Annotated in this window: 115 protein-coding genes, 1 other RNA gene, 4 pseudogenes and 2 riboswitches (1 of these 122 running past the window's edge); of the genes and pseudogenes, 101 read left to right on the forward strand and 19 right to left on the reverse strand. The window is 33.8% G+C overall.

The annotated features are described in order from the left end of the window. The first annotated feature begins 66 nt into the window (after window positions 1–66). From I4N53_RS04945 to I4N53_RS04995, 12 genes are all read left to right on the forward strand, one after another. Window positions 67–462, forward strand: coding sequence for a nucleotidyltransferase substrate binding protein (locus I4N53_RS04945; RefSeq protein ID WP_013150616.1), 396 nt, complete (start codon window positions 67–69; stop codon window positions 460–462). A 2-nt stretch (window positions 463–464) separates the two neighbouring features. Beyond that, window positions 465–767, forward strand: coding sequence for a nucleotidyltransferase family protein (locus tag I4N53_RS04950; protein WP_214495740.1), 303 nt, complete (start codon window positions 465–467; stop codon window positions 765–767). A 131-nt stretch (window positions 768–898) separates the two neighbouring features. Beyond that, a riboswitch (Fluoride riboswitch) is annotated at window positions 899–958 on the forward strand. 53 nt (window positions 959–1,011) lie between these two features. Then, window positions 1,012–1,530, forward strand: a complete 519-nt coding sequence (locus tag I4N53_RS12335; protein ID WP_255549713.1) for a DUF6062 family protein — start codon at window positions 1,012–1,014, stop codon at window positions 1,528–1,530. A gap of 50 nt (window positions 1,531–1,580) precedes the next feature. Beyond that, on the forward strand, window positions 1,581–2,906 hold the full coding sequence (locus tag I4N53_RS04960) for an ABC transporter substrate-binding protein (RefSeq protein ID WP_214495741.1): 1,326 nt from the start codon (window positions 1,581–1,583) through the stop codon (window positions 2,904–2,906). A gap of 80 nt (window positions 2,907–2,986) precedes the next feature. Beyond that, complete coding sequence (locus I4N53_RS04965) at window positions 2,987–3,871, forward strand: carbohydrate ABC transporter permease (RefSeq protein WP_029688262.1); 885 nt, start codon at window positions 2,987–2,989, stop codon at window positions 3,869–3,871. Beyond that, on the forward strand, window positions 3,871–4,698 hold the full coding sequence (locus tag I4N53_RS04970; protein ID WP_012269102.1) for a carbohydrate ABC transporter permease: 828 nt from the start codon (window positions 3,871–3,873) through the stop codon (window positions 4,696–4,698). The genes I4N53_RS04965 and I4N53_RS04970 overlap by 1 nt, the downstream gene beginning before the upstream one ends. 19 nt (window positions 4,699–4,717) lie before the next feature. Then, on the forward strand, window positions 4,718–6,193 hold the full coding sequence (locus tag I4N53_RS04975) for a glycoside hydrolase family 32 protein (RefSeq protein WP_214495742.1): 1,476 nt from the start codon (window positions 4,718–4,720) through the stop codon (window positions 6,191–6,193). Between the two features lie 66 nt (window positions 6,194–6,259). Further along, window positions 6,260–7,228, forward strand: a complete 969-nt coding sequence (locus tag I4N53_RS04980; protein WP_214495743.1) for a carbohydrate kinase — start codon at window positions 6,260–6,262, stop codon at window positions 7,226–7,228. A 156-nt stretch (window positions 7,229–7,384) separates the two neighbouring features. Next, the gene (locus tag I4N53_RS04985; RefSeq protein WP_003868037.1) at window positions 7,385–8,359 is read left to right on the forward strand and encodes a LacI family DNA-binding transcriptional regulator; all 975 of its coding nucleotides are present in this window, start codon (window positions 7,385–7,387) and stop codon (window positions 8,357–8,359) included. Window positions 8,360–8,502: 143 nt separating this feature from the next. Beyond that, window positions 8,503–9,579 (forward strand): bis-aminopropyl spermidine synthase family protein, encoded by a 1,077-nt coding sequence (locus tag I4N53_RS04990; protein WP_214495744.1) that lies wholly within the window; start codon window positions 8,503–8,505, stop codon window positions 9,577–9,579. A 94-nt stretch (window positions 9,580–9,673) separates the two neighbouring features. Then, window positions 9,674–9,796, forward strand: a complete 123-nt coding sequence (locus I4N53_RS12340) for a hypothetical protein (RefSeq protein ID WP_255549714.1) — start codon at window positions 9,674–9,676, stop codon at window positions 9,794–9,796. Between the two features lie 53 nt (window positions 9,797–9,849). Further along, window positions 9,850–10,275, forward strand: coding sequence for a hypothetical protein (locus I4N53_RS04995; protein WP_009052722.1), 426 nt, complete (start codon window positions 9,850–9,852; stop codon window positions 10,273–10,275). 17 nt (window positions 10,276–10,292) lie between these two features. Here I4N53_RS04995 and I4N53_RS12650 read toward each other — a convergent pair. Continuing rightward, window positions 10,293–10,442, reverse strand: a pseudogene (locus I4N53_RS12650) (SAM-dependent methyltransferase); the annotation flags it as partial. Window positions 10,443–10,630: 188 nt separating this feature from the next. Between I4N53_RS12650 and I4N53_RS05000 the strand changes: the two are divergent. The 4 genes from I4N53_RS05000 to I4N53_RS05015 all read left to right on the forward strand — a co-directional run bounded on the left by I4N53_RS05000 (window position 10,631) and on the right by I4N53_RS05015 (window position 13,312). Continuing rightward, window positions 10,631–10,990, forward strand: a complete 360-nt coding sequence (locus I4N53_RS05000; RefSeq protein WP_003870834.1) for a DUF5320 domain-containing protein — start codon at window positions 10,631–10,633, stop codon at window positions 10,988–10,990. A 194-nt stretch (window positions 10,991–11,184) separates the two neighbouring features. After that, window positions 11,185–11,547, forward strand: a complete 363-nt coding sequence (locus tag I4N53_RS05005; RefSeq protein ID WP_214495745.1) for a NifB/NifX family molybdenum-iron cluster-binding protein — start codon at window positions 11,185–11,187, stop codon at window positions 11,545–11,547. A gap of 14 nt (window positions 11,548–11,561) precedes the next feature. Next, entirely contained in the window at window positions 11,562–12,410 is an 849-nt protein-coding gene (locus I4N53_RS05010; RefSeq protein WP_012995650.1) for an ATP-binding protein, read from the forward strand. Beyond that, window positions 12,407–13,312 carry an ATP-binding protein gene (locus tag I4N53_RS05015; protein ID WP_255549715.1) on the forward strand — a complete coding sequence of 302 codons (906 nt, stop codon included), beginning with the start codon at window positions 12,407–12,409 and terminating at the stop codon, window positions 13,310–13,312. The genes I4N53_RS05010 and I4N53_RS05015 overlap by 4 nt, the downstream gene beginning before the upstream one ends. Here the strand turns inward: I4N53_RS05015 and I4N53_RS12345 are convergent. After that, a pseudogene (locus I4N53_RS12345) lies at window positions 13,238–13,396 on the reverse strand ([FeFe] hydrogenase H-cluster radical SAM maturase HydE); the annotation flags it as partial. The gene I4N53_RS05015 and the pseudogene I4N53_RS12345 overlap by 75 nt on opposite strands. Before the next feature lie 198 nt (window positions 13,397–13,594). Here I4N53_RS12345 and I4N53_RS05020 point away from each other — a divergent pair. The 13 genes from I4N53_RS05020 to copZ all read left to right on the forward strand — a co-directional run bounded on the left by I4N53_RS05020 (window position 13,595) and on the right by copZ (window position 26,382). After that, window positions 13,595–14,935, forward strand: coding sequence for an FAD-dependent oxidoreductase (locus I4N53_RS05020; protein WP_214495798.1), 1,341 nt, complete (start codon window positions 13,595–13,597; stop codon window positions 14,933–14,935). Window positions 14,936–15,078: 143 nt separating this feature from the next. Next, entirely contained in the window at window positions 15,079–16,215 is a 1,137-nt protein-coding gene (locus tag I4N53_RS05025) for an ABC transporter substrate-binding protein (RefSeq protein ID WP_214495746.1), read from the forward strand. A 60-nt stretch (window positions 16,216–16,275) separates the two neighbouring features. After that, a complete protein-coding gene (locus I4N53_RS05030) occupies window positions 16,276–17,340 on the forward strand; it encodes an iron ABC transporter permease (RefSeq protein ID WP_214495747.1) in 1,065 nt (354 codons plus the stop codon). Further along, window positions 17,337–18,089, forward strand: coding sequence for an ABC transporter ATP-binding protein (locus I4N53_RS05035; RefSeq protein WP_214495748.1), 753 nt, complete (start codon window positions 17,337–17,339; stop codon window positions 18,087–18,089). The genes I4N53_RS05030 and I4N53_RS05035 overlap by 4 nt, the downstream gene beginning before the upstream one ends. Window positions 18,090–18,112: 23 nt before the next feature. Continuing rightward, a complete protein-coding gene (gene tsaA, locus I4N53_RS05040; RefSeq protein ID WP_013150602.1) occupies window positions 18,113–18,529 on the forward strand; it encodes a tRNA (N6-threonylcarbamoyladenosine(37)-N6)-methyltransferase TrmO in 417 nt (138 codons plus the stop codon). Window positions 18,530–18,685: 156 nt separating this feature from the next. Further along, entirely contained in the window at window positions 18,686–19,840 is a 1,155-nt protein-coding gene (locus I4N53_RS05045; protein WP_214495749.1) for an NEW3 domain-containing protein, read from the forward strand. 2 nt (window positions 19,841–19,842) lie between these two features. After that, a complete protein-coding gene (locus I4N53_RS05050) occupies window positions 19,843–20,781 on the forward strand; it encodes an ABC transporter ATP-binding protein (RefSeq protein ID WP_013150600.1) in 939 nt (312 codons plus the stop codon). Window position 20,782: 1 nt separating this feature from the next. Beyond that, the gene (locus I4N53_RS05055) at window positions 20,783–21,727 is read left to right on the forward strand and encodes an ABC transporter permease (protein WP_028991887.1); all 945 of its coding nucleotides are present in this window, start codon (window positions 20,783–20,785) and stop codon (window positions 21,725–21,727) included. Between the two features lie 386 nt (window positions 21,728–22,113). Further along, a complete protein-coding gene (locus I4N53_RS05060) occupies window positions 22,114–24,192 on the forward strand; it encodes a ribonucleoside triphosphate reductase (protein WP_214495750.1) in 2,079 nt (692 codons plus the stop codon). Further along, a complete protein-coding gene (locus tag I4N53_RS05065) occupies window positions 24,189–24,875 on the forward strand; it encodes an anaerobic ribonucleoside-triphosphate reductase activating protein (RefSeq protein WP_013150597.1) in 687 nt (228 codons plus the stop codon). Before I4N53_RS05060 ends, I4N53_RS05065 begins: the two co-directional genes overlap by 4 nt. A 132-nt stretch (window positions 24,876–25,007) precedes the next feature. Continuing rightward, window positions 25,008–25,364, forward strand: coding sequence for a DUF134 domain-containing protein (locus I4N53_RS05070; RefSeq protein ID WP_214495751.1), 357 nt, complete (start codon window positions 25,008–25,010; stop codon window positions 25,362–25,364). Between the two features lie 87 nt (window positions 25,365–25,451). Then, window positions 25,452–26,087, forward strand: coding sequence for a VTT domain-containing protein (locus tag I4N53_RS05075; RefSeq protein WP_013150595.1), 636 nt, complete (start codon window positions 25,452–25,454; stop codon window positions 26,085–26,087). A gap of 70 nt (window positions 26,088–26,157) precedes the next feature. Beyond that, complete coding sequence (gene copZ, locus I4N53_RS05080) at window positions 26,158–26,382, forward strand: copper chaperone CopZ (protein ID WP_013150594.1); 225 nt, start codon at window positions 26,158–26,160, stop codon at window positions 26,380–26,382. A gap of 259 nt (window positions 26,383–26,641) precedes the next feature. On the opposite strand, the gene I4N53_RS05085 is transcribed toward copZ, so the two are convergent. Next, window positions 26,642–26,794: a DUF1540 domain-containing protein gene (locus I4N53_RS05085; protein ID WP_013150593.1), complete on the reverse strand. Its 153-nt coding sequence runs from the start codon at window positions 26,792–26,794 to the stop codon at window positions 26,642–26,644. Between the two features lie 472 nt (window positions 26,795–27,266). On the opposite strand from I4N53_RS05085, the pseudogene I4N53_RS12350 reads away from it, so the two are divergent. From I4N53_RS12350 to I4N53_RS05135, 11 genes and pseudogenes are all read left to right on the forward strand, one after another. Next, window positions 27,267–27,374 (forward strand): annotated as a pseudogene (locus tag I4N53_RS12350) (cysteine synthase A); the annotation flags it as partial. A gap of 141 nt (window positions 27,375–27,515) precedes the next feature. Continuing rightward, complete coding sequence (mnmA, locus tag I4N53_RS05090; protein WP_214495752.1) at window positions 27,516–28,610, forward strand: tRNA 2-thiouridine(34) synthase MnmA; 1,095 nt, start codon at window positions 27,516–27,518, stop codon at window positions 28,608–28,610. 71 nt (window positions 28,611–28,681) lie between these two features. After that, complete coding sequence (locus I4N53_RS05095) at window positions 28,682–31,072, forward strand: heavy metal translocating P-type ATPase (protein ID WP_214495753.1); 2,391 nt, start codon at window positions 28,682–28,684, stop codon at window positions 31,070–31,072. Between the two features lie 157 nt (window positions 31,073–31,229). Then, the gene (locus I4N53_RS05100) at window positions 31,230–31,538 is read left to right on the forward strand and encodes an HD-GYP domain-containing protein (protein WP_255549722.1); all 309 of its coding nucleotides are present in this window, start codon (window positions 31,230–31,232) and stop codon (window positions 31,536–31,538) included. An 80-nt stretch (window positions 31,539–31,618) separates the two neighbouring features. Beyond that, window positions 31,619–32,167, forward strand: a complete 549-nt coding sequence (locus tag I4N53_RS05105; protein ID WP_004401604.1) for an undecaprenyl-diphosphatase — start codon at window positions 31,619–31,621, stop codon at window positions 32,165–32,167. Window positions 32,168–32,233: 66 nt separating this feature from the next. Continuing rightward, window positions 32,234–32,653, forward strand: coding sequence for a PaaI family thioesterase (locus tag I4N53_RS05110; protein WP_009052955.1), 420 nt, complete (start codon window positions 32,234–32,236; stop codon window positions 32,651–32,653). A gap of 70 nt (window positions 32,654–32,723) precedes the next feature. Beyond that, complete coding sequence (locus tag I4N53_RS05115) at window positions 32,724–33,470, forward strand: cysteine hydrolase family protein (RefSeq protein WP_214495755.1); 747 nt, start codon at window positions 32,724–32,726, stop codon at window positions 33,468–33,470. Between the two features lie 62 nt (window positions 33,471–33,532). After that, the gene (locus tag I4N53_RS05120) at window positions 33,533–33,892 is read left to right on the forward strand and encodes a phasin family protein (protein ID WP_009052953.1); all 360 of its coding nucleotides are present in this window, start codon (window positions 33,533–33,535) and stop codon (window positions 33,890–33,892) included. 34 nt (window positions 33,893–33,926) lie between these two features. Continuing rightward, window positions 33,927–35,603: a 2-polyprenylphenol 6-hydroxylase gene (ubiB, locus tag I4N53_RS05125; RefSeq protein ID WP_214495756.1), complete on the forward strand. Its 1,677-nt coding sequence runs from the start codon at window positions 33,927–33,929 to the stop codon at window positions 35,601–35,603. Between the two features lie 29 nt (window positions 35,604–35,632). Then, window positions 35,633–36,202 (forward strand): TetR/AcrR family transcriptional regulator, encoded by a 570-nt coding sequence (locus I4N53_RS05130; RefSeq protein WP_214495757.1) that lies wholly within the window; start codon window positions 35,633–35,635, stop codon window positions 36,200–36,202. Window positions 36,203–36,216: 14 nt separating this feature from the next. Beyond that, window positions 36,217–37,080: a patatin-like phospholipase family protein gene (locus tag I4N53_RS05135; protein WP_214495758.1), complete on the forward strand. Its 864-nt coding sequence runs from the start codon at window positions 36,217–36,219 to the stop codon at window positions 37,078–37,080. Between the two features lie 19 nt (window positions 37,081–37,099). Here the strand turns inward: I4N53_RS05135 and I4N53_RS05140 are convergent, their stop codons facing one another. Both I4N53_RS05140 and I4N53_RS05145 read right to left on the reverse strand, forming a co-directional pair. Then, window positions 37,100–37,552 (reverse strand): hypothetical protein, encoded by a 453-nt coding sequence (locus tag I4N53_RS05140; protein WP_214495759.1) that lies wholly within the window; start codon window positions 37,550–37,552, stop codon window positions 37,100–37,102. Further along, complete coding sequence (locus I4N53_RS05145; protein ID WP_214495760.1) at window positions 37,549–37,875, reverse strand: YtrH family sporulation protein; 327 nt, start codon at window positions 37,873–37,875, stop codon at window positions 37,549–37,551. Before I4N53_RS05145 ends, I4N53_RS05140 begins: the two co-directional genes overlap by 4 nt. A 696-nt stretch (window positions 37,876–38,571) precedes the next feature. Between I4N53_RS05145 and murB the strand changes: the two genes are divergently transcribed. The 23 genes from murB to I4N53_RS05260 all read left to right on the forward strand — a co-directional run bounded on the left by murB (window position 38,572) and on the right by I4N53_RS05260 (window position 64,450). Further along, on the forward strand, window positions 38,572–39,477 hold the full coding sequence (gene murB / locus I4N53_RS05150; protein WP_214495761.1) for a UDP-N-acetylmuramate dehydrogenase: 906 nt from the start codon (window positions 38,572–38,574) through the stop codon (window positions 39,475–39,477). Between the two features lie 12 nt (window positions 39,478–39,489). Beyond that, window positions 39,490–40,221: a PHP domain-containing protein gene (locus tag I4N53_RS05155; RefSeq protein ID WP_214495762.1), complete on the forward strand. Its 732-nt coding sequence runs from the start codon at window positions 39,490–39,492 to the stop codon at window positions 40,219–40,221. Between the two features lie 5 nt (window positions 40,222–40,226). Next, window positions 40,227–41,081 carry an RNase adapter RapZ gene (rapZ, locus tag I4N53_RS05160; RefSeq protein WP_003870534.1) on the forward strand — a complete coding sequence of 285 codons (855 nt, stop codon included), beginning with the start codon at window positions 40,227–40,229 and terminating at the stop codon, window positions 41,079–41,081. Between the two features lies 1 nt (window position 41,082). After that, window positions 41,083–42,057, forward strand: a complete 975-nt coding sequence (gene yvcK / locus I4N53_RS05165) for a YvcK family protein (protein ID WP_003868730.1) — start codon at window positions 41,083–41,085, stop codon at window positions 42,055–42,057. A 186-nt stretch (window positions 42,058–42,243) separates the two neighbouring features. Continuing rightward, a complete protein-coding gene (locus tag I4N53_RS05170; protein ID WP_214495763.1) occupies window positions 42,244–43,824 on the forward strand; it encodes an alpha-amylase family glycosyl hydrolase in 1,581 nt (526 codons plus the stop codon). A 55-nt stretch (window positions 43,825–43,879) separates the two neighbouring features. Next, the gene (locus I4N53_RS05175) at window positions 43,880–45,121 is read left to right on the forward strand and encodes a maltose ABC transporter substrate-binding protein (RefSeq protein WP_214495764.1); all 1,242 of its coding nucleotides are present in this window, start codon (window positions 43,880–43,882) and stop codon (window positions 45,119–45,121) included. 46 nt (window positions 45,122–45,167) lie between these two features. Then, a complete protein-coding gene (locus I4N53_RS05180) occupies window positions 45,168–46,088 on the forward strand; it encodes a carbohydrate ABC transporter permease (RefSeq protein ID WP_003868311.1) in 921 nt (306 codons plus the stop codon). A 1-nt stretch (window position 46,089) separates the two neighbouring features. Further along, a complete protein-coding gene (locus I4N53_RS05185; RefSeq protein ID WP_003868312.1) occupies window positions 46,090–46,983 on the forward strand; it encodes a sugar ABC transporter permease in 894 nt (297 codons plus the stop codon). A 122-nt stretch (window positions 46,984–47,105) separates the two neighbouring features. Then, the gene (locus I4N53_RS05190; protein ID WP_214495765.1) at window positions 47,106–48,095 is read left to right on the forward strand and encodes an acyl-CoA dehydratase activase-related protein; all 990 of its coding nucleotides are present in this window, start codon (window positions 47,106–47,108) and stop codon (window positions 48,093–48,095) included. After that, window positions 48,092–49,168, forward strand: coding sequence for a 2-hydroxyacyl-CoA dehydratase (locus I4N53_RS05195; RefSeq protein ID WP_003868314.1), 1,077 nt, complete (start codon window positions 48,092–48,094; stop codon window positions 49,166–49,168). The genes I4N53_RS05190 and I4N53_RS05195 overlap by 4 nt, the downstream gene beginning before the upstream one ends. Before the next feature lie 99 nt (window positions 49,169–49,267). Then, entirely contained in the window at window positions 49,268–50,068 is an 801-nt protein-coding gene (locus I4N53_RS05200; RefSeq protein WP_214495766.1) for a helix-turn-helix domain-containing protein, read from the forward strand. Between the two features lie 13 nt (window positions 50,069–50,081). Further along, window positions 50,082–51,806: a glycoside hydrolase family 13 protein gene (locus I4N53_RS05205; RefSeq protein ID WP_214495767.1), complete on the forward strand. Its 1,725-nt coding sequence runs from the start codon at window positions 50,082–50,084 to the stop codon at window positions 51,804–51,806. Between the two features lie 92 nt (window positions 51,807–51,898). Next, complete coding sequence (locus I4N53_RS05210) at window positions 51,899–52,132, forward strand: hypothetical protein (protein ID WP_003868318.1); 234 nt, start codon at window positions 51,899–51,901, stop codon at window positions 52,130–52,132. A gap of 106 nt (window positions 52,133–52,238) precedes the next feature. Then, window positions 52,239–53,195, forward strand: coding sequence for a DNA-binding protein WhiA (whiA, locus tag I4N53_RS05215; protein ID WP_214495768.1), 957 nt, complete (start codon window positions 52,239–52,241; stop codon window positions 53,193–53,195). Then, window positions 53,195–53,461, forward strand: coding sequence for an HPr family phosphocarrier protein (locus I4N53_RS05220; RefSeq protein WP_003870522.1), 267 nt, complete (start codon window positions 53,195–53,197; stop codon window positions 53,459–53,461). The genes whiA and I4N53_RS05220 overlap by 1 nt, the downstream gene beginning before the upstream one ends. Before the next feature lie 50 nt (window positions 53,462–53,511). Then, window positions 53,512–54,819 carry a DRTGG domain-containing protein gene (locus tag I4N53_RS05225; protein WP_009052940.1) on the forward strand — a complete coding sequence of 436 codons (1,308 nt, stop codon included), beginning with the start codon at window positions 53,512–53,514 and terminating at the stop codon, window positions 54,817–54,819. Between the two features lie 11 nt (window positions 54,820–54,830). After that, window positions 54,831–58,268, forward strand: coding sequence for a DNA polymerase III subunit alpha (locus I4N53_RS05230; RefSeq protein WP_214495769.1), 3,438 nt, complete (start codon window positions 54,831–54,833; stop codon window positions 58,266–58,268). Between the two features lie 81 nt (window positions 58,269–58,349). Continuing rightward, window positions 58,350–58,547, forward strand: coding sequence for a hypothetical protein (locus I4N53_RS05235; RefSeq protein ID WP_003868324.1), 198 nt, complete (start codon window positions 58,350–58,352; stop codon window positions 58,545–58,547). A 76-nt stretch (window positions 58,548–58,623) separates the two neighbouring features. Continuing rightward, window positions 58,624–59,589 carry a 6-phosphofructokinase gene (pfkA, locus tag I4N53_RS05240; protein ID WP_003868325.1) on the forward strand — a complete coding sequence of 322 codons (966 nt, stop codon included), beginning with the start codon at window positions 58,624–58,626 and terminating at the stop codon, window positions 59,587–59,589. Between the two features lie 22 nt (window positions 59,590–59,611). Then, window positions 59,612–61,363, forward strand: a complete 1,752-nt coding sequence (pyk, locus tag I4N53_RS05245) for a pyruvate kinase (RefSeq protein WP_003870519.1) — start codon at window positions 59,612–59,614, stop codon at window positions 61,361–61,363. Between the two features lie 51 nt (window positions 61,364–61,414). Continuing rightward, window positions 61,415–61,831, forward strand: a complete 417-nt coding sequence (locus I4N53_RS05250) for a thioesterase family protein (protein WP_214495770.1) — start codon at window positions 61,415–61,417, stop codon at window positions 61,829–61,831. Window positions 61,832–62,031: 200 nt separating this feature from the next. Further along, a complete protein-coding gene (gene rlmD / locus I4N53_RS05255) occupies window positions 62,032–63,393 on the forward strand; it encodes a 23S rRNA (uracil(1939)-C(5))-methyltransferase RlmD (RefSeq protein WP_214495771.1) in 1,362 nt (453 codons plus the stop codon). A 136-nt stretch (window positions 63,394–63,529) separates the two neighbouring features. Then, window positions 63,530–64,450, forward strand: a complete 921-nt coding sequence (locus tag I4N53_RS05260; RefSeq protein ID WP_214495772.1) for an AEC family transporter — start codon at window positions 63,530–63,532, stop codon at window positions 64,448–64,450. Window positions 64,451–64,463: 13 nt separating this feature from the next. Here the strand turns inward: I4N53_RS05260 and I4N53_RS05265 are convergent, their stop codons facing one another. Continuing rightward, complete coding sequence (locus tag I4N53_RS05265; RefSeq protein WP_214495773.1) at window positions 64,464–65,816, reverse strand: MATE family efflux transporter; 1,353 nt, start codon at window positions 65,814–65,816, stop codon at window positions 64,464–64,466. Window positions 65,817–66,143: 327 nt separating this feature from the next. Here I4N53_RS05265 and I4N53_RS05270 point away from each other — a divergent pair, with 327 nt between their 5' ends. The 6 genes from I4N53_RS05270 (at window position 66,144) to I4N53_RS05295 (ending at window position 72,329) form a co-directional block, all read left to right on the forward strand. Then, a complete protein-coding gene (locus I4N53_RS05270) occupies window positions 66,144–66,782 on the forward strand; it encodes a TrkA C-terminal domain-containing protein (RefSeq protein ID WP_009052934.1) in 639 nt (212 codons plus the stop codon). Between the two features lie 105 nt (window positions 66,783–66,887). Then, window positions 66,888–68,000: a betaine/proline/choline family ABC transporter ATP-binding protein gene (locus tag I4N53_RS05275; RefSeq protein WP_214495799.1), complete on the forward strand. Its 1,113-nt coding sequence runs from the start codon at window positions 66,888–66,890 to the stop codon at window positions 67,998–68,000. 19 nt (window positions 68,001–68,019) lie between these two features. Beyond that, window positions 68,020–68,658, forward strand: coding sequence for an ABC transporter permease subunit (locus I4N53_RS05280; protein ID WP_214495774.1), 639 nt, complete (start codon window positions 68,020–68,022; stop codon window positions 68,656–68,658). 15 nt (window positions 68,659–68,673) lie between these two features. Next, complete coding sequence (locus I4N53_RS05285; RefSeq protein ID WP_009052931.1) at window positions 68,674–69,588, forward strand: glycine betaine ABC transporter substrate-binding protein; 915 nt, start codon at window positions 68,674–68,676, stop codon at window positions 69,586–69,588. 148 nt (window positions 69,589–69,736) lie between these two features. Then, window positions 69,737–71,299, forward strand: coding sequence for a citramalate synthase (cimA, locus tag I4N53_RS05290; RefSeq protein WP_214495775.1), 1,563 nt, complete (start codon window positions 69,737–69,739; stop codon window positions 71,297–71,299). 91 nt (window positions 71,300–71,390) lie between these two features. After that, on the forward strand, window positions 71,391–72,329 hold the full coding sequence (locus tag I4N53_RS05295; RefSeq protein ID WP_214495776.1) for a DUF1848 domain-containing protein: 939 nt from the start codon (window positions 71,391–71,393) through the stop codon (window positions 72,327–72,329). 121 nt (window positions 72,330–72,450) lie between these two features. Here the strand turns inward: I4N53_RS05295 and pepT are convergent, their stop codons facing one another. Continuing rightward, window positions 72,451–73,677, reverse strand: coding sequence for a peptidase T (gene pepT / locus I4N53_RS05300; RefSeq protein WP_214495777.1), 1,227 nt, complete (start codon window positions 73,675–73,677; stop codon window positions 72,451–72,453). Between the two features lie 18 nt (window positions 73,678–73,695). Continuing rightward, a complete protein-coding gene (locus I4N53_RS05305; RefSeq protein ID WP_004401536.1) occupies window positions 73,696–74,193 on the reverse strand; it encodes a nitroreductase family protein in 498 nt (165 codons plus the stop codon). Window positions 74,194–74,372: 179 nt separating this feature from the next. Here I4N53_RS05305 and I4N53_RS05310 point away from each other — a divergent pair, with 179 nt between their 5' ends. Then, window positions 74,373–75,728 carry a glucose-6-phosphate isomerase gene (locus tag I4N53_RS05310; protein WP_214495778.1) on the forward strand — a complete coding sequence of 452 codons (1,356 nt, stop codon included), beginning with the start codon at window positions 74,373–74,375 and terminating at the stop codon, window positions 75,726–75,728. A 29-nt stretch (window positions 75,729–75,757) separates the two neighbouring features. Here the strand turns inward: I4N53_RS05310 and glgP are convergent, their stop codons facing one another. Next, window positions 75,758–77,398, reverse strand: coding sequence for an alpha-glucan family phosphorylase (glgP, locus tag I4N53_RS05315; protein WP_214495779.1), 1,641 nt, complete (start codon window positions 77,396–77,398; stop codon window positions 75,758–75,760). Window positions 77,399–77,683: 285 nt separating this feature from the next. Next, a riboswitch (SAM riboswitch) is annotated at window positions 77,684–77,788 on the forward strand. Between the two features lie 63 nt (window positions 77,789–77,851). On the opposite strand from glgP, the gene I4N53_RS05320 reads away from it, so the two are divergent. Genes I4N53_RS05320 through I4N53_RS05330 form a run of 3 tightly spaced genes read left to right on the forward strand, consistent with a single transcriptional unit; the run spans window position 77,852 to window position 81,669 of the window. Beyond that, window positions 77,852–78,763 (forward strand): methylenetetrahydrofolate reductase, encoded by a 912-nt coding sequence (locus tag I4N53_RS05320; RefSeq protein WP_214495780.1) that lies wholly within the window; start codon window positions 77,852–77,854, stop codon window positions 78,761–78,763. 13 nt (window positions 78,764–78,776) lie between these two features. Continuing rightward, window positions 78,777–81,200 carry a homocysteine S-methyltransferase family protein gene (locus tag I4N53_RS05325; RefSeq protein WP_214495781.1) on the forward strand — a complete coding sequence of 808 codons (2,424 nt, stop codon included), beginning with the start codon at window positions 78,777–78,779 and terminating at the stop codon, window positions 81,198–81,200. Further along, window positions 81,169–81,669, forward strand: coding sequence for a YbaK/EbsC family protein (locus I4N53_RS05330; RefSeq protein WP_214495782.1), 501 nt, complete (start codon window positions 81,169–81,171; stop codon window positions 81,667–81,669). Before I4N53_RS05325 ends, I4N53_RS05330 begins: the two co-directional genes overlap by 32 nt. Before the next feature lie 16 nt (window positions 81,670–81,685). On the opposite strand, the gene I4N53_RS05335 is transcribed toward I4N53_RS05330, so the two are convergent. The 6 genes from I4N53_RS05335 to I4N53_RS05360 form a co-directional block, all read right to left on the reverse strand. After that, a complete protein-coding gene (locus I4N53_RS05335) occupies window positions 81,686–82,258 on the reverse strand; it encodes a manganese catalase family protein (RefSeq protein WP_003868341.1) in 573 nt (190 codons plus the stop codon). A gap of 13 nt (window positions 82,259–82,271) precedes the next feature. After that, window positions 82,272–82,529 carry a spore coat protein CotJB gene (locus tag I4N53_RS05340; protein ID WP_003868342.1) on the reverse strand — a complete coding sequence of 86 codons (258 nt, stop codon included), beginning with the start codon at window positions 82,527–82,529 and terminating at the stop codon, window positions 82,272–82,274. 4 nt (window positions 82,530–82,533) lie between these two features. Next, window positions 82,534–82,707 (reverse strand): spore coat associated protein CotJA, encoded by a 174-nt coding sequence (locus tag I4N53_RS05345; RefSeq protein WP_014063139.1) that lies wholly within the window; start codon window positions 82,705–82,707, stop codon window positions 82,534–82,536. Between the two features lie 90 nt (window positions 82,708–82,797). Further along, complete coding sequence (locus I4N53_RS05350) at window positions 82,798–83,925, reverse strand: sodium ion-translocating decarboxylase subunit beta (RefSeq protein ID WP_004400039.1); 1,128 nt, start codon at window positions 83,923–83,925, stop codon at window positions 82,798–82,800. Between the two features lie 12 nt (window positions 83,926–83,937). Then, complete coding sequence (locus I4N53_RS05355) at window positions 83,938–84,084, reverse strand: hypothetical protein (RefSeq protein WP_004400040.1); 147 nt, start codon at window positions 84,082–84,084, stop codon at window positions 83,938–83,940. Window positions 84,085–84,155: 71 nt separating this feature from the next. After that, on the reverse strand, window positions 84,156–84,572 hold the full coding sequence (locus I4N53_RS05360) for a HutP family protein (protein WP_003870937.1): 417 nt from the start codon (window positions 84,570–84,572) through the stop codon (window positions 84,156–84,158). Between the two features lie 165 nt (window positions 84,573–84,737). Here I4N53_RS05360 and rlmD (I4N53_RS05365) point away from each other — a divergent pair, with 165 nt between their 5' ends. The 14 genes and pseudogenes from rlmD (I4N53_RS05365) to I4N53_RS05425 all read left to right on the forward strand — a co-directional run bounded on the left by rlmD (I4N53_RS05365) (window position 84,738) and on the right by I4N53_RS05425 (window position 97,443). Then, the gene (gene rlmD, locus I4N53_RS05365) at window positions 84,738–86,096 is read left to right on the forward strand and encodes a 23S rRNA (uracil(1939)-C(5))-methyltransferase RlmD (RefSeq protein ID WP_218623520.1); all 1,359 of its coding nucleotides are present in this window, start codon (window positions 84,738–84,740) and stop codon (window positions 86,094–86,096) included. Window positions 86,097–86,115: 19 nt separating this feature from the next. Continuing rightward, the gene (locus I4N53_RS05370) at window positions 86,116–86,352 is read left to right on the forward strand and encodes a hypothetical protein (RefSeq protein ID WP_006569955.1); all 237 of its coding nucleotides are present in this window, start codon (window positions 86,116–86,118) and stop codon (window positions 86,350–86,352) included. Window positions 86,353–86,464: 112 nt separating this feature from the next. After that, entirely contained in the window at window positions 86,465–86,719 is a 255-nt protein-coding gene (locus tag I4N53_RS05375; protein WP_255549730.1) for a hypothetical protein, read from the forward strand. Between the two features lie 112 nt (window positions 86,720–86,831). After that, window positions 86,832–87,413, forward strand: coding sequence for a DUF6431 domain-containing protein (locus I4N53_RS12355; protein WP_019907841.1), 582 nt, complete (start codon window positions 86,832–86,834; stop codon window positions 87,411–87,413). A 40-nt stretch (window positions 87,414–87,453) separates the two neighbouring features. Continuing rightward, window positions 87,454–88,428, forward strand: a pseudogene (locus tag I4N53_RS05380) (DDE-type integrase/transposase/recombinase); the annotation flags it as partial. A 16-nt stretch (window positions 88,429–88,444) separates the two neighbouring features. Next, window positions 88,445–89,245: an ExeA family protein gene (locus tag I4N53_RS05385; protein ID WP_074592985.1), complete on the forward strand. Its 801-nt coding sequence runs from the start codon at window positions 88,445–88,447 to the stop codon at window positions 89,243–89,245. Between the two features lie 477 nt (window positions 89,246–89,722). Further along, window positions 89,723–90,970, forward strand: coding sequence for a hypothetical protein (locus I4N53_RS05390; protein ID WP_003870941.1), 1,248 nt, complete (start codon window positions 89,723–89,725; stop codon window positions 90,968–90,970). A gap of 44 nt (window positions 90,971–91,014) precedes the next feature. Further along, window positions 91,015–91,614 (forward strand): hypothetical protein, encoded by a 600-nt coding sequence (locus I4N53_RS05395; RefSeq protein WP_214495784.1) that lies wholly within the window; start codon window positions 91,015–91,017, stop codon window positions 91,612–91,614. A 111-nt stretch (window positions 91,615–91,725) separates the two neighbouring features. Continuing rightward, complete coding sequence (locus tag I4N53_RS05400) at window positions 91,726–92,928, forward strand: patatin-like phospholipase family protein (protein ID WP_003868551.1); 1,203 nt, start codon at window positions 91,726–91,728, stop codon at window positions 92,926–92,928. A gap of 80 nt (window positions 92,929–93,008) precedes the next feature. Then, window positions 93,009–93,578: a carboxymuconolactone decarboxylase family protein gene (locus tag I4N53_RS05405; RefSeq protein WP_214495785.1), complete on the forward strand. Its 570-nt coding sequence runs from the start codon at window positions 93,009–93,011 to the stop codon at window positions 93,576–93,578. A 409-nt stretch (window positions 93,579–93,987) separates the two neighbouring features. Beyond that, window positions 93,988–95,088, forward strand: coding sequence for a glycosyltransferase family 2 protein (locus I4N53_RS05410; protein WP_214495786.1), 1,101 nt, complete (start codon window positions 93,988–93,990; stop codon window positions 95,086–95,088). After that, window positions 95,085–95,693 carry a glycerol-3-phosphate acyltransferase gene (locus I4N53_RS05415; RefSeq protein WP_003868555.1) on the forward strand — a complete coding sequence of 203 codons (609 nt, stop codon included), beginning with the start codon at window positions 95,085–95,087 and terminating at the stop codon, window positions 95,691–95,693. Before I4N53_RS05410 ends, I4N53_RS05415 begins: the two co-directional genes overlap by 4 nt. Before the next feature lie 39 nt (window positions 95,694–95,732). Next, window positions 95,733–96,098, forward strand: coding sequence for an HIRAN domain-containing protein (locus tag I4N53_RS05420; protein WP_003868556.1), 366 nt, complete (start codon window positions 95,733–95,735; stop codon window positions 96,096–96,098). A 13-nt stretch (window positions 96,099–96,111) separates the two neighbouring features. Next, window positions 96,112–97,443 carry a replication-associated recombination protein A gene (locus I4N53_RS05425; RefSeq protein WP_074665395.1) on the forward strand — a complete coding sequence of 444 codons (1,332 nt, stop codon included), beginning with the start codon at window positions 96,112–96,114 and terminating at the stop codon, window positions 97,441–97,443. 276 nt (window positions 97,444–97,719) lie between these two features. On the opposite strand, the gene pckA is transcribed toward I4N53_RS05425, so the two are convergent. After that, window positions 97,720–99,285 (reverse strand): phosphoenolpyruvate carboxykinase (ATP), encoded by a 1,566-nt coding sequence (gene pckA, locus I4N53_RS05430; protein ID WP_214495787.1) that lies wholly within the window; start codon window positions 99,283–99,285, stop codon window positions 97,720–97,722. 239 nt (window positions 99,286–99,524) lie between these two features. Here pckA and I4N53_RS05435 point away from each other — a divergent pair, with 239 nt between their 5' ends. Continuing rightward, entirely contained in the window at window positions 99,525–99,722 is a 198-nt protein-coding gene (locus I4N53_RS05435; RefSeq protein WP_003868657.1) for a YgiT-type zinc finger protein, read from the forward strand. Here the strand turns inward: I4N53_RS05435 and I4N53_RS05440 are convergent. Then, on the reverse strand, window positions 99,711–100,175 hold the full coding sequence (locus tag I4N53_RS05440; protein WP_006569962.1) for an NUDIX domain-containing protein: 465 nt from the start codon (window positions 100,173–100,175) through the stop codon (window positions 99,711–99,713). The two genes, I4N53_RS05435 and I4N53_RS05440, sit on opposite strands and share 12 nt — an antisense overlap. A gap of 87 nt (window positions 100,176–100,262) precedes the next feature. Here I4N53_RS05440 and I4N53_RS05445 point away from each other — a divergent pair, with 87 nt between their 5' ends. Then, window positions 100,263–101,120, forward strand: a complete 858-nt coding sequence (locus I4N53_RS05445) for an RluA family pseudouridine synthase (protein WP_214495788.1) — start codon at window positions 100,263–100,265, stop codon at window positions 101,118–101,120. On the opposite strand, the gene I4N53_RS05450 is transcribed toward I4N53_RS05445, so the two are convergent. Continuing rightward, complete coding sequence (locus I4N53_RS05450; protein ID WP_003870766.1) at window positions 101,112–102,008, reverse strand: radical SAM protein; 897 nt, start codon at window positions 102,006–102,008, stop codon at window positions 101,112–101,114. The genes I4N53_RS05445 and I4N53_RS05450 overlap by 9 nt on opposite strands. Before the next feature lie 126 nt (window positions 102,009–102,134). Between I4N53_RS05450 and ssrS the strand changes: the two genes are divergently transcribed. From ssrS to I4N53_RS05505, 11 genes are all read left to right on the forward strand, one after another. Continuing rightward, a non-coding RNA gene (gene ssrS / locus I4N53_RS05455) (6S RNA) lies at window positions 102,135–102,312 on the forward strand. Between the two features lie 75 nt (window positions 102,313–102,387). Further along, on the forward strand, window positions 102,388–104,031 hold the full coding sequence (locus I4N53_RS05460; protein ID WP_214495789.1) for a nucleoside kinase: 1,644 nt from the start codon (window positions 102,388–102,390) through the stop codon (window positions 104,029–104,031). Between the two features lie 144 nt (window positions 104,032–104,175). Continuing rightward, complete coding sequence (locus I4N53_RS05465; RefSeq protein ID WP_006569965.1) at window positions 104,176–105,816, forward strand: methyl-accepting chemotaxis protein; 1,641 nt, start codon at window positions 104,176–104,178, stop codon at window positions 105,814–105,816. 143 nt (window positions 105,817–105,959) lie between these two features. Continuing rightward, on the forward strand, window positions 105,960–107,300 hold the full coding sequence (locus tag I4N53_RS05470; RefSeq protein WP_014063097.1) for a radical SAM protein: 1,341 nt from the start codon (window positions 105,960–105,962) through the stop codon (window positions 107,298–107,300). A gap of 56 nt (window positions 107,301–107,356) precedes the next feature. Beyond that, window positions 107,357–108,013: an iron dependent repressor gene (locus I4N53_RS05475; protein ID WP_214495790.1), complete on the forward strand. Its 657-nt coding sequence runs from the start codon at window positions 107,357–107,359 to the stop codon at window positions 108,011–108,013. Window positions 108,014–108,135: 122 nt separating this feature from the next. Further along, entirely contained in the window at window positions 108,136–108,324 is a 189-nt protein-coding gene (locus tag I4N53_RS05480) for a ferredoxin (protein ID WP_006569967.1), read from the forward strand. A gap of 83 nt (window positions 108,325–108,407) precedes the next feature. After that, complete coding sequence (locus tag I4N53_RS05485) at window positions 108,408–108,635, forward strand: alpha/beta-type small acid-soluble spore protein (protein ID WP_003868666.1); 228 nt, start codon at window positions 108,408–108,410, stop codon at window positions 108,633–108,635. A gap of 107 nt (window positions 108,636–108,742) precedes the next feature. Next, complete coding sequence (locus tag I4N53_RS05490; protein WP_214495791.1) at window positions 108,743–111,103, forward strand: Lon protease family protein; 2,361 nt, start codon at window positions 108,743–108,745, stop codon at window positions 111,101–111,103. Beyond that, complete coding sequence (gene queG, locus I4N53_RS05495; RefSeq protein WP_214495792.1) at window positions 111,103–112,245, forward strand: tRNA epoxyqueuosine(34) reductase QueG; 1,143 nt, start codon at window positions 111,103–111,105, stop codon at window positions 112,243–112,245. Before I4N53_RS05490 ends, queG begins: the two co-directional genes overlap by 1 nt. After that, window positions 112,226–112,867 (forward strand): endonuclease III, encoded by a 642-nt coding sequence (nth, locus tag I4N53_RS05500; RefSeq protein WP_012995544.1) that lies wholly within the window; start codon window positions 112,226–112,228, stop codon window positions 112,865–112,867. Before queG ends, nth begins: the two co-directional genes overlap by 20 nt. A 98-nt stretch (window positions 112,868–112,965) precedes the next feature. Next, the gene (locus I4N53_RS05505) at window positions 112,966–114,435 is read left to right on the forward strand and encodes a VanW family protein (protein ID WP_012995543.1); all 1,470 of its coding nucleotides are present in this window, start codon (window positions 112,966–112,968) and stop codon (window positions 114,433–114,435) included. Between the two features lie 62 nt (window positions 114,436–114,497). Here I4N53_RS05505 and I4N53_RS05510 read toward each other — a convergent pair whose 3' ends face one another. Continuing rightward, window positions 114,498–114,905, reverse strand: a complete 408-nt coding sequence (locus tag I4N53_RS05510; RefSeq protein ID WP_012995542.1) for a Fur family transcriptional regulator — start codon at window positions 114,903–114,905, stop codon at window positions 114,498–114,500. 172 nt (window positions 114,906–115,077) lie between these two features. On the opposite strand from I4N53_RS05510, the gene I4N53_RS05515 reads away from it, so the two are divergent. Continuing rightward, window positions 115,078–115,343, forward strand: the 5' portion of a protein-coding gene (locus I4N53_RS05515) for a Cof-type HAD-IIB family hydrolase (RefSeq protein ID WP_214495793.1). Its footprint extends 559 nt past the window's final position; only the first 266 of its 825 coding nucleotides appear in the window; its start codon is at window positions 115,078–115,080; its stop codon lies beyond the right edge, outside the window.

Genomic DNA, 115,343 nt, shown 5'->3' on the forward strand with positions numbered 1-115,343 from the left:
AAAATTAAAGAAAAACTAAGATATTAAGAGAAAATAAAAGATAATAGAGGGAGGTTTTTTATTATTATGACAGAAGAAAGATTAAGAGAGAAACTCAGTAATTATAAAAAAGCTCTTTCACGTTTAGAAGAAGCTCTTAAAGAGGAAAAAGTAAACCAATATGTGTATGATTCTGTTATTAAGCGGTTTGAGTTTACTTATGAACTGGCGTGGAAACTGATGAAAGCATTTATAGAATACAAAGGTGGTAATGATGTTAAATTTCCAAGGGATATCTTTAAAGAGGCATTTGCAACAGGTATAGTTGAGGATGGTGAAGTGTGGCTTTCGATGATAAGAGACAGGAATCTTTCAAGCCATACTTATAATCAAGAAGGAGCGATTGAAATTTACAACCGTATTAAAAATTTCTATTGGGAACATCTTGAGAGTTTGGCAAAAACTATTGAAGGTGGAATTTGATAATGAAATTTGGGCTTAGTGATAAGTTAATTGATTCCCTCAAAGATATATTTAAAAAATATCCGCAAATAAAAAGAGTTGTTATTTATGGTTCTCGTGCAAGAGGAGACTTTAAACCAGCGTCAGATATTGATATAGCAATATTTAGTGAAGAAGACTTAAGCCCTGAGCTTTATTTTGAAGTGGATGAAGCAGTAGGGATTTATAAAGTAGATATTGTTGAAGTTGGAAGATTGCATAATGATAAGCTGCTTGAAAATATTTTAAAAGAGGGTATTGAGATATATAGACAAGAGAGTAGTTAAAGCTGTAAAATTATTTGGTTGGCAAAATATGCAAAGTTTATGGTTTGACGCAGATTTAAAAACAGTTTTTAACCTGTAGCCTTTTCACTTGTATTTTTGTTAATATATAATATTATTATAGGAAATAAAAAGTAGAATAAGGTGATGAAGCTCACCTAATTGCCGTGAAGGCTGATGGCTTCTACGCGCATTCGTAGAAGCCATTTTTGTTTATCTTGACAATAGAAGGAAGGATGGGATTTGCATGAAGTTAGAATTTATTCCATTGTATGAGGTTTTTGAAAAATATAAGGGAGGTTGTCCAATATGCAAGATTATAAAAGACGAAGAAAAAGCCTATTGTGAGCATTTGTTTGAAGATGAGGTTTTAAAAGACCCTGAAATGTATGTCAAAATAAGAGAGACAAATTTCTGCCATTATCATTTGGAATTATTGAATAATTCATATGATAAATTGGGTTTGGCAATTGCATTAAAAGAGAACGTCACTTATAAATTACAGCAAATTACGGAGAAAGGAAAATCTTTAAAGAAAAAAAGATTAGGATTTCTTTTGAAATTACTGATAGTTAAATCTGGCTCTAATGTTTTTAAGTTACGATTTGAATTTTCCCAAAAAGAAAAGGTAGAACGATTAGTTGAACAAATTAATAAAATAGCAAGATATTATAATATTAATAAGTTTCAAAAATGTCAACCGTATTATAAACGGTTGACATTTTATCAAAAAATTTATGTCAAACGGTTGACATATAAAAATTAATCAAGTATAATAAAAGTAAGTTAAAAAGATTTCAAAGAAAGGGGATTGTCATGAAAAGAAAAATTTTATCCATTATGTTGACGTTTGCATTGGTTTTTTCGCTCATGGCAGGCTGTGATACAAAAGGCAGCAATAATGGAGAAAGTAATAGTACTGTCACGGCAACAAAGACTGTAAAAATTACTTTGCTAAATTCTAAGGGGGAAATTCAGGCTCAATTAGAAGAGGCAGCTAAAGTTTTTACAAAAGAAAATCCAAATATTACTGTAGAAGTTATTCCTGCAGCGGCTGGTCAGTCACCTTTTGAAAAGGTTACCGCTATGTATGCATCTGGTAATGCACCGACAATGGCGATGCTGGATCCGGGTGATATAGCAAAATTCAAAGATAAATTTTTAGATCTAAGCGGAGAAAAATGGGTTGAGGATGCGATCGATTGGACTTTAAGTGTAGCCAGAGTAGATGGGAAGGTTATAGCATTCCCATTTGCAGTTGAAGGGTATGGGCTCATTTACAACAAAGCTGTATTAGATAAAGCTTATGGTGGAAACTTTGATCCGAGTTCTATAAGGACGAGAGATGCTTTGGAAGAAGCATTTAAAAAAGTAGAAGCAATTGGTGTCAAAGCTTTAGAAATTTCTCCAATGGATTGGTCTTTAGGCGCACACTTTCTGACAATAGCGTATGCTGCTCAATCGAAAGATCCTGCACAAGTAGCTCAATTTTTATCAGACTTAAAAGCTGGAAAAGTTGATTTGGCAAATAACAAAGTGTTTAATGGTTTAATGGATACTTTTGACATGATGAAAAAGTACAACATAGATAAAAATGATCCATTATCTCCGACTTATGATAGAGGACCAGAGCTTATTGGTAAAGGTGAAGTTGGATTTTGGTTTATGGGAAATTGGGCATGGCCACAGATAAAAGAATTTGATACTGCAAATGAACAATACGGCTTTATACCTGTGCCCATAAGCAATAATCCTGGGGATTATGGCAATTCACAGATAGCTGTAGGCCCATCGAAGTTTATAGGAATAGATAAGACACAGAACAATGCTGTTCAACAGGATGCCGCTAAGAAATTTTTGAATTGGTTAGTTTACAGCCAGACAGGACAGGATGCTCTTGTGAACAAAGCCAATGTTATACCTGCTTTTAAAAATATAACATTAGAGCCACAAGATCCTTTGGCTAAATCTATAGGACAATATATGAAGGAAAGTAATACATTAAAATTAGAGTTTAATACTACATTGCCACCTGACCATTGGTCAAAGTTAGGAGCTTCAATGCAGAAGTATTTGGCAGGCAAAATTGACAGAAAAGGCTTGATTAACGAAATAGAAAATTATTGGAAAAATATTCAATAATATGTAAGGTTTGATTGAATAACGGATAGAATGTTATTGTCTATCCGTTATTCAATATAAAAGTGAAGGAGGATATGAATGTGAATCAAGAAAAAACTTTGTTGGCTAAACTCAAAACGTACTTGATATTTGCAGGACCTACTACCTTTGCTTTTCTCACAGTAATAATACTACCGTTTTTATATGGAATATATTTAACTTTTACTGATTGGAACGGTATTTCTGCTACACATTCTTTTGTAGGTTTTCAAAATTATTTACAAGCATTCAAAGACAAAGTATTTTGGACATCTTTTTTATTGACATTAAAATATGTATTTTTCACAGTAATATTAATTAACGTTATAGCATTTTTCTTAGCATATATGTTGACAAGTGGCGTAAAAGGCCAAAATTTCTTTAGAGCAGGATTTTTTACTCCCAATTTGATAGGCGGGATATTATTAGGCTTTATATGGCAATTTATTTTTTCAAACATTTTAGTATATTTAGGAAAATCATATGATATACCGATTTTGTCAGGTTCTTGGCTGTCAGATCCTGACAAAGCTTTTTGGGCTTTGGTTATTGTGACAGTTTGGCAGTATACTGGTTATATGATGGTGATATATATTTCAGGTTTTATGAATATACCGAGAGATTTGTTAGAGGCGGCAAGTATAGACGGTGCAAATTTTTATCAAAGATTAAAAAATGTAATACTTCCGTTAATGGCGCCTTCTTTTACTATAAGTGTTTTTTTGACTTTACAAAGAGGGTTTATGGTTTACGATATAAACTTGGCTTTGACAAATGGAGGGCCTTACAAAAGCACCGAACTCATATCACTTCATATATATAACACTGCTTTTTTAAGTCAACAGTATGGTATTGGTCAAGCAGAGGCGTTTTTCCTCTTTTTTGTGGTAGCGGCTGTGACGTTGCTTCAAGTGTATTTTAGCAAAAAGCTGGAGGTGGAAAATTGATGGAAAAGAATAATCGCCTACTTAATGGAATAAAATTTTTTGCTTTAAGTATTTTTTTGGTACTTTATATATTTCCATTTTTTATAGTTTTAATTAATTCCTTTAAAGAGAGAAAGGAAATACTAGAAAACCCACTCAAGCTTCCGTCGGTGCTGAATTTAAGCAATTACATTGATGCTTTTACAAAAATGAATTATATGCATGCTTTTTTGAATTCTTTGATTATAACTGCTTTTAGTGTATTTTTGATTACATTGCTGTCATCAATGACTGCTTATATATTTGTGAGAAAAAAGTGGAAGTTCAATCAGTTTATGTTCTTTTTTATGGTGGCGTCTATGATTATTCCTTTCCAAGGGATAATGATACCCCTTGTAAAAATATATGGTTCTATCGGGATGATGAATAGCAAATGGGCATTGATTTATATGTATGTAGGTTTTGGTGCATCTTTGGCTGTATTTATGTATCACGGTTTTATAAAGAGTATACCATTGGAATTAGAAGAAGCTGCTACTATTGATGGATGCAGCCAGCTTCAGACTTTCTTTAAAATTGTTTTTCCGCTTTTAAAGCCAGTAACAACAACAATAGCTATATTGGATATATTATGGATATGGAATGACTTTCTATTGCCATATTTAGTACTTATGGCACCAGAGCAGAGAACTTTACCGCTATCTGTTTTCTATTTTTATGGAACTTACACGATTGAATATGGGCCTGCTATGGCAGCTCTTATGTTAGCTACAATTCCTGTAATAATTGTATATTTACTAATGCAAAAGCAGATTATAGAAGGCGTTTTAAAGGGTTCAATAAAATAAAGGTCTGGAGGTAGTAGAATTGGAACTTAAAAATATAAATGATGCAAATAAGTATATTCAAGCAAATAAGAGTAGATTAAATTTACAGTATAGATTGAAATACCATCTAATGGGTGAATATGGTTGGATTAATGACCCTAATGGATTTATATATTACAAAGGTAATTACCATTTGTTTTATCAGCACAACCCTTATGAAGCAGTTTGGGGTCCAATGCATTGGGGGCATGCGATTAGTAAGGATTTGGTCAAATGGACTTATCTTCCAATAGCGTTAGTGCCGGGAGATGATTTTGACAAAGATGGGTGTTTTTCAGGTAGTGCCATTGAAAAAGATGATATGTTATGTTTACTGTATACTGGACACATATATACAGGACCTGATAAGAGTAAAGATTATAAGCAGGTTCAAAATTTGGCTTACTCGAAAGATGGCATTAATTTCGTAAAATATAGTAAAAATCCTGTAATTGGAGAAAAGCAGATTCCAGAAGAAGCAAGTAAAAAGGATTTTAGAGACCCTAAAGTTTTTAAGAACGGACAGTATTATTACATGATGTTAGGTTCAAATGATGGGAAGGGACATGGGCAGGTATTATTGTATAAATCAACAAATTTAAAATATTGGAATTTTGTAAATATACTTGCGAGAGGGAATGAAAACACAGGTTACAATTGGGAATGTCCTGATTTATTTGAATTACAAGGTAAGTATGTACTGATGGTATCTACAGAACATATAAAGACTAGAGGGAATGATTTTAATGGTACTCACTCATCTATATATTTTATTGGAGATTTAGACATAAACAAAGGGATATTTAAGTTTGATATTGATGGTTATCAACAGATTGACTATGGATTTGACTTTTATGCTCCACAAACTACTAGTGATAAATTCGGAAGAAGGCTTATGGTTGCATGGATGGATATGTGGGGGGAAGTTATGCCAACACAGGAAAGAGGCCATAATTGGGCTGGAGCCATGACATTACCAAGGGAAATTTTAATGGCTAATGGTAAATTATATTTTAGGCCGATTAAAGAAATAGAAAACTACAGAAAAAATCATTATAAGCTTACAAACTTAATGATAGATGGAGAAAAAAAGTTAGACACATATGGTGACTGTTATGAACTTGAAGTTGAGTTTGAGGGGGGTAAAGCAGAGGAATTTGGTTTAAAAATAAGAAAAGGAGACAATGAAGAAACTATTTTATCATATAAAAGAGATGAATCATTATTTATATTTGACCGCAATAAATCAGGTATAGGACCTAAAGGAGAAAGGAAAATAAATGTAGCTTTAAAAAATAATAAACTTAAACTCAGAGTATTTGTAGATGTAAGTTCGGTTGAGATATTTATTAATGATGGGGAAAAGGTAATGAGTGGAAGGATATATCCTAGCAAAGATTCGGTAAATATATCTGTATATTCCAAAGGGGAATGCAAAATTAATTATTTAAATAAATGGGATATTATTGTAGATTAAATTTATTGATAAATTTAAAGTGGGCGTTACCACAGTGTAAAATAAAATCTGTGTGGGGTGATTATAATGTATGATGTTATAGCTTTAGGTGAGTTGCTGATTGATTTTACTCCTGCAGGGTTTTCTGATAATGGAAATACACTATTTGAAATGAATCCTGGGGGAGCACCTGCAAATGTGTTAACTGCTGTTACAAAATTAGGAGGAAAAGGTGCTTTTATAGGTAAAGTAGGTGATGACCAATTTGGATATTTTTTAAAAAAAGTACTTGAAAATAATCAAATTAACACAGATGGTTTAAAATTTACTAAAAAAGCAAATACAACTCTTGCTTTTGTACATCTTGATGACAAAGGAGACAGAAGTTTTACTTTTTATCGAAATCCGGGAGCTGACACAATGTTGGAAGAAGAGGATATTGAACTGGATTTAATAGAGAAAGGAAAAATATTTCATTTTGGGTCTTTATCTATGACAGAGGAACCCTCAAAAAGTGCCACATTGAAAGCTGTTGAATATGCAAAACAAAATAAAAAAATTATTTCATATGACCCTAATTGGAGACCACCTTTATGGAAAAATGAAACTGTTGCGAAAAAAGAAATGGCTTTGGGATTACAATATGCAGATATAGTGAAATTATCTGAAGAAGAGCTACAATTTCTAACTGGAGAATCAAACTTGGAATATGGCAGCAAAATATTATTTGATATGGGGATAAAACTAGTTTTAGTAACTTTAGGAGCAAAAGGTTGTTATTATAGACATACATCGGGCACAGGACATATACCTGCATATCGTGTAAATGTGGTAGATACAACAGGAGCTGGAGATGCATTTTTAGGAGGAGTTCTTTATAATATATCAAAAATAGATTATCCCCTAGATAAATTAAAAACTCAAGAACTCGAAAAAATTATTGACTTTGCTAATGCTACCGGTGGACTATGCACAACTAAAAGAGGAGCAATTCCTGCAATGCCAACATTAGAAGAAGTAAAATATTTACTAGTACATGGTGTAAAATCGTTGTAAAATATGCCATTAGTCCATATAAAAATTTTGTAGGCTAAATTAAGCGAAAGAAAAGCGATTTTAATACACTTACTGTCTCAAAGAAAACTTTAATTGTAATGACGATAAAGGTATAATAGAAGAGGAGATAAAAAGTAGTAATAGAAGGTGATAGACATGCCAACTATAAAAGACGTAGCGAAAAAAGCAGGAGTTACTGTTACGACTGTATCAAGGGTCTTAAATAACAGAGGTTATATAAGCGAGGTAACGAGAAAAAAAGTCTATGAGGCGATGAAAGAATTAAATTACCAGCCTAACGAATTAGCAAGGTCCTTATACAGAAAAAAATCCTATTTAATAGGTTTATTAATTCCTAATGTATCACATCCTTTTTTTGCAGAATTGACCGGTTATATAGAATATTATGCTTATCAAGAAGGTTATAAAATTTTGTTGTGCAATTCTGGGCAAGATAGTAGCAAAGAAAAAGGATATATAGATATGCTGAAAAGACATCAAGTTGATGGTATAATTATTGGCAGTCATACCTTAGAAGCAGAGCAATATTTAAATGTGAAACTTCCTATAGTGGCAATTGATAGATATTATTCCAATATACCTTATGTAGCTTCAGACAATTATAAAGGTGGAATTTTGGCTACAAAACTTTTGATACAAAAGGGATGTAAAAAAATCGCTCACATAAGCGGACCATTGATTTTGAATACACCGGCTAATAACCGTTATAAAGCGTTTAAAGAGGTAGCAACACAAGAGAATGTTGAGTATTTTGTTGTAGAAACAAAGTTAAATAGATTTGAAATAGAAGAATATAAAAAAATAGTAAGAGGCCTTTTTAAAGAACATCCAGACATTGATGGTATATTTGCCAGCAGTGACTTAATCGCTGCTTCTGTAATAAGTGTGGCTAAAGAGTTAAATAAAAAAATACCTCAAGATTTGAAAATTGTAGGTTATGATGATATAAATGTTGCTAATTTGGTAGTTCCCTCTTTAACAACCGTAAGACAACCAATTAAAGAAATAGCAAGAAAAGCTATTGAACTGATATTACGCCAAATAGATGGTGAAAAGGTGGAAAAAGAAAATATTTTGCCTATAACTCTGATAGAGAGGGAGACTACGTAATTTTGACCTCTCTTGACTTTTTTATTCAATTAAATGTATAATTTTATGTGCTGGCCTAAATATTGGCTTAAATGGAATATACCCCTGTATGGTATTTTGAAGGTGTAAAAAACTTGTAGCAATACTAGTATGGGGGTGAGAAGATGGAAAATCTACAAGATATAGCACACCAAATCTACCAAAAAACAGGGGTTATGACTTCCTCAAAAGATGTAGAAAAAATATTGTCAGCTGCTGCAGCAACTCCGCATTTTTGGGAGATTATATCCTTATCTCAAAAACCTTTTTCAGTTGTAGCAGAAATAATTGAGTTACTACGTCAAAGAAATTTGTTGAAAGTTGAGAAAAATGGAGATATAAAATTTAATTCTAAAGGTTTAGAATATCTTGGGAGTCTTAAAATAGCTCCAAAAAGAACATATACTTGTCACGCGTGTGAAGGACGAGGGATAAACTTTTCTAAATTAGAAGACTTGATCAAAAAATTTGACCAAGTGACAGTAAATCGCCCAAAAGCTATTAGTGATTATGACCAAGGTTTTGTTACGACACAAACAGTGGTGGGCAGAATAGCTCTCATGGCTGAAAGAGGAGATTTAGAGGGGAAAAAGCTTTTAGTTTTAGGTGATGATGACCTTGTAAGTATAGCAGCAGGACTTTCAGGTATGCCAACGGAAATTGTTGTGATGGAAATAGACGATAGACTAGTGGAATACATCAATGAGGTGGCAAATAAATATAATCTGCCTATAAAAGCTATGAAATACGATTTTAGAGACAAACTACCAGAGGAATATGTAGGGTATTTTGATACTTTTATTACTGACCCGCCAGAGACTATAGAAGCTTTGGAAATTTGCATAGGAAGAGGAATTTCTGCTCTTTCCAAAGAAGGGTGTGCGGGGTATTTTGGACTGACGTTGATAGAGGCCTCATTGGAAAAGTGGAATGTTTTCCAGCAAATTTTAGCAAGTAAATTTAAAGTGGTAGTGACAGATATTATCCATAACTTTAATCATTATGTAAATTGGGACTATCTTTTAAATACAGTAGGTAAACAATATGAATTTGTGCAAGTAGAGCCAAAACTTAATTGGTACAGGTCTTCTATGTATCGTATAGAGACCTTAAAAGATTCAAAAGGAATTGAAAATGAATATAAACCTTGTGAATTATACGTAGACGAAGAGGCTTTAATTTACAAAGGAGACAAAGCATAGGCTTCCACACTAATGTGGAGGCCTATATTTATTATTCAGTACAAGCACAAGACAAACTATAAAATCATATATAAGAATGAGTATATAAAATTTTATGAAAAGAGTGATCGCTATGAAAGAAGAAAAAGAAGGATTAAATGCTTATTTGCTTGTAATTATACTTTCGTTGATTCTCTATTTTGGTTTGGTTATGCAAGACCTGAAGAGCCAGCGATAATAATTTTTCCACTGCCAATAAGATGACATAAAAGTTATAGGGGGAGAAAATACATGTTTTCATCGGATAATTTAGAATCCCAATTGAAAGATTTGCTATTAAAGCTAGGATTAAAGGAAAATAGCGAAGGGGATGGTCAAAAAGGAAATAAGGAGGAGGATAAAAACGAAGAAGGTGGAGAACATCCTGATGTAGATGGAGGGAATGGTGATAAAGGGAATGGGGAAAATGGTGAAAAAGATAACACAGGTGGAAAAGGAGGAGATGAAAAAAAGAAGGGAGTCTTAACCCCTTCACAGATAATGGTTATTTTAGGTATACTTAGCGGAGCTTTGGAACCTATCTCAATAATTGTGGATAGAAATCAAAATGTGCAAATTGTTTTATCAGGTACATTGATAGAAAAAATAGAATCAAAAGAGGATACGCAACCCAAAGAAGGGGATTTTTTAGACAACGTAATAAAAGCTTTGCTTTAAAAAACATAGCTCAAATGTCATTTTTTAGCGCTTATTACTATGAAGGAGCCTTTGCCAAAGCCATATCTTACAGGTTCTTTTTCTTTTATTTCATCAAGTTTTTTAAAAATGGTCTGTGAGAAATTGAAATTTTTGAAACCTGCCTCGTAAAGTAACTCAACTATTTCGCATCATATGACCGAAATGTAATGCATCTACATCTTGTAGTTTTTCCTTAGTATACAGATTAAAGGATTTAAAAATTCCACAATAAAAAATTTTTTGGGTAAAATATTATTGACATAAGTCCAAAACGGTGATATTATATAACTAGGTAATGGTCATATGACCAAAATAAAAAAGAGGAGGGATTGATATGCCAAGAGGAGATGGAACAGGTCCAATGGGATTAGGCCCAAGAACAGGAAGAGGCTTAGGATATTGTTCAGGATATAATGTACCTGGTTATTTAAATCCTGTAGGAGCATACTGGGGATTTGGCAGAGGCTTCGGTTGGTTCGGCAGAGGAAGAGGATTTAGACATATGTACTATTTAACAGGACTTCCTGGTTGGGCAAGAGGATGGTATGGTTATGGGTATCCTCAATATCCTGGCTACAATATAAATGAAAAAGATGTTTTAAGTGCTGAAGCAAAATATTTGGAAGACCAATTAAAATATATAAAAGAAAGATTGGACCAATTAGAGAAAAAAGACGATAAAAAAGAGGAATAATTAGTTTTAAAAGTCGCAGTCACGCAAGTGGCTGCTTATTTTTATGCTTTAATTTGATATAATTTGGCTAAAGTGTTATAGTAAAACAGATTAAGTGCGCTTTTTGTTTAATAAATTTATTGACATATGACAAAAATAATAATATATTAATAAATGTAAGTAACATATGTCAATAATGAAATGGAGGATGCAATATGAAAATAGCTATTTCCTCAGAAGGAAAAACTCTTGAAGCTAAGGTGGATTCAAGATTTGGACGAGCTCAATATTTTATTATAGTTGATAGTGAGACGATGGATTATAAAGTTATTGACAACGCTGCAGTAGCCCAAAGCAGTGGTGCGGGCACTAAAGCGGCACAGACTCTTATAGATGAAGACGTGCAAGTTCTCATCTCAAGCAATGTAGGACCAAATGCTATGGAAGTATTTAAAGCAGCAGAAATTCCAGTTTATAAAGCAATAGAAGGAGATGTAAAAACAAACATAGAGCTTTTTAAAAATGGAAGCCTTGAAAAGATAACAGAAGCGACAAATCAAGGACATCACCATCATTAAAAGGAGCATTGAAGATGAGAAGAGTCAAGATTTCTGTATTGAGTGGTAAAGGTGGGACAGGGAAAACAACCGTTTCTGTCAACCTTGCGAAAACTTTTAATAATAGCGTGTATGTTGATTGCGATGTAGAAGAGCCCAACGGCTATTTATTTTTAAATCCTCAAATAGAAGATGAAAAAACGGTTGAAGTCATAATACCTGAAATAAACTCCGACAAATGCACATTATGTGGTGAGTGTGTAAAAGCCTGCAGATTTGGAGCTTTGACAAAATTAATCAAAAAAATTCTCGTGTTTGACCACTTATGTCATTCCTGTGAAGCTTGTTTTGAGATGTGTCCTTATGATGCCATAGTAGAAAAATATAAACCTATTGGTACGATAAGAAAAGGCAAAGCCCAAAGCGTAGATTTTATAGACGGAAAATTAAATTATGGTGAGGCCACTGGAGTGCCTATTTTAAAAGAGATTAATAAATTAATTGAGAATGTAGATAGACCTGTAATAGTGGATAGCCCGCCAGGGACTTCCTGCCCAGTTATACATTCTATTGAAGGAAGCGATTTGTGTATTCTGGTTACAGAACCTACTCCTTATGGCTTGCACGACTTTGGCTTAGCGGTGCAGCTTGTAAAACAGATGGGCATTCCTATGGCTGCTGTTATTAATAAATCTGGGGAAGGAGACAATATTATCGAGGAATACTGCGAAAAAGAAGGGATAAAAGTTTTAGCGAAGATTCCTTTTAAAAAAGAGTTTGCAGAGGCCTATTCAAAAGGGAAATTATTGATTGAGGTTGATGAAGAGGTAAAAGAAATATTTGAGAAGTTGACAACTGATGCATTGGAGTTGATAAAAAAATGAAGCAGTTGGCAATTTTAAGCGGAAAAGGTGGTACAGGGAAGACTACAGTTGCCGCTACTTTGAGCACCATTGTTAAAAATAAGATTATGGCGGATTGTGACGTAGAAGCTCCTAACCTAAATATAGTTTTACAAGGAGAAATAATAGAAAAACAAGACTTTTACGGCAAAGAGACAGCAGTAATTGACAAAGACAAATGTATTGAATGTGGACTTTGCGAAGAACTTTGTAGGTTTGGCGCTATTTCAAATTTTGAGGTAAATCCTTATTATTGTGAAGGTTGTGGCCTTTGCATGTATAAATGCCCTGTTGAAGCGATTAAATTGGTAGAGGAAAAAACAGGCCATGTGATATATGCCAAGACAAAGTCGGGAGAAAAAGTAGTATATGCAGAGCTTTTTCCTGGAGCAGATGGTTCAGGGAAATTGGTGACAGAGGTGAGAAAGAAGGCGAAGGAAGTAAGTGATGAGAGCGATGAGTATTTGATAATTGATGGCACTCCAGGGATAGGGTGTCCTGTCCTTGCTTCTGCTACGGGTGTTGATTTAGTATTAATTGTTACGGAACCTACACTTTCTGGTTTTGCTGATATGAAGAGAGTATTGTCAGCGATAGAAAGCTTTAAAGTTCCTTCCGTGGTGTGTGTCAATAAATGGGATTTAAATAAAGAAGTATCACAACAAATAGAAAAATATTGTGAGGAAAACAAAATTGTGGTTGTTGGGAAAATAGATTTTGATGAAACAGTTGTAAAAGCTTTAAAAAATTTACAAAGCTTAAGTAGTTATCCTGACAGCACTGCTTACCAGCAAATTTATAAAATGTGGTACATCATCTCCTACATATTTTCTTCTAACTCTATCTGCAGCTTGATAAAGCTTGGAAGGATCTTTCAATGCTAATAGCATTACGATTTCTTCTTTCTCAATGTCATGCTGCGTCTCTAATTTTTCAATTAATACATCGTTATCTTTTTCATTTATCATGAATATCACTCTCGCTTTCCTTAATTAGTATAAGTAATTGTTAATAAAAAATCAATAAAATTGGTAAATTATTTTCTTAACAAATTTTTGACGTTTTATTGACGTACATTTATAATAATCCTATAATTTATGTAGGGGCACCCACGAGGGGAGGGGTAGTTTTTAACAAAATACAAGATATAGGAGGTAATAGAAGTGATAGAAACTGATGTTTTGGTCATTGGAGGAAGTGCAGGTGGTATTTTAACCGCTTTATCCGCTAAAAAAACCTACAGAGATAAGAAGGTTACTGTTGTAAGAATGACAGAGAAAGTCATGGTTCCTTGCGGTATTCCGTACATTTTTGGAACATTAAAAGACACTTCTAAAAATGTTATAGCTGATACAATGCTTACCAATGCCGGTATTGATATAATAATGGATGAAGTTGTTTCAATTGATAGGGAAAACAAAAAAGTTAATGCAAAAAAGAGTGGAGAAATTTCCTACAAAAAACTAATTTTAGCGACAGGTTCTTTGCCAATAGTTCCTACTTTTATACCAGGGCATGACTTAGAGAATGTATTGACAATAAAAAAAGACGAAGAATACTTAAAATTTGTTCAGCAAAAGATTAACGAGGCTCAGGATATTGTAGTAATTGGTGGTGGATTTATTGGTGTTGAAATGGCAGAGCAGGTGCAACTTCTTGGCAAAAATGTAACAATAATTGAGGTTGCTGACAAGCTTTTATGGCAAGCCTTTGACCCTGAATATAGTGATATGGTGGAGGCTACATTAAAAGATCACGGTATAACAGTAAAAACAAACACAAAAGTTACAAAACTTGTAGGAGATACTAAAGTAAAAGAAGTAGAATTGGATACAGGAGAAAAGATAAAAGCTGATGTTGTGATATTAGCTATGGGCGTAAAACCAAATACTAAGTTGGCAGAAGAAGCAGGTATAAAACTCAATGAAAGAGGAGCAATTGTAGTTGATGAGTACATGAGAACTAACGATCCAGATATATTTGCTGTGGGTGACTGTGCAGAAAAGAAGTGTTTCTTTACAAGAAAGAATGTTCCTATACTTCTTGCCTCTACTGCGGCTAATGAGGCAAAAATTGCAGGTGTAAATGTATTTCAATTAAGATTGGTTAGGGAAAATAAAGGTACAATAAGTGCTTTTTCTACAAAGATATACAATACTGCTTTTGCTGCTGCAGGTCTTACAGAAACGCAAGCAAAAGCTGAAGGCTTTGATATAGTGGTTGGAAAGTTTAACACAATGGACAAACACCCTGGAACTTTGCCTAATGCAAAAAATGTAAATATAAAATTGATTTTCTCAAGATATTCTGGAGTCATATTAGGAGCTCAAATAGCAGGAGGAGAAAATGTTGGTGAAATGATTAATATTTTAAGTCTTGCAATACAAAAAGGAACAACAGCGTCAGAATTAAATACCTTCCAAGTGGCGACACATCCACTACTCACATCTTCTCCTGTGTCATACCCAATAAATTCAGCTGCTTTAGATGCTATGTCAAAAATATAAAGAATTTTAAACAGACCAGATTTGGTCTGTTTTTTTAACGCCTATTGTTTTCTCTTTTTTTTCGTGTTATAATTTTTAAAAAAGTAACACTATATTATAGATGGAAAAACAATAGTAAAAGTTCAATAATGGAGGGGTAATTAGTGTCAAAACAATTAAAAAAATTTAATGGAATAGTTGCTATTTTGTTAGTGATTGTCATTTCTTTGACAGCTTGTAGTAAAGCTTCACAAAATCAATCTCAAACTTCTCAAACTTCCAAGGAAACAGTTCAAACAGTTACAGATTTAGTTGGAAGACAGGTAGAGATAAAGACCCCAGTACATAAAGTTGTAGGGATAGGTCCAGGAGCTTTAAGACTTATAACCTATATAGATGGGATTGATAGAGTCGCAGGAGTAGAAAATATAGAGAAAAAACTTGTAGATGGTAGAACCTACAATATGATTTTTCAAGAGAAATTAGCTCAACTTCCTACTATTGGACAAGGTGGTCCTGATTCTACAGCAGATGCAGAGAAATTAGTTGAAGTAAATCCTGACGTTATTTTTGTGATATCTTTGCTCGACAAAGCCAAAGCTGATGACTTGCAGGCCAAAACAGGAATTCCTGTGGTAGTTTTAAGCTATGGCAAACTCGGGACTTTTGAAGAGGATGTATATACCTCATTAGAGATTATAGGAAAGATTATGGGAAAAGAGGATAGAGCTAAAGAAGTAGTTGACTACATCAAAGGAATTCAAAAAGATTTACAGGACAGGACAAAGGATATACCAGAGGATAAAAAGCCAACCGTTTATATAGGTGCACTAGGATTTAAAGGTGCACACGGTATAGAGAGTACACAAGGGAATTATCCGCCTTTTATGGCTGTAAATGCAAAAAATGTAGCTGATACTTTAGGACAAAAAGGAAGTATCATGATAGAAAGAGAAAAATTATTAGATTGGAATCCTGATATAATATTCATTGATGAAGGAAATTTTGACTTGGTAAAACAGGATTATCAGAAGAATCCGGACTTTTATAAAAACTTAAAGGCAGTAAAAAATGACAATGTTTATGGGATTTTACCTTACAATCAGTATAATACAAATATTGATACAGCTTTAGCAGATTCTTATTGGGTAGGGAAAGTCCTTTATCCTGAACAATTTAAAGATATTGACCCTGCAGAAAAGGCTAAGGAAATTTACACTTTATTCTTTGGAGAAGCTGGAAAAGGTGTTTATGACAAGATGAAAGAAGTGTACGGTGGCTTTGAAAAAATTAAGTTTTAGTGGATAATAAAATTCCCCCACTAAAAGTGGGGGGAATTACAAAGATAAGGGGATGAAGCCTTGAGACAGTCCTTTATATATACTGTACCGGATAGCTACAATAAATACATAAAAAGAAAAATATTGATTATATCTTTGATAGCTTTGGCTACGCTTGTACTTGCAATATATGCTATAAATGCAGGTTCTGCTGGTATTAGTACTTATGATGTCATAAAAGCATTATTAGGTAAGGGAGAAAAAAGATTTCATATCATAGTTTGGAACATTAGGTTCCCAAGAATTTTATCAGCAATTGTGGCGGGAATTGGTTTATCTGTTGCAGGATGTGTAACCCAAAGCATTCTGAGAAACCCCCTAGCTTCTCCTTTTACTTTAGGTATTTCACAAGGGGCTGCTTTTGGAGCGGCAGTAGCTATCATTGTATTTGGAGCGGGTAGTACTACAAACCCTGATTCAGTGATTGTAAATAATCCATATTTAGTAGTCTTTTTTGCTTTTTTGGGTTCTATGGGTTCGACAATAGTCGTATTGATGTTGGCAAAAAGTTTTAGAGTAACTCCTGAGGCTATGGTTTTGGCAGGAGTAGCTTTAGGGTCTTTGTTTTCAGCTGTTACTATGATTTTGCAGTATTTTGCTGATGATGTAAAAGTGGCTTCTGTAGTTTTTTGGACTTTTGGAGATATAGGAAGGGCATCATGGAAGGATTTAGGTATAATGTCTGTAGTTGTAGGCATTTCTCTGATATATTTTATGTTTAACAGATGGAACTATAATGCTTTAGACAGTGGAGAAGAAACGGCAAAAGGCCTTGGAGTTGACGTGGAAAGAGTAAGATTATTGGGCATGTTTGTCTCTTCTTTAATTGCTGCCGTTATTACCTCCTTTGTAGGAATTATAGGCTTTATTGGACTTGTTGGGCCTCACATAATGAGGAGATTAATTGGAGGAGACCATAGATTTTTAATTCCTGCTTCTTCTGTAATGGGAGGTTTAATACTTTTAGCATCAGACACTTTAGGCAGAACTATTATTTCTCCGGTAGTGTTACCTGTGGGAGCTATAACCTCCTTTTTGGGAGCACCGATTTTCCTCTATGTGCTTTCAAGGGGGTATAAGAGATGATTTTGGATATAGATGGTATTGAATTCAGCTATACCAGTGTACCTGTTTTAAAAGATGTTAAATTTACTCTTCAAAGAGGAGAATTCCTTTCTATCTTAGGAAACAATGGGGCTGGTAAGTCTACTCTTTTGAAGTGTATAAATAAAATTTTAAAGCCTCACAAAGGGACGATATATATCGAAAAAGATGAAATTTCAAAATTAAGTAGAATAGAAGTAGCTAAAAGGATAGGTTATGTGGCTCAAAGGAATGAGAATGGTCGATTTACTGTATTTGATGCGGTACTTTTAGGAAGAAAACCTCATATAAAGTGGGATGTGACTGAAAGGGATATAAAGATTGTAAATGAGGTATTAAAAAAATTTGACTTAGAAAAGTTATCACTGCGTTATTTAAGTGAGTTAAGTGGAGGAGAATTGCAAAAAGTGGTCATAGCAAGGGCATTGGCACAGCAACCTATTGTAATGCTTTTGGATGAGCCGACAAATAATTTGGATTTAAAAAACCAAATCGAGGTTTTAAGAATTGTGAAAGAGACAGTGAAAGAGCAAAATATAGCAGCAATTGTTATAATCCATGATTTGAATTTGGCACTTAGATTTTCTGATAAATTTTTACTTTTAAAAGATAACACCATTTTTGCCTATGGTGGAATGGAAGTCATGACGGAAGAAAATATAAAAGCTGTTTATGGTATACCTGTTGCAGTGGAAAAATACCGTAATATACCAATAGTTATACCACTCTAAATTGTAGAAAGGGGTAGTTTAGCTTGGATTTAATACCAATAGGAATTATTCGCAGTCCTTATAAAAAAAGAGGAGATGCGCCAAAGCAAGGGAGAATGTCTGATAAAGAAGCAGTTTTAGAAATATATCCGGAATTTGTAGATGGGCTTTGTGATATTGAGAGCAAAAAGCACATAATTGTGCTTTATTGGTGCCATTTAGGAAAACGGGATGTTTTAAAGACAGTCACACCTTGGGGACCAGAGGTAAAAGGAGTGTTTGCTACACGGTCTCCTTCACGGCCAAATCCTATAGCTTTTTGTGTTGCTGACGTTATAAAAGTTGAAGGAAATAAACTCTATGTAAAAGGAGTAGATGCCTTAGATGGGAGTCCTATACTTGATATAAAACCTTATGTTTATGAACTTGACAGTATAAAAGGTCCTGAGGATACGTTGTAGTATACATACTTATGTCTAATATATTGACAGAAGTTTTTTTGTCAATCTAAAATAAAAACAGGGGGTGGTTAATTGTATAAAACGTTTACACATTAAATATTTGCTACCTACAACATAGGTTTTATCATTTTTTAAATTGTTGTAGGAGGGATTGCATTGAATAAGAAATTTTCAAAAAACATAATTGCTGTTATTTCATTTGTAATATTATTCTATTATAGTTTGGGCAGTTTTGCTTATGCTGACATTTCCGGTGTTACCTTTTACACTCCTTATATTAATATTGCCGTTACCCCAGGAGATTCTATTTCTTACAACATAGATATCCAAAATAAATCTACTCAAATCAAAAATATTCCCTTAAGTGTAAAAGCTCCAAAAGATTGGCAAACAACATTGACCGCTGGAGGTTGGAAAATCGAAGAAATTTCCGTGAAACCAAATGAAACTCAGACTGTTAATTTAACCGTGGATGTTCCTTTAAAAATTAACAAAGGCTCATATAATATTGTGTTGCTTGCTGCAGGTTTGCCAGTTCTTACTTTGACTGTAAATGTAACAGAACAAGGGACATATCAAACAGAGCTTACCAGCGATCAGCCAAATATGGAAGGTACCAACAAATCTACTTTTACTTATGAAGTCAAGTTAAAGAACAGAACTCCTGAAAACCAAACTTACGCACTTACTGCAGATGTTCAGGCAGGATGGAACGTGCAATTTACTGTTGAAGGAAAAGAGGTCACTTCTGTTTCTGTCGAGCCTAATAGTCAAAAGATAATCCAGGTTTCTATCAATCCGCCTTCCCAAATAAAAGCAGGTACTTACAAGATTCCAATAAAAGCACATACGAAAAACACTAGCGCTTCTCTCACATTAGAGGTAGTTATTCGCGGCACCTATGGCATTGAATTGAGCACACCTTCTGGTGTTTTATCTACAGATGTAATTGCTGGTGGTGATAGAAAAGTAATTCTACAGGTAAAAAATACAGGTTCAGCTCAATTAGCGAAAATAAACTTTTCAGCTGATACTCCTGTTGATTGGGAGGTGACTTTTGAACCACAAACAATAGATACTCTTGCCCCTGGAGAGACCAAAGAGGTTGTTGCAATTATTCATGCGGATAAAAAAGCAATAGCAGGGGATTACGTAGTTACCATGAGAGCTTCTACTCCTGAAGCAAGTAATGAAGCTGTTTTTAGAGTAACTGTTAAAACCAGTTTATGGTGGGGAATTGTGGCTGTAATTATTATTGCAGGAGTCATTGGTGGGTTATATTACTTGATTCAAAAGTACGGGAGGCGGTAACTGTGGCTGAGGCTGTAATAGAACTTATTAATTTAACAAAAATTTATGGCACTCAGCCTGCTGTTGACCATTTAAACTTGACTGTTAAGACAGGTGAAGTTTTTGGCCTTTTAGGGCCGAATGGTGCTGGCAAAACTACCACAATTCTCATGATATTAGGTTTAGTGGAACCTACCCAAGGAGAAGCAAAGGTTTTAGGTATTAATGCCACGCGTGAACCTTTAAAAGTAAAAAAGTGGGTAGGATATTTGCCCGAAGACGTGGGATTTTATGACGATATGACGGGCTTAGAAAATTTAATTCTTACCGCACGGTTAAATGGAATGGAAGATGGTAAAGCCCATAAGACTGCAGAAGAACTTTTAAATCGTGTCGGATTGAAAGAAGCGATAAACAAAAAAGTTGGTGCTTATTCCCGTGGTATGCGTCAGAGATTAGGTTTAGCTGATGCATTGATAAAAAAACCTAAAATGATAATTTTAGATGAACCTACTTTAGGGCTTGACCCTGAAGGAATGAGAGAATTCCTCAATCTTATTAGAGAACTTAGCAAAGAAGAAGGAATAACAGTGTTGCTTTCTTCTCACCATCTCCATCAAGTTCAAGAAATATGTGACAGAGTGGGGATTTTTGTAAAGGGACGCTTGATTGCACAAGGTACCATTAGTGAATTGGCCAAAAAGCTATTTTTTTCTGAACTTTACACTTTTGAAGCAGTTGTAGCGCCTAATGACGATAAGATAATTGAAATTATTTCTAAAATAGAAGGTGTAACAAAAGTGGAAAGAGAGGATAAGACATTAGTTATAAATGCCAATAAGGACGTGGCACCACAAATAGCAGCTGTGGTTGTAAACAAGGGATATGAGTTACATCGGATTCAACCTAAAGTCTATGGACTTGACGATATTTACCATTGCTACTTTGAGGGGGTGCAGTAAAATGCGCCACTCACTTTATGTGTTAGTCAAAAAAGAAGTTTCTGATCACATTCACAGCTGGAGGTTTAATATATTGCTAGCACTAATTTTTCTTACTGCTATGGCATCAATTTATACTGCAGCTATGACGATTAGGGATGCAGTGCCAAAAGCGGAGACTCCAATTGGTGACGTAAATTTATTTTTGAAAATTTTTACAGTTTCTGACGGGAAACTTCCTTCCTTTATTGCTTTTGTAGGTTTTTTAGCACCCCTTTTGGGAATTGGTATGGCGTTTGATGCAATAAATGGGGAGAAAAATAAAGGAACTCTTCTTCGATTACTTGCTCAGCCAATATATCGGGATGATGTGATATTGTCTAAGTGGCTTGCTTCTCTTTTTGTAATTACTACGTTTTTCATTGCTTTAGGATTATTTGTAATGGGATTAGGAATACTTTTTTTTGGAATACCTCCAACTATTGAAGAAGTATTAAGAATTGTTGTATTTTTACTTGTTACTTCTTTATATGTGGCAGTATGGTTGAGCCTTGCTATTCTCTTTTCAATATATTTCAGACAATCGGCTACTTCACTACTGGCTAGTATTGCGATATGGCTATTTTTTACACTGTTTTATGAAATGATTGTTAATATAATTGTGCCGTCTAATCCAGAGGGAGCACCGCAAGTAGTATTACAACAGATGCATACGCATCAGTATTTATTACGGCTTTCTCCTAATATTTTGTATCAGGAGGCAATCACCACTTTGCTTTCTCCTAATGTTAGAGCGCTAGGACCTCTTACAGTAGAACAATTAGTTGGTGCTATTCCATCTCCTATTGCATTTGAACAAAGCCTTTTACTCATTTGGCCGCATATTGCAGGGCTTATCGCTATAAGTGTTGCTTTGTTTGGCATTTCCTTTACACTTTTTATGAAGCAGGACATCCGCGGAAGATAAAGCGGATGTCCATTTTATATTGGCATTTTAACAAAAAAATTCATGTTCATTTATTTTGCAAATATTGTGGTAGTATAAACGAATATTAAAGTCCTGCCATATATTATGGAGAACTAGGTCTTTTTAGAATATGTGGTAAATGCAAAGAAATATACTTTACAAAAAAAGATGTTAAAAAATTATTTTTTATTGACAAGGTTATGAAGCAATGTTATACTATATATTGAGGTGAATGCGATTATGTATACCATATTTTGTAGCAAAAATTAATACTTTCAATTAGAGGTGCCCAATTTTGACTTTAAAATTGGGTTAAAATGGAAGTGTGGTGAAAGTCCTGCACGGTCCCGCCACTGTGATGATGAAATGAAATGGAGGTATAAAATATGGAAATTACTATGAAAGTTATAAAAAGAAATGGGAAAGAGGTTGAATTTGATAAATCTAAAATTGTAAATGCTATATATAAAGCTTTTAAAGCAGTGGGGGAAGGGGAATATAAACAAGCAGTAGAAATAGCAGATGAGGTTACTAATTATGTTGAAAAGAATTTAGAAGGAATAGCTAGTGTGGAACAAATTCAAGATATTGTAGAACAATATTTAATAAAGCGTGGTCATGCTAAAGCGGCAAAAGCCTATATTTTGTACAGGAAACAGCATCAAGACATAAGAGAGTTTAAAAAGATGTTTATGGATATTGAAAAAATGGTGGATGAATACATAGGAAAATTGGACTGGAGAGTAAATGAAAATAGCAATATGAGTTATTCACTTCAAGGTTTAAATAATCATATCTCCAGTACGATAACAGCTCATTATTGGTTAAACAAAATATATCCTCCAGAAGTTAGAGATGCCCACGTAAACGGAGATTTGCACATTCATGACTTAGGCCTTTTATCTGTGTATTGCTGTGGATGGGATTTAAGAGATTTACTTCTTTCTGGATTTACAGGAGTAGAAGGAAAAGTTCAAAGCAAACCTCCAAAGCACTTTAGGTCTGCTCTTGGGCAGATTGTCAACTTTTTCTATACACTTCAAGGGGAAGCAGCAGGAGCTCAAGCTTTTTCCAACTTTGATACTTATTTAGCGCCTTTTATATATTACGATAATCTTTCTTACAAAGAGGTTAAGCAAGCTTTACAGGAGTTTATATTTAACATAAATGTTCCTACAAGAGTAGGATTTCAAACTCCTTTTACAAACATAACTATGGACCTTGTGATACCAGAAATTATGGCAGATGAACCTGTTATAATTGGCGGTCAATTGATGGATAAAACATATAAAGAATTTCAAAAAGAAATGGATATGCTAAATATGGCTTTTGCAGAAGTCATGATGGAGGGAGATGCCAGCGGCAGGATATTTACTTTTCCAATACCCACTTATAATATAACAAAAAATTTTGACTGGGATAGTCCTGTCATAGATAAAATAATGGAAATGACTGCGAAGTACGGTTTGCCCTATTTTAGCAACTTTGTAAATAGTGATTTAGATCCCAATGATGTGAGATCGATGTGCTGTCGGTTGAGGTTGGACAACAGAGAATTAAGAAAGCGAGGAGGGGGGCTTTTTGGAGCGAATCCTCTTACAGGTTCAATAGGAGTTGTAACTATAAATATGCCAAGAATTGGGTATTTATCTAAATCAAAAGAAGAGTTTTTCCAAAGGTTAGAAAGGCTTATGGATATTGCAAAAACAAGCCTTGAAATAAAAAGAGAAGTTTTGGAGAAAATGACTGAAATGGGATTGTATCCTTATTCGAAATTTTACTTGAGAGATATAAAAAAGAGATTTGGATTTTACTGGCAAAACCATTTTAACACGATAGGGCTCATTGGGATGAATGAGGCACTATTAAATTTCATGGGAGTAAGCATAGCCAGTGAAGAAGGAAGGAAATTTGCCATTGAAGTATTGGATTTTATGAGGCATAAATTAGAACAATATCAATTAGAATCTAATTTCATGTACAATTTAGAAGCTTCCCCTGCAGAAGGAGCTTCCTATAGATTGGCTAAAAAAGATAAAGAATTATTTCCTGATATAATAACTGCAGGTAGCGATGTGCCTTACTACACTAATTCTACACAGCTTCCTGTAGACTTTACTGAAGATATATTTGCTGCTCTTGACTTACAAGAGGAGTTACAGACAAAATACACAGGAGGTACAGTATTTCACGGATTTATTGGAGAAAGTATAAACGATGTGACTGCCTGCAAAGCTCTAGTCAAAAAGATAGCTTATAATTATAGAATTCCTTACTATACTATAACTCCAACTTTCTCTATATGTGAAGACCATGGTTATATATCAGGAGAGTATTATGAATGCCCTTACTGTGGAAAAGAATGTGAAGTTTACAGTCGAGTTGTAGGGTACTATAGGCCAGTAAAAAATTGGAATGAAGGAAAGAAAAAAGAGTTTAAAGACAGAAAGGAATTTGTCATATGATATACGACTTTATGCCTGTTTCTTTTGTTGATTTCCCAGGAAAAATTGCAGCCACTGTTTTTGTAAGTGGCTGCAATTTTAAGTGTCCTTACTGCCATAACTCTTATTTAATTCAAATAAGGGAAGGTATGCGGAGTGAAAAGGAGTTTTTTGATTATCTTAAAAAGAGAGCAAATTTGATAGAAGGAGTGTGTATTACAGGCGGAGAACCTACTCTTTGGAAAGGATTAGAAGATTTTATAAAAGATATAAAGGATTTAAATTTTAGTGTTAAGCTTGACACTAATGGATCAAGACCACAAGTGTTAGAAAATTTAATAGATGAAGGATTGCTCGATTATATAGCTATGGATATAAAAGCACCAATAGAAAAATATGGCATATTTTTAAAAAACAAAAAAGATATAGATAATGTTCAAAAAAGTGTAGAGATAATTAAAAATTCTGATATAGATTACGAATTTAGAACTACTGTAAATGACAAACTACTTACTTTAGAAGATTTTGAGGCTTTAGCTGATTGGATTTCTCCTGCGAAAAGGTATGTTTTACAAAGGTACAAGTATGAGGAAGGAGTATTGGATAAGAAGAGGAGTGGAATTCAAGATTGTAATATTAGCTTTTTGAAAAAAATAAAAGAAAAACTAAATGGAAATTTTGGTGAGATATTAATAAGAGAATAAGAGGTAAAAACCGAGGGAGATCGACAGACCGAATGTTTATACGGACCATTCTTTTATGAAGGATTGATATTTTTTTTTAAAAAGTGTAAAATAAAAGTAATCGTCATTTATTAAACAATAGGGTGTGATAAAATGCCAAGACCTCCAAAATGTAGATGGGTTAGAAGTGAACCAAACGTGACGCATTTTAAACCTGTTGGCGTCCCTATGTCTATGTTAGCTGAAGTTATACTAACAGTAGAGGAATTGGAAGCTATAAGGCTTAAGGATTTGGAAGGTTTAGAGCAAGAGGAATGTGCTGATATGATGAAAGTGTCAAGACCCACCTTTTTTAGAATAATAAGTTCTGCTAGACAAAAGGTAGCTGATGCTTTAGTCAATGGCAAAGCGATAAGGGTGGAAGGTGGCAATTACAGGGTTTATAATGAAGAACAAAGATGCCATAGAGGTATGCGCCATAGGCATAGCTATTGGGGTGGAGAAGATTGATTCATATATTTTTACAAGACCTTTCATATATATAGTATAATTAATGCTGTGAATTAGAATTACTATATATATGAAAGGATGGAGGAGATGGACCTTATAAAAGATTTCATTGATATTATATTGCATCTTGATAGGTATTTGGGTAACATTATACAAATGTATGGTGCCTGGACTTACAGCATTTTGTTTTTTATAATTTTTTTTGAAACTGGCTTTGTAATAACTCCTTTTTTACCAGGAGATTCTCTTCTTTTTGCTGCAGGGACGTTTGCGGCAATTGGCAGCTTAAATGTATTTTATGTGATTATGCTTTTAGCATCTGCTGCAATATTGGGAGATACGGCAAACTATCACATAGGAAAATTTGTCGGGGAAAAGATTTATGAAAGAGAAAATTTAAAATTAATTAAAAAAGAGCATTTGATAGAAGCTCGTAGTTTTTATGAAAAGTATGGTTCTTTTACTATTGTTATAGGAAGGTTTATACCAATTATTAGAACTTTTGTACCCTTTGTAGCAGGGATTGGGGAAATGAGGTATTTTAAGTTTTTGTTTTACAATGCATTAGGTGGAGCACTGTGGGTTCTACTTTTTACTTTAGGAGGTTATTATTTTGGAAATTTGCAGATAGTAAAAGACCATTTTGGATTTGTAACAATTGCGATAATTGTTATATCTCTAATGCCCCCAATTGTAAGCTTTTTAAATAGAAAAAAACGTTGAGTCAAGAACTTTTACAAATTATGTACTGCCATATATAATACTTTAAATTTATGAAAGGAGTATAGGAGTTATGGGCTGGTTTGGACCTAAAGGTGAAACTATTATATTAAATGTTAAGGGGATGACATGTAACCATTGCAAAATGTCTGTCGAAAGTGCACTAAAAAAGTTAAATGGTGTATCAAAAGCTGTTGTTGACCTTGACAAAGGAAATGTTACGGTAACTTATGATCCTTCCAAAGTTTCTATAGATGATATGAAAAAAGCAATTATTGATACAGGATATGAAGTGTAATATAGCTATTAAAAATTTAAAGTGAACAAAAGCGTTGAAGGATTTAAAAATGAATCAGCTTTCGACAAACTTTTTACTTATAAATAAAGTCTCCTCCTTTTATGCTCGAGTGCAGGCTCGACGGTAAGCTGCTTTCCCTAAAATTTCGCAAACTAGTTTCAAAAATTCCGCGATGCACTCTACGCATAAAAGCGGAGACTTTTCTTATGCCTAAAGTCTGAAACGTTGAATACTTATCAATGGTTTTCTTTAGTTGTTTTTATTTTGGTTTAAATGTTGTGCATTCTGTTTCTGCGCTAGTTTTTGCAGGCGTTACTTTTGAACTTACTTCAATTGATGGAGCGTGGCATCTCATATCTTTCCAGTAGCTGCAAGTATTTACTGAACATTTAACTACATTTTCTGCTGTCATATAACACACCTCACTTATTTATTATCAACAAATAGTATTTCCATATATTAATTTATTATACTTTTTGCGAACAAAATAACAAAGGCTAAGACATAATAGCGAAATACCTTATAAATACATATTTGTCACCCATCTTTCTTTGGAAATCTACGTGGCTTAAGGAAGGTTATCAAATATTGCACTTATCTCTTCTACCTTGAATTCCTGTGTTAAATTTTATACTTACAGACAATGTTAAATAAACTAAATTTTGAAACGTATCTATTGACATTGATATAAGATTGTGATACTTTAAGAAAAGAAATCATATAATTCCTATCTAAATAATCGGAATTAAAAGGAGGCAAAAACTTATGTCTTCAAGTTAAATAGAATTGTTCCTGAAAATGCAGCGGAGGTACGATGGTCAGTACTGTAAAAGGGTATAAGTTGATTCTTGTAATGCCTGATACGATGAGCATAGAACGAAGAAATTTTTGCGGCAATTGAAGTTGCTAATTGCCTCGGGAAAGGAAAACGGGTTGTAACTGAGTTGCCTGATACAGGTAAAAGCTATTTAAGTATGCAGAAATTTTTTTGAATATTGAACTTTATCGTCAATAAATATAGAATTATGAACAGATACTAATAATTAAGAAACGGTAAATTATACGGAAAAAATGCAACTACTTCGTGGTTTAGATATCTGACTCTACAAGATAGGAGGTTAAAAAGTTTTTTTATGAAAAAAAATAACAGAGTAGTAGTGGGAATGAGCGGAGGTGTTGATAGCTCTGTTTCGGCTTATCTTTTAAAAGAACAGGGATATGAGGTTATAGGTGTTACGATGCAAATATGGCAGGACAAAGATGAGGAAGCAGTAAGAGTTGAAGGCGGCTGTTGTTCATTGGCTGCTGTTAATGACGCCAGAAGAGTAGCGAATAAGATTGGCATTAAATATTATGTAATGAATTTTAAAGATGTTTTTAAAGAAAAAGTAATAGATTATTTTGTAGATGAGTATCTAAGAGGAAGGACTCCCAATCCCTGTATTGCTTGCAATAAATATATAAAATTTGAAGAACTTTTAAAAAGAGCCTGGATGATAGATGCATATTATGTAGCAACAGGCCATTATGCGATTAAAGAGTACGATGAAGAGAGAAGAAGGTATTTATTAAAGAAATCTGTAGATACTTCAAAAGACCAGACTTATGTACTATATAATCTTACTCAAACTCAGCTTGAGCATATTTTGTTTCCACTGGGTAAATATAAAAAAGATGAGGTCAGAGAGTTAGCTAAAAATTTAGGCCTGCCTGTTGCATCAAAGCCAGACAGTCAAGAAATTTGTTTTGTAACTGATAATGATTATGGAAAATTTATTAGAGAAAATGCCAAAGAAGAGATAAAACCAGGAGAATTCCGCGATACGAGAGGTAGATTTTTGGGTTATCATAAGGGAATTATACATTATACAATAGGACAACGGAAAGGTTTAGGAATTTCTGTTGGCAAACCCCTCTATGTTGTCGATATTGATGCAGAAAATAATGTGGTAGTATTAGGATACGGTGACGAAGTATTTGGGGATGAACTCATTTCCTATAATAACAACTTTATTTCAATTGACAAACTTGAAGGAGAGATGAGAGTAAAAGCAAAGATACGGTACACTGCAAAAGAGCAGGATGCAGTAATACGACCACTTGAAGATGGGAGGGTTTTTGTGAAATTTGACAATCCACAAAGGGCTATTACACCAGGGCAGTCAGTAGTTTTTTATGATGGAGATATTGTTGTAGGAGGGGGAACAATAGAAAGAAAAGTTAGATAAAATTTCTGAATCTCCTTTTATGTGGAAGAATTTCCTATAAAAATACTGAGAGATGAAGAGGAGATGAAAATATGGCCGAAAAAGCTAATTTAAAAATAACAGGGATGTCTTGTGCAGCTTGTGCAACAAAAATAGAAAAAGGGCTTAAAAGCTTAGATGGAGTTTTAGATGCAAATGTAAATCTTGCGATTGAAAAAGCAACGGTTATATATGATCCAGATAAAATTAACATATGCGATATTGAGAAAAAAATAGAAGATATAGGATATGGTGTAATAAAAGATAAAGCAGAGCTTGCACTTGTGGGTATGTCCTGCGCATCATGCGCTGCCAAAATCGAAAAAACCTTAAAAAACCTGCCTGGTGTAAGCAATGCATCAGTTAATTTTGCGACTGAGACAGCAATTGTCGAATATGATTCAAATGAAGTTGATACAGAAAAAATGATTAAAGCGATAAAAGATATAGGATATGATGCAAAGGAAAAAACTGGAGTAGGTATTGATACAGGAAAAGAGATAAAGGAGAGAGAAATAAATACATTAAGGAAACTTGTAATATATTCAGCGATTTTAACTGTGCCGTTAGTAATATCAATGGTTTTTAGAATGTTTAAAATTTCAGGAGGAATACTTGATAATCCGTGGTTACAGGTATTTTTATCTTCACCTGTTCAGTTTATCGTAGGTTTTAGATATTATAAGGGTGCGTGGAACAATTTAAAAAATATGACGGCAAATATGGATACTTTGGTAGCTATGGGAACATCTGCAGCATATTTTTATAGTTTGTACAATGTATTTACTAAACCCTCTCATGAGATACACAACTACTTGTATTTTGAGGCATCAGCAGTTATTATAACGCTTGTAACATTAGGTAAGCTGCTTGAAGCTATAGCCAAGGGAAAAACATCTGAAGCAATAAAGAACCTCATGGGACTACAAGCAAAGACTGCAAGAGTGATAAGGGATGGGCAAGAATTAGATATACCTATTGAAGAGGTCAAAGTCGGGGATATCGTTGTTGTAAGGCCGGGCGAAAAAATACCAGTTGACGGTAAAATAATTGAAGGCAGTTCAGCTGTGGATGAATCTATGATAACTGGAGAATCTATTCCTGTAGAAAAAGGCGTTGGTGATGAAGTAATTGGCGCTACGATAAATAAAACAGGAACCTTTAAATTTGAAGCCACAAAAGTGGGTAAAGATACGGTATTATCGCAAATTATTAAAATGGTAGAAGATGCCCAAGGGTCAAAAGCGCCAATTCAACAAATCGCTGATAAAATCTCTGGTATTTTTGTCCCGGCAGTTATAGGTATAGCTGCTACCACATTTTTAATTTGGTATTTTGGGTATGGAGATTTTAATGCGGGCATAATAAATGCAGTATCAGTACTTGTAATTGCCTGCCCGTGTGCTCTTGGACTTGCAGTTCCGACCTCTGTGATGGTAGGGACAGGAAAAGGAGCAGAAAATGGTATACTCATAAAAGGAGGAGAACATCTGCAGAAAGCAGGAAAAATCACGACAATAGTGCTTGATAAGACTGGGACGATAACAAAAGGAGAACCGGAAGTTACAGACATAGTAGCTTTTGGAGATTTTACCGAGGATGAGATACTAAAAATAGCGGGAATTGCAGAAAAAAATTCTGAGCACCCATTGGGACAAGCAATCGTTAATAAAGCAAAAGAAAAATTCAAAATATTGGAAGACCCTGAGAAATTTGAGGCTATACCAGGCTACGGTATATGCATTATGATAAATGAAAAAGAGTTTTATATTGGCAATAGAAGGCTCATGGACAAACAAAATATTGATGTAACATCAATTGAAGATAAAGTCACAGAACTAGAATCACAAGGTAAAACAGCAATGATATTGGCATCTCGCGACAGCGTTTATGGCATTATAGCTGTTGCAGATACCGTAAAGAGTGACTCGGCAAAAGCTATTAAAGAGTTACACGCTATGGGTATTGAAGTATACATGATTACAGGAGATAATAAAAGGACTGCTGAGGCAATAGCAAAACAAGTTGGTATAAAAAATGTGCTGGCAGAAGTATTGCCAGAACATAAGGCTGAAGAGGTTATGAAACTTCAAAAAATGGGAAAAGTAGTTGCAATGGTGGGAGACGGTATTAATGATGCTCCTGCTTTAGCTACAGCGGATGTTGGCATAGCGATAGGTACAGGTACAGATGTGGCGATAGAAACCTCGGATATAACGTTGATAAGTGGTAATCTTATGGGTATTGTGACCGCCATAAAATTAAGCAAAGCTACCATGAGAAATATATATCAAAATTTATTCTGGGCTTTTGTATACAATACAATCGGCATACCATTTGCCGCAATGGGCCTTTTAACTCCAGCTATAGCAGGAGGGGCAATGGCATTTAGCTCAGTGTCAGTTGTAACAAATGCTTTAAGATTGAGAAGATTTAGGGAATGAGTTTGGAATTGTCCAAACTCATTCTTTCGCTTATTTCTGTTGCTACTTCAGTCATATGACTGATTGGGTTTAATGCTTTGTTTGAGATGATTATTCCTCCTAAAATTGCAATTGCAATTAAAATTGGAATCATAATAGTTTAATGGATCATCCGGTTATGAGTTATGAGATTATAAATAAGATGAAGGTTATGGAAAATATCGCAAAGATAATTCGTCATCATCACGAAAGATATGATGGCAAAGGTTATTCCGATGGATTAAAAGGAAAAGAGATACCTTTAGGTTCACGAATAATAGCTGTGGCTGACAGTTTTGATGCCATGACTTCTAAAAGGCCTTACAGAGATTCATTTACAATGGCTCAAGCTATTGAAGAATTGAAGAAAAATGCGGGAACACAGTTTGATCCTAAAATTGTTGATGCGTTTATATCTGTAATAGAAAATTTGGGAATTGATTATTAAAATTTTTTAATTTCTTTTTAATGAAAATCTAATTTTCCTTTAAGACTTCACCTCTATAATATTTCGTGAGGTGAAGAAACATGAATTTGACACTTTTTCACATGATAAATGGCTTAGCAGGCCATAATATTTTTTTGGACAAGATTATGACTTTTATTGCTGTGTATTCTCCAATTTTGTATGGGATGCTTATGTTGGTTCAGTGGTTTATAGGCGGTGATAAGGGTAAAAAGACTTCTATGAACGCCTTTTTTGCAGCTATTATTGCACTAGGGTTAAATTTAATAATTTCTACCGTCTATTTTGAACCCAGACCTTTTGTGCATCACAAAGTCAATCTTTTGGTAAAACATCCTGCAGATGCTTCTTTTCCGAGTGACCATGCGTCAGGAGGTTCTGCTTTATCTTTTACAGAGCTTATGTATGACAAAATTATTGGCAGTATAATGATGGTTTTAACTCTATTACTTTTATTTGCAAGAATATATGTGGGAGTACATTATCCACTGGATGTCATAGCCGGCTTTATAATAGGATTTATAAGCAGTAAAATTTTAAGAGGTCTTGAAGGAATACTTAGTCCTGTTGAAGGGTATATTATAAAAATATGGCATGAAATATTTGCATAAACACAGGAAAAGTCCTGTGTTTTTTATGCTATAATAATAACAACAACTTATGAGGAGGGCGGGAATGTGAAAGCAATAAATGGAGGAATAGATGAAAAACTTTTTGAAGAACTTTTAAAAATAAATAGGAGTACTAATTTTCATCAATTAATAGGGGTGCATGTAGCAGAATTAGGGAAGGGTTATGCTGTTACAAAAATGAAAATTGAAGAAAAACACTTAAATCCTCTTGGCATTGCTCACGGAGGCGTGCTTTTTTCTTTGATGGATATTACAATGGGTATGGCAGCAAGGACAGTAGGTAAACAGGTGATAACTATTGAGATGAATATAAATTACCTTTCGCCAGTGAAAGTGGGAGAAAAAGTGAAAGCGACAGGTAAAATAGTTCATGCGGGGAGTAAAACTACTGTGGCAGTTTGTGAAGCCTATGCTGAAGATGGGAGGCTTTTAGCTGTGGCAAGAGAAACTTTTTTCAATATGTAATACATTATGTTTAAGAATTGTTTTTATGGTATAATTTTGGTAAGAATAAACATATAAAGGGGTGTTTTTTATGAATTTTGACAGTTTTTTGTATAACACAAGGCCATTTTTAAATTACCTTTTTGATTTTTATAGCAACCTAGAAGAAAAAAGTTTAAGCAGTGTGATATACAATGCTGGTGGAGAGGATAAGGTTTCAGTTTTGGTTGTAGATATGCTAAACGGTTTTTGTAAAAGCGGTCCTTTAGCAAGTCCAAGAGTTGCAGGCATAATAGAACCCATAAAAAATTTATTGAAAGCCTGCTACAGAATGGGGATAAAAAATGTGTTCTTTTTAAATGACGCCCATCCTTCAGATGCAGTTGAATTTGGAGAATTTCCACCTCATTGTGTAAAAGGTACTTTTGAAAGTGAAATTGTGGACGAATTAAAAGAAGTAGTTGAAGGAGAACCTGTGATTGTAGAGAAAAATTCATTAAATGTGTTTTTTGGTGGGGAATTAGAAGGCGGGAGTGAGTTTTTGAAGAAAGTTGTTGAAATGATAAAGGAAGGAAAATCTACTTTTATTGTTGTAGGAGATTGCACTGACTTGTGTGTTTACCAGACGGCTATGTCTATAAAAATGATTGCAAATGCCAATAATCTTAAAGTAAATGTAATTGTACCGGAAAATTGCGTTGAAACGTATGATACATCTGTAAAAACTGCTCAATCCCTCAAGATACTGCCTCATGATGGCAATTTGATACATACCATGTTTTTGTATCACATGAAATTAAACGGTATAGAGGTTGTAAAAGAGCTGTTGGAGGAGTAATGAAATTCCATATTGACTTTAGGAAATTTTAGTATATAATATTAGTAGAGATATTAGGACGGATGTCCGAATTAATTTTGAAAGGGGTTATATATATGACAAGTTTGCTTGAAAAATCTATCAATTTTGGTTTGGGATTATTTGCATTATCGCGAGAGAAAATAGAAAAAGTAGTAGAAGAACTTGTAGATAGAGGAGAAGTTGCAAGAGAAGATGCACAAAAAATGGTAAAAGACTTGGTAAAAAAAGGTGAAGAACAGAAGGAAGAATTGAGAAAAATGATTAAAGACGCAGTTGCTGAAACGTTAGATTACATGAACATCGCCAAAAAGGAGGACATTGTTAGTAAAGAAGATATAAGAAATATTGTTCGTGAAGAAATTAAAAAAGTGCTGGAGGAAATGCAAAACACAAAGAAATAAGTAACTATAAAATTTTGATGACAGGTGTGAAATAATGCAACATTTAAGAAGATACAGAGAAATAGTGTTTGTATTTATCAAATATGGGTTTGGTGCTATAATTGACAATATTGGCATTCTAAAACATATTAATGTAAGAAGAAAAATCTTGAAGCAAACAAATGATGAAAATATTGCGAAACTTTCCCGTGGAGAAAGATTAAGACTTGCTCTTGAAGAATTAGGACCTACTTTTATAAAAATGGGGCAGATTTTAAGTACCAGGCCTGACATTTTGCCAAAGGATGTTATAAAAGAATTGGAAAAATTACAGGACAAAGTTCCTGCTTTTTCTTTTGATGAGGTGAAATCAGTTATACAAAATGAATTTGGCGAAAGTTTGGAGGAAGCCTATGCTGAATTTGAGCCTACTCCTTTAGCGGCTGCTTCTATAGCACAAGTTCACAAGGCTTTGTTGTGGTCAGGCAAAACTGTTGTTGTCAAAGTTCAAAGGCCAGGGATAGAAAAAATCATAGCCCAAGATATGAGGATATTAGAAGATATTGCCAAATTTGTTGATAATCATACAAAATATGGCAAACTATATAATTTTACAAAAATGGTAGAAGACTTCAAAAAGAGATTGGAAGAGGAATTAGATTTTAGAATAGAGGGGGAAAACGCAGAAAAGTTCAAAAAGAATTTTTTAAAAGACAAAAAAGTCAAAATTCCTTCTATAATCTGGACCCATACGACAAGACGTGTATTGACGATGGAATACATTGATGGCATTCCGTTAAATGATTTTAATGCAATTGATGAGGCTGGATTAGACCGCGGTGCAATTGCAAGAAACCTTGCAAAATCTGTATTGAATCAGATTTTAAGGGATGGTTTTTTTCATGGAGACCCTCATCCGGGAAATATTATGGTGCTAGGGGATGGGACAATAGCATTTTTAGATTTTGGAATGGTAGGTAGCTTAAGCCCAGAAAGAAAAAGGCAGTTTTCTAAAATGTTGTTGGGGATTGTTTACAAAAATAGCAGGATGATTACTGAAAGCATTATAGATTTAAATGCTGTGACTCTAAATGTCAATATGAAAAAGCTAGAAAAAGACATAAATAATTTGCGAGATAGATATGTTGAAATACCATTAGAAAAGCTCAAAGTTGGGGAAGTCCTCAATGGGATATTTGACCTTGTATTTTCGTATAATATTGTAATTCCCAATGAATTTAATATGCTGGCTAAAAGCCTTATAACGTTAGAGGGAATAGTAGAAAAGTTAGATCCTAAAATTAGCGTTTTAGAAGTGGCAAAACCAATTGCAAAGCAGTTGATACCTAAAATGTTTTCTACTCAACATATGAAAGAAGAGATAATAAATGCCACAATGGATTATAGCAGATTGATAAAAGAGTTGCCATCATTTTTATTGAATTTTTTAAGGAAAACAGAAGAAGAAAATTATGCTGTAGAATTGAAAATAAGAGACTTTGAAAATTTAGAGAAACGCGTTGATAAGGTATTTAATCGACTTTCCACCAGTATTATACTTTTGGCTTTAAGTATTGTCATTGCAGGGATTTTAATAGGGTCAGGAATGAGTGCTAATGCTGGTGCAGAAATGTATAAGCTTAATGGGATAATTTTAAAGATTGGTTTAGCGATAGCTTTTGTCATAGTTTTAGGTTTAGCAATTTCTATTTTCCGATCTGGGCGGCTTTAATAAATAAACTTCAAAAGGGGAAATCCAAGATGGAAGGAAGAAACCAATCGCAAAGAATATTAAATGCTGCATATAAGTGTATTTCAACTAAAGGATATGCTAATGTTTCCTTAAGAGACATTGCAGAGGAAGCTGGTGTTGTATTAAGCCAATTGCATTATTATTTTGGTAGTAAGGAAGGGCTTTTTACAGAGGTAATAAAGATGATGATAGATAAATATTTAGAAGAAATAAATGAAGCTTTGAGTATTGGAGAAACTGCAAAGGATAAGATGCTATCCTTAGTGAAATTTTTTAAAGACCTGTTAAGTAATAATCCGGGACTTTTTAAACTGTTGTACGATTTTACAGGTTTAGCCATGTGGTCCTCTTCTTTTAACAGTTTATTAAAGGATTTATTTAATGATTTATCTAAAATGATTGAGGAAAAAATTTTAAGTAATAGTGCTTTAGGAGACAATTTTAAAAGTTATTCTCCACGAGCAGTAGCGAGAATGATACTTGGTGCAATGTTTGGTACGGGAATTCAAGTGATTTTAGATTCTAATGAAAATGAAATTTTGGATGCGTTAAATGCCATACAAATTATTTTTGAGTAAAATGGTGATGGAAAATGAGACCAAAAGTAGGACTTATACTAGGTGGTGGAGCAGCAAGAGGATATGCGCACTTAGGTATACTAAAAAGATTTGAAGAAGAAAATATTCCTATTGACTTTATAATAGGCATAAGTATGGGAGCGATAATAGGAGCAATCTATGCTTCAGGACATAATGTAGACAAACTTATAAGTGATGCAAAAAAGATTAATATGTTAAAATTTTTAAACTTATTGGATTTTAAAACATCACAAACTGGTTTGGTAAAAGGCGAAAAAATAGAAAAATATTTGCAGGTCTATATAAAAGAAAGATTTGAAGAGCTTAATATCCCTCTATATATTGTGGCTACGGATATTCACACAGGAAAAGAAGTAGTATTCTCAGAAGGAGACTTGATAAAAGCTATAAGAGCAAGTATTTCTATTCCTGTCATTTTTGAACCTGTGGAATACAATGGAACCAAGTTAGTTGATGGGTCAATTATTGATTTTGACGCAGTAGGATTAGCAGCTAAATTGGGTGCAGACATAATTATAGAATGTGATGTGAGCTCTAGCATAGATATGGGAGTTTTTGAAAAAACCTTTTATTCTTTAGCTAATAGTGATAAGTTGCTGCCTCTAAAAAAATATTTCAATTTAAAAAGGACAGCGCCTGAAATTATATCCATTACAGCTACAACTATGAAGTTATTAAAAGACAGCTCTAACAAAAATTCCGAAAAAACAGAGAGGGGTAAAAGAGTCTATACAATAAAGCCTAATGTTAATAATATTCGCTGGTATAGGTTTGACCAGGCGGGAAAATGCATAAATATGGGATTTGAAGCTGCCGATTCTATTGTTGGGAAAATAAAGAGAGAATTAGAAATGTAGAGCAAACAACTTGCGTTTATTATTCTAAAGAAATTTTTTCATCAGTGTCTAAGTAAATCTCGAGAGCAGTATTTATCACAATAAATTTAACCTTTAAGATTATTTTTTTATTTTCGATTGTTAGGATTCTGCCATCAAAAATGTTTTTTATTAATGTGGGGTCTATTTTTTCTATCTCTTTTCCGTATAAACCCTTTAATTTTTCTTTTACGTATTTTTCTATCTCAATAGCTAATTTATTGTCTGCATTGTTTATGTGGACAATTATGTCTGAGACCACTCTTTGAGGTTTGTTTTTCAATGATTCATTAAGTTTTGATACTTTTTCATTTAATTCAATAGCTTTCATCCTATAGGCTTCTTTTTCGAAAATTAGTTTTTCAATTTTAATACCATTTACTGCATTTATGATAGAACCTCCAATAATAAAGCCAAGAATAAAAATGCAAAGATGAATATAATACTTTTTCACTTTAAATCACCAACAATAAAAGAAATGATTTTAAAACCTGCATAAGAGCCTAAAAAAGCCCCAAGAATTATTAAACCTTGTTTTGCTAGCTGTGTAAATTCACCGCTTAAACCTATTTCGAATCCCCTTATAGCAGAAAAAGAGCCTCCGAGTCCTACTAATATTGCCCATAAACGTATATCTTTTAAAATCAGATTAATTATTTTGACAGGGGATTCAAAGGTAAATACAGCTGATAAAGCACCAATTAAAGCTCCACCTATAACAACTCCCATTGATGTGAAAAAAGGGATGGAAAAGACTTTTACAACTTTAAAAATCATATTGAACACCTCATATAATTATATGCTTAAACTTTTAAGCAAAAAACTTAGAAAAACGGATATTTTTTTTGCAAAAGAGAGAAATACTGAATAAATATAAGAGAAAATTTAAAATATTAGAAGATATGATGTAATTTCAAACTATATCCAACTTCTTTACCTGTGGTATAATAAAAATTGGAATGGAAATAATTTTAACAAATACATAAAATATTCAAAATTTTAAGATTAGATTACTTAATACACAAATCAAAAGCTGCTTATACTGGGAGGTGTGTTGAACACGCCAAAGAATAGACGGCAGTTTGTGGCCATAAAGTCCGCCAATTCATTGGCGATGCAGTTCACAGTGTAAGCAGCTAATGAAGAGGTGATTGCCGTGGAATGCCCAAATTGCAAAAGTACGAATGTGGGCAAAATAGGGAATAACCTGTATTTTTGCAGGGATTGCAATTGCGAGATAAAGATAAAAAAGTGCACAGCTGTTGTGAGCATGTATGATTCGGAAGGTTGCATAAGCAAGAGATTTAAAGTTTGTTACAATGCATAAAGGAGGGGTAGTCCCCTCTATTTATTTTGTGAAAAAAAAGTGATATTATAAAATTGCATATAAAGTTTCATTTTGGAATGAAAACAATATATTATTGATAGACTATAGATGGAGTAGTTAAACTTTAAATTTTGAGGAGTGGTAGAGTGATTGAGATAGTTGACAAATTGAAGGATATCCTTAGAGAAGGGAAATTGTATTTAAACGAGCCCATGAAAAGACACACTTCTTTTAAAATAGGTGGACCTGCAGATGTGTTAGTTGTACCAAATAATCGTAAAGAATTATTGGAAGTCATATTTTTGTTGAAAGGAGAAAACATTCCTTTTTTTATACTAGGAAATGGTACTAATTTATTGGTAAGTGAAAAGGGCATTAGGGGAGTTGTAATAAAATTATCCTCTTTGAGGAATGTAATTGTAGAAGGTAATAGGATAATTGCTGAAGCGGGAGCACCTCTTTCCTATATTGCCAATGTGGCACTTGTACATGAACTTGCGGGATTTGAATTTGCTAGCGGGATTCCTGGCACTTTAGGTGGAGCAATAGTGATGAACGCAGGGGCTTATGGGTCTGAAATGAAGGACGTGGTAGAAAAAGTAGAGGTTTTAGATGGAGAAGGCAATATATTGATTTTATCAAACGAAGAAATGAATTTTTCCTATAGATACAGCATTATTCATGAAAAGGATTGGATTGTTTTAAGAGCATGGCTTAGTTTGGCAAAAGGGAAATACGAAGAGATAAAAAGCAAAATGGAGGAACTAAATGCAAAAAGAAGGGAAAAACAGCCTTTGGAGTATCCAAGTGCCGGAAGTACTTTTAAAAGGCCACCTGGATATTATGCTGGGAAATTGATTGAGGAAGCAGGACTTAAAGGCTATTCAATTGGAGGAGCTAAAGTTTCCGAAAATCATTCGGGATTTATTATAAATACTGGCAATGCAACTTTTTACGATGTTTTAAATTTGATTGAGCATATACAAAAAGTAGTAAAAGAAAAGTTTGGAGTGGAACTTGTACCAGAAATAAAAATAATAGGAGAGAAATAGGTGATTTGACAAATGAAAATTTTTGCTGATTATCACACCCATACGGTATACAGCCATGGCAAAGGTACAATAGAGGATAATGTGAAAAGGGCAATAGAAATTGGACTTGAGGTAATTGCGATTACTGACCATGGACCAGCTCATGTATTTTATGGTTTAAGAAAAAGGGATTTTAAAAAAATGAGGGAGGAAATAGATAAGATTAATGAAAAATATCCTCAAATTAAAGTGCTGATGGGAGTAGAAGCTAATTTAATCAGCTTAGAAGGAGATATTGATGTTCCAGATGAACTTATGAAATATTTAGATATTTTGCTTATGGGATATCATGAAGGAGTTATGCCTAAAGACTTTAGAAGTACTTTACAGCTTTTTGGTAAGAACATGGCAAGTAAATATTTTATTTCCTTGCGGGAAGAGATGAGAGAAAAAAATACTCAAGCGATGATTAATGCTATAAAAAAGTACAAAATTGACATAATAACACACCCCGGAGCAAAAGTAGACATTGATACACAAAAGCTTGCAAAGGCAGCAAAAGAGAAAGGAACGGCTCTTGAGATTAATTCTAGTCATGGTTATATGACAGTTGAATATGTAAAGATAGCCAAAAAAGAGGGGTGCAAATTTGTAATAAACAGCGATGCCCATACGCCTCATAAAGTAGGAGACTTTAAAAGGGGAATAGAAATAGCAAAAGAGGCGGGACTAACAGAAGAAGATATAATAAACGCAAAGAGGTGATATTTATGAGGTTTGTCATAATAACAGGGCTTTCTGGCGCTGGAAAAACACAGGCATTAAAAGCGATGGAGGATATGGGCTTTTTTTGTATAGACAATTTTCCACCTGCTCTTCTTCCAAAACTTGCTGACCTTTTTTATCACTCAAAAAATGTTGATAAGGTAGCCCTTGGTATGGATTTAAGAGGTGGCCAGTTTTTTGAGGACATCTATTCTAGCCTTGAGTTTTTGAAAAAAAACAACTACGATTACGAAATAGTTTTTTTGGAAGCTTCTGACGAGGTTTTGATAAAGAGGTTTAAAGAAACCAGAAGAAAACATCCTCTCTCTGAGGAAGGTAGAATAGTTGATGGAATAAATGAGGAAAGAAAGAGACTTGCAGAAATAAGGAAAATTGCCAATAGCATAATAGATACTTCTAATTTAACTTCTTCCCAGTTAAAAGAGGAATTGTCTAATATCTTTTTAAAAGGGAAAAAGTTTAAAGGAATCATAATAGATATTATGTCTTTTGGATATAAATATGGAATACCTCTTGATGCTGACCTTGTATTTGATGTGAGGTTTTTGCCTAATCCTTTTTATATTGAAGAGTTAAGACCTTTAACAGGAAATGATGATAAGGTAAAAGAGTACGTGATGAAGTGGGAGGAAGCAAAGGAGTTTTTAAAAAAATTAGGGGACATGATTAAATTTTTAATCCCGTATTATATAAGAGAAGGTAAATCTCAACTTGTTATAGCTATTGGATGCACAGGAGGAAAGCATAGGTCTGTTACTATTGCAAATGCCCTTTATGAGTTTCTAAAAAAAGAAGATTATTCTGTTATTTTGCACCATAGAGATATAGGAGAGGAGTAATATGATTATGAAAAATAATTCTAAAGGAGGACCTCGTATTGTTGCTATTGGTGGAGGTACAGGGCTTTCTACTATGTTGAGGGGGTTAAAATTTTATACAACTAATATTACTGCGGTAGTTACAGTAGCAGATGATGGCGGTGGCTCGGGAATCCTAAGACAGGATTTAGGGATACTGCCGCCTGGAGATATACGAAATTGTATACTGGCTTTAGCAAATACAGAGCCTACAATGGAACAACTTTTGCAGTACAGGTTTACTGAGGGAATGTTAAAAGGACAAAATTTTGGGAATTTGTTTTTGGCAGCCATGATAGGTATTTCTAAAAATTTTGAAGAAGCTGTAAAAAAGATGAGTGATGTGCTTGCTGTATCTGGAAAAGTTATTCCTGTAACTCTTAATGATGTAAGGCTTGTAGCAGAGCTGGAAAACGGGACTATTATTAAAGGGGAATCGCAAATTCCTGTTGTACAACAAAAAGAAAACAGCAAGATAAAGAGGATATATATTGAACCTTCTCATGCAGCGCCTTTTGAAGAAGTGTTAGTGGATATATTAAATGCTGATGCCATTATATTGGGTCCTGGAAGTTTATATACAAGTGTAATACCTAATCTTTTGGTAGATGGAATGTGTGATGCTATTGAAACCTCCAAAGCGGTTAAAATTTATGTATGTAATATCATGACACAGCCAGGAGAGACTTTGGGTTATACTGCTTGTGACCATGTGAAGGCTCTTTTTGAACATGGGCTTAAATCTATAGATTACATTATTGTCAACAATGGCGAAATTCCTCATGATTATATGGAGCGCTATATAAAAGACATGTCACAACCTGTTGAATACGATAAAAATCAGTTAGAAAGAATGGGAATTAAAGTAGTAGAAGAAAATTTAGTAGCTTTAAAAAAGGAATTTATAAGGCATAATGAGCAAAAGCTTGCAGAAGTGATTATAAGCCTATTAGTATAAATGCAAAATTTTAGTCTATGTTGTACAAAAAAATATATTGACATTTGTTGAAATAAGATATACAATATTATTAAAAGCAAGCGCAAGCGATTGCAATGAAATTGCAATTGGGCGCGCTTTTTAAAAATACGTTTCGAGAAAGCGATTGCTGTAACATATTGGCAATTACTTGTAAGGGGGAAAGTGATGAGAAAAAATGTAAAGCTATTTGCGGTGATAATTTTAGTCTTTTCTTTATTGCTGACCAGTTGTGGTGTTAAAGATACCACTTCTAGTAATGTTCCTGAGTCGGATGTAATATATCAGGTTATGATAGATAGGTTTTACAATGGGGATAAGTCCAACGATGACCCGGAAGTAAGTAAAGGTATGTTTGACCCAACCTATACCAATTGGAGGATGTATTGGGGTGGAGATTTAAAAGGTTTGACAGAAAAAATTCCTTATATAAAAGGGATGGGAGTAACAGCTATTTGGATTTCTCCTGTTGTAGACAACATCAACAAACCGGCAATATATAATGGCGAAATAAATGCACCTTATCACGGATATTGGGCAAGGGACTTTAAAAGAGTAGAAGAACATTTTGGTACATGGGAGGACTTTGACAATTTTGTAAAGACTGCTCATGCTAATGGGATAAAAGTTGTACTAGATTTTGCTCCCAATCATACGAGTCCTGCAGATGAAAATAATCCTGACTTTGCTGAAAACGGTGCACTTTATGACGATGGGAAATTATTGGGAACTTATAGCAATGATGTCAATAAACTTTTTCATCATAATGGTGGAATTACCAACTGGAATAATTTAAAGGACTTGCAGGATAAAAATTTGTTTGACCTTGCGGACCTTGATCAAAGTAATCCTATTGTTGACAAGTATTTAAAGGATTCTATCAAGTTATGGTTTAGTCATGGAATTGATGGGATAAGGCTAGATGCAGCAAAGCATATGCCTATGGAATGGGTAAAAAGTTTTGCTGATACCATATACGGCGTTAAAAAAGATGCTATTCTTTTTGGCGAGTGGATGTTAAACAGTCCCACTGATCCTTTGTACGGTTATAATATTCAATTTGCCAATATGAGTGGTTTTTCTGTATTGGATTTTATGCTCAACAATGCGATAAAGGATGTTTTTGAAAAAGGCTATGGCTTTGACAGGTTGAATGATACTATTGAAGAGACAAATAAAGATTATGATAATCCTTATAAGTTGGTTACTTTTGTGGACAATCATGATATGCCGAGGTTTTTATCAGTAAATGATGATAAGGACAAACTCCATGAAGCGATTGCATTTATAATGACATCTCGTGGGATTCCAGCGATATATTATGGCACAGAGCAATATTTGCATGATGATACCAATGGCGGATATGACCCTTACAATAGGCCAATGATGGAAAAGTTTGATGAGAATACTAAGGCTTATGTTTTAATTAGAGAACTATCAAACTTGCGTAAGGCTACACCGGCATTACAGTATGGTAAGACTGTAGCAAAGTATGTTAGTGATGATGTTTATATCTATGAAAGGCAATATGGCAAAGATATAGTTGTAGTTGCAATAAATAAAGGAGAGGAGACTACTGTAAAAAATATAGAGACTTCTCTTCGAAAAGGCAAATACAGTGATTATTTAAAGGGTTTATTAGAAGGAGTTAATTTAAAAGTTGAAAGAGGAAATGGTGAAAACAACATTTTAAGTATAACTTTACCTAAAGACAGTGTCAGTATATGGACTAATGTAAGAGTGAAATAAGATTTTGGGATTTTCCCAAAATTATAATAAAATTAAAATTAAGAGGAGGATTTGTATGAAGAAGTACACAAAAATAATTGCTTTGCTGACTGTGATGGTATTCGTTTTGTCAGCTGCTTTAACAGGTTGTGGTGGCAGCAAGACAAGCGAAAATACTTCATCAGGTCAGACAGAACAAAAGAAAGAGCCTGTAGAACTTGTAGTATGGTCACACTTAACAGATCCTGAAATAGCAAAGGTTCAAGAGATTGCAAATAAGTGGGCAGAGCAAACTGGCAACAAAGTAAAAGTTTTGGCAGACCAGAGTGACTTCCAAGCTTTCTCAACAGCTGCTCGAAGTGGTAAGGGCCCAGACATCATGTTTGGTTTACCACACGATAACTTGGGTACTTTCCAAAAGGCAGGACTTTTAGCTGAAGTACCAGACGGAGTTATAAACAAAGACGACTATGTTCCAATGAGCATAAGTGCTGTATCTTACGATGGAAAAATGTATGCTGTACCAATTTCAATGGAGACTTATGCACTTTTCTACAATACAGATAAAGTTCCAACACCACCAGCAACACTTGATGATTTAATTAAGCTGGGCAAAGAAGTAGGATTCCAATACGATGTAAATAACTTCTATTTTAGCTTTGCCTTTATATCTGCTTATGGCGGTTATGTGTTCAAGGATACAGGCGGTGGACTTGATCCAAACGATATAGGATTGAATAACGATGGTGCAAAGAAAGGCTTAGAACTTATAAAAGACTTTGTGACAAAGTATAAATTCATGCCTGCAGATATAAATGGAGATATGGCAAAAGGTAACTTCCAAAGTGGAAAGACTGGTTTGTATATAAGTGGTCCATGGGATGTGGATGGCTTCAAGAAAGCTAATGTTCCATTCAAAGTTGCTCCACTACCACAGGTTGATGGTAAACCAATGCCTTCCTTTGCAGGTGTGCAAGCTGCTTTTGTAAGTGCAAATTCAAAACATCAACAAGAAGCATGGGATTTAATGAAGTATCTTGCTGAAAATACAGGATTGCCATTATTTGAAACAGGTAACAGGATACCAGCTCTTAAATCCCTCTTAGACAATCCAGAAGTTAAGAATAATGAGATTTTGAATGCATTTGCTGAGCAAGCTACACATGCTATTCCAATGCCTAATATACCGCAAATGGCAGCAGTCTGGACTCCTGCAGGCAATGCATTACAGCTTATTACATCTGGAAAAGTTCCGGTTGACAAAGCTGCTGACGATATGGTGAATCAAATCAAGCAAGGCATTGCAACACAGCAATAACAAAAAGGGGCTTTTAGCCCCTTTTTTTAGAGAAGGAGGTTGCTAGATGAAAACAAACAAAACTATGCGGGATAAATTAAGACCTTATGCTTATTTGTCTCCTGCTATACTATCTATGACTGTATTAAGTTTTGCCCCTATTTTGTATACTATTTATATTGCTTTTACAAACTTTAATTTATATCATTTTAAAAATTATCAATTTGTAGGATTTAAAAATTTTGTTGATATACTTGCCGGCCCTTTCAAAGTAGTTTTTGCTCCTGTATTTGTGTGGACAGTTATTTTTGCTCTTTCAGCTACATTATTGAGTTATATTATCGGTCTTCTTTTAGCAGTTATTTTGAATAACAAAAATATGTGGGAAACAAATTTATATAGAGCAATATTGATTATTCCATGGGGACTTCCTGGCACAATTGCCGCACTTACCTGGACAGGACTTTTAAATCAGCAGTATGGGGGTATAAATCTGATACTGCAAAAGTTGCACCTTCCCATGATACCATGGCTTCTTGATCCTTTTTGGGCAAGAGTTGCGATTATAATTGTCAGTGTGTGGATGGGTTATCCTTTTATGATGAATGCCTCATTAGGAGCTTTGCAGGCTATTCCACCTGAACTTTATGAAGTTGCAGATATTGATGGTGCTACATGGTTTCAAAAGTTTAGGATGATAACAGTACCAATGTTGACATCTTCTACTTTGCCACTTATTATTTCATCTTTTGCTTATAATTTCAACAATTTTGGCGCAGCGTTTTTAATTACAGGAGGAGGGCCTCCAAGGACAGATACTTCTTTTGCAGGTCATACTGATTTGCTTGTAAGTTCAGCTTATAAAATGACAATGCAGTTTAATAGGTATGACTTGGCGGCAGCTTTGTCTATAATTATATTTTTGATAATTGGCACATTGAGCCTTATCAATATGAAGATGACTCGTGCTTTCGAGGAGGTGGATTAAGGTGGAATATGCAAGTGTTAAAATTGGTGACAAAAAAACGACTAAAAAGATTTATTATAGGGAAAAATTAAAACCTCATGAAAAAGTATCTCTATGGATTAGCCGACTTATTATATGGGCTGTAATTGCAATAATGATGTTTCCTGTAGCTTGGGTAGTAGGAGCGTCTATGGCGCCTGGAGATGCCTTTTTCTCCGGTTCAATTTTTCCGCAACATATGACATTTCAAAATTATAAGGATGTGCTTGTTAAGACTAATTTTTTACTTTGGGTAAAAAATAGTATGATTTTAAGCGTTGGTGTAGCAACTATTCAATTATTTTTGACTGCTACGTCAGCTTATGCTTTCAGTAGAATGAAGTTTGCTGGAAGAAAAAATGGCTTAAAGACTCTCTTAATACTTCAGATGTTTCCTACGTTTATGGCATTACCTGCTATATTTGGTATAATGGCAAAATTAAACCTTCTGGATAATCTCTATGCCCTTATGCTGGTCATGGCAGGTAGCAGCGCTTTTAGTATATGGCTTTTAAAAGGCTATATTGATAGTCTTCCAAAAGAGTTGGACGAAGCTGCTTTAGTTGATGGAGCTACTCATTGGCAAATTTTCACGAAAATAATTCTTCCTTTGGCGACTCCCATGCTTGTAGTTATATTCTTATTTAGCTTTATGGGAGTATACAGTGAATTTATTTTGTCCAGTGCGGTACTAAAGTCACCTGAAAATTACACAATAGCGTTAGGGCTTCAAAGGTTTATTCAAAACCAATTTTCGGCCCACTGGACTCAATTTGCGGCAGCCTCTGTTATGGCATCTTTGCCTCTTGTAATACTCTTTATGGTATTGCAGAGGTATTTGCAAGCTGGTCTTGCAGCAGGTGCAGTAAAAGGATAAAAAATTGTTACACATGGAACAATTTGTAAATACCGGATTATTTCCGGTATTTTTATTTTGTATATAAATAAAAATTTATGGCAAGAATAAATATGTATTTGCTTTTAAAGGAGGTGTCAAAAATGAGTAAGACTGTAGGAATACCCAAAGGACTTTTATATTACGATTTTTATCCAATGTGGAAGACTTTTTTTGAAGGTGTGGGAGCAAAAGTAGTGGTTTCCCAGGATACAAATAAAAAAATTCTTGATGAAGGAGTAAAAAACTGTGTTGAAGATGCTTGTCTTCCTGTTAAAACTTATGTAGGACATGTGATAAATTTAAAAGAAAAAAACGTTGATTATATATTTATTCCGAGGGTTGTAAGTGTAGAAAGAAAAAAATACCTTTGTTCAAAGTTTTTGGGACTGCCAGATTTTATAAAAAGCTTAATTGGTGATTTACCACCTATTATAGATATTGAGATTAATTATTATAAAAATAATGATAAATTTACTCAAAATGAATTTATAAAAATTGGCAGGATGTTTGGGAAGACTAAAGACCAATCTTTAAAAGCCTATTTTAAGGCTACCCACCAACAAAAAAAGTTCGAGAGTTTGTTGAAAGAAGGTCTTACCAATTTAGAAGCTTTAAAAGTTTGGGAAGGAAAGAATTTGGTAAAAGAAGAAAGTAATTATGACCTTAAAATAGCCGTCATTGCTCATCCTTATGATATTATGGATGAATACATAAGTATGGGGATTATTGAGAAGCTAAAAAACATGGGAGCACAAGTTTATACCATGGAAATGCTACAGAAAGATCTAATATTAGAAGGAGCATCAATGCTTTCAAAAGAAATGTTTTGGAACTATGAAAGAGATATTTTGGGAGCGGGATTGTATTTTTTAAAACAAAAGAATGTAGATGGGGTAATTATGGTTTCTGCTTTTGGTTGTGGACCTAATTCTATGACAGAGGAATTGTTGGAGAGGATTTATAAAAGAGAGAAGGAGGTACCTTTTATGTTGATTACAATTGATGAACATTCGGGGGAAGCTGGCATTATGACGAGGTTGGAGGCTTTTACAGACCTTTTAAGATTTAATAAAAAGGCGGTGATGGTATGAAAATTACTTATCCTCACATGGGTTCTTTAAATATGATTTTAAAGACGATGTTTGAAGGAATTGGGGTAGAAGTGATAGACCCACCACCTTCTACTAATAAAACTTTGACCTTAGGAGTTAGAAATTCTCATGAATTTGCATGTTTACCCTTTAAAATCAATGTCGGAAATTTTATTGAGGCTCTTGATAAGGGAGCAGATACGATTATAATGTTAGGGGGAATTGGGCCCTGCAGATTTGGGTATTACGGTCAGGTGCAGAGAGAGATATTAAAAGATTTGGGCTATGACTTTAAAATGATAATTGTTGATCCACCCCATGGCAGGTTGATAGACTTTTTAAAAGAATTAGCTTCATATTTTCCTAATGTAGATGGAAAAACGGCTTTAAAATCTTTTGTATTTGCAGTGAAAAAAATGATAGCGGCTGATAAATTAGAAAAGTTTTTATTAAAATACAGAGCCCATGAAGATAACCCAGGTGTAACTACAAAAATATACGAAGAATATATGAAAAAGCTAGAAAAAGCTCAAAATGGTAAAGAAGTGGACAAAATAGTATCAGAGGCCATGAAAAAAATAAAGGAAAATGCAAATGTACGGAGGAAAATACAGCTTAAAGTAGCACTAGTGGGAGAAATTTATATGCTCCTAGAACCCTTTACTAATATGGATATCAGCAAATCTTTAAATGAATTGGGGGTAGAAGTTACAAAAACAGAATATCTTTCAGATTATTTAATTAACAGTGCTTTTAAATTGCCTCAAAGAATGGAGTTTAAGAAAAACGCAAGAGGATATTTAGAAAGAGATATAGGAGGACATGGGCTCAACACTGTTGCAAATACCGTAAAATATGCTAAACTAAATTATGATGGCGTGATTCACATACTTCCATTTACCTGCACCCCTGAAATAGTAGCTCAAGGAATAATTGCAAAAATTAGCCGAGATTACAATATTCCAGTGATGTCTTTAGTATATGATGAAAACACTGGACAAGCAGGTTACCAAACCCGTTTGGAAGCTTTTGTGGATCTTTTGTATAGAAAAAGGATGGAGGTAGTTTGCTGAAATCATCCTTTTAATTTTTATTTTTCCGAAAATAATGAAGGAAAAATGTATTTTGTGTGGAATATATAATAAGTGGATGGTTAGTAAGGGGTGATAGGTATGAATGAATTGGGAGAATTTTTAAAAAGTGAAAGAATTAAGAAGGGATTGACTCTTGAAGAAATTCAAGAAATAACTAAAATACGGATACGCTATTTGAAAGCTATTGAAGATGGAGATTTTAGCGTAATGCCTGCACTTGTATATGCTAAGGGCTTTGTAAAAAGTTATGCTGAGGCCTTAGGGTTAGATGGCAATGAGTTAGTAAAAAAGTATGAGTATTTGTTTCAGGAGAAAGAGGAGGAAGCCATACCTAATATAGAGACCACATCTTACAAAAAAGAGAGGAGAGATTTTTCACAATTTTTTTTGACTTTAAAAAAAGCAATAATTGTTGTTTTAATAATAGGTATTATAGGATACGGTTTTTACTATTTTCTAATTCAAGTTAAAAAAGGACTTGCACCAATTCCACAACAAAATCAAAGTGAAGCTTCAACAATTTCGGAAGACAAAACAAATCTTCCACAGGAAAGCAATGTTTCTCAACCTACAGTAAAGACGTCGATTGAAAAAGTAGCAGAGACTTCTAAAAAAATAGAATATAAAGTTGTTCCCTTTGGAGAAAGTTATAAAGTAGAAATAAGCGTACCTGGCGAAAAATGTTGGTTTAGTGTAAAAGTAGATGGAAATGTCGTTTATGAAGGCCTTATGACAAAGGATATGTCTAAAATTTTTGATGTAAAAGATAGTATTACTATCTTGATGGGTTATCCGCCAGCTGTTAAAATAACTGTAGATGGTGAGGAGCTACCAACAGTGCAAACACCGTCACCAGTTACAATAAATATACATACATAGAAAGGGGAAAGAGATGATAAAAGAAGCTATATTTCATAAAAGCGATATGCCTTACGCATATCCACTGAATGAAAATCAATTAAAGATAGTATTAAGAACTGCTGTATTTGATGTGGATAGGGTATATGTTTTATACAAAGACAGATACGATTGGATGGGGAAATTCAAAATAAAACCGATGGTATTAATCCATACCAACGAATTATTTGATTATTTTGAAACTACCTTAGACCTTAATAAAAAATTTGTGTATTTTTTCTATTTGGTTTCTGAAGGTGGCGAGAAATTATATTATACAGAAGCAGGATTTTACAAAAAAAGGCCAGAAGATGGATTTTGGGGATTTTTCCATTACCCTTATATAGGAGAGAAAGATGTATTTTTTGCTCCAAATTGGACAAGCGATTGCATTGTATATCAAATATTTCCTGAAAGGTTTAATAACGGCGACAAATCAAACGACCCTGAAAATGTAAAGCCTTGGGGTCAAAAACCTACTGCAGATTCTTTCTTTGGAGGAGATTTGCAAGGAATAATAGATAAAATAGATTATTTAAAGGATTTGGGTATAAATGCCATTTATTTAACCCCCATATTTTTATCGCCTTCCACCCACAAATATGATACTACTGATTATTATACAATTGACCCCCACTTTGGTGATACGCAAAAAGCGAGAGAACTTGTGCAAAAATGTCATGACAATGGCATAAAAGTTATATTTGATGCCGTTTTTAATCACTGCGGATATGACTTTTTTGCATTTCAGGATGTTATTAAAAATGGTAAAAAATCAAAATACTGGGATTGGTTTAATATATACGAATGGCAAATTAAAACTCATCCAAAACCTTCCTATGAAGCTTTTGCAGATACTGTATGGAGAATGCCAAAACTTATGACAAAAAATCCAGAAGTACAGAAGTATTTATTGGAAGTAGCGGAATATTGGATTAAAGAAGTGGACATAGACGGCTGGAGGCTGGATGTTGCTAATGAGATAGACCACCATTTTTGGAGAAAGTTTAGAGAAGTTGTAAAGGCAGCTAAACCGGAGGCCATAATTGTAGGAGAGGTTTGGCATGATGCTTCTCCTTGGCTTAGAGGGGATCAGTTTGACAGTGTAATGAACTATCCTTTTAGAAATGCGGTTGTGGACTTTTTTGCAAAAAGGAAAATAAGTGCTTCTCGCTTTAATACAATGATTACAGAGCAACTTATGAGGCATATGGATAGTGTAAATAGGGTTATGTTTAATTTAATAGGAAGTCATGATACTGAGAGGTTTTTGACTTTAGCTAATGGCATGGTTGCGAGAATGAAGTTAGCATTAGTGTTTCAATTTACCTTTGTTGGAATCCCATATATTTACTATGGAGACGAGGTAGGAATGGTGGGAGATTATGACCCTGATTGCAGAAGATGCATGATATGGGAGGAGGAAAAGCAAAATAAAAGTATTTTTAATTTCTATAAAAAGTTGATTTCTATAAGGAGAGAAAATGAGGAGCTCAAATACGGAAGTTTCTGTACTTTATATGCTATAGGAAGGGTGTTTGCTTTTAAGAGGGAATACAAAGGTAAATCAATAATTGTTGTACTAAATAACAGTAGCAAGCAGGAAGTGATATTTTTGAATGAAGCAGAAGGAAAAGAAGATATTTTAAAGATGAAGGAATTAAAAAGAAGTGGTAATCTCCTTTACTTGCAACCTAACTCTGCCTATATTTTAAAGTAACCAATCTGAGTTTAAGTGAATAATATGAAGATAGAAAAATATAGGGGAATGAAAATTCCCCTATATTTTTTAAAAAAAACAGGGGTGATGGTATGAAAGATACATCCCGCTATGGCAGAGATTATCAATATTATAAGGATTATGAGAGATTATATGGAAGTTACGACATTACAAAGCTTATCACATTAAAAAAATTAGTTGAAGCAAGTGAATATGAAGAGTGGAAAGATTACAAAGAGTTCAAGGAATGGTGTAATTCTGAAGAAAGACATAATTGGAAAAATTCACCTAAATATATTGAATGGGAAAAGAAAAAATTATTGTAGTTTGCTATAAACTTATAAACCCCTTTTTGTTCATTTGTTTTTTAAAGGGGTTTTTTTTTTGAAATAATGTAGTATAATAAAGATAAGCCTATTGAGGTGATGCTTTATGTCATTTTCTTCAGATACAAAAGACGAATTGGCAAGGATTTATCCTGAAGAGGAAGAAAGTAAAATAGCAGAGTTAGCTGCTTTGATTAGGACGATAGGCAGCATTTCAATGTATGGCAATGGAAAAATTTCTTTGACCTTTACTACAGAAAATGCTTCTGTGGCGAGATTAGTTTTTAAGTTAATAAAAGATTTATTTGGAATAATTCCTGAGACAATGGTAAGAAGAGGTAGATATCTAAAAAAAACCTTAAGCTACCTTATCTTTGTACCTGATACAAAAATTGCAGAAGAAATTTTAGGTAAAGTTAAGATATTGAATTATGAGAAAGGTCATATAAAATTAAATTATGGGATAGACCAAAAGATTGTAAAAAACAGTAAAGCAAAAAAGGCTTATTTGAGAGGAGCTTTTTTGGGGGGTGGTTCAATAAGCGATCCTGAAAAAGCTTATCATATGGAGTTTATTACTCATAATTTAGAACACGGGAAAGATTTAAGTAAATTGATAAATTCTTTTGACTTAAATTCAAAGGTTATTGCAAGAAAAAATAATTATGTAGTATACTTAAAAGAAGGAGAGCAAATTGTTGATGTTTTAAATATAATAGGAGCCCACAGTGCTCTTTTGAACTTGGAAAATATACGAGTATACAAAGAAATGAGAAACAATGTAAATAGGATTGTAAACTGTGAAACTGCAAATTTAACCAAAACTATTAACGCGTCTTTAAGGCAAATAGAGAGCATAAATTATATTAAAGAGACAGTAGGTCTTGATTATTTGCCTCCTAATTTGAAAGAAGTAGCGGAACTTAGGATTAATTATCCTGATCTAAGCTTAAAAGAATTGGGACAAATGCTAGTTCCTCCTGTCGGCAAGTCAGGAGTGAATCATAGACTTAGAAAAATTGAAGAAATTTCAAAGAAATTGAAAGAGAGGAGAGTTCAATAATGAAAGAGGTTACGATTGAAATTAAAAATAAGACGGGGCTTCATGCAAGACCTGCAGCATTATTTGTACAAACTGCCAGCAAATTTTCCTCACAAATATGGGTAGAGAAAGATAACAAAAAAGTAAATGCCAAAAGTATAATGGGAATTATGTCTCTTGGAGTATCGCAAGGCAATGTTGTCAAATTGAGTGCCGAAGGTGACGACGAAGAGGCAGCTATAAAAGCATTGGTGGACCTTATTGAATCAAAATTCGGTGAGGAGTAAACAAAAAAGGTTTCTTTTTAGAAACCTTTTTTGTATAAAGGATGATAGTTATGAAAAAAAATGAAATTGTATTGGAATATATAAAAAATTTACCTGAAGGCACAAAAATTTCAGTAAGAGGTCTTGCACAGACTTTACATATAAGTGAAGGTACCGCTTACAAAGCCATAAAGGATGCAGAAAATTTAATGCTTGTAACTACGATTCCAAGAGTAGGAACTATAAGAAGAAAACAAAAAGATCCATTTTTTGACCGTCTTACTTATGAGGTTATTACAGATGTAGTGGAAGGGACAGTATTAGGTGGTCATGGTGGAATGGGGATGGAACTTCACAAATTTTTAATTGGAGCCATGACCATTGATGAAATGGTGAAGTACATATCACCAGGAGACCTTGTAATTTTGGGAAATAGGGAAGATGCACAGGAAGCGGCTTTGAAAGCAGGGGCAGCAGTGATGATTACAGGAGGTTTTGATACATTACCTCATATAAAAGAACTGGCGGATAAGCTTTCATTGCCGCTTATATCTACTTCTTATGATACTTTTACTGTAGCGACTCTTATAAACAAGGCGATCAATGAAAGTATGACACGAAAAAAGATTTTGTACGTCAGCGATGTAATGACATATAATCCAATCTATATGACGCCTCAACAAACAGTAAAAGATTGGAAAAAATTATATACAGAGACTAAACATACCAGATATCCCGTTGTTGATTCTAAAGGGATGTTAGTCGGTATGGTAACTTCAAGAGATGTTGCCACTGCATCGGATGATGATAAAATTGGGAGTATTATGACTCCTAACCCTGTATTTGTAACGGATACTACTACGCTCTCTTATGCAGCCCATCTGATGATATGGTGGAATGTAGAGATACTACCTGTGACTCGTGGCAGAGAATTGATAGGACTCATAAGCAGGGAAGATGTAATTAAGGCCCTACATTATACGACAAAACAGCCCCAGATTAGTGAAGCTATTCAAGATACAATTTTTAAAGATTTTGATATGGAAAAAATAGAAAATGGAGTAAAATTTAAAGGTAAGATCCCTTCGATGATGATTAACCAATTTGGTACAGTAAGTAGCAGTGCTTTGATGATGTTAATGTGTGAATCTGGTATTTTTGCTATAACGCAGAATAAAAGATATGATGCGGTTTTAGATAATTTCTCAGTTTATTTTATTAAACCTATGCGTACAGAAGAATTAATAGAGGTTTTCGCAAAAATAATAGAAGTTAGTAATAATTTTAGTAAGTTGGAAATTCAAATCATTCATGAAAAAGAAGAAATTGCAAAGGCATTGATGTCTGTCAGACTTTCTAAAAGAATAAAGATGGTTTAGGTGATTATATCATGTTTGTCCATTTGCACGTTCATTCTGAATACAGTTTACTTGACGGTTCTTGCAGAATTAAAGATTTAATTGCCAAAACTAAAGAGTTAAACATGAAAGCCATAGCTATTACAGACCATGGAGTGATGTATGGCGTAATAGATTTTTATAAAGAAGCAGTAGCACAAGGAATAAAACCTATTATAGGCTGTGAAATTTATGTAGCCCCTCGAAGCATGCAAGATAGAGAATATGGGATTGATAATGAAAATTATCACTTGGTGTTACTGGCAAAAGACATGACAGGGTATAAAAATTTAATGAAGATAGTGACTGTGGCTTCAATTGAGGGCTTTTATTATAAACCGCGAGTTGACAGAGAGTTTTTAAAAGAGCACAGTGAGGGGCTAATCGCTTTAAGTGCTTGCCTTGCAGGAGAAGTTCCTTCTTATATCTTAAGAGGTGAGTATGAAAAAGCGAAAGAGGCAGCACTTTTTTACGACTCTATTTTTGGACGAGGGAATTTTTATTTAGAACTGCAGGACCATGGAATTTTAGAACAGCAAAAGGTAAATAAAGAGCTTATAAGACTATCCAAAGAGACAGGAATACCTTTAGTTGCTACTAATGATGTACACTATCTTGAAAAAAAAGACGCAAAAGCTCATGAAGTGCTTTTGTGCATTCAAACAGGGAAGACAATTGATGATGAAGATCGCATGTCTTTTCCAACTGATGAATTTTATTTAAAATCTCCAGAAGAGATGGAGAATCTTTTTTCTTGTTGTAAAGAGGCCATTGAAAATACTGAGAAGATTACAGACATGTGCAATGTAGAATTTGAGTTTAATAAGACGAAATTGCCCAAATACGATTTGCCAGAAGGCGTTGATTCCTGTGAATATTTGAGAAATTTATGTTATGAAGGATTGTACAAGAGGTACAAAAATCCAAGCAAAGAAGTGATTGAAAGATTAGATTACGAACTTTCTGTGATAAAGCAAATGGGATATGTGGATTATTTCCTCATAGTGTGGGACTTTATAAAGTTTGCAAAAGACAACGGGATTATGACGGGACCAGGAAGAGGTTCTGCGGCAGGTAGTTTGGTAGCCTATACGTTGGGAATAACCAACATAGATCCTATAAAATATAACCTTCTTTTTGAGAGGTTTTTAAACCCTGAGAGGGTCAGCATGCCTGATATTGATTCAGACTTTTGTTATGAGAGAAGACAAGAAGTAATTGATTACGTTGTAAAAAAATATGGTAAGGACAATGTGGCTCAAATTATAACTTTTGGTACAATGGCGGCGAGAGCGGTTATAAGGGATGTAGGAAGGGCTTTAAATTATCCCTATGCAGAGGTAGATGTAATTGCAAAAATGATTCCTTTTGAATTAGGAATGACTATTGATAAAGCTTTATCTTTAAACCCTGAACTTAAAGCGCGATATGAGAATGAAGAAAAAGTAAAACAGCTTATTGATATTTCCAGGTCTTTAGAAGGCCTTCCTAGACATGCCTCTACTCATGCTGCGGGAGTAGTAATATCAAAAGAACCCCTTGTCAACTACGTGCCACTGCAAAAAAACGAAGATTCCATAGTGACCCAATTTCCGATGACCACCCTTGAAGAGTTAGGGCTTTTGAAGATGGACTTTTTGGGACTTAGAACTTTGACGGTTATAAGGGATACTATTGAAATGGTAGAAAAGAACAGGGGTGTGACTATAGACTTTGATTCTATGGAGTACGATGACCCTAAAGTTTATGAACTTATATCAAAAGGGGAGACAGAAGGAGTTTTTCAATTAGAGTCTTCTGGCATGAAGCAGTTTATGACAGAATTAAAGCCTAAAAACCTTGAGGACATAATAGCGGGAATTTCTCTCTATCGACCCGGACCTATGGACCAAATTCCAAGATATCTCGCTAATAAAAATCACCCAGAGAGTATAGTCTATGACCACCCTCTTTTAAAGCCAATTTTAGATGTAACTTATGGCTGTATGGTGTATCAAGAGCAAGTTATGCAAATTGTGAGAGATGTCGCGGGTTACTCTTTAGGTAGGGCTGACTTGGTAAGACGAGCCATGGCTAAAAAGAAAATGGATGTTATGGAACAAGAGAGAAAAAATTTTATCTATGGAATGGTTGATGATGAAGGAAATGTAATAGTTCCAGGAGCTTTGAGAAATGGATTAGACGAGGCAACTGCTAATAAACTTTTTGACGAAATGTTAGATTTTGCAAACTATGCTTTTAATAAATCTCATGCTGCGGCTTATGCTGTTATAGCTTATCAGACTGCATATTTGAAAAGGTATTATCCTGTAGAATTTATGGCAGCTCTTTTAAACAGTTTTGTAGATAACCTGGATAAAGTAGCTTTTTATGTGCAAGTTTGTAGAAAAATGGGGATAAAGGTGCTGCCCCCTGATATAAACGAAAGTGATTCCTATTTTACAGTGGTAGAAGATAAAATAAGGTTTGGCCTTAGCGCAGTAAAAAATGTTGGTTTAAATATGACAATGGAAATCGTAAGTGAAAGAGAAAGAAATGGGAAATTTAAATCTGTAGTCGACTTTTTTGAGAGGATGCAGGACAGTCAATTAAATAAAAAAGCAGTGGAAAGCTTAATTAAAGCAGGAGCTTTTAGTTCTTTTGGAGTGCGGCGTTCTCAACTTCTATCAGCATATGACAAATTAATGGAAAATATAAAGAAAAATAGAAATAATAATTTAAATGGGCAAATTTCTTTATTTGGAGAAGTAGAACAAACTCATGGGGTGGGGTTTGAATTTCCTGATTTAGAGGAATTCCCTAAAAGTAGATTGTTGTCCATGGAAAAAGAAACTTTAGGCCTTTATATAAGTGGGCATCCTCTAGAAGAATACATGGAAGATATTCCTAAAATTACTAATGCCACTACTTTGGATTTTAAAGTTAGCGAAGAGGAAATGTTTCAGCCCAAATTGCAAGATAACCAAGAAGTGGTGATAGCAGGAGTTATAGCTACAAAAAAAATTAAATTTACAAAAAATAACAATATCATGGCTTTTGTCACAATTGAGGACTTATATGGTACTGTAGAAGTAATAGTATTTCCAACTGTATATGAAAAGTATTCCAGTATAATAAAAGAAGACAACCCGGTTGTAGTGAGGGGAAAGGTTAGTTTAAAGGAAGAGGAAGAGCCTAAGATTTTATGCGATGAAATTAAGCCATTGTCTCAAGCGATAGTGAAGAAACTTTATCTTAATTTACAGGATTCTACAAAGATTGAGATTGTTAAACAAATATTGCGCAAAAATCCTGGTAATATGCCAGTAGTTTTAAAGCTTAACAGTAAAAAATTATTAGCGGCTAATAGAGATTTGTGGGTAAATGGAAGCAAAGAATTAATTAAAGAACTTCATGCTGTCTTAGGAGAGGAAAATGTCAAAGTAGTTTGAGAAAAAGTTTGCAAATTTTAAGTTGATAACTGAAAAAAAATAGATTAAAATATAATTTAGAAATACTAAGGAGGCCGTTTTATGTGGACGGTAATATACATGGCACAAGATATGGAGACAGCAGAAAAGGTCAAAGACGTTTTAACAAAAGAAGGTTTTTTGGTAAAATTGCGTCCACTTAATAAAAAAATAGACAAAAAAGGTTCTTATTGTGAGGTTTTAGTTCCAAAAGCAGAAGCTCAAGATGCGCAAAGCATTATTATTGAGTATGGCTTATAATTTTTTGCCCGAAAGGGCTGCTTTAACGAAAATGGGACAACTAAAGTCCATGTGGGATAAAATGAGGAGGTAGACTATGAAGACGATTGGTATACTTACAAGTGGTGGAGATGCACCAGGGATGAACGCAGCTATAAGGGCTGTGGTAAGGACAGGAATTTATTATGGGCTTAAAGTAAAAGGTATTATGAGGGGATATGCAGGCTTAGTAGAGGATGAAGTTATTGATTTAAATCTTTCTTCAGTAGGAGATATATTGCAAAAAGGCGGTACTATTTTGAGAACTGCTAGATGTGAAGAATTTAAGAAAAAAGAGGTGCGCAAAAAAGCTTACGAAACCCTTCAAAAACATGGAATAGAAGGTCTCGTTGTAATTGGAGGAGATGGCTCTTTTAGAGGAGCACAGCTTTTGAGTGAAGAATGGAATGTAAATACAATTGGAATTCCAGGTACAATTGACAATGACATACCTTGTACAGATTATACAATAGGTTTTGATACAGCTTGTAATACTGTTATTGATGCAATAAATAAAATAAGGGATACTGCTACTTCCCATGAGAGAGCAAATATAATAGAAGTGATGGGAAGAAATGCGGGTTACATTGCTTTGTATGCTGGTCTAGCTGGTGGAGCGGAGATGATTATACTTCCTGAAGTGGAATGGAGCATCGATGAACTTTGCGATAAAATTACTTACGGGATAAAGAGAGGAAAGCTTCATCATATAATTGTCCTTGCAGAAGGAGTTATGAGCGCTCCAGAACTAGCGAAAATGATTAAAGAAAGGCTACCAAAATTGGACTTAAGGTATACTATTTTGGGGCACATTCAAAGAGGTGGAGCTCCTACAGTGATGGATAGGGTATTGGCAAGCCAAATGGGAGCAAGAGCAGTGGAGTTGCTTTTAGAAAATAAAACCAAGAGGATAATAAGTATACGAAACAATCAAATTGTAGACGATGATATAGATGAAGCCCTTTCCATGAAAAAGGAGTTTAACAGAAAACTTTATGAGCTCAGCAAGATATTGTCTATATAAATAAATTTTAGGGAGTGAAGGTATGCGCAGAACAAAAATAGTGTGTACAATAGGACCTGCCAGCGAAGACTATAATATACTGAGAAAATTAATTGAGAAAGGCATGAACGTTGCTCGATTGAATTTTTCTCATGGAGATTTTGAAGAGCATGGGGCAAGAATTGACAATATTAAAAAGATAAGAGAAGAATTAGGGTTACCTGTTGCTATTTTGTTGGATACTAAAGGTCCAGAGATAAGGACAGGAAAGTTTAAAAATGGCGGAGTGGAATTAAAAGAAGGACAAACTTTTGTCATTACGACAAGAGATGTATTAGGAGACGAAACTATATGCAGTGTATCCTATAAAGGGTTGCCTCAAGATGTGGAAAGAGGTAGCCGCATACTAATTGACGATGGGTTAATTTCTCTAAAGGTTACTGATGTTAAAGGAGAAGATATAGTTTGTATTGTAGAAAATTCTGGTCCTGTAAAAGACCATAAAGGAGTAAATGTTCCAGGAGTAAAACTCAATCTTCCTGCTTTGACTCAAAAAGACGTAGATGATATAGAGTTTGGAATTCAAAAGGGCATTGATATAATTGCGGCTTCTTTTGTTAGAAAAGCAGCTGATGTTTTGGCAATAAGAAGACTTTTAGAAGAAAATAAGGCAGAGCATATTTTAATTATTGCTAAAATAGAAAATCGCGAAGGAGTAGAAAATATAGACGAAATCATTAAGGTTTCAGATGGAATAATGGTAGCCAGAGGAGATTTAGGGGTTGAGATTCCTCTTGAAGAAATACCAATCGTTCAAAAAATGATTATACAAAAATGTAATAAAGCAGGGAAACCGGTAATTACTGCAACTCAAATGTTAGACTCTATGATGAGAAATCCAAGGCCTACAAGAGCAGAAGTTACAGATGTAGCAAATGCTATTCTTGATGGAACAGATGCTATAATGCTATCAGGGGAGACAGCTCAAGGTAAATACCCAATAGAGGCCTTTGAGACAATGGCAAAGATTGCAGAAAAGACAGAGGCTTATGTGGGATATAGAGATATCATTGATAGAAATATTGATACAAATGTTTCTATTACAAACGCTATAAGCCATGCAACTTGTACTACTGCAAGAGATATAGGAGCAGCTGCTATAATAACTTGTACTAAATCTGGTTATACAGCGAGAATGGTATCGAGGTACAGACCTCAAGCTCCAATTATTGCTACTACTCCAAGCGAAAGTGTTGCGAGGAAGCTCTCTATAGTCTGGGGAGTATATCCTTTAGTTACAGAAGAGGTTTCTACTACAGATGAAATGATAGATGTTGCAATACAAAGTGCTTTAACTGCTGGACTTATAAGAAATGGCGATATCGTAGTAATTTCTGCAGGAATTCCTGTAGCTATGACAGGTACCACCAACATGTTGAAGGTACATATAGTAGGAGATGTTTTGTTGAGAGGAATAGGTATAGGTTCTAAGGCTACTACAGGTGTTGTATGTGTTATTAATGATATCAGCAAAGACAAAGATAAATTTAGAGAAGGCGATATAATAGTAACTGCAAAGACAGAAAGAGATTTTATGCCTCTTATAGAGAAAGCTTCTGCTATAATTACAGAAGAAGGAGGGCTTACTTCTCACGCAGCTATTGTGGGATTAAACTTAGGAATTCCTGTAGTTGTAGGTTGTGAAGGAGCGACTTCTAAATTAAAAGATGGCATGACTGTAACGGTTGACACAGTTAGAGGATTTGTGTATAAAGGAATTGTAAATATTAAATAAATAAGACAAGATTTTCTCTTGTCTTTGTTTTTTTAAGGAGTGATTTAAATTATGCATGTATGGGATGCCGAGGTAAGGGCTCGATACGGAGAAACGGACAAAATGGGTATAGTTTACTATTCCAATTATTTTAATTGGTTTGAAATTGGCAGGACGGAGTTTTTTCGCTCTTTGGGGATGTCCTACAGAAGCTTAGAAGAAAAAAATGTAATGCTACCTGTAATTGACGCACAGTGTAGATATTTTTCTTCTGCTTTGTACGATGACCTCATAATAATACGAACACGATTAGAATTTGTGAAAGGAACTCGTCTTAAATTTTTATATGATATAATACGCAAAGAGGATAACAAACTTTTAGCACAAGGTTATACAGAGCATCCCTTTACAAATCTTGAAAAAAAGCCTATCAATTTAAAAAAAGTAATGCCAGAAGTTTATGAAATGCTTGCAAAATGCTGTGATTAAAATTTATAAAAAATGGTATAAAATACTATTAAAATGAGTTATAATAAATAATAGGGTAACCGATTTTTTCTCAATACACTTTCTAAGTGTATTTTTTCTTTTTTATTCATAACAAACGTTTGCACAAATTTATGAAAACCCCTATATTTTTTTGCTATATAACGGTATAATAATTATGGGAAAAAGGAGGCGTTTTTGAATTGCACGACATAAAAGTAGGGGAAAAATACGAGGTATATATTGACAATATGGCCCATGAAGGCCAAGGAGTTGGAAGAATTGAAGGAGTGGCTGTCTTTGTAGAAGGAGCATTGACAGGAGAGAGGGTCGTTGCACAAATAGATAAAATTTCTAAAAATTACGTTATAGGTCATGTAGTAGAAATATTGGAAAAGTCCCGTGATAGAGTAGAACCTTTATGTCCTTATGCAGATAAGTGCGGTGGCTGCTCTTTACAGCATTTAAGCTACGAAGGGCAGTTAAAATACAAAACACAAAAGGTAAAAGACAATTTAGAGAGAATAGGCAAAGTGTATACTAGAGTCCACGATACCATAGGGATGGAAAAGCCTCAGCGGTATAGAAATAAAGCACAATTTCCAGTTGGAATGGTTGAAGGGAAAGCTGTTACAGGTTTTTACGCTCCTCGTTCTCATGACATTGTGCCTGTGGAAAGTTGTATGATACAGCATGAGATTAGTGATGAGATTGCTAGGGTCGTGAGGAATTGGATTAGGAAATATAACATATCTGTATATGACGAAAAAACGGGAAAAGGCCTGATAAGACATATTGTCACAAGAGTTGCTTTTAAAACTGGAGAAGTTATGGCTGTTATTGTGATTAATGGAAAGGACATACCATATAAAAAACAACTGATTGATGCTTTAAAAGAAGAGATAAGGGGGCTTAAAAGTGTAGTAATAAATATTAATACCAAAAAAACTAATGTGATTATGGGGGAGGAAAATATAACTATTTACGGAAGCGATAATATTATTGACTATATAAAAGACATAAAATTTGAAATATCCCCTTTGTCATTTTTTCAGGTAAATCCTGTTCAAACAGAAGTCTTATACGGAAAAGCCCTTGAATATGCTGATTTAAAAGGTGAGGAGACTGTAATAGATGTGTATTGTGGTATAGGGACTATATCTTTGTTTGCAGCACAAAAGGCAGCCTTTGTCTATGGTATTGAGGCTGTCCACCAAGCAGTGGAAGACGCAAAGAGAAATGCTTACATAAATGGCATTAAAAACGTAGAATTTATTTCAGGGGATGCGGAAAAAGTAATGCCTGAGTTAGTTGATAAAGGAGTCAAAGCAGATGTAGTTATAATAGATCCTCCAAGGAAGGGTTGCGATATACCTGTTTTAGAAGCAATTGTGAATATGAATCCACAAAAAATTGTATACGTCTCTTGTAATCCTTCTACATTGGCACGAGATTTAAGATATCTTGATGACAAAGGATACAAAACCATGGAAGTGCAACCTGTTGATATGTTTCCTTATACGCATCACGTTGAAAGTGTTTGCTTGATTACTAATAAAAGTTAACAATTTTGATTACTGGAAGTAGAATAAAAATCGTGTTTCCCACTATTTAAAGGCAGTTAGAACTTAGGTTATTGGAAAATAAATTAATTGGTTTTAGATGTTTTTATGCAATAGAATAGACTTTGGGGTGCGTTAAATGAACCAGTTAATGATACAAGAAAAAATTTTTTTAAATATTGCTGTACTTTTTTTAGGGTATTTTATAAAAAAATCCAGGAAATTTCCTGAAAATTCAGGTGATGTACTGAGCAAGATTGTGCTTTATATAACTTTACCTGCTACGATTTTAACTATTTTTTCTCAGTATAAAATTGATGCGCGATTATTTATTCTCACTTTTATAAGTATTATTTTGGGAGTTTTGACATTTATCTTTGGATATTTTGTGGTAAAAAAAGTTAACTTAGATAATTCTGATAAATGGACTCTGTTGGTTTCTATATGCGGATATAATATAGGTTTATTTGCCCTTCCCTTTATACAGCAGGTTTATGGAAATGAAGGCATTATAAATATGGCAATGTTTGATATGGGTAATTCTTTTATTGTTTTTGGTTTTGCCTATGGTGTATCTTTTTTAGCGGGTGGAAAAACTAATTTTAATTTAAAAGAGGTATCAAAAAAGATTATATATTTTTTTCCACTTGATGTGTACATATCAGCTCTTTTAATGAATTTATTTAATATCAATTTTACTGGGATGACAAAGGAATTTATTTATCAACTTTCTCTACCTAACAATATTCTTGCTTTATTTACAATTGGATATTTTTTGGATTTTGATTTGAATAAAAATGAATTAAAAGCTTTGATAATAGGTTTGTTTGTAAAATTTTTACCGGGAGTTGCTTTAATTTTAACAACACCATTTTTGTTTGATACAAAACTGCTTATAATAAAAATTATAACAATAGGAGCAATTCTTCCTACTCCTATGGTAGCAGTAATTTATGCCAAGGAAAGAGGACTAAATGCTAAATTGGCTTCTGTTTTTATTACCGCTTCAATTATTATAAGCATTTTACTTATGACTTATATAATGCTTAGATGGCAATAAAGGGGAGTAAGGTTTATATATTCCTTACTCCCCTTTTTAATTTATCTATTTCTTTTCTAAAGTATATATACATTATGCTTCCTTCAAACGCCCATTGGATGGCTGTTACAAACCATACATAGACAACTCCTAAATTTAAAATGTAGATGACTATGTACATAAGAGGAAGTCTTATAAACCAGCTGGATATTGTAGAGATAATAAAGGGGGTCTTTGTATTTCCACTTCCTTTAAGGCCTCCACCATAAACCATGCCAACTGCCATAAAAGGTTGTTCAATAGAGGCTACCATAAGACACAAAATTCCTACTGCAATTACATCGGTATCTTTTATAAAAGCTCTCATCAAAGGATAAGGTATTGTAAGAAACAATATTGACATTGTACCCATAATAGCTACAGCGAAGAATGTTGCAATATTTGTATATCTTTTTGCACTTTCATAGTTTTTTGCGCCAACCATTTGACCTGCCATTGTGGTTGCAGCCACTGCAAAACCCCATCCCGGCATAAAAGAGATAGATTCAATTGTAGTTGCAATTTGATTGGCTGCGAAAGCTACTGTTCCAAGGTGCATTATCATAAATATTGAAATAAGTCGACTTATGTCAAAGGAACCTTCTTGAAGAGAAGCAGGTAAGGCAAGTTTTAGTATATTTACAATTATTTGCCTGTCAAAATTTATTATATCAAAAAGATCAATATTTAATATTTTTTGGTTGAAATAATATAACATTATAAATATAAAGCCAGAGAATTGTGCTATAGTAGTAGCAATTGCAGAACCTTTTACACCCAAAGCAGGAAAGCCTAATTTTCCAAATATTAAAATCCAATCCAATAAAATGTTGATAAATATAACTATACTTGCTGCTATCATGGGGGTTTTTGTATTTCCTTGTGCTCTTAAAACTGCGTTTAATACATTCATAAGCATATTAAAGAAAATACCTATTGATGCAATTTTTATATATATTTTTCCTAAGAAAAGTACATTACCAGTAGCACTGGCTATTATTAAAAAATTTTCTGCAAAAGCAACAAGTATTAAAGAAATAATAATAGCGACAATAGTTCCTAACAAAATTCCTTGAGATGCGTATTTTTTAGCAGTTTCAAAATCTTTTGCTCCAATGCTACGGGCGACATAGGAAGTTACTCCTATAGAGATTCCCATTGCTACAAAAATGTTAGAGAAGGTATATATAATTTCTGATGCAAGGCCTACAGCACTAACACTGTCTTTACCGCCAAATTGCCCCACCATCATCGTATCTATTACCCACACAACCATGTATAAAAGCATTTCTCCAACTGCAGGTAATGCTAAATTAAGTATTTCTTTTATTTCTTTTTTAGTTGCCATATAACACCTCCTATTTTTATTGCAAAAATACAAGGAAACATCCTATATTGTCTGTATTGTTTAGGGGCAATTTCAATTGGATTATAATGGAGTCCAAATAGATTTTGATCAGCACTTATATATTTGTTTTTTCTAAACTTTTTAATCACTAATAGTATTATAACACAATAGGAAAATTAAAGTAACTGAGGCTTGTGTTGATAAAGGGATTTTTTAAATTTTGATTGAGTTTTTACATGGAAAAGTATAAAATATGAATAAAGGCAGTGTAGTGAGAAAATTAATTAAAGCCATGATTTTTAAATAATGAGACGGAGGCATATTTATATGTCTGAAATTATAAGACCAAAATATGAATACATTGCTTTTGATATTGCTAAAAGAATTGTAGATGGCGAGTTTAATGAGGGTGAGAGACTTTACGGCAGGTCAAATCTTGCGGGAATTTATAAAGTTTCACCTGAGACAATACGGCGTGCTATTTCCCTTTTACAGGACATGGGAGTAGTTTTTTCAGAACAAGGTAAAGGAGTAATTGTTAAATCGAAAGAAGCGGCACAAAGATATATAAATCAATTTAATGAAAAACAAACCTTAGAGGTCTTAAAAAATGAATTGGTTAAAATCGCTGAAGAAAGAAAAAAACTTGATGAAAGGCTGGAAACTATTTTACTAAAATTTATAGAATACGCTAATAGATTAAAAAATATTAGTGACTTTAATCCTGTTGAAATTCGCGTCAATGAGAAAAGCACTGCTGTAGGTAAGACTTTGGCTGAGTTAAAATTTTGGGATGTTACAGGTGCTACCGTAATAGCTATAAGGAGAGGAGAAGAGGTAATTATTTCTCCTGGTCCCAATGAGCAAATTAAAGGTGGAGATTATTTAGTTCTTGTAGGAAGTAAGGAGGCTTTCAAAAAAAGTATATCTCTAGTCGATAACTATACTGTTATTAGTTTTCCCTAGCAACAACATTAGTTGCTAGGTTATTTTTTGTAATCCCTTTTATTGACACAGTGACAACTTTATTATATAATATAGGTTGTCACTTGTAAAGGAGGTGTGGTAGCATTGATAAGATTTGAAAATATAGTTAAAACATATGGAGAAACTGAAATATTAAAAGGAATAAATTTAGAAATAAAAGATAATGAATTGGTGGTTTTGATAGGACCGAGTGGTTGTGGGAAAACCACTTCGTTGAAAATGATAAATCGCTTAATTGAACCAACCTCTGGCAAAATATATATAAACGGACAAGACATTTCTCAGATAGACCCAATCCAACTTCGCAGGAATATTGGATACGTGATTCAGCAAATTGGTTTACTTCCACACATGACAGTAGAACAGAATATAGAATTAGTTCCTTTGCTTAAAAATTGGCCAAAAAAGAAGAGAATTGAAAGAGCAAAGGAATTAATGCATCTTGTAGGAATGCCTCCAAAAGAGTATATGAACAGATATCCAAAAGAATTATCCGGGGGGCAACAACAGAGGATAGGAGTTGCACGGGCTTTAGCTGCAGATCCAGATATCATTTTAATGGATGAACCTTTTAGTGCCCTGGATCCTATTACAAGGTCTCAGCTACAAGAAGAACTTTTTGAATTGCAGCAAAAGTTGCAAAGAACCATTGTATTTGTAACTCACGATATGGATGAGGCGTTGAAATTAGGTGATAGGATCTGCATAATGAAAGATGGAAAAGTAGTGCAATTTGATACTCCCGAAAAAATATTGAAAAATCCAGCAAATGAATTTGTGGAGAATTTTATAGGAAAAAAACGAATGTGGATACAACCAGAGCATGTTTTAGCAAAAGATATTATGATTACCAATCCAATAAAGGCTCTTCCTTCCAGGACTCTTGCACAAGCGATAGAAATTATGAGTAATAGTGGTGTTGACAGTATTTTAGTGGTTAATAAAGAAAATCAACTTTTAGGCATAGTAACAGCGGAGGATATAAGGGCTAATAAAAACACTGCAAAACGGATAGAAGAGATTTATACTCGAAATGTTTATACAGTCAAACCTGATGATTCAATTTTAGATGTTCTTAAATTAATGGCGCAAAAAAATATAGGTTATGTACCAGTAGTGAATGAAAATAATTTGCTCCAAGGCTTGATCACGCGAAGTGCCCTGGTAAATTATTTAGGTGCAAATTATGCAGAATAGGAAGGAGGACTTTTAAATAGTGTTGGCAGAATATATAAATTTTATAAAAGATAGAGCTGACGATATTTTAATTTTAACAACTCAGCATATTCAATTATCTGTTATGGCTCTGATTATAGCTATAGCTATAGGAGTACCATTAGGTATCTTGATTGCAAAATTTCCTTCAACTTCTTCATTTGTCATTGGATTAGCCAATGCTGTACAAGCAATTCCAAGTTTAGCTTTGTTGGGATTTTTAGTGCCTTTTTTAGGTATAGGTTCAACTCCTTCAATAGTTATGATAGTTATGTATACACTACTACCAATTATAAAAAATACCTATACCGGTCTTGTCAATATAGATAAAGCTATTCTCGAAGCGGGTAAAGGTATGGGAATGACGGAGATACAATTAATGAGGATGGTGCAACTGCCATTGGCTTTACCTGTTATAATGGCAGGTATTCGAATAGCAGCTGTGACAGCCGTTGGTTTTACTACTTTGGCGGCGTTGATTGGAGCCGGTGGTTTAGGTCAATTGATTTACAGAGGTATATCTATGGTGAATAACCAGATGATACTAGCAGGTGCAATACCAGCAATGATTTTGGCACTGTTGATAGACTATATTTTACTCTTAGTAGAAAAGCTAGTGACTCCAAAGGGAATAAAATAAAGGAGGAGATTTTAAATGAAAAGAATTTTGCTATTAAGTTTGGTTTTTATTTTAGCTGTTACTTTCATGGCATCTTGCGGTATTGGCAGTTCTCAAAGGAATGCAAATGATACTGTAGTTGTAGGATCAAAAAATTTTACAGAGCAAATTATCGTAGCTAATATGGTTGCCGAAATGATTGAAGCACATACCGATCTCAAAGTAGTGCGAAAACTAAACCTTGGCGGTACAAATGTAAACTTTGAGGCGATAAAAAGGGGAGGTGCGAATAACGGAATAGATATTTATGTTGAATATACAGGGACAGGTTTGGTGGACATATTAGGGATGGAACCTACTACTGATCCAGAAAAAGCTTATGAAACAGTGAAGAAAGAATATAAAGACAAATGGAATATAGTATGGTTGAAGCCACTTGGATTCAATAATACCTATACTTTAGCTGTAAAGGATGAATTGGCAAAGCAATATAATTTAAAGACTTTTTCAGATTTAGCTAAAATTAGCGATAAGTTAATCCTGGGAGCTACAATGGAATTTTTGGAAAGGCCTGATGGCTATCCTGGTCTACAAAAAGTGTATAATTTTAAGTTTAAACACACAAAATCCATGGATATGGGTATAAGATATACAGCGATAGATAATAATGAAGTTCAGGTTATTGATGCTTTTGCTACTGATGGATTGCTAGTATCTCATAAACTAAAAATACTTGAAGACGATAAACACTTTTTCCCACCTTATTATGCTGCACCAATTATTAGGCAAGATGTGCTAGACAAACACCCTGAATTAAAAGATGTTCTCAACAAATTGGCAAATCAAATTTCTGATGAAGAAATGCAAAAACTTAATTACAAGGTCGATGGTGAAGGGCAAGATCCAGCAAAGGTAGCAAAAGAATTTTTAAAAGAAAAGGGATTAATTTAGCAGCAGAAATGCAAAGCTTCCTGAATTTGGTCAATCAGGAAGCTTTATTATTTTATTTTAAGAATTAAAAATAAATTTTCTTCACTTTATCAGTTCAATTTGATAAAATATGTACTATACATAAAAAAGGTATAAAGGGGGATGCATTGTGAGGAACATACGGATATACGACACCACATTAAGAGACGGAGTTCAAGGACAAGGTATATCTTTTACTGTAGAAGACAAATTAAAGATAGTTAAAGTTCTTGATGAGTTTGGTGTAGCCTATATTGAGGCAGGTAATCCTGGGTCTAATCCTAAAGATATTGAATTTTTTGAAAGAGTTAAAAATATTAAATTAAAAAATGCTAAATTAATCGCTTTTGGCAGCACAAGAAGAGCAAATACAACTACCGAAGAGGATGCTAATGTGATTTCTCTTTTAAATGCTGACACAGAGGTAGTAACTATTTTTGGCAAGTCATGGGATTTTCAAGTTACAGAAATTTTGAAAACCACTTTAGAAGAAAACTTAAAAATGATTTATGATACAGTAAAGTTTTTTAAAGACAAAGGTAAGTCAGTTATATTTGATGCAGAGCATTTTTTTGATGGTTACAAACAAAATCCAGAGTATGCTTTAAAGACATTAGAAGTAGCATTAGAGGCGGGAGTAGACAGTGTTTGTTTGTGTGATACAAAAGGTGGAGCTTTTCCGATGGAAGTTTATGATATAACAAAAACTGTTGTAGATAAATTTAATACGGAAGTAGGAATACATTGTCACAATGATAACGGAATGGCTGTTGCAGATTCTATAATGGCAGTACAAGCAGGGGCAATACAGCTGCAGGGTACAATAAATGGCTATGGGGAAAGGTGTGGCAATGCTAATTTATGTACTTTGATACCTAATCTACAACTTCTGATGGGATATAAATGTGTACCTGATGAAAATTTAAAGCAATTGACTCATTTAGCCAGATTTGTAAGTGAAATTGCAAATGTCACTTACGATGAAAGGGCGCCTTATGTTGGGAAAAATGCTTTTTCCCACAAAGCGGGGATGCATGCTGATGCTGTAAATAAAAATACTTATTCTTATGAACTGATTGACCCTTCTTTAGTGGGAAATAGTAGGACCTTTTTGATTTCTGAAGTTGCAGGCAGAGGAACAGTGCTAAATGCCATAAATGAAATAGATCCAACTATTACAAAGGATTCTCCTGAAACAAAGTTAATTTTAGATAAATTAAAAGAAATGGAGTATTTAGGGTATCAATATGAAAATGCAGGAGGTTCTTTAGAACTTTTGATAAGAAAGGTTCTTGGAAAATATAAACCAGCATTTAATTTAAAAGAGTTCAAAGTTATTGTAAATGAGCCTTCTGTAAATAGTGTTAATTCTTCAGCACTTATAAAAGTGGAAGTCGATAGTATAGAGGAGATAGCTGCAGCTGAGGGAGATGGGCCAGTACATGCTCTTGATAATGCTGTAAGAAGAGTACTGGAGAGATTTTACCCACAGATAAAAGAAATGAGGTTGACAGATTATAAAGTGAGGGTTTTGGATTCTAATTCTGCAACTGCTGCTAAAGTTAGAGTTATAATAGAGTCGACAGACGGAAAAGATTCATGGAGCACAATTGGGGTTTCTACAGATATTATTGAGGCCAGTTGGAGAGCCCTTGTTGATTCAATAGAGTACAAACTTAACAAAGAAAGTTAATTCAAAAGCGGAGAAATTGACATGAATTGTCATTGATGTTAAAGTAAAAATGAACATGTCAATTTCTCATTTTTTGAAAGGAGAAATTTGAATGATAATAAGTGCAAGCAGGAGAACGGATATTCCGGCTTTTTACAGCGATTGGTTTTTTAAAAGAATTGAGGAAGGCTATGTTTTGGTGAGGAATCCTTTTAATTTTCATCAAGTCAGTAAAGTTTCTTTAAAGAAAGATGCAGTAGATGGCATTGTGTTTTGGACAAAAAATCCAGAAAAAATGATACCGAAATTGCATTTGATAGAGGACTATGCTTATTATTTTTTATTTACTTTAAATCCCTATGATAAAAGAATAGAGAGGAATGTGCCAGAAAAATCACATATAATTGAAGTTTTTAAAAAGCTGTCTAGCAAAATAGGGAAAGAGAGGGTAATTTGGCGTTATGACCCTATTATTTTAACTCCCGAATTTGATATAGAATACCATGTAAAAAGCTTTAAGGAAATAATGTCTGAACTTTATGGATATACATCAAAATGTATAATCAGTTTTGTGACTCTTTATCCTAAAGTTTACAAGACTTTAGAAAAAATAGGGGCTTATGAGATAAACAAGGAACAGAAGTTAGAAATTGCATATAGATTTTATGAAATAGCGAAAGAGCACTCAATTAAACTTGAGACTTGTGCAGAAGAATTGGATTTATCGCCCTATGGTATAGAGCATGCGAGATGTATAGATAAAACTTTAATAGAAGAGCTTTCAGGTAAAAAATTCAATATAGGAAAGGATAAGAATCAAAGGAAGCTTTGTGATTGTGATGAAAGTATAGATATTGGTGCCTATGATACTTGTCTACATGGCTGTATTTATTGCTATGCAAACAGCAATATAAGTTCTATAAAAAGAAATGTAAAGCAATATAATGTAAATTCTCCACTGTTGTGTAGCAAATTGACAGAAAAGGATACAGTAAAAGAGAGAAAAGTGGAATCTTGGGCTATTAGCCAAACTTCAATTTTTGATAAATGAAAAATCTGTGTATGTGGAAAAGTTTTCTTTGTTGTAGTATGATTGAATTATAAAATGTTTGTTGAGATATCAGTAAAGTCTTTAAAAAAGAATTATTAAAGGGATAGTTTTTGGCTATCCCTTATTTTTCTGCGTAAAGCTCAATTATTTTTATTATTACTTCGACTGCTTTTTCCATTGCATATGTCGGTATAAATTCATATTTACCGTGAAAATTATGCCCTCCTGTGAATAAATTAGGTGTTGGAAGCCCCATATAGCTTAATCTTGCTCCATCAGTGCCTCCTCTTATAGGCACTATTTTAGGTTCCACTCCTACTAATTTCATTGCCTCTAATGCTGTATCAATTATGTGTATATGCTTTTCAATTATTTCTCTCATATTGTAATACTGGTCTTTAAGTTCAAGCTCTATTGTGCCTTCACCGTATTTTTTATTTAATGTTTCTACAATGCTTTTTAGGTATTCTTTTTTATCTAAAAAAGTTTGCTTATTAAAATCTCTGATAATATAATACATTTTAGTTTGTTCTACATTGCCTTCAAAATTGTTCAAATGATAAAAACCTTCATATCCTTCAGTATGGGCAGGAGTTTCATGCTCAGGTAACATATTTTGGAGTTCTATTCCAATCAAAATGGAGTTTTTCATCTTGCCTTTTGCTGTTCCAGGATGCACATTTCTGCCATTAATTTTGATTTTAGCACTGGCAGCATTGAAATTTTCGTATTCTATTTCTCCAATTCCACCGCCATCTACAGTATAAGCAAAATCACAATTAAATTTTTTTACATCAAATTTGTCTACACCCCTACCAATTTCTTCATCAGGTGTGAAGGCTACTTTTATATTGCCATGCTTTATTTCAGGATGATTTATTAAATATTCCATAGCTGTTATTATTTCTGCAATTCCTGCTTTATCATCAGCTCCCAAAAGAGTTGTTCCGTCTGTGGTGATTAAAGTTTTTCCTATGTAATTTTTAAGCTCTGGAAATTCAGTAGGAGATAATACTATGTTTTTTTCTTTGTTTAAGATTATATCTTTGCCATCATAATTTTCTATTATCTGAGGCTTTACGTCTTTGCCGCACATGTCAGGACTTGTGTCCATATGAGCTATAAATCCTATTGTAGGGAGTTCTTTGTCAGTATTTGAAGGAAGTAAAGCCGTAACATAACCGTTTTCATCTACATTTACCTCTTTAAGGCCTATTTCTTCAAGCTCATTTGCTAATTCTTTTGCAAATATTACTTGTCCCTCAGTGCTGGGATAAGTTGTTGAGTTTTCATCCGATGTTGTATGATATTTTACATATTTTAAAAATCTCTCCACTACTTTTGACATATTATAACCCTCTTTCATTTAAAATTTTTCCCAATGTAAAACTTCAGATAAAGCTTTTTTATATTTTGGTTGTGGCTCTTCTGCGGGATATCCTAATGATATAATAGAAATCATTCTTAAGTTGTCAGGAATGTTGAGGTATTCGTTTATTTCTTTTTCATAGGTTCTGTTATACCCAGCTACCCAACAGGAACCTATGCCGTAGGCAGTAGCTGCGAGTAATATATTTTCTGTTGCTGCTGAACCATCTTCTAAGTGATGTCTGTTATTTTTATCGCAGTAGACGATGACACAAGCTCCTGCATCTTTAATAAATTTCCCATATGTAGCTTTTTCTGCTATGAATTTAAGTCTTTCTTTGTCTGTTATAACGACGAAATGCCAAGGCTGTGCGTTATTTCCACTGGGAGCAAGCCTTGCGCAGTCTATTATGTCTTCTAATATTTCTTTTGGAATAGGTTTATCTATGTATTTCCTTATACTTCTTCTCTTTTTTAAAGCCTCTAATGCCTCCATAACTTTTGCACCTCCTCTTTATATTATATCCCATAAAGTAAAAATTCCAAAAAGATTGACAAAAATTTATGGGTATGTAAAAATAAAGCTAAGTAAACTTATACATACTTTTGAAAAACTTGAACAACATAGATTTATGGTATAAAATAAGTATGTAAATAAAGAATGGAGGTTTACATATGAGGAAATTGATAAGCTTTGATTATTCAAAAGCGCTGCAATTTGTAAGTGAAAAAGAAATTGAATATATGGAAAAGCATGCAAAATTATCTCTTGATATGGTGCTTAATAAAAATGCTCAAGGGAATGACTTTTTAGGATGGGTAAGTCTTCCCAAAGATTATGATAAATCAGAGTTTGAACGCATTAAAAAAGCAGCAGAGAAGATTCAATCAGATTCTGATGTGCTTGTAGTTATAGGTATAGGTGGGTCTTATTTAGGGGCAAGAGCGGCAATTGAAATGCTTTCTCATTCCTTCTATAATTTATTGCCAAAAGGTAAGAGGAATACGCCGGAGATTTATTTTGCTGGAAACAGCATAAGTTCTACGTATTTAAGTGATTTACTTGAACTTATAGAAAGCAAAGATGTTTCTATAAATGTAATATCTAAATCTGGCACTACCACAGAGCCTGCGATAGCTTTTAGGGTTTTTAGAGATTTCCTTGAGAAAAAATACGGAAAAGAAGGGGCTAAATCAAGAATATACGTTACAACAGATAGAGCGAAAGGAGCTTTAAAAAAATTAGCTGATGAAGAAGGATATGAAACATTTGTGATTCCTGATGATGTTGGAGGAAGATACTCAGTTTTGACAGCAGTAGGCCTTTTGCCAATAGCAGTGGCAGGCATTAGTATAGACGATATGATGCAGGGTGCTTACGATGCTTCAACAGTCTATACCAAAGACAACCTTAATGAAAATATAAGCATGCAGTATGCAATTTTGAGAAATATTTTGTACAGAAAAGGCAAAGCTATAGAAATACTTGTAAATTATGAGCCAAAGCTTCACTATTTCTCTGAATGGTGGAAACAGCTTTTTGGAGAAAGTGAAGGTAAAGACAATAAGGGAATTTATCCTGCTTCAGTAGATTTTACGACAGATTTACACTCAATGGGGCAGTTTATACAAGAGGGAAGCAGAAATATTTTTGAAACAGTTTTAAATGTTGAAAAACCTGTTAAAGATATAGTTATAAATGAAGACAAGGACAATATAGATGGGCTTAACTTTTTAGCAGGAAAAACTATAGATTTTGTCAATAAAAAGGCTTTTGAAGGTACATTATTGGCTCATACAGATGGGAATGTTCCTAACCTTGTAGTAAATATCCCTGAAATATCAGCTTACTATTTTGGCAATCTGGTCTACTTCTTTGAAATGGCTTGTGCTATAAGCGGATATATAAATGGGGTTAATCCATTTGACCAACCAGGAGTAGAGGCTTACAAGAAAAACATGTTTGCACTTTTAGGAAAACCAGGATATGAAAAAGAAAAAGAATTGTTAGAAAAAAGATTGGGAAAATAAATTAAAGGCCGGGCAATTGCGCGGCCTTTTTAAATAGGGGTTGACTTATTTTTTGTGTACATTAAATCGTAGTATTCTTTTAACATTCTATTAGCTGAGAAAGCTTCATAAGTCGTCCTTATACTTTCTCTCATCATATTTTCCCATTTCGCTTTATCGTTGTAGTAGGTTGGAACTACTTTATTTAAAAGGACGTCATAAAGTGCTTCAAGGTCGTGTTTGTCTAATTCTTCTATATTGTCAGACTCAAAACCATCTCCAAATTGCCAGCCATTTACTCCGTCTATACAAGCTTCTGGCCACCATCCATCTAAAATGCTTAAATTTAGTACTCCGTTCATGGCGGCTTTCATGCCGGAGGTACCACTGGCCTCCATTGGTCTTCTTGGATTGTTTAACCACACATCAGCGCCTCGAGTAAGCATTTTTCCTATTGTCATGTCGTAATCTTCTAAGAATACTACGCTTTCAGGATATTTCTTTGTCATCTCTATTAATTTTGTGACAATTTTTTTACCCACATCATCTAGTGGATGACCTTTTCCTGAGAACACCATTTGTATTTTTTTAGACCTTAGATAATTACCTATGACTTCGTCATTTGTAAATATAAGGTCGCTTCTTTTGTAAGGAGCAGCTCTCCTTGAAAAACCTATCAAAAGTTTATCAGCGTCTAATTTGACTCCTGTCCTTTGATATACAAAATCAATTAATTCTTGTTTTAAAATATTATGAGTTTCTAAAAGTCCTTCACCTTTGTTGTAGGCTTCTATTATTCTTTTATCTACCCAAGTGTTTCTATCAATTCCGTTTGTTATTGAAATTATAGGAGCCTTGTTGTCAACATGTTCCCACATTTTGTTTGCAGTTTGACCGTGAAGTTTTGAGACACCGTTTGCAATGCGAGAAAGTCTCAAACCTGCGACTGTCATATTAAAAGGAACGCCACCAATTTGGGCCATTTGCTCAATTGAAAGGCCATTGTTTGCACCCATATACATAAGAAGTTCTAAATCGTGAGATTCGTTTCCTTCCTTAACAGGGGTATGGGTTGTAAATACTACTTCTTCCCTTGTGGCTTTCCATGCTTCTTCAAAACTCATATTTTGATTTTCCATTTTTTCTCTTATAAGCTCAATGGCTGCTAATACTGCATGCCCTTCGTTAAAATGATAAACATCAACATCAATTCCCAAAGCTCTTAAAGCTCTTACTCCGCCAATGCCTAATACTATTTCCTGTGCAACTCTTTCTTCACCAAACCATCCATAAAGTTGACCTGTTATCCATCTGTCCCCATTTTCTGGTATATCTGTGTCAAGCAAATACAGAGGAGCATTGTCAAAGTTGTCTATCAACCATACTTTGCAATACACATTTCTATTTCTTATTTTTACTTTTACCTTTACTCCAGTGTCCTTTAAAAAGTCGTACTTACGTGTGTAATTGCGATAGGCATCATAGGGGTATCCGTCTTCACCGATATGTTGTTCTGTATAACCTTGTTTCCACAGTATGCCTATTCCTACTAAAGGCATACCTAATTCTTTTGCGGCTTTTAGATGGTCTCCTGCTAAGATTCCAAGACCACCAGCATATAGTTTAAAATCTGATTGTAAGCCGTATTCCATGCAGAAATAGGCTACTCTTGGTAATTTTTCGTTATTCATATTAAACCTCCTCATTTTTCAAGTGTTAAGTATATTATAATATTAAAAAATCTATTATGCAAGGGTTTGCACAAAGATTAAAAAAGAAAAAAGTGTTGAATTTGCTCTAATAATTTCTGTCTCAAAGTGCAGGCCATTCAGTAAATGCCATAATATAAATAATTGCCAGTGTTGTAAAAAGAATTTTTAAGTTCATTTGAAAGCATAAAAAATTTTCGTATTGACAGGGGAATTAAACCATAGTATTATATAGCTTAAATAGTTTAACAAGTTAATACTTTAAATCTCTTATCAAGAGTGGTGGAGGGACTGGCCCGATGAAACCCGGCAACCGGCATTTTATATGCGTCTTGGTGCCAATTCCAGCAGCGTTTCGCTGAAAGATGAGAGAGTTTTGGTGTCTCTTCTTTTGGCGAAGAGACTTTTTTATTTTTAAAAATGGAGGCGATGTAGATGTTGAAAAATGAAAATTTGTGTACTAAACTTAAGAAAAGGAAGTTTGTTGTGACAGCAGAAATTTCTACGCCAAAAGGGGTAGATATAACGAAAACTATTGAAGAAGCGAGAAAATTAAAAGGCATTGTAGATGCCTTAAATATAACGGACTGTCCTATGGCGAATATGCGGATGAGTCCTATAGCAGTCGCTCACCTTTTACAAGACCACTTAAACATTGAAGCTATTTTTCATTTGACCTGTAGAGACAGAAATCTGATAGGCCTTCAGTCAGAGCTCTTAGGAGCTTATGCGTTAAGTGTGAGAAACATACTAGCCTTGACAGGAGATGACCCTTCCCGTGGAGATACTCCTCAGGCTAAAGGGGTGTATGATGTGGATTCTGTTGGGCTTTTAAAGATTATCAGTGCTTTTAATAGAGGTTATGATTACAATGGAAATAAATTAGATTCCCCAACAGAATTTTGCGCCGGTACGACTGCAAATCCAAATGATTTAAGGGATGAAGCACTAGAGAAGCTTAAAGTTAAGATAGAGGCAGGGGTAGAATTTATTCAAACACAACCGGTTTATGATGAGGAAATTTTATTTAAGTTTATTGAAAAGATTAAAAATTTCAATGTACCACTTTTGATAGGCATATTACCTCTTAAAAGCTATAAAATGGCAGTCAATTTAAATGAAAAAGTGCCAGGTATAGATATTCCAGAAAAAGTTTTAGAAAGGCTAAAGGATGGAGGAAGAGAAGAGGGAATAAACATAGCTGTAGAGTTTATAAAGCGGATACGCAGTGAAGTTGCAGGAATTCACATTATGCCTTTAGGGAGTACAAATGTTGTGTTAGAAATAATTTCAAGAGTCGATGATTTAGTCTGTGATTTTGCAGAAAATAACGTACAGATGAATTAAATGGAGGTTAAAAATGTTAGACATTTTTAAAGAACTTTCAAATAGAGTGATTGTTTTTGATGGAGCAATGGGGACACAACTTCAAGAGAGGGGTTTAAAAACTGGAGAGTGTCCCGAATATATGAATATAACCCATCCAGAAGTAGTATTTGATATCCACAGGTCCTATATAGAAGCAGGAGCGGATGTGATTGAGACAAATACCTTTGGCGCTAACAGAATAAAATTAGCAAAATATGGACTGGAAAATGAGGTTTTCAATATTGTCACTCAGGCTGTCAAAATTGCCAAAGAAGCTTCCAAAGATAAACCTGTGGCACTTTCTATAGGACCTATTGGAGAACTTTTGACCCCTTATGGAGACATGACTTTTGACGAAGCTTATGATGTTTTTAAAGAAGTAGTTATAGCTGCAGAAAGAGCGGGAGCAGATATTGTTTTAATTGAAACAATGTCAGATATGCTGGAGGCAAAAGCTGCCATTCTTGCTGCTAAAGAGAATTCAAGCATGAAAGTTATATGTACAATGACTTTTCAAGAAGATGGAAGGACTCTCATGGGGTCAGACCCTATAACTGTAGTAGTTAGTTTACAAGGGTTAGGATTGGATGCCATTGGCGTTAACTGCTCGACAGGTCCCGATAAAATGGTAAGTGTAGTGGAAAAAATGTCTCAAGTTTCTCGCATACCTATTATTGCACAACCTAATGCAGGTATGCCTGTCATTCGCGACGGCAAAACAGTTTACGACTTAAAACCAGAAGAATTTGCTAGTTTCTTTCCTTCTCTTGTTGAAAAAGGCGCTTCTATAGTGGGAGGGTGCTGCGGTACTACTCCTCACTATATAAAACTTGTTAAAAAAGCTGTAAAAGATTTAAAGCCAAAAGTCAAAGTCAACAAATTTACAGCTGTAGCTTCCAATACAAAAACAGTTTTCATAGGTGAAAATTATCTTTTAAGGGTTATAGGGGAACGTATAAATCCTACTGGAAAAAAGAAGTTAAGTGAGGCTTTTTTGGCGGGAAATGTGAGTTTAGCAGTAGAGGAAGCTATAAAACAGCAAAAATGCGGAGCGGAAATATTGGATGTAAATGTGGGAGTTCCTGGGGTAAACGAAGAAGAATTACTTCCTAAAGTAGTTTCTGAAATACAAAATGTGGTAGACATTCCTCTTCAAATAGATAGCACTAATATTAAAGCTGTAGAAAAAGCTATAAGAATTTTAAGAGGTAGACCCATAATCAACTCTGTAAGTGCAAAAGAGGAAAGTTTAAAAGAAGTGCTTCCTATTGTCAAAAAATACGGAGCTTGTGTTGTAGGACTTACTGTAGGAGATAAAGGGCTTCCCAAAGATAGACATGAAAGAATTGAAAATGCGAAAAAAATTATAAAAAAAGCGGAAGAGTATGGCATACCTAAAGAGGACATATTGATAGATTGTATTGTGCTGACGGTTTCTTCTGAGCAGGAGGCTGCAATTGAGACTTTAGAAGCGATAAAATTGGCTAAAGAAGAGTTAGGAGCAAATACTGTTGTGGGACTTAGCAATGTTTCCTTTGGTTTACCTGAAAGAAGGTTGATAAACTCTACTTTTTTAGCAATGGCAGCATCTTATGGGCTTACTACTGCTATTATAAATCCCTGCGATGAAGCCATGATGGACACTTTGAGGGCATCAATGGTTTTACTAAATAAAGATAAAGGCAGTGTGAATTATCTGAATATATATGGGAAAAAGCAAAAAGAGGAGATCAAAGAGAAAGAACAACAAAAAATTCAAGAAGAAGATTTAAAATCAAAACTCTATATCCAGATTTTAGAAGGCAAAAAGTCAGGAGTAGAAGATATAGTAAAAAATATTTTAGAGGAGGAAGTTCAGCCTCTTTCTATAGTTGATAACATAATAATTCCTGCCTTAAAAGAAGTGGGAGATAGATATGAAAAAGGCATATATTTCTTGCCACAACTTTTGAGCTCTGCAGAAGTGGTGCAAAGCGCTTTTAAGATAATAAAAGAAAAGCTTCCAAAAGGTTCAGTATCTAAAGGCAAAATAATCCTTGCAACTGTTGAAGGTGATGTTCACGACATAGGAAAAAATATAGTAAAAGTTTTGCTTGAAAACTATGGATATGATGTAATTGACTTAGGAAAAGATGTAAAAGGAGAAGTGATATTAGAGGAAGTAAAGCGAACAGGGGCACCGTTAGTAGGTCTAAGTGCTTTGATGACGACAACTTTGTTTAATATGGAGAAAATTATCAAACTGCTTAAAGCAAATACTGATGTGAAAATAATGGTAGGCGGGGCTGTTTTGACTGAGGAATATGCCTATAAGATTGGAGCAGATTATTACGGAAAAACGGCTCAAGATGCAGTTAAAATTGCTGATAAATTTTTCTTAAAAAATGCTCTTTTATGTAAAACTTGTGGTATTTAAAGGTGGTGTAGAGGTGTCAGTAGAAGCGGTGAAAGAGTTTTTTAAAGAGAAAGGATATGATATTAAAATAAAAATTTTTGAAGATACAAGCACTGTGGAAAAAGCAGCTAAATCTTTAGGGGTAACTCCTGGGGAAATAGCAAAGTCTATGCTTTTTAGATTAAAAGATAAATATATTATGATTATAACAGCAGGGGATAAAAAAATAGACAATAAAAAATTTAAAGATACTTTTAAAACAAAAGCAAAAATGGCATCCCCAGAAGAAGTGTTAGAAGTTACAGGGCATTCTGTTGGTGGCGTTTGTCCTTATGGGCTGAAAAATCCGGTTGAAGTATATTATGATGTGTCTTTAAAAAATTATGAGGTAGTATATCCTGCAGCTGGTGATACAAATGCTGCTGCTACCATAAAAGTCGAAGACATTGATAAAATAGTTAAAGGAGAGTGGGTAGATGTATGTCAATAGACATACATCTACCTTTTTAAAAGAATTTTTTGCTTTCCATATATTCTCTTACTTGTACTAAAGTTTCTCCGAATCTTTGGAAGTGTACAATCTCTCTTTCTCTCAAAAACCTGAGAGTATCTTTTACACAAGGGTCATCTGTGAGATTTATTAAATGTTCATAAGTTGCTCTTGCTTTTTCTTCGGCTGCCATATCTTCGTGTAGATCAGCGATTGCATCTCCTTTAGCCTGGATATAGGCGGCGGTCCATAACATTCCTGTTGTATCTGCATAGAATAGGCCTCTATCATGTTCTGTATAGTATTCCCCTAATCCTTCTCTTTTTAATATTTCTACTGGTACTCCCTTTAAAAGCTTGAAAACAAGAGTTGCTATTATTTCAAGGTGTGCTAATTCTTCTGTAGCAATGTCTGTCAAAACTGCTTTTGCTTTTCCTGTAGGCATGACGAATCGCTGAGTTTGATATCTTAAAGCGGCTGCCAATTCTCCATCAGGGCCTCCATATTGGGCGATGAGGTATTTTGCCATTTTTACATCTGGTTTGCATACTTTAGCAGGATATTGTAGTTTCTTTTCATAAACCCACATAACAAAGTCCTCCTCAATATTCTATTTCCCAAGGCCATGGGTCATCTACCCATTTCCAAGGATATTGACTTTGTGAATGACCAAAAACCATCAAGGGCCCGTAAAATTGTTCATATTGTTGTTTCAACATAGACAATTGGTTGGAATAATAGTTATAGTCTTGAAGGGCTTTTTGGTCATCGGGATGGGTGTCTAAATATAGATTCAAATCTATACAGGTAAACTCTATTTCCATGATTTTCTTAAGCAAAGATATTTGATTGCCATCCATTTTATCACCTCATTTTTTCGCCTACATAAGGCATATCAAGTTCAGGAAAAACAGTGCCTTTTTTAATGGCTTCTTCTGGAGGATAAATAGATACATATTTCTGTAAAGGTACATAAGCTTGTGCAAGCTTTAGAGGAGGAAAAGCATAATCTTGTACATAAGGATTATAGTCGTACATTTTTAAACCTCCCAAATCTATATATTTACTAATATAATATTCTTGCATATATCTTTGTGATACAATAAAAAAACAGCCATTTTGGCTGTTTTAATGAACTCCTAATAGTACAAGCATTATTCCACCTGCTATTGCCGTTCCAAAAACTCCGGCAAGGTTTGGCCCCATGGCGTGCATTATTAAAAAGTTGTAAGGATTTTCTTTTATGGCTACAGAGTGGGACACTCTCGCAGCTATTGGAACAGAAGCTATACCTGCAGAGCCAACAAGAGGATTTATTTTTCCACCAGAAAGTTTATTTAAAAATTTTGCTCCCAGTACACCTCCAGCTGTTCCTGTCATAAAAGCGATAAGCCCTAAGGTGACTATCTCTAATGTCTTAATGGTCAAAAAAGTGTCTGCTTTCATGGTGGAGCCTATGGAGACTCCTAATAATATCGTAATTACGTTCATAAATTCTCCACTGACTGTTTTTGCAAGCCTATCTACAACTCCCGACTCTTTTAAAAGATTTCCCAACATCAACATTGTTATAAGAGGAGCAATTGGAGGAAGTAGTAAATCTATTAAAACAGTTATTACAATAGGAAAGGCGATTTTTTCTGTTTTTGAAACGGGTCTCATCTGTTTCATCATTATTTGCCTTTCCTCTTTTGTAGTAAGTAACCTCATGATAGGAGGTTGTATTAAAGGCATTAACGCCATATAAGAATACGCAGCGACAGATATTTGAGCCATAAGGTGGGGAGCTAATTTTTGAGTTACGTAAATTGCCATTGGTCCATCTGCACCGCCAATAATCCCTATAGCCCCCGCTTCAAATATACTAAAACCTAAAAGTTTCGCGCCTATTAATGCTATAAATATTCCTATATGGGCAAAAGCACCTAAAATCATTAAACTAGGATTTGCAATCATAGGCCCAAAGTCCGTCATGGCACCTACGCCGAGGAAGATAAGGGGAGGATAGATAACCTTTTCAACCCCTAAGTAAAAAAAGTGTATGAGTCCCCCAGGTTCCAATAAATCAGTAGCTGGTATGTTTGCTACAATACTGCCAAAACCTATTGGAAGGAGTAAAAATGGCTCATATTTTTTTACAATAGCTAAGTATATGAGGAATATACCTACCAATATTAAAAACACATTACCCCAAGTTAAATGAACAAGACCGGTAGTTTGTATCATATCATTAAATAGTTTTAACAGAAGCTCCATTTGTGTCACTCCTTATTTTTTGTTAATAAATTTTTCGATTTTACTAAATAACGGAAATATCTTTGATAATATAGCACCAATTACTAACAGAAGCATTGACAACAAAACCATGTCTATGATTGACAAATAAATAGCTCCTAAAACTGTATCTGGTACCATTATTTCACCTCCTGAAAAAATAAAAGAGCCATAGTATTATGACTCTTTCCCTCTGTCTCCCCTTATGTACTTTATAAGTGCATTATTCCAAAACCCAACCTTTCATGATTTGTGAGAGGATGTAAAGCTGATTTTCCAAACATTGAAACTGCAATCCAAGTATTATCTGCTACAACTGCAATTTTCATCATAAGGCTTACGTCTAAGGGCAAAGTCAAGGATAAGGATTTTACAGCTTCAATTGTAGCATGTAAGAGGGCGTGCATAGAAGTTGGATTTTTTTCAATTACATTATTGTTTAAAGCTGCTCCTACCACTGCAGAGACTATTTTTTCATTGAATTCGCTACTTTTACCTCCCAGCTCTGTTACAGCGCATTTGTAACCTTTTTCTAAGAGAAGTTTTTTGATTTCTTCTTCTTCCTCTCTATTTGAGGAAAGAGACAATACTATGGCTCCTTTTGCAACTGTTAGGTTGTTTATAAACACTTTAATTCTTCATCCTTTCTCACTCTTTCACTCTCTCACCCAGTATTAGTATACAACGTTATTAAAATTATGTAAAGGTTATTTTATTTTTTGATGAAAACATTTTAATAAGTAATATTAGAATTATTGAGCAAAATAAGGTATAATCTAGATAGCAAAGGAGGAATGACAGTGAGAAAAAACGATGTTATCACAGTTGACGTAAAAGAGATGGAATTTGGTGGATTTGGGATAGGCTATTTTGAGGGGAAAAAAGTAAAAATAAAAGGAGCACTTTTGGGGCAAAAAATAAAGGCAAAAGTTAAAAAAGTAAAAAAGGATATGGTAGAAGGCGAAATAGTAGAGGTAATAGAGAATTCTACTTTGGAGAAGCAAAGCCTTTGCCCTCACTTTGGAGATTGTGGCGGCTGTACTTATCAAAATGTTAGCTATCAAGATCAACTTAAGATAAAAGAAGATATTTTGAAAAAGCTTTTTGAAAAAGAAGGAATAACAGAGTACGAATTTTTAGGTATTGTAAAAAGTCCTAAAGAGCATGGTTATAGGAATAAAATGGAATACACTTTTGGAAAAGATAAAGAAGGCAATGCGGCGTTAGGACTTCATAGAAAAGGTCGATTTTATGAGGTAATCATGACAGACAAATGTAATATTGTTGAAGATGATTTTCTCAAAGCTTTAAATCTTACTTTTGATTATGCAATAAAAAAAGGACTTCCTTTTTATGACAAAAAGACTCATGAAGGTTTTTTGAGACATTTGGTTGTGAGAAAGGCATCAAAATCAGGAGAGATTTTGTTAAACATTGTGACGACAACACAGTTGCAACATGACTTTACAGAGCTTATTGAAAGATATAAAAATGCGAATTTTGAAAGTCGGCTTGTAGGTGTACTACATACTCAAAACGATTCCTGGTCAGATGCTGTAGTATGCGAAAGATTGGAAGTGTTATATGGAAGAGATTATCTCATAGAAGAGATTTTGGATTTAAAATTTAAAATAAGTGCATTTTCTTTTTTTCAAACTAATTCATACGGAGCAGAAAAACTTTATGAGACAGTGAGGGAATTTGCAGGAGATGTATCTGACAAAATAGTTTTTGATTTGTACTCTGGTACAGGAACCATAGGCATAATTATGGCTCCAATGGCTAAAAAGGTAATTGGGATAGAACTAGTAGAAGAAGCAGTTATGTCAGCAAGAAAAAATGCTGAGCTAAACGGCCTTGAAAATTGCACTTTTATTGCTGGCGATGTATCTCAAAAGTTAAAGGAGATAAAAGAAAAACCTGATGTAGTAATTGTAGACCCCCCAAGGTCTGGAATCAATCCAAAAGCGCTTGAAGACATTGTGAAATTTAACGCTGAAAAAATAGTGTATGTTTCGTGTAATCCTGAATCTCTTGTAAGGGATTTAAAAACCCTCAGTGAAGATGTATATAAAGTGAAAAAAGTAAAATGTGTAGACATGTTTCCTCATACCTATCATGTTGAGACGGTAGTTTTAATAGAGAGAAAGTAAGAATGAGGAGGTGAGCCGTTTGGCCAATCAGAATTTAAAAAGGATTATTTTAGAGGTTGTAAATAACCAGATTAGAGACAATAATCCACCAATTACCAAAGTGACACTGGAAAGACTAAAAAAATCAGGATACACAGAACAACAGGCAAAAGAAAAAATCGCCGCAATATTAATAGAAGAAATATACGATGTGCTAAAAAATGGTGAAGCCTACAATGAAGAACGATATGCTAAGAAACTGTCGACTTTGAAATAGATGTCATAGTAAAAAAATTGACACTCATGCTATTATATTTGACATCATGGAAAGAAGAAATTATGGAGCTAAAATATCGTAGAATTCAAAAAGCTTTAAAATAGGTATTGGAATGGAGTATAGTCCCTATAATCTTATGAATTTTGAATCTGAATTTGCTTTGCTTCCGCATCTTATACATTCAAAGAAAACCATAGAACATATTAAGAAATTGTTTCTTGAAAAAAATTCAGTAATTGGTGATGGTTATGGTCATAAAGTATATCGTTGTCCAAAGTGCGATGAGTTTTATGGAAGATTTTTCATACATTTAGATTATGATGGTGACTGTTTTGAAGTTGTCATTTCTCAAATTAATTTAGCTTAAAACCGATAAAATTTCTCAGATTAAATAATCTTGTGATAAAATTAATGCTAAAGGAATATGAAAAAAATTTATCATATTCCTTTAGCATTAATTTTAATTGGAGAGGTTACTTATGCAAATAGTTTTCCATGTTGATAACATTGAAGAGTATTTACATAAAGGTAAAGATTACAATTTCCCTGACCCACCAGATAGATGTCCTTATCCCGATTGCAAGTGTAGAGTAAAACTAAAAAAGCACGGGTTTTATTACCGTTACTATTTGGATGAACTTAACTGTATAAAAATAACCATAAGAAGATATATATGCCCTGTGTGTAAAAGGATTCTATCCTACCTTCCTGATTTCTGTATTCCTCATTTTCAGTATTCTTTCAATATGATTGTAAAGTCTTTAAAAGAAACACTCCTCAGAGAAAGAACTGTCAGTTCTTTCATAAATGGCTTAAAAAGAAACTTCCCCACCATACTATTTTCAAGACAGCATATATATTTTTACACCAAAAGGATAATGAATAATTTAAGTTTTATCATATACGGATTAAGGCAAATAAACCCTTACATAAAGTTATCTGAGACTGACTCACAAAGAGAGAGGGCCAGAGAGATTTTGGACATAATAAGCATTGTACCACTCTTCTCCCAACGGTTTTATGCCTATTGCCAAAAATCATTTCTGGCCTCTCTCACATAATTTTAGCATTAAACCCGAAAGATTTAAATAAAAATTTTGATTATCACCGGATAAAGTATCCCTTTCGACATTCTATAGGTTTTTGAAAAACATTCCTGTAAAATCTTTAGATAAAGAAAAAGAGGGTAAAACAAAGAGGTTTTCCCATGAATACATCAATGAACTGTGGCAAACTGATGTCATGTATGGGCCATATATTAAAGAAGGTAAAACAAAGAGACAAACGTATCTTATTGCATATATAGATGATGCTTCAAGGCTGTGTACCTATGCTCACTTTTACTATACCCAGAATTTTTTAGCTTTAAGAGACTCATTTAAAGAAGCAGTGCTAAGAAGGGGGATACCCAAAATGCTCTACACTGACAATGGAAAGATATATAGAAGCACTCAATTGGAGTATATCTGTGCTTCACTAGGTACATCTCTTATTCACGCTGAGCCCTTTTCACCTCATTCAAAAGGGAAAATAGAAAGATTCTTTCATACGGTGAGAATGAGATTTTTAAGCACAATAGATCCTACATCCATAAAGAGTATAGATGAACTCAATATGATGTTTTTTAAATGGCTGGAGGAGGATTACAACCGAAAAGAACACAGCAGTATTGGCATGAGTCCTTTAGATTTTTTCATGTCTCAAATATCAAGGGTAAATATGTGTAAAGACATAGATATGTTGAATGAATATTTTCTTATAAGAGTAAATCGTAAAGTAAACAAAGATGCTACACTTAAAGTGGAAAATATCCTTTATGAAACAGAAGAAAAGTTTAAAGGTATGCATTTAGAAGTCAGATATGACCCGCAGTGGCTTAAGGATGATACACCCCTTCTACTTTTTCATGAAGGCAAAAAAGTAGGGGAAGCGTATAAGGTAAATTTTCATGAGAATGCTAAAATTCCTGTAGAATATATCGAAGACAGAAAAGTTGTAAGCGAAAAAGAAGATACTGTGGATTTTGCTGCAAAACCTAATTCCACAGTAATATCCTTTAATGATATCATTGATTAAAAAAGAGGTGTTTACAATGTTTACCCAATATTTTGGAATGAAATTTAATCCATTTTCTAAAGAGATAAGTGTAAACGACCTTTACATAAGTGAAGACATTGCTGAATTAAATGCCAGGCTAAAATATTTGCAAGAAACAAGGGGTATAGGACTTATCGTTGGGGAGGCCGGTTCAGGCAAATCTACCGCATTAAGAAGATATGCTGAAAGCCTCAACCGTTCTACATTTAAACCATGTTACTTTGCTCTGTCTACACTCACGGTGAGAGAATTTTATCAAGCATTAGCTATGATTTTAGGCGAAACACCCTCATACAAAAAAGTAACGCTCTTTCACCAGATACAAAGAGCGATAACAGAACTTTACTATAGCCAGAAGATAACTCCTGTCATAATATTAGATGAAATACAACTGGTTTCTAATGATGTTCTCGAAGATTTGAGAATAATATTTAACTTTAATATGGATTCTCAAAACCCGTATATATTGATACTTTCAGGACAACCACACATAAGAAACAAACTAGCCTTGAATGTAAACAGTGCACTAAGGCAAAGAATTTCTATAAAGTATGTGATGCAAGGGCTAAAAAAAGAAGAAATTCAAGATTATATAAAAACAAGAATGAAAATAGCCGGAGTGGTGGATGATATATTTACACCATCAGCATATGAAGCAATATATTCTCTAACAAAAGGGCTGCCAAGGATAATAAATAACCTGGTAACAACTTCTCTTCTCTATGCGTATTCTAAAAGGCTAAGAGAGATAGATGAAGAAGTAATATACCAGGCACAAAATGAAATCAGTTTATGAGAGTAGTAGCTTTCGCTACTCTCATTTTATTATACATCAATTAATTCAAATTGCCAATAACAGATATTAACATATTTTGGCGGTAATGCTCTTAAAAAGTGAAAAAATTTTTTAATCAGTCTGTAATAATTTGAGAAAAAATACTTTTATGCACTTAAAAAATGCCATTATAATTTGAAAATCTTTGGAGATTTAATTTGAGAATTGACATGAAGTGAAGTATAGATGTCCTAAATGTAAAGTTGTATTACACCCAATCGATTGTGATGTTGTAGGAGAACAAAAAGCAATTAATCTTGAGAATTATCCTTGTCCTAAATGTGGTAAATATAGTCGTAAAAGGAGTTTTTAGAATTGAGCTTCGGTGAAAAAAAGAAATGGGTGTATGCCGATGTTGAAACGGCTTTATATGTCTATATACGAACATAATAAGACAAAGGCATTTATTGAACTTTAAAATACAGTGAGGGTGATTTTATGGATTTTAGGTTTATCACTGCAGATGAAAGAGAAGCGTTATATAATGAAGTATGGGCGGAACCTGTAACTACTGTTGCTAAAAGGTATGGTATATCCGATAACGGGCTACGGAAGCATTGCAAAAGGCTTGGGATTCCGTTGCCGCCAAGTGGTTATTGGGCAAGAGTTAAAGCCGGACAAAAGGTTCCAAGGCCTGCTTTGCCAAAAGTAACCGGAGAACTTAAAAAGCATGTCCACAATTATGTTATTAAGTACAGGACAGATCTTGAACAGTTAACGGACGCTGAGTTGATGGCTGATGAAGAGCTTAGCTTACTAAGAGAAGAAACAAAAACGTTTATTAGTGAAACATGCTCACAAATACAGGTAAAAGGCCACCTTAGAAACCCACACCATTTAATTACTGAGCACAAGGAAGAAGTAATTTATAGGAAAAAGAGGGACAAGGCATTAAAACAGGCCAGCTTCAGTTCAAGCTATTATGCAAGTGTAAAAAGTAAATATCGAGAGAATAAAGCTATTCTCCCAATAAGTGTTTCAGAATCTAATATAAACAGGGCATATAGAATATTGGATACAATTATGAGCACGCTTGAGGATATGGAGGGTTATACTCAGGTTAGTATAGATTCAGGCAAGGATACAGCTTATTTTGTTGTTATGCATTCAGCGTTTTATTTTGAATTGAAAGAAGAAACAAGAAGAAAACGAGGTTCACAAAACAATGTTGAAGTCCAGACTTATTTGGTGTTGTCAATATCTGCAAAAAGCTGGTTTGGGAATAGCATCCAATATAAGATGGAATACAAAGATAATGACAATGAGCCTTTGGAAGCTCAAGTAGGAAAAATAATTTATGATATGTTTGTTGTTGCAAATAAACTTCGAGCTGCAGATGAACTGAAAGAAAGAGAAGAAAAGAGAGAATGGGAAGAGCGTGAAAGACAGCGGCGTTTGGAACAAATGAGGAAAGGAGAATTGGAAGAGGTAAAGCTATTGGAGCAGGTTGCTTCTGATTGGGATAAGGCAGAGAAAATAAGAAGATTTACTGACTGCATGGAAAGAAAAATAGCTGAGGTTGCCGACGAAGGAAAAAGGGAAAAGCTTTTAAAATGGTTGAAATGGGCGCGTGATAAGGCTGATTGGCTTGATCCTCTGACCGAAAAAGAAGATGAACTTTTGGGTAAAAGCAAACATATATTTGACCTCATAGAAGATGAGTACAGGGGTGTTCTTTTTTCATAATCTTTAATGACTTTATCAGTATTTAAACTAAATCTAACTTCTGTATGCTAGATGAGGAAGAAGTATTAAAAGAAACTGAAGTATTTAAGCATTTATTTATGGCTCTTCAAGATTTTATTGAAAAGGACATTAAAGTAGATTTTGAAGCAGGAGAAACCTTAGTTCATAGGTATGGTAAACAACAAAATACATGGATTACTCATGCTGCTCCTCTTGTTATTCCAGAAAGGAAATACTTAATTCCTGTATTAAAAGATGAATTGCTTTTATCGAGGATTGCCAAGCAAAAAAATACGGGGACTGACATAGAGATGGATATAGCTTATGTAAATAGTACAATAAGAGATGAACGGTATGAACGGCCTATTGCTATTAGAAGTTGTATTTTAGCTGATTCCCGAACAGAAATGGTAATAGATCAATATTTACTTGCTCCTGAAGATGATGAGGTCCAATATGTTTTAGATATGGTAATCAATTATATTTTAAATATAGGAAAGCCCAGAAGGATTTTTGTAAGAGATGAATATTTGCTTTATCTATTGACGGATTTATGTGAACGTGGAAAAATAGATTTACAGGTTAAAGAAAGGTTAAAAGCTATTGATAGATTTGTAGAAAGCTTTTCTGAATTTCAATTTTAATAAGAAAGCAGATAGTTTTGGGAGAATGAATTGCTATCTGCTTTTATTTATTTTCTAGGTAATATATGGTATACTTAATAGTGCAAAGTAGCGAAAAGGCAGGGATATAAAATGTATGGAGTAGTATTAGAAGGTGGAGGAGCGAGAGGGGCCTATCAAATAGGAGTTTATAAGGCACTGATAGAGGAAGGAATAGAAGTAGGAGGGATTGCAGGTACTTCTGTAGGCGCTTTAAATGGGGCTGTATTAGTGCAAGGAGATTTTGAAAAGGCTTATGAGCTATGGTATGATATTTCTTATTCCAAAGTCATAAAGGCTGAGGATGAAGAGATAGAGAAATTGAAAAAGGGTAAGCTGGAAAGAGAAGATATCCTTTTATTAGTTCAAAGATTAAAAGGCATCATTGGAGATGGAGGCTTAGATATAACTCCTTTGAGGAATTTATTACAAGAAGTTATAGATGAAGACAAGATAAGAAGGTCAGGGAAGGATTTTGGCATTGTGACAGTGTCTTTAAGTGATTTAAAGCCGTTGGAATTATACATTGAAGACATTCCTCAAGGGAAATTGGTAGATTATTTGATGGCAAGCGCTTACTTGCCTGTTTTTAAGAGGGAAAAAATTGATGGAAAAAAGTATATTGACGGAGGGATATACAACAATCTTCCTGCTAATTTGCTAATGGACAAGGGATATAAGGACTTGATAGTCATAAGGACAGGAAGCTTTGGAATCGTGAGGAAACTTGATTTTAAAGGCTTAAATGTTTTGGTCATTTCTCCAAAAGAGGATTTAGGAGGGATATTAGATTTTGATAAAAATCTTTCCAGGTATAATCTTAAATTAGGGTACTTTGATGGTCTAAAAGCTTTAAAAGGACTAAAAGGATATAAATATTATATACACCCAGAGGAAAAAGAAGAATTTTTTGTAAATTATCTTTTAAACTTAGAAGGGGAGAAAATAAAAGATATAAAGGAGATTTTTAGAATCAATCAAGAAATACCTGACAAAAGGGCTTTGTTTGAATTTATAATACCAAGACTTTGTGGAATCTTGGACTTAAAAGATATTGCTGATTACGAAGAAATATTTTTAGCATTGTTAGAAAATTTAGCAGAAACCTATGATGTAGATAGGTTTAAAGTTTACACCTATGCTGAACTTATAGAAGAAATAAAGAGAAAAGTTAGAATAGAGGAAGAGGAAGAAGAGGGCAATATAATCGAGAAAATAATTAAAAAAGTGGATGTGCTTTCTTTGTTTACAAAAAGTGAAGTCATAAAAGAATTAGGTAGGATTATTTTTAGTTAAAATTATGACAAGTTTTTTTTATTCCAATAATAGAGTATAATTAGTGTGAATACTAAAATATAAAACTGGAGGTAGTAAAAGTGTCAGAAGAAAAGGCAAATAGAATATACGATGTAAAAACATTTTATAAGTTTGTAGAAGATTTATTGACCCATGGAGGGCAGCCTAAACCTTCTAAAAAAGTGAAGTTAAGCAAAGATTTTATGGAAAGGATTATGCTGGCGGTAACACAAGTGAATGGTTGCCCCTATTGCAGTTATTTTCACGCCAAAGAGGCTTTGAAGTCAGGCATGTCAAAGGAAGAGATAAAAAATTTGTTAAATGGAGAATTTGGAGATGTTCCGGAAGACCAAGTGGTAGCTTTAATGTTTGCTGAGCATTATGCTGAGACTGCAGGACATCCTGATCCAGATGTCTATAAAAGACTTTTGGAGACTTATGGAGAGGACTATACTTATAGCATTATGAACGCTATAAGAGCTATTATGGTAGGTAATACTCATGGCAATGCTTTTCATGCTTTAAGAAGAAGATTAGGAGGTAAACCTCTTCCTAACAGCACATTGGGAAATGAATTAGGAGTAGTGTTTGGCATATTTGTATTTGTACCGGTCATACTAATTAAACAGCTTTTTAGAAGAAAGAATTAGCTTCTTATTTTCCTTTTATATGGCACGGTTTTTATAGCCTAGTGTCAATCATTATGTATTTTGCTTTCTTCCTTACAAAGGCTGATGGTATCCTGCAAGAGTAATGGAACTATGTTGATAATGAGTTTTTGGTGTGATATTGCGAAAATAAAGGAAAGGGGGATTTAATTTTATTTATTTTAAACTTATTCCAATGTAAATCAGTAAAGGTATAGCTATTATATGGATAAGAAGCCACCAACCCCAACCTATAGAAGGAGTCCATTTTGTCATGTTATCACCTCCTCTTCCTATACAAACCTTATTGTGTTCAGTATAAGAAGTATTTATTCATTTATTGGAAGGAGATGAAAAGACTAAAAAAGTGTTTTTAAAAAATTTCTAAAATTAAAATAAAAGAGGGTCTTGTATGACTGTTTTGATTTTATCAATTATAGGAGTTATTAGTGGTTTTATATTATTTTCACGAGTTATTATTAAAAATGGTGTTCAATATTATACTGGTAATGTAAGGGTTTCTGTAATTATTCCTGCTAGAAATGAAGAAAAAAATTTACCATATCTTCTTGATAGTCTACAAAAACAAACTTATAAGCCTTATGAAATAATTGTAGTTGATGATTTTTCTGAGGATTATACAAGCGAAATAGCTAAAACTTTTGGAGCTAAAGTGATAAAAAATAGGGAATTACCTAAAGGATGGACAGGGAAAAATTGGGCTTTGTGGAATGGCTTTTTGGAGTCTAGTGGAGATGTACTTATTTTCCTTGATGCAGATGTGAGACTATCTCCTTTTGCAGTAGAGTCTCTTCTTAAGGAACAGGTGAAAATTGGGGGAGCAATATCTGTAATTCCTTATCATTACACAGATAAGTTTTATGAAAGGCTTGCTCTTATAACTAATATTTTAGGGATATTTGCTTTTACTTCTCCTTTTGAAAGAAAAAGTCCAAAAGGCTTATATGGATCATGTATAGTAGTGGATAGGGAGAATTATGAGAAAGTTAAAGGGCACTATAGTGTAAAGGGAGAGCTATTAGATGACCTTAATTTAGGTAAAAAGTTCTCAGATGCCAAAATTAACATTAAAAATTTTATTGGATATGACCTTGTCTCTTTTAGGATGTACCCTTATGGTATTATGAGCGAAATACAGGGATTTAGCAAAGGAGCAATTTTGAGTGCAAATACTTTAAGTTTTGGAACGATTTTCTTGATAGTTTTATGGCTTTTAGGACTTGTATTAGTGGGATTTATAACTCCTTTTTTGGTTTTTTCTCATTCGCCTATTGCTATTTTTTACGAAATTGGCTATCTTTTTTATACTCTGCAAATACTATATTTTACAAAGTATACAGGAAGATTTGGTATATTTATTCCTATTTTTCATTTTATTTCGACAGCCTTTTTTATACTAGTAACTTTACATTCCTTTTATCAGGTGGCATTTAAGAAAAAAGTTTTATGGAAGGGTAGGGAAATAAGTGTAGAAAGAAGGAATAATGTATGATTATTCTGCTCAGTATATTGGAGTTTGGCTGTGGTTCATTGATGTTTTCATATTGGATGGGGCTTATGCTGGGAAAAAGATTAGAAGAAGTGAGGGATGGAAATCCCGGAGCTTTCAACTTAGGTCATGCAGCAGGCTTTAAAATGGGAGTCGTTGGCGCTACTTTTGATTTTATGAAGGGCTATTTTCCGCTGGTGTATTTTCTTGAAAAAGGGTATGTTACAGGAAATGCTATTGCAATTGTGGCAATAGCTCCTATTTTAGGCCACGCTTTTTCACCCTTTTTAAAATTTAAAGGGGGCAAAGCATTAGCCACTACTTTTGGAGTGTGGAGTGCCATTACTCGTTTTAAAGCTTCTTTGACCTATGCTGTCATTTTAGGTATTTTAAAATTAGGTGAGAGGCGGTATAATAGAGGAAAGCCTTCTATACCTGAAATAGATGCTGTATTAGACCTTGTAGGTTTTGGTATTCTAGGTGGGCTGTTGTTTTTGAGTAGTGTTGAAAGTTATTTACTTTTACTGTGGATGCTCAACTTTGCTGTGCTTTTATATAAAAGAAAGAATGATATGAATATTGTTTTAAAGGCCAAAATGGTAAAATAAAATATAATTTTAATTAAAATCAAGTTGGGAGTGTATGAGGTGAAATCTATTTATATTGCAATAACTGGATGTCAATATTATTACGGCACAAAAGTTTTGAAACCAGGCACGATTGTAAGATTAGAAAAGGATTTGTACAATGACTATGATGATGAAGCAATATCTGTTACCCTTGCCCCATTAGGACAAGTAGGATATGTAGCTAATAGTGTTGGAACTGTTCCAAGAGGTTGTTATAGTGCAGGGCGAATTTACGATAGATTTGGGAGTCATGCCTTTGCTGTGGTAAAATTTGTGACAAAGGACCTTGCTATTGCAGAATTTTTAGAAGAGGACTTTGTAAAAGTTACTATAAAGTTCCGACTAAAAGAAAAAAGAAAGAAAAAGTACAAAAATAAAACTTAGATGGTGAGAAAATATGGAATACAAACAAGCATCTATATTTGATAATGAAGTGAAAAAAAATAAACCTTTGGCCGACAGGATGAGACCCAAAACTTTAGATGAGTTTGTAGGTCAAGAACATCTTTTAGGTAAAGGGAAATTACTTAGGGAATTGATTGAAAAGGACAATATTACTTCAATGATTTTGTGGGGGCCGCCAGGGGTAGGTAAAACTACCCTTGCTATGATTATAGCCAATATGACAAATTCTAAATTTATCACCTTTAGTGCTGTTTTATCAGGAATCAAAGAGATAAAGGAGATAATGGCAAAAGCTGAATTGGATGCTATGTATGGAACTAGAACTGTTGTATTTATTGATGAAATTCATCGCTTTAATAAAGCTCAGCAGGATGCTTTTTTGCCTCATGTGGAAAAAGGAAACATAATATTAATTGGTGCAACTACAGAAAATCCTTCTTTTGAGGTAAATTCAGCGCTTTTGTCTCGTTCTAAAGTTTTTGTCATGAAACCTCTTACAGAAGAAGATTTACTTGTACTACTTAAAAGAGCTTTAAGGGATAAAGAAAGAGGTCTTGGAATGTATGATATAGAAATTAGCGGAGATCAGCTTAAGAAGATTGCACTTTTTGCAAATGGAGATGCGAGAGTTGCTTTAAATACATTGGAGATTGCAGTTATGGCAGCAGAGGTAATTGAAGGGAAAAGAATTGTTACAGATGATATATTAGCAGATGCAATGCAAAAAAAGACTTTACTGTATGATAAAGAGGGAGAGGAGCACTATAATTTAATATCAGCTTTTCACAAATCTTTAAGAAATAGCGATTGGGATGCGGCAGTGTATTGGCTTGCAAGGATGTTAGAAGCGGGAGAAGACCCTCTCTATGTCGCAAGAAGGATGATACGCTTTGCCTCTGAAGATATTGGGCTTGCAGATCCTCAAGCTCTTGAAATGGCTGTTGCAGCATATAATGCTTGCCATTATATTGGAATGCCTGAATGTAGTGTAAATCTGGCACAGGTGGCAATATATTTAGCGTTAGCTCCTAAATCTAATGCGGTATACGTGGCATATAATAAAGCTAAAAAAGATGCAGAAGAGACAATTGCTGAAAGTGTGCCTATGCATTTAAGAAATGCTCCTACAAAGCTTATGAAAGAATTAGGATATGGCAAAGGGTATAAGTATGCACACGACTTTGAAGAGAAAGTAACAGATATGCAATGTCTACCGGATAATCTTAAAGACAGGAAATACTATGTACCGACGGATTCTGGTTTTGAGAAGGACATACAAAGGAGATTAGAGCAAATCACCAACTTAAAAAAGAAAGGAAAATAATTTTGAGCTGTTTAATAAAAAGGGGCAGTTGCCCCTTTTTATTAAACAGCGTTTTTAGGTTCTTCCCATATGATGATGCCAGGTACAAATAACAAAATTATCAAAATGATGATTATAATCCAAATCCATTGGTTTTCATGGTGTTTGTGTTTGTCAGACATAAACTTACCTCCTTTTTTAGGTTGACTTCTACTTTATAATATGAAAGATATATTATAATGGCTACAAATTATAAAAGTCTCCTAGCAGTACGCACTGCAAGGAGACTTTATGCTTTTAAACATTTGGGCCTGATTTTTTAATTTCTTCAGTTACATCTTTGTATTTTTTAAAGTTTTCTGCAAATCTAGTTGCTAAATTTTTTGCTGCTTTTTCATATGCTTCTTTATCGGCCCATGTATTTTTGGGATTTAAAATTTCAGAAGGTACCCCTGGACAAGAGGTAGGTATGCTTAAATTGAAGATAGGATCTTTTACAAATTCTACGTTGTCCAATGAGCCATTTAATGCAGCTGCCACCATTGTTCTTGTGTAAGTTAAATTAATGCGGCTTCCAATCCCATAAGGTCCACCAGACCATCCAGTGTTTACTAAATAGACTTTTGTATTGTATTTTTCGATTTTTTCTCCTAACATTTTTGCATAGACCATTGGCTTTAAAGGTAAAAAGGGTGCTCCAAAGCAAGTAGAAAAAGTAGCTTGAGGCTCTGTGATACCTCTCTCTGTGCCCGCTAATTTGCTGGTGTAACCGGATAAAAAATAATACATCGCTTGCTCTTTTGCAAGTTTAGCAATCGGTGGCAAAACCCCAAAAGCGTCTGCTGTTAAAAATATAATTGCTTTTGGATGCCCTCCCATTCCACTCGGGATGGCACCAGGTATAAAGTCAATAGAATAGGCTGCCCTTGTGTTTTCTGTAATTTTATCACTGCTATAGTCGAGCTCTCTTGTATTTTCATCATATACAACGTTTTCAAGTACGGTGCCAAACTTTATAGCATTCCAAATTTGAGGCTCTTTTTCTTTTGAAAGATTTATGCATTTAGCATAACATCCTCCTTCAAAGTTGAAAATGCCTTTGTCTGACCATCCGTGTTCATCGTCTCCAATTAAAAACCTCTGAGGGTCTGCAGAGAGGGTAGTTTTTCCCGTTCCTGACAAGCCGAAAAAGAGGGCGGTATCTCCATCTTTGCCAATATTGGCAGAGCAATGCATTGATAACACGCCTCGTTTTGGCATTAGATAGTTCATGAGGGTAAAGATTGACTTTTTGATTTCCCCTCCATACTGAGAGCCACCGATTATAATTAGTTTTTTAGTGAAACTTAATATAATAAAAGCTTCAGAATTTACACCGTCTAATTCAGGTATAGAGTTGAACTTTGGTGCAGCAATTAGCGTGTATTCGGGGATGTGATTTCTAAGTTCTTCTTCATTAGGGCGAATGAACAATTGGCGTGCCAGTAAACTCTGATACGCATATTCTGTTATAACTCTTATAGGAATTCTATATTGAAGGTCAGCACCTACAAAACCGTCAAATATAAAAATGTCTCGATTTTGTAAATAAGCAGTTAAACGGTTGTACAACCTTTCAAATTTATCCATAGAAATAGCTTTATTATTTTCCCACCATATATCTTCATGAACTTCTGGTTCATCCACAATAAATTTATCATTTGGAGAACGACCTGTGTATTTACCGGTATAAACATTAAAAGCACCATTATTTGCAAGTACTCCTTCTCCTCTTTTTATAGCTTCTTCAACTAATTTAGGGACGGGAAAATTACGGTAAACGTTTTTAACATTGATTATATTTAATTTTTCAAGACCGTACATTTAATATGCCTCCTTTTAATTTTATAAAAGCTAATTTGCATTTTAATGTGTTTAAAATTGCAAAAATATCTTATAAAGTTTAAAATTAACATTTACAATAAAATTCTAACATTATTCAAATATTTTTTCAAGTGGTACAAAATTTTTGGCTAAAATTTAAGGGATTTATGTCGAAATTTATGATATAATAGAAAAAAGTCCTTATCAACTTGAAATCGACGTGACAAGGAGTGAAACTAATGGAAAAGTGCTTTTGTGGTGGCAAAATAGAGATACAAAATGTAGAATATAAGTTGGTAAGGGGGAAAAGGACTATAATAATTAAAGATGTGCCGGCATATGTTTGCCAAAAATGTGGTGCAGTCTATTATGATACAGAAGTGCTTGATGAGGCTTTTAAAAATAAAGATAAGTACGAATATATTTCAACAAAATAGCTTATAATTAAAATTGCCAAAAGGATAAAAGAGGTCAGGGGACAATTTATTATAAGTGTGTGTCAATACCTTTTTAATTAAATAGCGAGAAAGATAGACTACATTTTCATCATTTATGACTTTATCTATGTCAAAAAAAGCTGCGGCGTCATTTTCTATTCCGTCAGAAGTAGGAGTTCCTGAAACATAATCTAACAAAAAAACAATGTATATTTCCGAATTGCCATCGGGAAGTATTATACTTCTTATAGAAATGATATTTTTTACACGGGTTTCTATTGAAGTTTCTTCTTTTATTTCTCTTAAAACTGCATCGTCTATATTTTCACCGGTCTCCACATGGCCGCTGGGTATTATCCATTTGCCTTTAAATTGGCCGTAAGTATGCCTTACCAATAAAACTTTATTATCTTTTATGACAATACCGCCTACTCCTACAATTATTTGTTTCATAAAATCACCAACCGCTGTATTTTATTTATAAATTGATTATACCACATAAATTTTTTGCATTAAAATAAATTAGAAAATGGTGGGAAAATGAGATTAATCGTTGGAGAAAATGAAAAAGGCGTTATATTAGAAAATTTTTTGAGGAACAAAGGTTTTTCTAAAAGACTTATTAGAATTTATAAGTGGCAAGGAGAAATATTAGTAAATGGCGTAAAAGAAAATGTACAAAGAATTTTCCAACCAGGGGATGTGATTGATTTAATCCTTCCCGAGGTAGATTCTGATATTGCCCCGGAAAAAATGGGTTTGGATATATATTATGAGGACGAGGATGTTTTAATAGTTGATAAACCAGCTGGAGTAGTTGTGCATCCAACAAAAAGATATCAAAGTGGTACTCTTGCAAATGGGGTAGCGTGGTATTTTAAAGATAAAGGAATAAAGGCTTTGATTCGACCTGTTAATCGCTTAGATAAGGGTACGTCGGGTCTGGTTGTATTTGCCAAACGTCCTTTTATGCAGTATTATCTTCAAATTGTAAAGCCTATGAGTAAACTTTATTTTGCAGTAGTAGAAGGAAAAATGGAAGGGGAAGGTCGAATTGACCTTCCTATATCGAGAAAACCACAAAGTGGCATTGAAAGAATGGTATCCGAGGAAGGAGATAGAGCTATAACCAATTACAAAGTGATAAAAAGCAGTGAAAGGTTTTCTCTTTTAAAGGTAAAAATTGAAACAGGAAGAACTCATCAAATAAGAGTACATTTGAGCCATATTGGACATCCTATTGTAGGAGATACATTGTACGGCTCTTCTGATGATTATATTAAAAGGCAAGCATTGCATGCTTACAGGCTTACTTTTGTACACCCTTTAGAAGAAAAAAGCATTTCTGTTTATTCGCCTTTGCCACAAGATATACAACATTTACTAAAATTATTCTAATCCTTCTAAATCAAAATCAGGGATGAAATCTTCACTGGCGCTTTCTATTTCTTGAATTAAGCCATTTTCAAGGCCTATCTCAAAGAAAAAATCTATAGCTTCATCATATTCTTGAGGAGTGATTTTTCTATTTATTTCTGGATACTTTTGAGCTTGATAATAAGGGGTATATTGACTCATTAAGCTTACATATATTTCTTTTGGGAGGTTTTCTTTAATCCACAAAAGAATTTTTTTAGTGTCCTCTACAAATCCCGGCATTATGAGATGTCTTATCACTAAACCTCTTTTTAATATTCCTTCTTCGTCAAATTGAGGTATTCCAACCTGCCTATACATTTCTAATATGGCTTTTGTTGCGTGTTCAAAATAATTAGGAGCTTTGGAATATTTTTTTGCAAGAGCGTCATTGTAATATTTGAGGTCGGGAAGATATATGTCAATTAATCCCTCCAACATTTTTAAAGTTTCTACATTTTCATAGGCGTTTGTATTATATACTATAGGTATTTGAAGCCCTTGCCTTTTTGCTAATAAAATCGCCTCTTTTATTGAGAAGACATGGATTGTAGGAGTAACAAGGTTTATGTTATGGGCACCTTGCTTTTGTAAATTTAAAAATACTTGTGCTAATTCTTCTACTGTTAGAAATTTACCAAATTGGTATTGACTTATTTCGTAATTTTGACAAAAGACACACTTTAGGTTACAACCACTGAAAAAAACTGTTCCAGAGCCTCTTGTTCCACTTATAAAAGGCTCTTCCCAATGATGCAAATAGGCTTTTGATACTTTTACCTGCCAAGGCATGTTACAAAGTCCTTTTGATTTTGACCTGTCTACATTGCAGTTTCTTGGACATATATTGCATTTTATTGCTGGTTCCATAGAAATTCCCTCCACTCAATATTATATCATTCTTTATTTTTTTGTATAAAGCTTGTATTTTCTATATTTTACACTTGCAATTTAGTAAGATTTGTCGTAAACTATAATTGTAAACGAAAAACCAAATGAATCCTGTGAAGTTTGTATTAGGCTAATTTGTTTTCAACCAACGCACCTTTTTCGGGAATCCGGGTTCATCAGTGGAAGAAATGCCTGCTAAGACAGGACTTCAGAAGCTGATGACAGGGTACCCACCTGCGAGAGCGGGTATGAAAACATAGCCTTACGGCTTCGTGGGACAAAAATTAAAAGTCCTTCTGGAAGGAAGGGCTTTTAATTTTTTGCTACGATAGTGTATAATCGTGTTGAGGTGATTTTTATGAAAATTGCTATCGCAGGTAATATTTATAAATACCCAGGAGGGACAAAATTAGAAAATATTGCAAAAAAATTTGAACATCTTTACAATGGGATAATAATGGCTGCGAAAGTCGATAATGAATTAGTCGATCTGAACTGCACAGTTTCAAAGGATAGCACAGTGGAGTTTGTAGATACGACGATTGAGGAAGGTACGAGGATATATAGAAGAAGTTTGACTTTTGTTTTTATTAAAGCTGTAAAAGAGCTACTTCCTGGAGCTACAGTTACTATTGAACATTCTTTAGGGAAAGGATTGTATTGCGAGATACATGGTTATTCTCTCAACAATAAAATTGTTTCTATGATTAAAAAGAGGATGGAAGAAATAATAGAGAAGGATTTAAAAATCGAAAGAAAAATGTTGTCTAAAGAAGAGGCAATAAAGCTATTTGAAAAAGAAGGATTGACTGAGAAAGTAAAATTGTTTAAAGATACTGACAAAGACAAGGTTCCTGTTTATTATTGTGATGGTACAGTGGACTTTTTCTATAGCCCTTGTGTACCTTCTACAGGGTATCTAAAAGTATTTGATATACGTTTTTATTTTCCAGGCATTATTTTAATTGCTCCAGATGTATATAATCCCCGCTCTTTGCCTGCATTTGTGGATGTTCCAAAACTTGCTTCGATTTTTAAAGAGGCAGAGGACTGGGCAAGTATTTTAAACATAAGTTATGTTTCTTCTTTGAACGACATGATAAAACAAGGAAGAGGTAGAGATTTAATATTGGTTTCTGAAGCATTTCATGAGAAGAAAATATCCAAAATTGCAGATTATATAGCTTCAAACAAAATGATAAAAGTAGTGCTTATTGCTGGACCCTCTTCTTCAGGGAAAACCTCTTTTATTCATAGACTTAGTGTGCAGTTGAGGGTAAACGGACTAAAGCCTTTTCCGATATCATTAGACAATTATTTTGTGCCAAGAGAACTTACTCCGAAAGATGAGTTTGGAAATTACGACTTTGAGTCCATAGATGCATTAGATTTGCCACTTTTCAATGAGCATTTAATAAAGCTTATTCAAGGGGAAGAAGTAGAAATCCCTATTTTTAACTTTAAAACAGGGGAAAGAGAGCCAGAAGGAAGAAAAGTAAAACTTGATAAAAACCAAATTATTTTGATGGAAGGGATTCACGGTCTAAACGAAAAATTGACTTTGCAAATACCTAAAGATAATAAATATAAAATATACGTGAGTGCTATTACGCAGCTAAATCTTGATGAACATAATAGAATATCTACTACTCAGACAAGATTAATAAGGCGCATGGTGAGAGATAGCCAATTCCGTTCTAGTGATGCGGCAGAGACTATAAACATGTGGCCTATGGTCAGAAAAGGAGAAGAAAAATGGATTTTCCCTTATCAAGAACAAGCGGATGTCATGTTTAACTCTTTTTTACCTTATGAGCTACCTGTATTAAAAAAATATGCAGAGCCTTTGCTTAAGAAAGTTTCCCAAGACAATCCTGCTTATTCTATCGCTAAAGAAATATTAGAGTTTTTGAGTTATTTCCTTCCATTAGAAGATGAATTAGCAATACCTCCCAATTCTATCATAAGAGAATTTATAGGCGGCAGTTGCCTTGATGTTTAAGTTTAGGAATCTTCAATGGACTCTTGCTTTATTTTGTAGAATTTTTGCAAAAAAAGAAGGAATATTTAAGGTTTTGTAGAAATAATAAGAAAAGGCTAATACCTAATGTTGTAATTAATGCAACCTAAAACAGGAGGGATTTTTATGCTTAAAAGTATCAAGTTTAGGCTGTTGATGTACGGTGTTATTTTGGCGGGTGTAAACAGTATTTTAGTTGCTTTTTTTGTGACCTATTTTGCAAGTAGAAATACAGTTGTGCCTTATGTAGAGGCTTTTATTGTAACAGTTGTTATAGCTGTTTTACTTCATTGGATAATGTTCGAAAAAAGTATGATTTTAGCAGTTGAAAAAATGAAGGAAGCCATTGAGGGAATAGCAAAAGGGGATTTGACGAAAAAAATTGACATAAAAGGTGATGATGAATTTGAAACGTTAGCTAAATCTCTAAATAGCTTTTTGAATAACTTTAAAAGATTAGTTACAGAATCTCAACAAACTGCGGAACAAACAGTTGTTGGGTCAAAAAAATTAACACATGAGATTGATAACGTTACCAATGCTGCAAAAGAGATTGCTGCTGCTTTAGAAGAAATTGCAAAGGGGGCAGAAGAGCAAGCAGAAGCTGCTCAGCAAACTGCCAAGGATGCTAATCAAGCTTTTGAGTTTAATAAAGAGATTAAAAGTAAATTTAATGAAACTAAAGATTTAAGCTTTGAGATGGGAAAAGTAATAAAAGAAAATGAAGCGATTATGACTGAATTGATGAAAAGGATAGAAGAAAGTGCTAACAAGAATAAGGAATTAATTAAAGAAGTATTGGATTTAAGAGAAAGAGCAAATAAGATAACAGATATAATTGGAATGGTGAATAAAATTGCAGATCAAACAAACTTATTAGCTTTAAATGCTGCAATAGAGGCAGCAAGAGCAGGAGAACAAGGAAAAGGCTTTGCTGTGGTAGCACAGGAAGTGAGAAATCTTGCAGAGCAGTCTGCTTCTGCTGCGGGAGAAATAGTTTTACTGACTAAAAACATTCAAGAAAAAATTAAAGAAGTTTCGGGGAAATTGGAACAAGAAATTCAAAACGCGTTAGAAAATTTGTCTTATACAAATACTGCAAAAGAAAAGATAGAAAATGTAGTAAAATCTAGTAGCAGAGTTATAGAGGCGATTATGTCTGTAGACAACTTAGTAAACTCTCAATACGATAAAATTAAAGAAATTAAAGAACTCAATCACAAGATTGCAGCGGTTACACAACAAACTGCAGCAAATACCCAGGAGACATTAGCTTCTACTCAAGAACAAGTTTCTTCAATGGAAGAATTAAAAAAAATGATGGGAAAATTAAATAACTTTGCAGAAAAATTGCAGACATTAGTTAAAAAATTTTCTAGCACAGTAAAACTTACACAAGAGCAAAAAAGAAAAATTGAAGAGGCTAAAAAGATACTTCAGAGAATAATAGAAGAAAACAAGGAACAGCTGTTTGGGAATAGAGCAAAAGAGATAGTCATGGAAATAATAAAGAAATATCCAAATTTTGAGTTGGTATTTTCTATTCTAAATAATGGAGATATAAAAGCTATTTCAATGGAAGTAGGAATTTCTAATGTATATCACAGGTCTTGGTTTCAACGGGCTATTGAAGGGGAAATAACAGTGACAGAGCCTTACATTTCTTTAGCGACAAACGAAATTTGTACTACAATTGCAATTCCTGTTTACAATTCAGAGAAGAAAATAATAGGAGTTTTTGGAGGGGATGTACAATTAGGTAAATAAAATAGTACTTGTAAGCATAAAATATAATAAATATTACTTGAAATGTTATTTTTAAAGTGGTATAATGTTCTTGAAATGGAATTTTGGTTTTTTGGGTCAGTTTGATATTTTGGGATAAAAAATAAAGTAGAGGAGGAGTTATGATGAATGTGATTGACCCGCTTATCAGTGCTGTTATTAACTATGTAGAAAAAGACCCAGAGAAAAATTTAGACAAAATAGCTAATCTTCTGTCAAAAATTGCAATAATGCCCAATCATAAACAGCAAATAGAAAGTGTGAAGAGATTTTTAGATGACAAAGACAGCAATTGGTACAGATTTGCAATGAAACTTCTTAAAAATATTGACAAAAACATTATAAAAACTTTAGGTGTTAATTTCTTTATAAATGCTAGCTTGAAAGGAATTCCAAAACAAAAAGAATTAGAAAACAAATTAGATATTAACATTCCGTGGGCAATTTTGATGGATCCAACTGAGGCTTGCAATTTAAGATGTGTAGGATGTTGGGCAGGACAGTACAAACCTCACAATCTTTCTTTTGAAGTGATGGATAGAGTATGTACAGAAGCAGAAGAGCTGGGCATATATTTTATAGTTTTGTCTGGTGGAGAGCCTACTGTTAGGATGAAAGATATTATAAAGCTTGCTGAAAGACATAAAAACCAAGTATTCCACTTGTTTACCAATGGTACTTTAATTGACGAGGATATGATAAAGGAAGTTAAAAGAGTAGGCAACATTACTTTTGCAGTAAGTATTAATGGTTTTAAAGAAAGTAACGATGCAATACGTGGAAAAGGTACTTTTGATAAGATTATGAGAGCAATGGATTTGATGAGAGAAAATGGGGTGCTGTTTGGATATTCAGCTACATCTACAAGAACAAATGTAGAGGAAATTTTAAGTGATGAATTTGTAGACATGATGATAGATAAAGGAGCTGCCTTTGCTTGGTATTTTACTTATATTCCTATAGGCAGAGACCCTGATATCAGCTTCATGGTTACACCTGAACAGAGAAAGTATAGCTATGAAAGAATAAATTATATAAGGGCTACAAAGGAACTTTTTGCAATTGATTTCTGGAATGATGGCGAATACAGTGGAGGATGTATTGCAGGAGGAAGAAGGTATCTACACATAAATGCAGCGGGAGAAGTTGAGCCTTGTGCTTTTATCCATTATTCTAATGTAAATATAAATGAAGTAAGTTTATTGGAAGCATTACAGTCACCTATTATGAAAAGCTATAGAAAAAGGCAGCCATTTAATCTAAATCATCTAAGACCATGTCCACTTATTGACAATCCAGAAAAACTTTTAGAAATAGTTAGAGAATCAAAAGCAAAACACACAGAAGCCAGTGAAGCTGCTCATATAGAGAACCTCTACGATGATTTAACAGTGGTTGCTGATAATTGGGGTAAAGTAGCCGACGAAATTTTGGAGAAAAAAATGGAAATAAAAAAAGAGGCTTGACATAAATATTAAAATCCCCTATAAATTTAGATAGTATTACTTAATGGGGTGTTGAGATGCTGACAAATAGGAGGGTGGAATTTTTAAAAACACTAACTGAACTTTATGATTCAAAAGGTGAGCCCGTTCACTATACAGATGTGGCGCAGGCAATGAAAATTAGCAAATGGACAGCTTATGATATTTTAAAGGAATTAGAGAAAGGTGATTTTGTTAAGACCGAGTATTACCTTGGGGAGGAAAAAAGCCAAGGAAGATCTACTTTAAGATTTCTACCAACAGAAAAAGCTTATGAAATATTTAAAAAAGCGAATAAAGATGAATGGAATTCCCTAAGAGATACTTTGATTAAAAAAGTAAAAAATAGTAAGCCTAATTCTCTTGAGGAAATATTAAATGAGATGTTTCAGGCTACTAAGCCTATAGAATTTTGTGCATATGCTATTACTGCATTTTTACTAAAACTTAGGATGGCGGGAGGCCTTTCCATGGAGGGTATAGAAAATTTACTGGCCTCTGTTAATCCTACTTCTTCTTTAGTTTTATTTGTAGGAGCAGTATTAGGTGTTTTGTTGTACACTAAAGTAAAGAGCGATATAGACAAAAAATTGGCTGAAAACATTCAAAAATTTTATATCAATTTAAATAAACTGAATTCGCAAGATGTCAATTTACTCAATAACTTTTTGAGAGAACTCCTTGCAATTGTATAAGGCTATATGCCTTATTTTTTTGCATATTTTCAAAGAGAAAGTTAAAAACTATTGAAGCAATGGAAGGTTAATGATATAATGTATGTGTAAAATTTTACATAAAAAGATTAGGAGGTAATGGTATGAAAGTTTATGTCGACCAAGACGAATGCATAGCTTGTGGGGTTTGTATAGACATGTGCCCAGATGTTTTTGACTGGAATGATGAAGGGAAATCCCATGCAATTGTAGATGAAGTTCCAGCAGACTTAGAAGATTGCGCAAGAGATGCAATGAGCTCTTGTCCGACAGAGGCAATAAAAGAAGAATAACCCGGATTTTTCCGGGTTTTTTTATACATTTTTAATGAAGCTTTAGGGGAAAATATTGATAAAACGAAACATGGAGGGTTTTTATGGGGAAAAGAAAAAAGTTATACCCTAAAGCTGAGGATGAGTTAGATTCTTTGAAGCAAGAAGCTGCTGAAGAGCTTAATTTAGATGATGATATTGAAAAACGCGGATGGGAAAACATGACTACAAGAGAAGTGGGTAAAATAGGAGGAAACATGGTAAAGAAAATGATAAAATTTGCAGAAAAAGAAATGGATGAAAGAGACGGAAAAATTGATGAAGAAGATTAATTGGCTGGAGGACTATCCTTCAGCCAAAATTTATTCTTTGTGTAAAAAGAGGAAAAATTGATTTGTTGGCGAATAATTATTATTAAAAAGATTGGGTGGGTGTTGTTATGGGAAAGTTGAGTTTTAACAGATTAAAAAGATATGTAAATCCAGAAGTTTTTGATTTTGACACAACTGAAGAAATCCCTCCATTAGAAGGAATAATAGGACAAGACAGAGCGAAAAAGGCAATGGAATTTGGAATTAAAATAAAACAGAAAGGTTACAACATATTTATAACAGGAATAACTGGAACTGGTAAAACTAGTTTTGCCTCCAGTTACATAAAGAAGATTGCAAGAACGGAAGAAAGGCCAAATGATTGGGTTTATGTATATAATTTTGAAAAACCTGCTCAACCAATAGCGATAGAATTACCAGCTGGAATGGGCAAGCAATTCAAAAAAGACATGGAGGATTTTGTGGAACAACTCCAAAGGGATATACCTAAAGCTTTTGAATCGGATTCTTATGATATGCAAAAGAGTGAGATAATAAAGAAATACCAAGAAAAAAAGAGTGAGCTAATGGAAGAATTAAATACGCTTGCAAAAAGTTTTGGATTTGTCTTAAAAGATACTCGCACAGGTATTATAAGCATTCCTGTTATAGAAGGAAGGCAAATAAGTCAAGAAGAGTTTCAACAATTAGATGAAGAAACAAGAAAGGAAATTGAAAAAAGAGCTGCAGAATTTGAAGTAAAAGCTCTTCAAATATGGAAGGAAATACAATCTATTGACAAACAAGCGAGAGATGAAATTAAAAATTTGGACAATAATATAGGTCTCTTTGCTGTAGGTCATTTGATTGAGGATTTAAAGGGGAGATATAAAGTAAATGAAAGTGTGCTAAAATATTTAGAAAGCGTCAAAAAGGACATCTTAGAAAATATTGGAAGTTTTAAGAGTACTGATGGAGAAGATATGCCATTTCCTCTTTTGATGAGGAAAGAAAAAGCCTTTTTAAAAAAGTACATGGTTAATTTGCTTGTAGACAATAGCAATACTGACGGTGCTCCAGTTGTGTTTGAGTATAATCCTAACTATAATAACATAATAGGAAGTATAGAATACGAAAGTGACTTTGGAGTTGCTACAACGGACTTTACTAAAATAAAAGCTGGAGCATTACATAGAGCAAATGGCGGTTATTTAATTTTGCAAGCAAAAGATCTGTTATCTTATGCTTATGCTTGGGATGCTTTAAAAAGGTCTTTAAAGACGGAAAAAATTATAATTGAAAATATATCTTCTCAATATGGATTTTTGTCAATTTCTTCTTTAAAACCAGAGCCTATAAAGTTGGATGTAAAGGTGATTTTAATAGGTACTCCTTATCTTTACTATTTGCTTTACAATTATGATGAGGACTTTAGCAAACTTTTTAAAATAAAAGTAGATTTTAACGATGAGATGGAGCTAAATGAAGAAAATATGAAAAATATGGCTTCTTTTATAAAGACCCACTGTGTAGAAAACAATTTAAAGCCCTTTGACAGGGAAGGTGTTGCAAAAGTTATAGAGTATAGTACTAGACTTTCTGAGGACCAGGACAAATTAACTACCCGCTTTAACGAAATTGTGGAAGTATTGTATGAGGCAGATGCCTGGGCAGGTTTGGAAGGAAGTCAAGTAGTTACAGGAGTCCATGTTAAAAAGGCTATAGAAGAAAAAATAAAGATGGTAAATAAGCTAGAAGAAAAAGTTTTAGAATATTTCAAAAGGGACATATATCTTGTTGATGTTGAGGGAGAAAGAGTAGGAGTTGTCAATGGATTAGCTGTTATAAATTTAGGGGATTATGAATTTGGTAAGCCTTCAAGGATAACTGTCACCACATACCCAGGGGAAGAAGGGGTTGTAAATATTGAAAGAGAATCAAAAATGAGTGGTAGAATACACGACAAAGGAGTTATGATATTGACAGGTTATTTAGGGAGTAAGTTTGCAAAAGATTTCCCTTTGACCCTTTCTGCTAGAGTTGTTTTTGAGCAGTCTTATGAAGGAGTAGAAGGAGATAGTGCTTCCAGTACAGAACTTTATGCACTCCTTTCCAGCCTTGCAGAAGTTTCTATAAAACAGGGAATTGCCGTAACAGGGTCAGTCAATCAATTTGGGGAGGTACAACCGGTGGGAGGAGTGACCCATAAAATAGAGGGATTTTACAAGGTTTGTAAAGAAAAAGGTTTGACAGGGGAGCAAGGAGTAATAATTCCTCATCAAAATGTCAATAATTTGGTTTTGACAGAAGAAGTTATAGAAGCAGTTAAAGAAGGGCTTTTCCACATCTACAGTGTAAAAACAATTGAAGAAGGGATAGAAATTTTGACAGGAAAAAGCTTTGAAGAAATTTACGATAAAGTTTATAGAAAGCTTAAATATTATTATGGATTATTGTCTAATAAAAAAGAAGATAAAGGGGATAAATAGTGGATTGTGTAACTAAGGAAGAGATAAAAAAATTTGCACAACAAATTGGTGTTGACTTAGTAGGTTTTGCAAGTCCTGATTGTTTGAAAGAATATGATAATTTTCTAAAAGAAAGAGAAAATTTAGGCTATAGTTGTTCTATTGAGGAGAGAGATATTCAAAAAAGAATTTCTCCTGAATTTATTTTGCCTGAAGTGAAATCAATTATTGCCATAGCTTTATCATATAATGTAAAATATGAGATTAAAAATTACAGTAGAAATTTTGGTATAATTTCAAGAACTAGTTGGGGAATAGATTATCATAAAGTTTTAAAAGAAAAGATGGAAAAACTTTCCGAGTTTATAAAATCAAAATGTGAAGGTGTAGAAACAATATGTTTAGTGGATAATAACCCGCTTTTGGAAAGAGAAATCGCTTATCATGCTGGAATAGGTTGGTATGGCAAAAATGGTCTTATAATAAACGACGAATATGGTTCATATATTTTTTTAGGAGAAATACTTATAAACAAATATTTTGAGTCGGATATACCGAAACAATCTAAATGTGGAGATTGTGATTTATGTGTAAAAGCTTGTCCTACCAAAGCTATAGTTAAGCCTTATATAATAAATGCTAATAAATGTTTATCGTATATTACAGTTAAAAAAGGCAAAATAGATGAAAAAATGGCTAAGAAAATGGGTAGAAGAATATACGGTTGCGATACTTGCCAGCAGGTATGTCCTTTTAATAAAAGAGCAAAAAAGGTTGTAAGGCCTGAATTTCTACCGGATAAGTTACTGCCAAGGCACGAATTAATAGAAATTTTAAATATGTCAAAAAAAGAATTTGAAGAAATTTTTGGGCCAACTTCTTCCTCTTGGAGAGGGAAAAGTATTATAATAAGAAATGCTATAATTTCTTGTGTAAATACAAAGGAAAAAAATTGTATAGAACCCATAAAAAACTTATTAAAATCCCAAAGTCCTCTTTTGAGAGGATATAGTGCATGGGCTCTTTCTAATTTGTGTGACAAAGAAATTTTAAGTGAAATAGAAAATGCCTTGCTTAGAGAAAAAGATGAAATGGCGAAGAAAATGATGACAGAAGCATTAAACAAATTAAAGGGGGATAAAATTGAGAATCACAAAGGATGAAGCTTTAAAGGTTATAGAAATATTAAAAGAAACATATCCTAATGCTAAGTCAGGGCTTAAATTTACTAATCCGTTTGAACTTTTAATAGCCACAATTTTATCAGCTCAATGTACAGATAAAAGAGTTAATATAATTACTGACAGGCTTTTTAATAAGTATAAAACACCGGAGGATTTTCTAAAACTTACTCCAGAAGAACTGCAAGAGGAAATAAGGGAATGTGGTTTGTATAGGAGTAAATCAAAAAGCATATTGGAGACGTGTAAAATTTTAAAGGAGAAATATGATAGCAAAGTGCCTGAAACTTTAGAGGAATTAATGACATTGCCAGGGGTTGGTAGAAAGACTGCCAATGTAGTTTTAAGCAATGCTTTTTCCAAACAGGCCATAGCAGTGGATACTCACGTTTTTAGAGTGTCCAATCGCATAGGTCTGGCGGACAGTAAAGATGTTTTTGCAACTGAAAAACAGCTTATGGAAATAATACCAAAAGACTTATGGTCTTTGTCTCATCATCTTTTAATACATCACGGAAGAAATTTATGCATGGCGCGAAAGCCTAAATGTGATGAGTGTCCTGTAAATCATCTGTGCTTGTATTTTAAGGAAAGAAAAAATTAATATTTTTGTAACCTTTTTAAGAAATTATTAATTGTATTAGAGGGTTAATTGTAATATCATACTGATGTAAGAAAATAAGGGGAATAGGAGAGAAGTAAATGCAAGCGAAAGGCGGTGCTAAAAAAAATAATTATTTTTACATTGCAATTATTTTACTGATGACAGTTTTTTTATCATTTTCTTTTGGGTATTTTTATTTAATGATTAATTCTGATCTTATTGTAAAAGGGATTTTTGTAAATAACATAGGGATAGGAGGAATGACAAAAGAAGAAGCAGTAAATTTTCTTAAAGACAAGATAAAAATTCCTTCTTTTTCTGTTATCGCTAAGTATCAAGACAAAGATTTTATTATCACATCAAAAGATATGAACTTGTCTTATGACTATCAAGAAATGGTAGAAGAAGCTTACAAAATAGGTAGAGAAGGAAATCCTGTTGAAAGAATAAGAGAAATTTATGTAACAGAAAAAAGAGGAAAATATCTTAGTTTTTATCCCGAGTACGATGAAAATAAATTAAAAGAATTTGTTGATAAAATTTCTCACGAGATTGATAAAGAGCCGGTTAATGCTAAAATAAAAATTACAAGAGGAGTAAAACAAATTACACCAGATATAGAAGGGGTAAAAGTTAGTAAAGAGAAAACTTTAAAAAATCTAAAACAACTTATAAATGAGTTAATAAAAGGAAAGACAGAAAAGACAGAAGTAGAGATTGTAGCTGAGAAAGTTGAAGCAAAAATTACAAAATCAATGCTAGAAATGATTAATGGACGAATTTCCACTTTTTCTACTGTATTTAATCTTCAAGATGCAAACCGTTCAGAGAATATACTAGTGGCGGCAAGAGCTGTAAACGGTACATTGCTTATGCCGGGTGAGACATTTTCTCTTAATAAAACTTTAGGGCCGAGAATAATACAAAACGGTTACAAAGAAGCCCCTGTAATAATAGGTAATAAACTGGTACCGGATATAGGAGGAGGGGTATGCCAAATTGCTACAACCCTGTATAATGCAATTTTAAGGGCGGATATAACAATTACTGAGAGATACCATCACAGTTTTCCAGTAGCTTATGTACCACCAGGGCAAGATGCTACTATTTCTGGAAATGCTTTAGATTTAAAATTTAAAAATTCTACTCAATATCCTATCTATATTGAGTCCTACATAGAAGGCAACAAATTAGTAATGAACATATATGGCTATGTGAAAAATCCTTCAAAATGGGTAGATATTCAGTCAGAGGTTGTTGAAAAATATGAACCTAAAATAAAATATATAGATGACCCGAAACTACCTCAAGGAGAAGAAGTTGTGGAGATACAGCCTCATATTGGCTATAAAGTCAATGTATATCGTTTGATTTATGAAAATAATAAATTGGTTAAAAGAGAATTTTTATATACAGATGTGTATAGGCCAGTGGATGGAGTAGTTAAAAAAGGAACTAAAAAAGTAGAAAATTCAAAATCTCAAGAGTCACCGACAGAAAAGGAAAATAATGCTCAAGTTAATCCAGAGCCACCACAGAATTCAGAAGAAGAAACTTCTTCGCCTTAACATAATATCACCTCCCATTTTTTATCAATGAAAATGGGAGGTGATATTTAATTATTAAGTTTCTAGCGACAGATCGGACAATAACCGTAGAAATAGAGCTTTTGGTCTACGAGTTTGTAATCAGTATACTGACTAACTTCATCTAAAACGTCTTTTAGAAGAGATTCATCGAGGTCTTCTACTTTGCCACAACTTATACAGACGACATGGGGATGAGAATTGGTGTTAGCATCGTATCTGAAGCTACCTTCCCCTACATTCAATTCTTGTATTAATCCCATGTTTTTCAAAATTTCCAATGTTTTATATACAGTCGCTAAGCTCATTGTGGGAAAATCAGAGGCAAGCTTTTTGTATATAGTTTCTGCTGTAGGATGTTCCTTTGTATTTCTAAGCAGATTAAGTATTGCTAATCTTTGAGGTGTTACTTTAAGCCCTTTTTGTTTTAAAAGGGCGGCAGCTTCCTCCATTATATCAACTCCATTTCATAAAAGATAATATTTCTCTTTTAATATTTTATGTTTTAATTATATCTCTATTCATTAATAATGTCAATTGTTTTGAACAAATCGGCAATATGGTAATTTACAGTGATATAATGTATAATATAATTGAACACAATAAAATAAGGAGTTGAAAGGGATGCAATATAAATTAATTGCTATAGATATGGATGATACTCTTCTAAGACATGATAAAACTATATCTAAAGATAATATAGAAGCATTACATAGAGCTCAGGAAAAGGGAGTATATGTAGTAATATCTACAGGAAGGGTTTATGCTTCCGCTTATGCCTACGCAGATATGATTGGCTTTAGAACTTACATAATTGCAAGCAATGGTGCTTTGATAAGAGACCCTGATAATAACACTATTTATGAAAACATTCTAAATTATGACAGCAT

Origin of the sequence: Thermoanaerobacter sp. CM-CNRG TB177 (genome assembly GCF_018588165.1) — a bacterium.
Lineage (GTDB): Bacteria > Bacillota > Thermoanaerobacteria > Thermoanaerobacterales > Thermoanaerobacteraceae > Thermoanaerobacter > Thermoanaerobacter thermocopriae.

Bases quoted from the DNA above. Each gene is read 5' to 3' on its own strand.
- pfkA (WP_003868325.1), top strand. From the start codon at position 58,624: ATGAAGACGATTGGTATACTTACAAGTGGTGGAGATGCACCAGGGATG.
- I4N53_RS05350 (WP_004400039.1), bottom strand. From the start codon at position 83,925: ATGGAGCTTCTGTTAAAACTATTTAATGATATGATACAAACTACCGGT.
- I4N53_RS05135 (WP_214495758.1), top strand. From the start codon at position 36,217: ATGAGACCAAAAGTAGGACTTATACTAGGTGGTGGAGCAGCAAGAGGA.
- I4N53_RS05205 (WP_214495767.1), top strand. From the start codon at position 50,082: ATGATAAAAGAAGCTATATTTCATAAAAGCGATATGCCTTACGCATAT.
- I4N53_RS04970 (WP_012269102.1), top strand. From the start codon at position 3,871: ATGGAAAAGAATAATCGCCTACTTAATGGAATAAAATTTTTTGCTTTA.
- I4N53_RS05465 (WP_006569965.1), top strand. From the start codon at position 104,176: ATGCTTAAAAGTATCAAGTTTAGGCTGTTGATGTACGGTGTTATTTTG.
- I4N53_RS05065 (WP_013150597.1), top strand. From the start codon at position 24,189: ATGATATACGACTTTATGCCTGTTTCTTTTGTTGATTTCCCAGGAAAA.
- I4N53_RS05310 (WP_214495778.1), top strand. From the start codon at position 74,373: ATGAGGAAATTGATAAGCTTTGATTATTCAAAAGCGCTGCAATTTGTA.
- I4N53_RS05010 (WP_012995650.1), top strand. From the start codon at position 11,562: ATGAGAAGAGTCAAGATTTCTGTATTGAGTGGTAAAGGTGGGACAGGG.
- I4N53_RS05100 (WP_255549722.1), top strand. From the start codon at position 31,230: ATGAGTTATGAGATTATAAATAAGATGAAGGTTATGGAAAATATCGCA.
- I4N53_RS05220 (WP_003870522.1), top strand. From the start codon at position 53,195: ATGAAAGAGGTTACGATTGAAATTAAAAATAAGACGGGGCTTCATGCA.
- I4N53_RS05395 (WP_214495784.1), top strand. From the start codon at position 91,015: ATGCTAGATGAGGAAGAAGTATTAAAAGAAACTGAAGTATTTAAGCAT.
- I4N53_RS05445 (WP_214495788.1), top strand. From the start codon at position 100,263: ATGAGATTAATCGTTGGAGAAAATGAAAAAGGCGTTATATTAGAAAAT.
- I4N53_RS05375 (WP_255549730.1), top strand. From the start codon at position 86,465: ATGGAGTATAGTCCCTATAATCTTATGAATTTTGAATCTGAATTTGCT.
- I4N53_RS12355 (WP_019907841.1), top strand. From the start codon at position 86,832: ATGCAAATAGTTTTCCATGTTGATAACATTGAAGAGTATTTACATAAA.
- I4N53_RS05210 (WP_003868318.1), top strand. From the start codon at position 51,899: ATGAAAGATACATCCCGCTATGGCAGAGATTATCAATATTATAAGGAT.
- I4N53_RS05130 (WP_214495757.1), top strand. From the start codon at position 35,633: ATGGAAGGAAGAAACCAATCGCAAAGAATATTAAATGCTGCATATAAG.
- I4N53_RS04960 (WP_214495741.1), top strand. From the start codon at position 1,581: ATGAAAAGAAAAATTTTATCCATTATGTTGACGTTTGCATTGGTTTTT.
- rlmD (WP_218623520.1), top strand. From the start codon at position 84,738: ATGACAGTGAGAAAAAACGATGTTATCACAGTTGACGTAAAAGAGATG.
- whiA (WP_214495768.1), top strand. From the start codon at position 52,239: ATGTCATTTTCTTCAGATACAAAAGACGAATTGGCAAGGATTTATCCT.
- I4N53_RS05345 (WP_014063139.1), bottom strand. From the start codon at position 82,707: ATGTACGACTATAATCCTTATGTACAAGATTATGCTTTTCCTCCTCTA.
- glgP (WP_214495779.1), bottom strand. From the start codon at position 77,398: ATGAATAACGAAAAATTACCAAGAGTAGCCTATTTCTGCATGGAATAC.
- I4N53_RS04985 (WP_003868037.1), top strand. From the start codon at position 7,385: ATGCCAACTATAAAAGACGTAGCGAAAAAAGCAGGAGTTACTGTTACG.
- I4N53_RS05250 (WP_214495770.1), top strand. From the start codon at position 61,415: ATGCATGTATGGGATGCCGAGGTAAGGGCTCGATACGGAGAAACGGAC.
- I4N53_RS05485 (WP_003868666.1), top strand. From the start codon at position 108,408: ATGGGGAAAAGAAAAAAGTTATACCCTAAAGCTGAGGATGAGTTAGAT.
- I4N53_RS12340 (WP_255549714.1), top strand. From the start codon at position 9,674: ATGAAAAGAGTGATCGCTATGAAAGAAGAAAAAGAAGGATTAAATGCT.
- I4N53_RS05355 (WP_004400040.1), bottom strand. From the start codon at position 84,084: ATGGTACCAGATACAGTTTTAGGAGCTATTTATTTGTCAATCATAGAC.
- I4N53_RS05155 (WP_214495762.1), top strand. From the start codon at position 39,490: ATGAAAATTTTTGCTGATTATCACACCCATACGGTATACAGCCATGGC.
- I4N53_RS05435 (WP_003868657.1), top strand. From the start codon at position 99,525: ATGGAAAAGTGCTTTTGTGGTGGCAAAATAGAGATACAAAATGTAGAA.
- I4N53_RS05270 (WP_009052934.1), top strand. From the start codon at position 66,144: ATGTCTGAAATTATAAGACCAAAATATGAATACATTGCTTTTGATATT.
- I4N53_RS05095 (WP_214495753.1), top strand. From the start codon at position 28,682: ATGGCCGAAAAAGCTAATTTAAAAATAACAGGGATGTCTTGTGCAGCT.
- I4N53_RS05120 (WP_009052953.1), top strand. From the start codon at position 33,533: ATGTCCGAATTAATTTTGAAAGGGGTTATATATATGACAAGTTTGCTT.
- copZ (WP_013150594.1), top strand. From the start codon at position 26,158: ATGGGCTGGTTTGGACCTAAAGGTGAAACTATTATATTAAATGTTAAG.
- I4N53_RS12335 (WP_255549713.1), top strand. From the start codon at position 1,012: ATGAAGTTAGAATTTATTCCATTGTATGAGGTTTTTGAAAAATATAAG.
- I4N53_RS05035 (WP_214495748.1), top strand. From the start codon at position 17,337: ATGATTTTGGATATAGATGGTATTGAATTCAGCTATACCAGTGTACCT.
- I4N53_RS05075 (WP_013150595.1), top strand. From the start codon at position 25,452: ATGGACCTTATAAAAGATTTCATTGATATTATATTGCATCTTGATAGG.
- I4N53_RS05190 (WP_214495765.1), top strand. From the start codon at position 47,106: ATGAGTAAGACTGTAGGAATACCCAAAGGACTTTTATATTACGATTTT.
- I4N53_RS05060 (WP_214495750.1), top strand. From the start codon at position 22,114: ATGGAAATTACTATGAAAGTTATAAAAAGAAATGGGAAAGAGGTTGAA.
- pepT (WP_214495777.1), bottom strand. From the start codon at position 73,677: ATGTCAAAAGTAGTGGAGAGATTTTTAAAATATGTAAAATATCATACA.
- I4N53_RS05400 (WP_003868551.1), top strand. From the start codon at position 91,726: ATGTATGGAGTAGTATTAGAAGGTGGAGGAGCGAGAGGGGCCTATCAA.
- I4N53_RS05115 (WP_214495755.1), top strand. From the start codon at position 32,724: ATGAATTTTGACAGTTTTTTGTATAACACAAGGCCATTTTTAAATTAC.
- I4N53_RS05265 (WP_214495773.1), bottom strand. From the start codon at position 65,816: ATGGCAACTAAAAAAGAAATAAAAGAAATACTTAATTTAGCATTACCT.
- I4N53_RS05005 (WP_214495745.1), top strand. From the start codon at position 11,185: ATGAAAATAGCTATTTCCTCAGAAGGAAAAACTCTTGAAGCTAAGGTG.
- I4N53_RS05385 (WP_074592985.1), top strand. From the start codon at position 88,445: ATGTTTACCCAATATTTTGGAATGAAATTTAATCCATTTTCTAAAGAG.
- mnmA (WP_214495752.1), top strand. From the start codon at position 27,516: ATGAAAAAAAATAACAGAGTAGTAGTGGGAATGAGCGGAGGTGTTGAT.
- I4N53_RS05000 (WP_003870834.1), top strand. From the start codon at position 10,631: ATGCCAAGAGGAGATGGAACAGGTCCAATGGGATTAGGCCCAAGAACA.
- I4N53_RS05175 (WP_214495764.1), top strand. From the start codon at position 43,880: ATGAAGAAGTACACAAAAATAATTGCTTTGCTGACTGTGATGGTATTC.
- I4N53_RS05425 (WP_074665395.1), top strand. From the start codon at position 96,112: ATGGAATACAAACAAGCATCTATATTTGATAATGAAGTGAAAAAAAAT.
- I4N53_RS05450 (WP_003870766.1), bottom strand. From the start codon at position 102,008: ATGGAACCAGCAATAAAATGCAATATATGTCCAAGAAACTGCAATGTA.
- I4N53_RS04995 (WP_009052722.1), top strand. From the start codon at position 9,850: ATGTTTTCATCGGATAATTTAGAATCCCAATTGAAAGATTTGCTATTA.
- yvcK (WP_003868730.1), top strand. From the start codon at position 41,083: ATGATTATGAAAAATAATTCTAAAGGAGGACCTCGTATTGTTGCTATT.
- I4N53_RS05460 (WP_214495789.1), top strand. From the start codon at position 102,388: ATGAAAATTGCTATCGCAGGTAATATTTATAAATACCCAGGAGGGACA.
- I4N53_RS05510 (WP_012995542.1), bottom strand. From the start codon at position 114,905: ATGGAGGAAGCTGCCGCCCTTTTAAAACAAAAAGGGCTTAAAGTAACA.
- I4N53_RS05335 (WP_003868341.1), bottom strand. From the start codon at position 82,258: ATGTGGGTTTATGAAAAGAAACTACAATATCCTGCTAAAGTATGCAAA.
- I4N53_RS04990 (WP_214495744.1), top strand. From the start codon at position 8,503: ATGGAAAATCTACAAGATATAGCACACCAAATCTACCAAAAAACAGGG.
- I4N53_RS05170 (WP_214495763.1), top strand. From the start codon at position 42,244: ATGAGAAAAAATGTAAAGCTATTTGCGGTGATAATTTTAGTCTTTTCT.
- I4N53_RS05145 (WP_214495760.1), bottom strand. From the start codon at position 37,875: ATGATTTTTAAAGTTGTAAAAGTCTTTTCCATCCCTTTTTTCACATCA.
- I4N53_RS04950 (WP_214495740.1), top strand. From the start codon at position 465: ATGAAATTTGGGCTTAGTGATAAGTTAATTGATTCCCTCAAAGATATA.
- I4N53_RS05055 (WP_028991887.1), top strand. From the start codon at position 20,783: ATGCGCCACTCACTTTATGTGTTAGTCAAAAAAGAAGTTTCTGATCAC.
- I4N53_RS05230 (WP_214495769.1), top strand. From the start codon at position 54,831: ATGTTTGTCCATTTGCACGTTCATTCTGAATACAGTTTACTTGACGGT.
- I4N53_RS05330 (WP_214495782.1), top strand. From the start codon at position 81,169: ATGCTCTTTTATGTAAAACTTGTGGTATTTAAAGGTGGTGTAGAGGTG.
- ubiB (WP_214495756.1), top strand. From the start codon at position 33,927: ATGCAACATTTAAGAAGATACAGAGAAATAGTGTTTGTATTTATCAAA.
- I4N53_RS05195 (WP_003868314.1), top strand. From the start codon at position 48,092: ATGAAAATTACTTATCCTCACATGGGTTCTTTAAATATGATTTTAAAG.
- I4N53_RS05285 (WP_009052931.1), top strand. From the start codon at position 68,674: ATGAAAAGAATTTTGCTATTAAGTTTGGTTTTTATTTTAGCTGTTACT.
- I4N53_RS04945 (WP_013150616.1), top strand. From the start codon at position 67: ATGACAGAAGAAAGATTAAGAGAGAAACTCAGTAATTATAAAAAAGCT.
- pckA (WP_214495787.1), bottom strand. From the start codon at position 99,285: ATGTACGGTCTTGAAAAATTAAATATAATCAATGTTAAAAACGTTTAC.
- I4N53_RS05490 (WP_214495791.1), top strand. From the start codon at position 108,743: ATGGGAAAGTTGAGTTTTAACAGATTAAAAAGATATGTAAATCCAGAA.
- I4N53_RS05235 (WP_003868324.1), top strand. From the start codon at position 58,350: ATGTGGACGGTAATATACATGGCACAAGATATGGAGACAGCAGAAAAG.
- I4N53_RS05070 (WP_214495751.1), top strand. From the start codon at position 25,008: ATGCCAAGACCTCCAAAATGTAGATGGGTTAGAAGTGAACCAAACGTG.
- I4N53_RS04980 (WP_214495743.1), top strand. From the start codon at position 6,260: ATGTATGATGTTATAGCTTTAGGTGAGTTGCTGATTGATTTTACTCCT.
- I4N53_RS05475 (WP_214495790.1), top strand. From the start codon at position 107,357: ATGCTGACAAATAGGAGGGTGGAATTTTTAAAAACACTAACTGAACTT.
- I4N53_RS05295 (WP_214495776.1), top strand. From the start codon at position 71,391: ATGATAATAAGTGCAAGCAGGAGAACGGATATTCCGGCTTTTTACAGC.
- pyk (WP_003870519.1), top strand. From the start codon at position 59,612: ATGCGCAGAACAAAAATAGTGTGTACAATAGGACCTGCCAGCGAAGAC.
- I4N53_RS05085 (WP_013150593.1), bottom strand. From the start codon at position 26,794: ATGACAGCAGAAAATGTAGTTAAATGTTCAGTAAATACTTGCAGCTAC.
- I4N53_RS05305 (WP_004401536.1), bottom strand. From the start codon at position 74,193: ATGGAGGCATTAGAGGCTTTAAAAAAGAGAAGAAGTATAAGGAAATAC.
- I4N53_RS05415 (WP_003868555.1), top strand. From the start codon at position 95,085: ATGATTATTCTGCTCAGTATATTGGAGTTTGGCTGTGGTTCATTGATG.
- I4N53_RS05015 (WP_255549715.1), top strand. From the start codon at position 12,407: ATGAAGCAGTTGGCAATTTTAAGCGGAAAAGGTGGTACAGGGAAGACT.
- I4N53_RS05320 (WP_214495780.1), top strand. From the start codon at position 77,852: ATGTTGAAAAATGAAAATTTGTGTACTAAACTTAAGAAAAGGAAGTTT.
- I4N53_RS05105 (WP_004401604.1), top strand. From the start codon at position 31,619: ATGAATTTGACACTTTTTCACATGATAAATGGCTTAGCAGGCCATAAT.
- I4N53_RS05410 (WP_214495786.1), top strand. From the start codon at position 93,988: ATGACTGTTTTGATTTTATCAATTATAGGAGTTATTAGTGGTTTTATA.
- rapZ (WP_003870534.1), top strand. From the start codon at position 40,227: ATGAGGTTTGTCATAATAACAGGGCTTTCTGGCGCTGGAAAAACACAG.
- I4N53_RS05180 (WP_003868311.1), top strand. From the start codon at position 45,168: ATGAAAACAAACAAAACTATGCGGGATAAATTAAGACCTTATGCTTAT.
- I4N53_RS05440 (WP_006569962.1), bottom strand. From the start codon at position 100,175: ATGAAACAAATAATTGTAGGAGTAGGCGGTATTGTCATAAAAGATAAT.
- I4N53_RS05480 (WP_006569967.1), top strand. From the start codon at position 108,136: ATGAAAGTTTATGTCGACCAAGACGAATGCATAGCTTGTGGGGTTTGT.
- I4N53_RS05470 (WP_014063097.1), top strand. From the start codon at position 105,960: ATGAATGTGATTGACCCGCTTATCAGTGCTGTTATTAACTATGTAGAA.
- I4N53_RS05200 (WP_214495766.1), top strand. From the start codon at position 49,268: ATGAATGAATTGGGAGAATTTTTAAAAAGTGAAAGAATTAAGAAGGGA.
- I4N53_RS05260 (WP_214495772.1), top strand. From the start codon at position 63,530: ATGAACCAGTTAATGATACAAGAAAAAATTTTTTTAAATATTGCTGTA.
- I4N53_RS05225 (WP_009052940.1), top strand. From the start codon at position 53,512: ATGAAAAAAAATGAAATTGTATTGGAATATATAAAAAATTTACCTGAA.
- I4N53_RS05325 (WP_214495781.1), top strand. From the start codon at position 78,777: ATGTTAGACATTTTTAAAGAACTTTCAAATAGAGTGATTGTTTTTGAT.
- I4N53_RS05340 (WP_003868342.1), bottom strand. From the start codon at position 82,529: ATGGATGGCAATCAAATATCTTTGCTTAAGAAAATCATGGAAATAGAG.
- I4N53_RS05390 (WP_003870941.1), top strand. From the start codon at position 89,723: ATGGATTTTAGGTTTATCACTGCAGATGAAAGAGAAGCGTTATATAAT.
- I4N53_RS05505 (WP_012995543.1), top strand. From the start codon at position 112,966: ATGCAAGCGAAAGGCGGTGCTAAAAAAAATAATTATTTTTACATTGCA.